This window comes from Nonomuraea soli, assembly GCF_013761175.1.
GTDB lineage: Bacteria > Actinomycetota > Actinomycetes > Streptosporangiales > Streptosporangiaceae > Nonomuraea > Nonomuraea soli.
In genome coordinates this window covers 1-111,455 of record NZ_JACDUR010000012.1, presented here as the reverse complement: position 1 = coordinate 111,455, position 111,455 = coordinate 1, and the positions used below count along the sequence as shown (strand labels likewise).

The window sequence follows — 111,455 nt, the reverse complement described above, 5'->3', positions numbered from 1 at the left end:
CCAGGACGGCCACGGCCATGCCCGCGGTGAGTTGCGGGGTGCCGGTGCGCAGGTCGCGGGCCATGGGGGTGAGGTAGACGGAGAAGGCGTAGGCGAGCACGCCGTACCCGGCGGTCTGGGTGATGGCCAGGACGGTGACCATCGCCCAGCCACGCCGGGTGTCGGGAGTCAGCTGGAGCATGTTCTTTGCAAGAAGGCGGTCAGCCGCAGCAGCCGCCGCCGGTGGAGGCCGAGACGGTGGCCAGCGGGAGCGGGGCGGCGAGCAGGCCGCCGCTGATGCCGGTGGCCAGGCCGACCCGGATCTCCTGGGCTTCGGCGAGGTTGGAGGAGCAGACGCCGGTTTCTGGCAGGTCGAGGTGGGTTTCGCGGGCGGCTTCCCAGTCGCCGGCCAGGGCGGCGACGACCGAGCGGACCTGCTCGTAGCCGGTGGCCATGAGGAAGGTCGGGGCGCGGCCGTAGGACTTGACGCCGACGGCGTAGTAGCCGGGCTCGGGGTGGGTGAGCTCGTCGACGCCGTGGCCGGGGACGGTGCCGCAGGAGTGCTGGTTGGGGTCGATCAGCGGAGCCAGCGCGCGGGTGGAGCCGAGGATCGGGTCCAGGTCGAGACGCAGCTCGGAGGCGATGGAGTGGTCGGGGCGGTAGCCGGTGGCGGCCACGACGCGGTCCACGGTGATCTTCTGCTCATTGCCGGAGGGGTCGCGGCTGATCACGGTGTTGCCGTCCACGGAATGAGCGTAGAAGCCGGTCAGGAGCTGGATGCGGCCGGACTCGACGTGGGCGTGCAGGCGGGTGCCGAGGGCGCCACGCGCCGGGAGGGCGTCGGCGGCGCCGCCGCCGTAGGTGCGGCTGGCGTTACCGGCGCGGATGGCCCAGGTGATCCGGGTGTCGGCCGACAGCTGGGCGAGGCCGAGCAGGGTGGTGGCGGCCGAGTGGCCGGCGCCGACGACCAGGACGTGCTTGCCCTCGTAACGCTCGCGGTCGGCGCCGAGCACGTCGGGCAGGGCGTGGTCGATCAGGTCGGCCGCTTCGGCTTCGCCGTACGCGGGCAGGCCGTTGGCGCCCAGGACGTTCGGGGTCTCGTAGGTGCCTGAGGCGTCGATGACGGCCTTGGCGCGCACCTCGGTGCCGTCGGCCAGGCGCAGGACGAACGGGACGTCCTCGCGTCCGTTGGTGCGGACCCGGTCGTAGCCGAGGCGGCTGATCGCGCTGACCGGGCTGCTCAGCCGTACCTTGTCGCCGAAGAGCTTGGCCAGCGGGGCGAGGTAGCCGGAGATGATCTCGGCGCCGGTGGGCAGCCACTCGGGGTCGGGCGCGCTCCGCCCGTCGGCCTCCAGCAGGCGGCTCGCGGCGGCGTCGATGTTGAACCTCCACGGGCTGAACACCCGGACGTGACCCCACTTGGCGGTCGAGGCGGCCACCTGGTCACCGGCTTCCAGGACGAGGAAGTCGATCCCGCGTTCGGCCAGGTGGGCCGCGGCGGCCAGGCCGACGGGGCCGGCGCCGATGACGACCACGGGCAGGTCGCCGGAGTGCGGCGCGGAAAGCTCATGGCTGGTTGTGGTGGTGCCGCAGCAGCTCATCTCGGGATCTCCCACTGCTTAGAGGTTCATCGAAGTAGCTATAGACTGGCATGGCGCTTAGAAAGATGTCAAATTAGAAGTACATCTAATCTGAGGGTGCGTCCTTCCGGACCGTTCGCCGTCTACCCCGGTGACACAAGCACCTCAAGGAGGACGACATGACCACACCCTGCTGCTCCGCCGAGAACCTGCAGACCTGCTGCGCAGCCGAGGCCAAGACGGAGTGCTGCGGCACCGAGCCGCAGGCCCCGACCGGTTGCGGCTGCCAGTAACACCCAGCGAGGACGTGACCATGCCCCCGATCGACGACGGCTTCCGCGAACGGCTCCTGGCCTTCATCTCCCGGCGCGTCGAGCGCCCGCAGGACGCCGAAGACCTGCTCCAGGAGGTCTATCTGAAGATCGCCAGGAGCGCCGAAGGCCTGCGCGATCGGGGGCGCCTGGAAGCCTGGATCTACCAGATCGCCCGCAACGTGATCACAGACCACTACCGCTCCGCCGCCCGCGCCCACCAAGCCCACGCCCGGAAAGCGCTGGACCCGACGTTCACACCCGAGGCCGCCGACGAGGACGAGTTGCTCGCTCTGACGGCGTGCCTGGCTCCCATGGTGGCGCGCCTGCCCGCGGCCTATCGGGAAGCGATCGAGCTGGTTGAGTACGGCGGGCTGACCCAGGCCGAAGCCGCCGCCAAGGCCGGCATCTCGGTGTCCGGCATGAAGTCCCGCGTTCAGCGCGGGCGCACTCGGTTGCACGAGATGTTGACCGCCTGCTGCCAGATCGCCCTGGACACCCGCACCGTCACACCCCGCACCGCATGCGGATGCACCTGACCAGCAGGAACGGGACTTCAGCCAGTGGTCACGAGAGCACCGGCACGATCACATTGTGTGGAGAGATGCCAGGAGCACTGTGCCACGCTCAGCTCTCAGCGCAGTCTGGACGCCAGAACTGAATCCGGTAGATGTCCACCTGATACATATCCGCTGGGAAGTCAGGTTCATAGTCGTTCTTCACCAGCTTGCGCTGAAGCTGGACCCGCCAGGTGGAATCCGACTGGCGGAGGTCGAGCACCATGCGCTCGGGCCCGTGGTCCACTAGGAAGTAGTCCTCAAGGTGGATCTTTCCTGTCTTGAAATAGATCTCTCCGGACCACGACTCATCCCATGCCGGGTGAGGTGGGGGAGGCTCGCCCGACCACAGTTCCAGTCGGAAGTGGACCGTTTCGTACCTCGGGCCAACGGTGTCGATGAGAATGCCATTGGGGCCGACGTCGATCTGGCCGACCGCTGTGGATGACGGCCATGCCGGGTCATAGGGGGCAGGGGCCTCATCCGCGAGAACGGCGGAGTCCACCACCATCACCTGGTTGGTCTCACAGCGGATCTCGTTCAGCGCGTGGTCAAGGATCTCCGCCATGATTCCTCGTCTTCAGCTTTGGGATGGTGCGGTCATCCAAGCAGAGACCGCTGACAATCCTGAGGCGGGATGAGGCCGACGACAGAGCCTGGCCAGGTGGACCGCATCAAACGGGATGCCTCCCTGCGGCTCTGCCTCATAGCCTCGGCCGCATGAGCAACCGCGCCTTCGTCCCCGACGGCTTCGTCGTCCCCACCGCCCTGGCCGCCCCGCAGTTCCGCCTGGAACCCCTGGGGCCCCAGCACAACGTGGCCGACCACGCCGCCTGGAACGGCAGCATCGAGCACATCCGCGCGACCCCCGGCTTCCCCGACGGCGACTGGCCGCCGCGCGGCGGGATGAGCCTGGAGGCGAATCTCGCCGATCTGGAGCGCCACGCGAACGACTTCGCAGGGCGCCGCGGGTTCACGTACACGGTCCTCGACGCGGTGAGCGGCGTGGTGATCGGGTGCGTCTACATCTATCCCTCACGGAGCGACGGGCACGATGCCGACGTGTCTTCCTGGGTGACGGGTGACCGTGCGGACCTGGACGTGGCCCTGTACGAAGCGGTCAAGGGGTGGCTGGCCGCGCGGTGGCCCTTCGAGGCGGTCGCCTATCACGCGCGCTGACGCGGGGCGAGTTCCCGCACCTGCTTGTGTCAGCGGGATGTCAGCCCGCCATCAGACCGGCCGGACATCGTGAACGTCATGAGCCGGTGCGGGTCGCCCGCCCAAGACACGAGGAGTCATCATGGCCAGGAATCTGCAGCATGTCATCGAAGAAGTCGTCGCCTCCGGTTTCTCCGGTGTCCAGGTGCGCGTCAATGACGAGCACGGTGAGTGGGTGGGCAGTGCCGGCGTCAGCAAGCTCGGTGAGCCCGGCAAGCCCTCGACGGACGGCCACTTCCGTATCGGCAGCAACACCAAGACGTTCGTCGCCACCGTGGTCCTGCAGCTGGTGGCCGAAGGCGCGGTCGGCCTGGACGCACCGGTCGACGACTACCTGCCCGGGTACGGCCTGGACCGCGAGATCACGGTGCGGAGGCTGCTGCAGCACACCACCGGGTTGTTCAACTTCACCGGCGAGTACTACGCCGACGGCACGGTCGCGGCGGGCATCCCCTGGCAGGGCCAGGAGTACGTGGACGGCCTGACGCACGGCTACACGGACGAGCAGCTGGTACGGCTGGCGCTGTCCAAGCCGGTTCGCTCGGCGCCTGGCACGGAGTGGAGCTACGCCAACACCAACTACGTGCTGGCCAAGCTGATGATCGAGAGGATCAGCGGGCGTTCCCTGGCCGAGGAGATGGAGCGGCGCATCCTGGGCCCGCTCGGGCTGACGGGCACCGTCGTGCCGGGCAGCTCGCCGGAGATCCCCGAGCCGCACGCCCACGGCTACTACCGTTACGAGGTCGACGGCGAGTGGAAGCTGGTCGACGTGACCCGCATGAACCCCTCGTGGGTCTCGGCCGGCGGTGACATGATCTCGACGACCAAGGATCTCCACGTCTTCATCTCCGCGCTGGTCGGTGGAAAGCTGATCCCGGCCGAGCTGCTGGAGGAGATGTTCACGCCGTACCCCGAGATCGGCTACGGCCTGGGCGTCTTCGTGCAGAAGACGGACTGCGGCGGCACGGTCATCACCCACAACGGCGGCTTCTTCGGGTGGGCGGCGCTGATGTACAGCTCGCCCGACGGGCGCACGACGATGACCGCTTCGCTGACCACCGGTGACGCGGAGCTCGACTTCGCCGAGACGGCCGCGGCGTTCCAGAATGCTCAGCAGCGGCTCGTGCACGAGGCGTTCTGCGAGGTGTGAGGGCACTGCTCGGCGGCCCCTACCGCGGGAGCCGCATGCCGTACGGCTTGCACGATGAACCACACCGGCCGCACAGAGCGGCTCGAAGCGGAGTGCTGAGACCGGCCCCCATCGGCTTGATCGGACCCAGCACTCCGCTCCATCAGGGGAACGCAACGACTGTAAGAGGCGGAGATCCGTGATTCCGAGGGCCAATTAGGCTGTTAACGCACCAGGCCATTGCGGATGATGCGCAGCCCGCCGTCGATGGACTCGGCGCGGATGGAGCCGTAGCCGAACAGCAGGCCGTTGCGGAAGTCGGTGCCGGGTGCGGCGAACATGCGCACGGTGAAGATCCCGACGCCGTGCTTCCTGGCTTCCAGGATGGCGGGGAAGAGCTCGTCGGCGGCGCCGGATCTGAGCCAGGCGGTCTGGTGCAGCCCGGCTGCCGAGGGGATCGGCTCCAGCCAGGGCGTGAAATCCCGGTGGATGGCGGCGGCGATCCTGCGGTGCCGCTCGCCGTAGATCTTGTGCATGCGGCGGATATGCTGGGCCAGCAGTCCCTCGTCGATGAACCCCGCCAGGGCGGCCTGGACGGGTACGGGCGTGAACCAGTCGGCCAGGTGTTTGGCGGCGCGCATGGCCTGGCGCAGCTCCGCGGGGACGACGCAGAAGCCGAGGCGCAGGGTGATGAGCATGACCTTGGAGAAGGTGCCGAGGTAGATGACCCGGCCGGAGCGGTCGAGTGCGTGCAGGGTCTCCAGGGGCGGGCCGGCGAAGCGGAACTCGCTGTCGTAGTCGTCCTCGACGATGGCGGCGTCGTGGGCGGCGGCCCACGCCAGGAGCGCGAGGCGGCGGGGCAGCGACATGCGCACCCCGAGCGGGAGCTGGTGCGACGGGGTGACGATGACGAGGCGGCAGTCGTCGGGGAGTGCCTCGACGACCAGGCCTTCGGCGTCGACGGGTACGGGCGCGACGTTCATGCCGGAGGTGGCGAGCAGGTTGCGGTGCAGCGGATAGCCGGGGTTCTCGATGGCCACGCGGTCGCCGGGGCGTAACAGCACGCGGACGATCAGGTCGAGCGCCTGCTGGCTGCCGTTGGTGACGACGATGTCGGCAGGGTCGGCGCGGACGGCGCGTGAGACGCCGACGTGCCTGGCGATGGCCTCACGCAGCCCCTGGTGGCCGGCGGGTTCGCCGACGATGCCGGCGCGCACGGCCGAGGTGCGAAGCTCGCGGGTGATCAGGCGGCGCCAGGTCTGGTACGGGAACAGCCGCGCGTCGGGCAGGCCGGCACGGAAGTCGAACTCCGGCTCCTCGGACAGGTGGGTGGGGATGGCGACGGTGTCCCAGATCGTGCGGGGGCGCAGCGGGCTGCCGTGCCGGGTCTCGGGCACGCCGCAGGGGTGCGGGCCGGATGTCCTGACGAAGGTGCCCGCTCCGACGCGGCCGCCCACGAGGCCCTCCGCGGAAAGCAGGTCGTACGCGGAGGCGATCGTGGTCCTGGAGATCCCGAGCTGCCTGGCCGCCTCCCTCGTCGAGGGAAGCGGGTCGCCCGGCCGCAGCCGCCCGTCGAGGATGGCCGTCCTGATCTGCTGATAGATCTGCTCGGACAAACCGTCCGGGCCGTCGCGGTCGATGTGCAGCTCCATCACAGCGGGCATCCTGTCACGAAGTCGTGACAACGTTCCCACGAGAGCGCATACTGCCCTCAATGGTGCTTCGGGGTGCACCACAACGGGGTTTCATCATCACTGGGGGAACAACACGTGAAGGGTTCATCCGGCTTATCCGCATTGATTGCGACGATCACGTTCAGCATCGTTCTGATTACACCGAGTGCATCTCATGCCGCCGAGCCGGGCCTGGTGGCCGCCTACGGCATGAACGAAGGCGCGGGCTCCGCCGTACAGGACCTGTCGGGGAAGGGCAACCACGGCACGATCACCGGCGCGACGTGGGCCGACGGCAGGTACGGCAAGAGCCTGCGGTTCGACGGCGGCACCAGCGTCGTGAAGGTGCCCTCGTCGGCCAGTCTCAAGCTGTCCAGGGCGTTCACCATCGAGGCCTGGATCACCGCCGAGCTCTCCGACACCCAGGGCCCGATCGTGGTCAAGGACACCTCCGGCCGGCCCGCCTACGGGCTGACCGGGCCCGACAGGGAACCGGGCGACTCCGCCTACCGGGCGGCGGGCTATGTGACCACGAACGCCACCCGCAAGGTGGCCTCGACCCACGGATTCTCTCCGTACACCTGGCAACACCTGGCCACCACCTACGACGGGCAGCGGCTCAGGGTCTACATCAACGGCGTTCTCGAGGGCGAGCGCCTGGTCTCGGGCCGCATGCAAACGGGCAACGGCGCGCTGCGGATCGGCGGCTACCTCGGGCGGCACTTCAACGGCCTGATCGACGAGGTGCGGATCTTCTCGACCGCCAGGACGACCGCCCAGATCAAGCTGGACATGAACCACCCGATCGTCGCGGCCGACCAGCCCCCGTCGCAGCCCACGGAGCTGACGGTCAGCGCGCAGTCCGCGAACGTCCAGCTCAACTGGACGGCCTCGACGGACGACATCGGCGTGCGCGCCTACGAGATCCACCGCTCGACCACACCGGAGTTCACCCCGTCGGCCGCCACCTGGGTGGGCGAGAGAGACGCCCTCGCGGGCACGGCGTTCTGGGACGCGGGCATGCCGGCGGGCACGCACTACTACCGGGTCGTCGCGCTGGACACGGGCTCGCAGCCGAGCACGCCCTCGGCCGCGGTCGCCGTGGAGGTGACCGTACCGGGCGACCCGCCGTCCGCGCCCGGCACGCTTTTCGCGGGTGGACGGCTGAACTCGGCCGAGTTGCGCTGGTCGAGGCCCACCGCCGAGTGGGGCGTGGCCTGGTACCAGGTCCACCGCTCGACCACGCGGGGGTTCACGCCCTCACCGCGCACGTTCATCGCCCGGAACAACCCGCTCGTGTACAGCGACTACTCGCTCGAAGCCGGCACCTACTACTACCGGGTCATCGCGGTCGACTACGCAGGACAGGCCGGTCCTCCGTCGAACGAGGCCTCCGCGCGGGTGCCCGACCAGCCGCCGGGCGTGCCGTCGGCGACCGTGACGGGCGGCCCGGGAAAGGCGACGCTCTCCTGGACCGCGCCCGCCGACGACGACCGTGTCACCGGCTACGAGGTCTACCGCTCCCGCCAGGCCGGCGCGGAGATCGGCACAGCATCCATCCTGATCGCCACGGTCACCGGGACCAGCCTGGTCGACACCGGGCTGTCCGCGGGCCGTCACCACTACCGGGTCCGCGCCATCGACTCGGCGGGCCAGCCCGGCGAACTCTCCCCGTCGGCCTCCGCCGACGTCACCGAGTGCCCGCCCTCCGACTGCCTGGCCGCCGCCTACGGCATGAACGAGGGCACGGGCGATGCGGTGGGCGACTCGTCGGGCAAGGGCAACGACGGTACTGCCACCGCCACCGCGTGGGCCGACGGAAAGTACGGCAAGGCGCTGTCGTTCACCACGAACGCCGCCTTCGCGCGGGTGCCTCACTCCGACTCGCTGGTGATGGACGACGCCCTGACCGTCGAGGCCTGGGTGTACCCGACCGAGATCACCCAGACGCATCCTCTCGTGCAGAAGGGTGAGAACGGCACCGAGGAGTACGTCCTGCACGCCGCGTGGGCCAACTACGGTTCCCCGCCGGAAGGCCCCTCGGGCAAGGTCGAGCCCTTCTATCCGGGCGGCCGGCTCGTGCTCAGCCCGACCCCGCTCCCGGCAGGCACCTGGAGCCACGTCGCCTTCACCTTCGGCGGCGGCACGATGAAGCTGTTCGTCAACGGCGTCCAGGTCGCCGAGGCGGGGGACGGCTACATGAACGCCATCCGGCCCGGCACCAACCCGCTACGGTTCGGCCAGGACCCCTACTACGGCAGCTACTTCAAGGGCCTGATCGACGAGGTCAGGATCTACTCCACCAACCTGACCGCGGAGCAGATCCAGGCCGACATGGCCAGGCCGGTCTGACCGCCCGGCGGCCTGCCTGCCCGGGCAGGCAGGCCGCTGAGGTGCGGAAATCGCGACCACGGTAGAGCAGGCCGGATTCCGGGGTACTGTCCGCCCGAACCGAGGGGGAGGCCCATGGGATTACTGGAACGGCTCAACAGCAGGTACGGCAGGCGCGGCCGCAAGCTGCGGGCCACCGCACGCCAGACCTTCGACTGGAAGGACCTGCGCCCCGGCCAGCAGGAGGCCATGGAACACCTGCTCGACGGCCGGGACGTGCTGCTGGTCATGCCGACGGGCAGCGGCAAGTCGGCCGTCTACCAGGTGCCCGCCCAGCTGCGCGACGGCCCGACGGTCGTGGTCTCGCCGCTCATCGCGCTCCAGCGTGACCAGGTGATGAGCCTGCTCAAGACCGACGCGGGCGGGGCGGTGGCGGTCAACTCGACCTCGTCGGTGGACAAGGGCCTGGAGAAGGTCACCGCGGGCGAGGCCGAGTTCGTCTTCCTCTCGCCGGAGCAGCTGGCCAAGCCGGACGTCGTCGACCGGCTGGCCAAGGCGCGGCCTTCGCTGATCGCCGTGGACGAGGCGCACTGCGTCTCCTCCTGGGGGCACGACTTCCGCCCCGACTACCTGCGCCTGGGCAAGGTCATCGAACGGCTCGGCCACCCGCCGGTCGTGGCGCTGACCGCGACGGCCGCGCCGAACGTGCGCGAGGAGATCGTGCGCTTCCTGGGCATGCGCGACCCGGTGCAGATCGTCCGCGGCTTCGACCGTCCGAACATCGAGCTGAAGGTGCGCAGGTTCGTCAGGGAGGAGGACAAGCGGAAGGCCCTGATCGAGCACGCCGCCGCGGCCGAAGGGCTGACGCTGGTCTACGTCGCCACCCGGCGGGAGGCCGCCGAGTACGCCGAGGCGCTGGCCAAGGCCGGACGTCGGGCCGAGTCGTACCACGCCGGGATGCGGGCCAAGGAGCGCACCCGCGTGCACGAGCTGTTCACGGCGGGCGAGCTCGACGTGGTGGTGGCCACGTCGGCGTTCGGCATGGGGATCGACCGGCCCGACGTACGGCACGTGCTGCACGCGGCGCCGCCGGAGTCGCCCGACTCGTACTACCAGGAGATCGGGCGGGCCGGCCGTGACGGGAACCCGGCGCACGCGATGTTGTTCTACCGGTCGGAGGATCTGGGGCTGCGGCGTTTCTTCGCCTCCGGCAGGGCCGACGCCGAGGCGCTGCTGCGGGTGGCGACGCTCGTCGCCGAGCACGGCGGCACGGTGCAGGTCTCGGAGCTGCGGTCGCTGCTGGGGATCGGGTCGTCGCAGCTGACCAGCCTGATCAACTTGCTGGAGCAGGCGGATGCGCTGACCGTGAGCGCGTCGGGGGAGGTGCGCGCGGTGCGCGGCGGTCCCACGCCCAAGCAGGCCGCGGCTCGGGCGGTGGAGCTCGACGAGGTACGGCACCGCGTGGACGACTCGCGCATCGACATGATGCGGGGATACGCGGAGACGACCGGCTGCCGTCGCCGGTTCCTGCTGGAGTACTTCGGCGAGCCGTACGGCAGGCATTGCGGCAACTGCGACACCTGTGTGGCGGCTCCCCGGCCCGATGCCGCGCCGGTGGACGAGGGGCCGTTCCCGCTGCACTCGAAGGTCGTGCACAAGGCGTGGGGCGAGGGGACGGTGATGAGCCGCGAGAGGGACCGGATCACGGTGGCGTTCGACTCGGTCGGCTACAAGACGCTCGCGCTGGCGGCGATCGGGGACGTGCTGACAGCACAGTGAGATGTTCGTATCATTCAGATGTTCACATCATCTGAATGATTGAGGTATCCCGATGGTCCGCCTGACCCGGGCGCAACGCCAGGAGCTCACCCGCGACGCCGTCCTGCGCGCCGCCGGCCACGAGTTCGCGGCGCACGGCTTCCAGGACGCCAAGATCGACCGCATCGCCGCCAGGGCCGACCTGACCCGGGGGGCGGTGTACTCGAACTTTCCCAGCAAGCGGGCGCTGTACCTGGCGGTGCTGCTGGCGGCGCTGGAGCACGACACGTCGCCGGGGAGGCAGAGCTCCCTCGCGGGGGCGCTGGGGGCGTTCGTGAGGGTGTGGCTCGAGCGGCTGCCGCTGGCGGGGGACCCTCCGGCCGCGGCGCGGCTGCGGCTGCGGTCGCTGGCTGGGGTGTTCGAGGACGACCTCGGACGATCGACACTGGCGCAGATGGCCCGCCTGGAAGGGCTGCTGCTGGGCCTGGCCCTGGAGCAGTTCCCCGACGTGGGGGAGCCGGGCGGTCATCACCCGCGCGGGGAGGAGGCCCACGGGCGGCGGGTGCGGTTGGCGGAGCTGGTGCTGACGCTCCTGACCGGTGCGTGCCAGCTGGCCGAGCGGGCGCCGGGATTCGGCGACCCCTTCGACGTGATCCAGGCCGCCCGCCACCTGGCAGGCCTCGGCCTGGACGACGAGTGGGCTCCGCCGTACCTCGACTTCACCGGCGCGGCGCGGCAGGTCTGGGAGGCGTGGCACGCGCCGGAAGGGGTGCGGGACGAGCTGACGGGACAGCCGGTGGACCTCGAGGCGGACGGCGTGATCGTGGTCCTGGGGACGCAGCGCCTGGAGGCCGCCGAGGAGGCCGTGCGGGCGGCCCGGCCCGGGGACCAGGTGACCGTGGTGGTGGCGACGGCCGACCCGGCGGAGCTGGGCAGGCTGGTGCGGCTCAGGGTCGGTGATCTCGCCGGTTGCCTGCGGGTGCTGGAGGTGGGTTTGCCGCTGCGCCTGGTCCTGGACGAGGACCTGGCCGTCACGTCGGCGATCCGGGGGCGCACGGGTGATGGAGCCGCGAGCACGGATCGTCCCACCGACGCGGACCCCGAGCCCGATGAGCTGGAAACAGCGGTCCGCATCCACGACCGCGAGATCATCGCCCGAGCCGAAGGAAGAGGCGCCGCCCACGCGGTGGCCGAGGTACGCCCATGAACACCCTGCTCCACACCCTCCGCTGCATCGGCTTCGCCACGCTCGACCGCATCGCGAAGATCGCCGCCCTCCCCGAGCCGGAAGCCGAGTCCGAGCTGATCGACCTGGCCGTGGCCGGCCTGGTGACGCGGCTTCCGGGTGAGTTCGGCGGCTGGGGTCTGACCGACCGCGGCAAGGAGGCCGCCTCCAAGCAGGCCGCCGCCGAGCTGGACGCCACAGGGGCACGCCCCCGGGTGCTGCTCGCCTTCGACGAGTTCCTGGTGCTCAATCCCGAGCTCCTCGACCTGTGCACGGCCTGGCAGGTGCGTTCTGACGCGGCCAAGGTCCTGGCCCTGTTCGCCGACTTCGACCGCCGCGCGAGCGCCGTCATCGCCGACGTGGCCGCCGTGCTCCCGAGGTTCGGCCGTTACCGGGAGCGGCTGTCCGCCGCGCTGAAGCTGGCGCTCGACGGGCGCACCGAGTACCTGACCGACGAGATGGAGTCGTATCACGCCATCTGGTTCCAGCTCCATGAGGATCTGCTGGTCACGCTGGGAATCCCGCGATGATCCTCCCGCTGTCGCCCCACCTGGACGAGCCCGCGGAGATGATCGGTGGCAAGGCTCGCGGGCTGGTGACGATGATGCGCCTGGGCCTGGCCGTCCCCGCCGGGTGGGTGATTCCGGTGGACGTGTGCCGCGCCTACCTGACGGACGGGCGGTTGTCCGGCGGGCTGGTGGCCGAGCTGGCCGCCGCCGTACGGGGGCCGGTGTCGGTGCGGTCGGGGGCGAGCGTGTCGATGCCCGGCATGATGAGCACCTTGCTCGACGTCTCCGGTGAGGATCTGGGCAAGGCGGTGGAGGCCGTCTTCGCCTCGTGGGACACGCCGCGCGCCAGGACGTATCGAGTACTGCACGACATTCCCCATGGTCTGGGAACCGCGGTCACGATCCAGACCATGGTGTACGGCGAGCGGGGCGGCTCGGGGGTGGCCTTCAGCCGGGACCCGAACACGGGCGAGCCGGGGCTGTACGGCGAGGTGCTGCTGGGCCGGCGCGGTGACGCGGTCGTGTCGGGAGGCTCGGTGACCGAACCGCTGAGCGTGCTGCCGCCGGGGATCGGCGAAGAGTTGAGCGAGGCCCTGGGCAGGCTCGAAGGCCATTATCGGGACGCCTGCCATGTGGAGTTCACGTTCGAGGACGGGCGGTTGTGGTTCCTGCAGGTACGGCCGGGCGGCCTGGCGGGGCGTGCGGCAATCAGGGTGGCGGTGGACCTGGCGGAGGAAGGGACGATCGATCGCCGGACGGCGCTGCTCAGAGTCGAGCCGTCGACGCTGGCCTCGGCCCGGACCCCCAGGCTGGCCGCCACGACGGAAATCGTGGCGCGCGGAGTGGGGGCGTGTCCCGGCGTGGCGAGCGGCCGGGTGGCCACCACCTCCGACGGCGCGGTGCGGATGGCGGCCGACGGGCCGGTGATCCTGGTGCGGCCCGAGACGTCGCCGCTCGACATGCACGGGCTGGCGGCTGCTGCCGGTGTGGTCACCGCTCGCGGCGGACCGACCTGCCACGCGGCGGTGGTCGCCCGCTCGATGGGCAAGCCGGCCGTGGTGGGCGTCGGGAGCCACGACCTCGCGGAAGGGCAACTGGTGACGATCGACGGCACGGCGGGAGTGGTGGCGCCGGGAAGCGTGGCGTCCGTGGTCACCGACGCCGATCCCCAGCTGGGGACGCTCCTGGGATGGGCCGCGGAGCTGGCGGGTGAGGCGGGGGACGAGGTGGCGCTGCTCACGGCGGCGCGTGCCGTACTCCAGCGCGAACGCGAAAATGCCCCGGAGTGAGATCACTCCGGGGCGGGATTCGCCACCTTCACGCCGCCATCGCCACCCGCGAGGAACGGGTGCCGTAGACGGCCCGCGTGAGCAGCGCCTCGCCCAGGCTGGCCCGCACGAGGGCGGCCAGGCGCACGACGGGCACCAGGGTGATCGCGAACAGCAGCCCCACGACGGTGTTGAACGTCACGTAACCGGCCAGCCCGCCGTCGAACCCGAGCAGCGCGGGCAGGCTGCCGTCGGGGCCGAGGGTGTTGAAAAGGATCCACCCGTACAGGGGGAAGGTCAGCCCGAGGACGGTCCCTGCCCACCAGGTGACGGTCAGCACGAAGGAGACGATGGCAAGAGGGAAGGCCAGGACGGCGTGCAGCAGGTCGAGCCCGGCCTGGCCGTTCAGCAGGGGGTTCATGACGCGGCGGAACCAGCCGGCCCACGACGGCGCTTCCGTGTAGGCGGGAGACTCCACGGGGTGGTCGACGACCGTGGCGATCGAGGAGCGCTCGAGGTCGGCGAAGCGGCGGCCCATGGCCGCGGTGCCGGCCAGGATGGGCAGCCCGACGAAGGCGACGGCGCTGCCGACGCCCGCGGCCACACCGGCGATGGTCAGGCTGAAGGAGGCGACGGACGTGGGGAAGCCGATGACGGTGTAGCGGCTGTCGGCGCGGAGGCGCTGGAGGGTTCTCATGTCTAAGAAACTACGGAGGTCGCGCCCGGCTCTCGATCCCGTGAGCTGGCCAAGTGACGGTAGGGCTAGCCTTACCCCGTGATCGAGATCGGCAGGCTGGTTCAGGAAGACCGCGCGCGGTGGCAGGAGCTGTTCACGGGCTACAACGCCTTCTACGAGCGCGAGCTGCCGCAGGAACAGTACGACACGTCGTGGCAGGCGTTCATGGACGACACCCGCGTCCACGCCCTGGGGGCGAAGCTCGACGGTACGCTGGTGGGCATCACCCACTTCCTCGTGCACGCCAGCACCAGCTCGGCGGACGTCTGCTACCTGCAGGACCTGTTCACCGACCCCGAAGCGCGCGGTCAGGGGGTGGCGCGCAAGCTGATCGAGGCCGTCACCGCGTGGGCGAAGGACAGGGAGCTCAACCGCGTCTACTGGCTGACCCAGGAGGGCAACGCCACGGCTCGCAGGTTGTACGACCAGGTGGCGGTCAACAGGGGTTTCATCCACTACCTGATCCCGCTGGCGTGAGCCGTACGGTCACGGCGAGGCCGCCCGCGGGGCGGGCCACGGCCACGACCGTGCCGCCGTGGGCCTCGACGATGGCCCGCACGATCGAGAGCCCGAGCCCCGAACCGCGGGCCGAGCGCACCCGGTCGCCGTGGCCACGTCTGAAGGGCTCGAACAGGTCGTCGACCTCGTAGGGAGGTACGGCGGGGCCGGTGTTCTCGACGCGGAGCGAGCCGTCGAGGCCGACGGCGACCCAGATGTGCCCGTGCTTGACGTTGTACTTGGCGGCGTTCTCCAGCAGGTTGAAGACGCACCTCTCCAGCAGCAGCGGGTCGCCGTCGACCATGACGGCGGGCAGTTCCGCCGTCACTTCGGCGGAGCGGAGCGGCACGTCGGCGAGGGCGGTCCTGACGATCTGGGACAGGTCGACGGGTTTGCGCACCGCGAGTTCTTCCGACGACTCGGCCAGCAGGAGCAGTCCTTCGATCAGGCGCTCGTAGCGGGCGTTGGTGCCGAGCAGCGAGCGGGCGAGCACCCGCAGGTCCTCGGAGACCTCCGGCTCCTCGAGCGCGACCTCCAGGACGGTCCGGTTGATCGCGAGCGGGGTGCGCAGCTCGTGGGAGGCGTTGGCGATGAAGCGCCGCTGGTTGTCGAAGACCCGGTGCAGCCGGTCCAGCATCGCGTCGAAGGTGTCGGCGAGCTTCTTTACCTCGTCGGCGGGCCCTCGCAGTCCGATCCGCTCGTGCAGGTTGCTCTCCGAGAGCCGTTGCGCGGTCTCGGTGACGCGCTCCAGCGGGCGCAGGGCCCGGTCGGCGACGAAGTAGCCGATGATCAGCGCCACCAGTCCCACCGCCACCAGGATGATGATCGAGGTGCGCAGCATGTCGTTCTGGACGTTGAGGGCGCTCTGCTCCAGGCCCTGCATGGCGTCGTTGACATAGAACCGGTCCACTTCCGGCCCGGTGGGCGGGGTGCCGGTGAACTTGCCCACGATGCGCACGTTCAGCGACCGGCTGTTGGACAGGTAGGTGAACCACACGAGCACCGATCCGGCCAGGAAGAACAGCCCGCCGTAGATCAGCGTCAGCCGCATGCGCAGCCCGAGCCGCTTCACAGCCGGTAGCCCTTCCCCGGCTCGTTCTCGATCACGGCGGGCGCGCCCAGCTTGCGGCGCAGCGAGGTCATGGTCACCCGCAGCACCCCGCTCTCGACGGCGAACTCGTCCCACACGCGGCGCCGCAGGTCGGCGGAGCTGACCAGCGACCCGGACGCCTCCATCAGCACCCGCAGCAGGTCGAACTCCTTGCGGTTGAGCACCACCTCGCGCGGGCCGCGCATGACGGTGCGCCTGGCGGGGTCGAGCACGATGCCGCGCCGCTCCACCAGCACCGGGACGTCGCGCACGATTCTGCGCCCGAGGGTGCGGACGCGGGCGACCAGCTCGGCGAAGACGAAAGGCTTGGCCAGGTAGTCGTCGGCGCCGAGCCCGAGCCCCTGCACCCGGTCGCGCACCTGGCCGGCGGCGGTGAGCATGAGCACCCGCGTGCTGCCGTTCAGCGAGGCGCAGACCTCGTCGCCGTGCACCTCGGGCAGGTCGCGGTCGAGCACGACCACGTCGTAGTCGACGTAGGAGGCGCGCTCCAGCGCCTCCTGACCGTCGTAGGCGACGTCGACGGCCATCGCGTGCAGCCGCAATCCGCGGGCGATGGCGTCGGCCATCTGTTCCTCGTCCTCCACCACCAGCACTCGCATGCCTCTGAGGGTGCCGTGAGAAGTGTTAGACGCCGATAAGCCAGACGCCTTATCCGCGTTTAGCGCGGCCCGCCCGACAGTTGCCGCCATGAGAAAGCTCATCCTGCCGGCCCTGATGCTGGCCATGTCCGTCGCCGCCTGCGGGGGCGCACCCACCGAGACCGGAGTCGCCAGCGCGAGCGGAGGAACGGCCCAGCCGTCGGCCTCCCCGTCGGCCACCGTCGACCGCGACGCGGCGGCGCTCAAGTTCGCCCAGTGCATGCGCGAGAACGGCGTGCAGATGGAGGACCCCAAGAACGGCCGGATCATGATGAAGGGCGGTCCCGGTGACCGCGAGAAGATGGAGAAGGCGCAGAAGGCCTGCCAGCACCTCATGGACGGCGCCATCGGCGACCGGAGCCAGGGCATCCCAGCCGAGGAGCGCGACCGCATGCTCAAGTTCGCCCAGTGCATGCGCGAGCACGGCATCCCGATGAAGGACCCGTCGGCCGACGGCCGGATCGAGATCAACGTCCCGCAGGGCACCGACCCGAAGAAGGTCGACGAGGCGCAGGCCGCCTGCAAGGAGTTCGGGCCGGAGGGTCAGGGATCATGAAGGCCGGCCTCCTGGTCCTGGCCGCGCTCGTGATCGGCGGCGGGGCGGCGTTCGTCCTGCTCAACCAGCCCGCGCCGGCCGCCGAGCCCCAGGCGGAGGTTCCCGCGACCGCGACGGTCGAGCGGCGCGACCTGGTCGACACCCAGACGGTCGACGGCGAGCTGATCTACGCCGACGAGCAGCAGATCGCCATCGAGGCGTCGGGCACCGTCACCTGGGCGCCCGATCAGGGCAAGGTCGTCAAGCGGGGCCAGAGCCTGCTGAAGGTGGACCGCAAGCCGGTCACCCTGATGTACGGCGAGCTGCCCCTCTACCGCGACCTGTACTGGGGTGTCGGTGACGGCCCCGACGTCAGGCAGCTCGAACGCAACCTGAAGGCCCTCGGCTACGACGTGACGGTGGACGACGAGTTCACGTATTCGACCTATGCCGCGATCAAGGAGTGGCAGGAGGACCGCGGCCTGGAGGAGAACGGTCGCGTCACCGCGGCCGAGGTGGTCTTCCTGCCGGCGGCCGTGCGGGTCAAGGAGGTGGCCGCGGCCAGGGGCGACAAGGTGCGGCCGGGTCAGAAGGCGCTGGCGGTCAGCGGCACCAAGCTCCAGGTCCACATGGACCTGGACGCCTCGGACCAGGCCCTGGCCAGGAAGGGCTCGAAGGTGTCGGTGGAGCTGCCGGGCGGCGAGACGGTCGCGGGCCGCATCACCGAGGTCGGCACGGTCGCCGAGGTCACCGGCGAACGCGACAACCAGACCACCACGATCGACGTCGAGATCACGCTCACCAAGAAGCCGAAGACGCGTCTCGACCACGCGCCGGTCGAGGTCGAGCTGCAGAGCGAGAAGCACGAGGACGTGCTCGCCGTACCGGTCGAGGCTCTGCTCGCGCTGCGCGAGGGCGGTTTCGGCGTGGAGGTGGTCGAGGGTGGGGCCACGCGGATCGTGCCGGTGAAGACGGGCGCCTTCGGCAGCGGGTTCGTCGAGGTGAAGGGCGATCTGAAGGAGGGCATGAAGGTCGGGGTGCCAAGCACATGATCATCGAGCTGAGAGAGGTGACCAAGGTCTACAACGGCCAGGTCCAGGCGCTGCGCGGTGTGGACCTGGAGGTCGAGCCGGGTGAGCTGCTGGCCATCGTCGGGCCGTCGGGTTCGGGCAAGTCGACCATGCTCCACATGATCGGCACCCTCGACCGGCCGACGTCCGGGACCGTGCGCATCGCCGGCCACGACGTGGCCAAGCTGACCGACCGCCAGCTGTCGGCGCTGCGTGCCCGGCACCTGGGCTTCGTCTTCCAGCAGTTCCATCTGTCGCCCGGCGTCACCGCGCTCGACAACGTCGCCGACGGCATGCTCTACAGCGGCGCGCCCCTGCGCGAACGCCGCAGGAGGGCCAGGAAGGCGCTGGAGCGGGTCGGGCTGGGCCACCGGCTCGACCACAAGCCCAACCAGATGTCGGGCGGCGAGCAGCAGCGGGTCGCGGTGGCCAGGGCGGTGGTGGGCGACCCGCCGCTGCTGCTGGCCGACGAGCCGACCGGCAACCTCGACACCGCCTCGGGCGCCGAGGTGCTGAAAGTGCTCAAGGACCTCAACGACGCGGGCACCACGATCGCGATCATCACGCACGACAACGACATCGCCGAGTGGTGCCCGCGCCAGGTCCGCATGCGCGACGGGCGGCTCACGTGAAGCCGGCGCGCCTGTCGGCCAGGGACGTACTCCGGGTCGGAGCGGTCGGCCTGCGCACCAGGCCCACGCGGGTCTTCCTGTCGGCGCTCGGCATCGCGATCGGCATCGCCACGATGATCGCGGTGATCGGCATCTCGTCGTCGTCACGTGAGCAGCTGCTGCGCCAGCTCGACCGGCTCGGCACCAACCTGCTGACCGTCGGCCCCGGCCAGACCATGTTCGGCGAGGAGGCCAAACTGCCGGTCAAGGCCCTGGAGATGGTCGAGCGCATCGGCCCGGTGCAGACCGCCGCCGCCACCGGCGTGGTCGACGCCAGCGTGCGGCGCACCGACCGTATCCCCGAAGCGGTCACCGGCGGCATCACCGTCCAGGCCGCCTCCGCCGAGCTGCTCAAGACCCTGGAGGGCGAGGTACGGCACGGCACCTGGCTCAACGCGGCGACCGAGCGTCAGCCGGCGGTCGTGCTCGGTTCCGAGGCGGCCAAACGGCTGGGCATCACCCGCACGGGGGTGAGGGTGTGGATGGGCGACCGCTGGTTCAGCGTCATCGGCATCCTCGGCCCGATGACGCTCGCCCCCGAGATCGAAAGGTCCGCGCTCGTCGGCTTCCCCGCCGCCGAGAGGTTCCTGGACTTCGACGGGCACGCCACGACCATCTACGAGCGCTCCACCGACGCCTCGGTGGAGGCGGTGCGGGCGATCCTGCCGCAGACGGTGAACCCGGAGAACCCCGAGGAGGTCGAGGTCAGCCGGCCCTCCGACGGCCTGGCAGCCAAGGCCGCCGCCGCGGGCGCGTTCACCAACCTGCTGCTCGGGCTGGGGGCTGTGGCCCTGCTCGTGGGCGGGGTCGGGGTGGCCAACACCATGGTCATCTCGGTCCTGGAGCGGCGCAAGGAGATCGGCCTGCGCCGCTCGCTCGGGGCGACCAGGGGGCAGATCCGCGTGCAGTTCCTGGCCGAGTCGCTGCTGCTGTCGGCGCTGGGCGGGGTCGTGGGCGCGCTGCTCGGCACCCTGGCGACCGGCGGCTACGCCCTCAGCAGGGACTGGCCGCCGATCGTCCCGCCGTGGGCGATCGGCGGGGCGATCGGGGCGACGCTGCTCATCGGGACGATCGCGGGGATCTACCCGGCCATGCGGGCCGCCCGGATGTCGCCGACGATGGCGCTGGCGACGACATGAGGGCCGCCGCGGCGGGCCTCAGTTCTCGCGCGGCCGGCGGTAGCCGTACGTCTCGTTGGTGACGCGGAAGCCGAGCGACCGGTAGAGCGCGGCGGCGGGGAGGTTCTCGGCGTTGTGGTTGACCGTCGCCGAGGTCATCCCCGCCGCGCGCAGCTCGCGCATGCCGTGCAGCATCGCGGCCCTGGCCAGGCCGCGCCGCTGGTGGGCGGGGTGGGTGCCGACGGGTTCGAAGTGGCCGACCTTGTTGACCGGGTCGGTCCAGAAGAACGTGACCGCCCCGATCGTCCCGTCGTCGGCGACGCCGACCGCGGCGCGCTCCCAGAACCACTCGCGCCGCTCACCGAAGGCGCCCTCCAGCGCGTCGGCGATGCCGGGTGCGTCGTCGGGCGTCGCCTCGCGGGCGGCGGCGGGCACGTCGACCTCGCTCAGCTCGATCGAGTTGACGTGGTCCCAGACGCGGAAGCGCTCGAAGCCGAGCCGCTCCAGCAGGGCGATCCGCTCGTGGTCGTCGTCGACGACGTCGGTCAGGATGTACGGCTCCGCCGTACCGGCGGCTGTCATCTGGAAGGCGTGCTCGATCATCTCCTCCGTCGTCCGCGCGGCGAACACGTCGAAGGCGTTGCCGAAGCGGCCGGTGATGGAGATTCCGGATTCCTCCCCCCAGATCCAGGCGGTTCCGTCGTTGTTGTTGATGCGGTGGGGGAGCTCGCCGGGATGCTCGTGCAGCCCCCACGTTGCGGCGATTTCCCCAGGGCCGAGTGAACGCCGAGCAGCCAGTTTGCGTACTTCTCGGTGATACATAAAACTGGTGCCGCCTCTCGGAAAAGCAATAGGACACTGTTACCCAAAGGGTAATTGTGCCCCCCGAGCGGATGATAGGAAGACAGTGTTCGGGGCATGACGGCGCCAGCCGACAGATGGGGTGGTTGTTGAAATGAGCATCACCGAAGCGCTCCCCCAGTCGGCAGTGCCCGACCTCTCGGAGGTCGCCCTGGCCGAGGTCCTGCAAGAAGACATCGACGAGATCCTGCGCCGCATCGCCCCACGGACGGTCGACCGGCTCGATATCACCGCGTTCAACTCCTCCATCTAGCCGCGGAGCATTACCGTTGGGGGATGGCGCGGCCGTTCCGGCAGTTCATCCTCAAAGTTCACACCAGGTGTGATCTAGCCTGTGACCACTGCTACGTCTACGAGGCCGCCGACACCTCGTGGTCGAGCAAACCGAAGGTCATCACGCCGGAGGTTCTCGACCAGAGCGTGCTGCGCGTCGCCGAACACGTCAAACGCCACGGCCTCGACCGGGTCCACGTCATCCTGCACGGCGGCGAGCCGCTGCTGGCCGGGCCCGGACGGCTCGACGAGATCGCGCGGGCCTTCCGGCAGGGCCTCGAGTGCGAGCTCGAGCTGAAGATCCACACCAACGGCGTCCTGCTGAGCAAGGCCTATCTCGACGTCTTCGAGCGCCACCACGTCCTGGTGGGCGTCTCCGTCGACGGCGACCGCGCGTCCAACGACCGTCACCGGCGCTACGCCGACGGCCGCTCCAGCTACGACCGGGTGGTCCGCGCGCTCGGCCTGCTGCGCGGCACGGGCCTGTACGCCGGGCTGCTGTGCACGATCGACGTCCGCAACGATCCGATCGCCGTCTACGAGGCGCTCAAGGGCTTCGAGCCGCCCGCGGTCGACTTCCTGCTGCCCCACGCCACGTGGGACACCCCGCCGCCGCGCCCGGTGCCCAACGCCTACGCCGCCTGGCTGGAGGCCGTCTTCGACGCCTGGCGCGCCGACGGCGGGCGGCTGCCGATCCGGACCTTCAGCTCGATCGTGCGCACCTCACGCGGCGGCAGCAGCCTGACGGAGTCCCTCGGCCTCGACGCCAAGGACCTGGTCGTGATCGAGACCGACGGCGGTTACGAGCAGGCCGACTCGCTCAAGGTCGCCTACGACGGCGCACCCGCCACCCAGCTCGACGTCTTCCGCCACGACCTCGACGAGGTGGCGGCGCACGCCGGGATCGCCGCCAGGCAGCTCGGCCTGGCCTCGCTCTCCGACACGTGCCGGGCCTGCCCGGTCGTCGGCACCTGCGGCGGCGGCCTGTACGCCCACCGCTTCAAGAGCGGCAGCGGCTTCGCCAACCCCAGCGTCTACTGCCCCGACCTGCTCGACCTCATTACCTACGTGCGGAGTGCCACCGTGCCCACCCATGCGCTGCCCGCCCGCACCTTCGAGGCGCTCTCCCGTGGGTACGGCGACGCCGCCGACGTGGAGGTGCTGGCCGGGATCGAGCGTTCCATCGGCCGTGCCCTGGTGAAGGCCGCCGGCGGCCACCACCCCGAGGCGTGGGAGCTGCTCACCCACCTCGACGCCACGCACCCGGAGGCGGTCAGGCGCGTCCTGGACCATCCCTACCTGCGTGTGTGGGCGACCTCGTGCCTGGCCGACTCCTCGCACGCCGGTTACCTGGGCAACATCGCCGCCGCGGCGGCCGCGCACGCGGGAGTCCGGGCGCAGATCGAGGTCGCGGCCCGCGACGGCCGGGCCTACCTGCCCACCCTGGGCGCGGTCCCGGCCCGCGACGGCGTACGGCTGGCCGTTCCGGAACCCGGCGAGGTCGAGGAGCCGCTGCGCCGGTTGAGCGACACGGTGGTGCTGGAGGATCTCGACCCGTATCGCGACTGCCACGGCCACGACCCGGAGCCCCGCCTGGACGACGAGGCGAGCACACGGTGGCGCGAGGCGTTCGCCGCCGCCGCCCGCCTGATCGAGACCGAGTTCCCGAGGTATCGCGGCGCCCTGGAATCGGGCCTGCGCGTCGTGATGCCGCTGGCGGCACCGTCGGACGGCGGCGAGATCAGCTCGGCCGCGCGGCACGCCTTCGGAGCGGTCGCCGCGGCGCTGCCCGATGACCCCGCGCTGCTGGCGCTGCTGCTCATCCACGAGTTCCAGCACGTCAAGCTGGGCGCCCTGCTCGACGCCGCCGACCTGTTCGACGCGGGGGAGCGGCGGCTGTTCTACGCCCCGTGGCGCCCTGACCCGCGCCCGTTCGAGGGCCTGCTGCAGGGCACCTACGCGCACCTGGCGGTCACCGAGTTCTGGCGCGGCCACCGGCACACCGTGCCCGAGCCCGGCGAGGTCGAGTTCGCGCGGTGGCGGGCGCAGACCGGCAGGGCGCTGGACACGCTGGCCGAGTCCGGCGCGCTGACCCCGGCGGGGGAGCTGTTCGTGGCGGGCATGGCGGAGGCGCTCGAACCCGCGCTCGCCGAGCCGGTCGCGCCGGGCGCGGAAGAGCGGGCCACGAAGATGGCACATGCCCATTACGAGAATTGGGTCAGCCGAATTTGAAGCCCTTTCCTTAGGCTGAGCCGATTTCTATAGTGAAGATCTCGCGAAGGGGGGCGGATTGGCACCATATCGACCAGACCCGCCTCCTGGACCCATCTGTTTCCTGAGCTACGCCCGCATTCCCAAGCACAATCCCAGCGACCGGGTGGACCCCAACTACTGGGTGCGGACGTTCTACGAGAGCCTCACCATCGATCTGGCCAACCTCAGCGCGAACCCGGCCGGATTCATGGACGTCACGCTGGAGCTGGGCAGCTCGTGGGTCGCCGCCATCACGGCCAACCTGAATACGTGCTCGGTTTTCGTCCCGCTGTATTCCCCGCGCCTGTTCCAGAGCAAGAACTGCGGCCGGGAGTGGGCCACCTTCGCGCAGCGGTTCGACGGCATTCCGGCGGTCGACGCGCCGATCGTCCCTGTCGTCTGGGCGCCCTGCCGGGACATGCCGGCCTGCGCGAGGGAGATTCAGTACCGCGGCCCCGACCTGGGCGAGAAATACCACCGCGAGGGCCTCTACGGCCTGATGCGCACCCACCGGGCCGAGGCCAACAGGGTCATCATGAAACTGGCCACGGTGATCGTCGCCAAGGCCCACGAGTCACGCCACCTGCCCCACGGCGTCGCGGAGGACTTCACCCTCAGCGAGAACGCCTTCGGCGGCCAGGACGGCGAGCGTCCCCTGGCCCTGGCCGTGCTGTCCGCGCCCGACTGGCACGCGCGCGAGGTCGCGATCCGCATCGCCAGCGCCAAGCAGTGCACCCCCGACCTGCGTGACCTGCACAGCTTCCGGGCCGAGCTGACCGGGCCGCATCCCGTCCGTCCCGTCGTGGTGATCGTCGATCCCAAGGCGGTCCGCGCGGACCTCAGACACCTGGTCGTCAAACCGTGGGTCACCGTCGTCGTGGTGTGGGAGAAGGACCCCTCGCCCGACGACCTGCGCCGCATCGGCGAGAGCCTCGGGCCCAAGGCCAAGGAGCGCGGCATGGTCACCCAGGTCGCCGCCGCGGCCGACCTGGAGGAGGCGCTGATCGAGCAGGTCGACAACGCCAGCAGGCAGTACTTCAAGCACGGCGCGGCCAACCCGCCGCCCGACAGCGGCACGGAACGACCCAGGTTCTGATCAGGAGGGAGAGGCCATGACCACGGGGCAGATCATCACTTTCTACTCCTACAAGGGCGGCACCGGGCGGACCATGGCGGTCGCCAACGTCGCCTGGATCCTGGCATCGGCGGGCAAGCGGGTGCTGGTGGTCGACTGGGACCTGGAGTCGCCCGGCCTGCACAGGTTCTTCCACCCGTTCCTCGAACAGGGCATGATCGGCGCCACTCCCGGCGTGATCGACATGATCACCAACTACCAGTGGGAGGTCATGAAGAACACCGAGCGGCCGCCTGACTGGCACCGCGGCTACGCCCAGGTCAAGCCGCACACCATCACGGTCGACTTCGACTTCGGCGACGGCTCGCTCGAACTGCTGACCGCCGGACGGCAGAACCGCGACTACTCCTCGCTGGTCTCCGGCTTCGACTGGGACACCTTCTACGAGCGGCAGGGCGGCGGCGTCTTCCTCGACGCGCTCCGCGACGACATGCGCGCGGGCTACGACTACGTCCTGATCGACTCGCGCACCGGGCTGAGCGACATCGCCGAGATCTGCACCGTCCAGCTGCCCGACTCACTGGTGGCCTGCTTCACCCTCTCCGACCAGGGCATCGAGGGCACCGCCGGCGTCGTCAGGCACATCGCCGACCGCTACCGCGACCGCGGCATCCGCATCCTGCCCGTGCCGATGCGCGTCGAGATGGCCGAGAACGAGAAGTGCGACGCCGGCCGCAGCCTGGCCCGCAGCCGCTTCGAGACCTTCCCGCGCGGCCTGGGCCCGCAGCGCCTCGACGCCTACTGGGGCAACGTCGAGATCCCCTACGTGCCGTACTACGCCTTCGAGGAGATCCTGGCCGCCTTCGGCGACGTCCCCAACCGTCCCGTCTCGATGCTGGCCTCCTTCGAGCGCCTCGCCGAGGAACTGACCGACGGCGAGGTCTCCCGCCTGGCGCCGATGGACGAGCAGGTCCGGCTGCGCTACCGCGACCAGTACACCCGCCGCCTGGCCGGGCACCACTCCGACATCCAGCTCTGGTACGTCACCGAGGACCAGATGTGGGCCGACTGGATCGCCATGCTGCTCGACCGGCACGGCTACCGCGTCATGCTCCAGGCGATCGACGCCGAGAACAGCGAGCACCAGCAGCGCAACCACCCGCAGCAGTCGGTCGTGGTGCTGTCGAGCGCCTTCGTCCGGGCGCTGAGGCGGCTGGAGGTATGGAGGGACCTCACCGAGGCCGAGGCCGCGGGCCGTACCGAGCTCGTCGCCCTGCGGGTCAGCGAGCCGCACTTCCCGCCGCCCTTCGGCCAGCGGGTGCTCACCAACCTGACGCGTTCCCAGGAGGAGGACGCGGCGGGGACCCTCATGCGCGCGCTGGGCCGCGACGTCGGCCGCGACGCGATCGACCTGCAGGACCTCGGCGCACGCTTCCCCGGCAGCGAGCCCGACGTGTGGAACGTCCCGGCCCGCAACGCGGCCTTCACCGGCCGCGCGGCCGTCCTCGACTCGCTGCGCAGGGAACTGACGGGCGGCGCGCAGGCGGTGGTCCTGCCGCAGGCCCTGTACGGCCTCGGCGGCGTCGGCAAGACACAGGTCGCGCTCGAATACGCCCACCGGTTCCGCGCCGACTACGACGTGGTGTGGTGGATCTCGGCGGAGAACCAGGAACGGATCCACACCGCCTTCGAGGAACTGGCCAGGGCGATGGACATCCCCATCGCCGAGAACGTGGCCGAGGTCGTCGCCCAGGTCCGCGAGAGGCTGAGGGTCGGCGACCAGTCACGCCGCTGGCTGCTCATCTTCGACAACGCCGGGGAGCCCGACGAGATCAGGAACTACTTCCCCGGCGGAGCCTTCGGGCACGTGCTGATCACCTCGCGCAACTCCGCCTGGTCGGCGGTGGCGGCGCCGCTGGAGATCGACGTGTTCACCCAGGAGGAGAGCCTGGAGCACCTGAGCCGCCGGGTGCCGACCCTGGCCGCCGAATACGCCATCAGGGTCGCCAACGGCCTGGGCAACCTGCCGCTCGCCGTCGAGCAGGCTGCGGCCTGGCTGGCCGAGTCGGGAATGCCGCCCAAGGAGTTCGTGGCGCAGCTGGAGAGCGAGGCCGAGCAGGTGCTGCGGCTTGGCCAGCCCACCGACTACCCGAGCCCCGTCGCGGTCACGTGGAACCTGTCGCTGCGCCGCCTGCGCGAGACCTCGCCCGCCTCGGTCCGGCTGCTGGAGTTGTGCGCCTTCTTCGCTCCCGAGCCGATCTCCATGCAGCTGCTCTACAGCGACGAGATGATGCAGGAGCTGCTGCCGCACGACGACTCGCTGCGGGAGAAGCTGGTGCTCGGCCGGGTGATCCGCGAGATCGGCCGCTACGCCCTGGCCAAGGTCGACCTCGGGCACAACACCATCCAGGTGCACCGGCTGGTCCAGGCCGTCATCCGCAGTGGCATGGACGAGGAGGAGCGGGTACGCGCCGCCCACGCCGTCCACCGGGTCCTCGTGGGCGCCAGGCCTCGCCAGGGTGACGTCGACGACCCCGACAACTGGCACCGCTACGGCCTGATCTGGCAGCACCTGGAGCCTTCGCGGGCCACCGAGTGCACGGAGGAGGAGACCCGGCAGCTGCTCACCGACCGCGTGCGTTACCTGTGGAAGCGCGGCGACTTCGAGGCCGCCCTCGTCCTCGGGGACGACCTGGCGGCGCGGTGGGAGGCGGAGTTCGGCGTCGACGACAGGCAGCGGCTGCACCTGCTGTTCAACGTGGCCAACGTCAAGCGCTCCCAGGGCAAGTACGGCGAGGCGCGCGAACTCGACGAATGGGTGCACGCCCGGCAGCTGGAGTCCGTCGGCGCGATGCACCCGCACACCCTGATGACCGCCGGCGGTTTCGCGGCCGACCTGCGCGGCATGGGCGAGTACGAACGCGGCCTGCAGCTCGACAGGGGCACCTACGACCAGTGGAAGCTCGCCTACGGCGAGGAGCACCCGCGTACGCTGGCCGCCGCCAACAACCTGGCGCTCGGCTACCGCCTGGTCGGCGACCCGGCCAACGCCCTGGTGCTCGACCAGGACAACCTGGAGCGCCGCCAGCGGGTGCTGGGCCTGCTTCACCCGTACACGCTCTTCTCGGCCGCGCAGGTCGCCCGCGACCTGCGCGAGCTGGGGCGCTTCCGCGAGTCGACCGATCTGCTGCGCGCCACCCTGCAGAGGTACAGGGAGGCGCTCGGCGACGCGTTCGTCGACACCCTGCGCGCCGCCAAGAGCCTGGCGGTCTCGCTGCGGCGGCTGGGGGAGCAGCAGGAGGCCTGGAACATGGCGCTGGAGACCGAAGACCGGTACCGGCGCCACTACGAGGGCACTCCCGACGCGCTGGCGGCCCGGCTGGAGCTGGCCGCGTCGATGTCGGCGCTGGGCGACAAGGAACGCGCGGTCGAGGTCGCCGGCGCCCTGGTCGACCATTATCTGGCCGACCTGGGCGAGTCTCACCCGACCACGCTGATCGCCAAGAACAACCTGGCCACCTACGTGCGCGGCGTCGACGGAGCCGTCGCCGCCCGCGATCTGGCCGAACGGGCCTGGCGCGGCCTGGCGGACCAGCTCGGCGCCTCGCACCCGTTCACCCTGGCCTCGGCCGTCAACCTGGCCAACTGCCTGGCCGAGAGCGGCGACCTGGACAGGGCGCTGGCGATGGAGCGGGAGACCACGGAGCAACTGGCCGAGAAGCTGGGCGACATCCACCCCGACACGCTCGCCGGCCGCCACAACCTGTGCGTGAGCCTGCGCGCGCTGGGCCACAAGGACGAGGCGGCCCAGCTGCGCTCGCAGACGCTGACCGAGCTGGTGCGCACGCTGGGCGAGGTGCACCCGTCGGCCGAGGCGTTGCGCGCCTGGCGGCGGGTCAACCGGGACCTGGAGCCGCAACCTTTCTGACCAGCCAGGCCAGGGCGTCGGGCAGGACGCGGATCGTGTCGAAGTGCGCGGCGCCCTGCTTGATCACCAGGTGGGCGTTGGGGAGCCGGCCGCCCAGCCAGCGGGCGTGCTCGACGGGCGAGAACACGTCGGCCTCGCCGTGCCAGACGAGCGTGGGGGCGGTGACCGACTCGGGGCCGAAGCCCCATGGCCTGGTGAAGGCCAGGGTGTCGTCGACCCAGCCGTCGGCGCCGCATCGCCGTACGGCCTCGGCGAAGTTGGTCGCCAGCCGCAGCCTGACCCCGAAGTCGGCGATCATGTGCTGGTCGGGCACCGGGAGCTCGTGCATGATCGTCGGCACCAGGTGGGTGGGGTCGCGCCTGATCTGCTCGGCGATGGCGGTCAGCAGCCGGGTGACGATCGGCAGGCCGAAGGCGGCCGAGGAGTATTCGATGATGTTGGACCTGGCCATGCCCTGGAACCAGTTGAGCCCCTGGGCGTCGGGCGGGGCGATGGGCGCCAGCACCGCGGCCTTGCTCACCCGCTCCTCCAGCAGGGCCGCGCAGGCCAGCGCGTGCGGGGCGCCGCCGGAGCGGCCCACCACCGCGAAGCGCTCCAGGCCCAGCCCGTCGGCGACGGCGGCCACGTCTTCCGCCACGTCGGCCACCCGGCGCCCGCTCCTGCGCTCCGACAGGCCGTAGCCGGGCCGGTCCATCGTGATCAGCCGCACTCCCAGCCGGTGGATGACCGGGGCGCGGGGATGCGGGCCCATCCGGCTGCCCGGCGTGCCGTGCAGAAGGAAGACCGGGGAGCCGTGCGGATCGCCGCTCACATGCACGCCCAGCACTCTGCCGTCGGATGCGGGCAGTGTCATGGAACGGTGCAACACGATCCTCCGGGTCCCCTGATCTCCCCAGTGGAACCCGGCCCTCCTAGCCTGTCAACCACCGGAGCGGTGCTCCTGCGGGCTCACCCCCCGAACCCGCTTGAACGCGGCGCTCAGGGCGAACGGGCTGCCGTAGCCGACCTTCCGCGCGACGCTGCCGACCGTCATGCCGGGCTCGCGCAGGAGATCGGCCGCCAGGGTGAGCCGCCAGTCGGTGAGGTAGCTCATCGGCGGCTCGCCCACCAGGTCGGTGAAGGCCCTGGCGAGGGTGGCGCGGGAGACGCCGACGCGCTCGGCCAGCAGCGCCACCGTCCACGGGTGGGCGGGGTCGTGGTGCAGCAGCCGCAGCGCCATGCCCACGACGGGGTCGTTGAAGGCCAGGTACCAGTGGTTGGCCTGGTTGGCGAACCACTTGCGCAGCACGGCGATCAGCAGCAGGTCGAGCAGGCGGTCGAGGACCACCTCCTGGCCAGGCTCGTCCTTGGCGATCTCGTGGTCGAGCAGGGTGACGAGCGGGCTGTCGGCGCCCGGCTGCACCACCAGCGGGGGAAGGGCGCGCAGCAGCCGGCGGCTGACCTCGGTGTCGAGGTGGTAGCTGCCGATCAGCATGGCCACCGGGCCGTCGGAGGAGGTGCCCCAGGTGCGCAGGCCCAGGCTGAGCTCCTGCACCAGGGGGCGGCCGTCGAGGCTGCGGCAGCGGTTGCCGGGGTCGATGATGATCTGCGCGGGAGTGGCGGGATCGTCGGCGAAGGTGAAGGCGCCCGGGCCGCGGGTGATCGCGATGCTGCCCTGCTCCAGCCGTACCTGATCGCCGTCGTCCGGGGTGATCCAGGCGTCGCCGCTGAGCATGACGATGACGCTGAGCGGCGAACCGTCCTGGGCCCTGATCGACCACGGTGGCGCCATCATCGCGCGCAGCAGGAAGGCGTTCTGGGCCCGAGGCCCGCTGAGCAGTCCGGCGAGGGCATCCATGGATGAGACGATAGAACATGGAAGTGAGCCTCTCAACTATGGAGAGTCTCACGGCCGACCGATGTACTTAAGCCATGACATTCCTGGTGATTGGTGCGAACGGCAAGACCGGCAGCCGAGTGGTCAAGCGGCTCGACGACAAGGGACTCGACGTCAGAGGCGTCTCCCGCTCCAGCGAGATCCCCTTCGACTGGAACGACCCGGCGACGTGGGACGCGGCGCTCGACGGCGTGCACGCGGCCTACGTGACCTACTACCCTGACCTGGCCTTCCCCGGCGCGGCCGACGCGATCAGGGCGCTCACCCAGCGGGCCAAGGCCGCCGGAGTGCGCCGCCTGGTGCTGCTCTCGGGCCGCGGCGAGGACGAGGCGGCCGTCAGCGAGCGGACCGTCCTCGAATCCGGCCTGGAGGCGACGGTCGTCAGCTGCAGCTTCTTCAACCAGAACTTCTCCGAGGGCGCCTTCGCCGACATGGTCGCCGGTGGCGTGCTGGCCCTGCCCGCGGGCGAGCGCTCCGAGCCCTTCGTGGACGCCGAGGACATCGCCGACGTGGTGGTCGCGGCGCTCACCGAGGACGGGCACGCCGGCCGCGTCTACGAGCTGACCGGTCCGCGGCTGCTGACCTTCCACGACGTGGCGGCGGAGATCTCCAAGGCCTCCGGCAAGCAGGTGACCTACCACCCGATGCAGGCGGGCGAGTACGTCGAGATGCTGATGCAGTACGGTCTGCCCCGCGAGGAGGCCGAGCCGCTGACCGACCTGTTCGTCCAGGTGCTCGACGGAAGGAACGAGCGCGTGACCGACGGGGTGAAGCGGGCCCTGGGCCGCGAGCCCCGCGACTTCTCCGAGTACGCCGCCACCGCCGCGTGGTGACCCTTCACCGGGTCCGGGCCTGGCCCGGACCCGGCCCCACACGATAAAAGGGAGATCATCATGGAAACTCTTGCGATCGTCCTCGCCGTGCTCGCCGTCGTCACCACGGGCGCGCTGGCCGGGTTGTTCTACGCCTACTCGATGTCCGTCATGTGGGGGCTGGCCGCCATCCCGGAGGAGGCCGCCGCGGCGGCCATGCGGAGCATCAACAAGAAGATCATCAACCCCTGGCTCATGCTGGCCTTCATCGGCTCCATGATCCTGGACGCCGCCGTCGCCGTGCTGACCGGCAACGTGTGGTTCTGGGCCGCCCTGGCGGTCAACTTCGTGGGGTCCTTCCTCGTCACCTCGATCGTCAACGTGCCGATGAACAACGCCGTCGACGCGGGCAAGCTCACCTTCGCGGAGTACCAGCCCCGCTGGACCCGCTGGAACACCCTGCGCACCGTGGCGAGCCTGGCCAGCCTCGCGCTGCTGGCCGTCGGCCTGCTGGGCTGGAACTAAACTCCGGCTGTGGACGAGCGGCTGATCCAGGCGGCGATGGAGTGCTTCGCCACGTACGGCTTCCGCAAGACCTCGCTCAGCGACGTGGCGGTCAGGGCCGGGGTGTCACGGGCGACGATCTACCGCACCTTCGGCTCCAAGGAACGGATGGGCGAGCTGGTGCTCCTGCACGAGAGCGCCAGATTCGTCGCGCAGCTGGAGCGGCTCTTCGCCTCCGACCTGCCGCCCGAGGAGCAGATCGCCGCCTGCGTGGAGTACAGCCTCGAATACCTGGCCGACCACGACGCCTTCCAGCGCATGCTCGCCGAGGAGCCCGAGGAGCTGTTCGCCATGCTGGTCGAGCGGCCGGGCCACCCGTCGTTCATCACCTCGCTGGCCGACGGGCTCGCCCCGCTCATGGCGGCCAACCGGCACGCTCATCTCCTCAGGGTCTCTCCGCGTCAGGCCGTGGAGTTCTGCGCCAGGGTCGTGCTCAGCCTCATCGCTCACCCCACGACCTCTCTCGGCGACAGCCGGGAGATCTCCAGGTTCATCTGGGCGGCGGTGTCGGCGACCACCGGGTGATCCCGGTAGTGGTCCAGGACCCACCGCCACGTCGGGTCCTCGGCCGACAGGCGGTCGTAGGCCTCTCGCGGATGATCGCCCTCGTCGAGGCGCGCGGCCAGAGTGGTGTACCAGCGGCGGGTCAGATCCATCAGCACGTCGAGCGGCACCGTGGGGTCACCGGTGCGGCGGGCGTGGGCCAGGCAGGCCTGGAGTTGCTCTCGTCGGGTCTCCATCGACCCCTCCCAAAGCAGAGAGACGGTTAGACCGAATCGTCTCACCGTCTCTCGTCACTGCCTATGTGAGGTGTCTCACATGTTGATCATGTGGCCCGCGAGACCGTGGATGGCCTCCTTGACCGCCTCGCCGAGGGTCGGGTGCGCGTGGATGTTGCGGCCCACCTCGTTGACGGTCAGGTCCCACTGCTGGGCCAGGGTCAGCTCGGGCAGGAGCTCGGTGACCTCGGGGCCGATCAGGTGGGCGCCCAGGATCTCGCCGTACTTCGCGTCAGCGATGATCTTCACGAAGCCGTTGGCGTCGCCCAGGCCGTGCGCCTTGCCGTTGGCGGTGAACGGGAACTTCTGCACCTTGATCTCGCCGCCCAGCTCGCGCGCCTGCGCCTCGGTGTAACCGAAGCTGGCGATCTGCGGCTGGCAGTAGGTGGCGCGCGGGACCATGACGAAGTCGATCTCCATGGTCTCGTGGTCGGCGATCGTCTCTGCGGCGACCACGGCCATCGCCTCGGCGGCGTGGGCCAGCATGAGCTTGGCGGTGACGTCGCCGATCGCGAAGATGTGGGGCACGTTGGTGCGGCCGCGGCCGTCGACGGCGATGGCGCCGCGCTCGGTCAGCTGCACACCGGTCTTGTCGAGGCCGTAGCCCTCGACGCGCGGCACGAAGCCGATCGCCTGCAGCACCTTGTCGGCCTCGATCACCTCGCTCTGGCCGTTCTTGGAGACCGTGACCTTGACGCTGGAGCCGGTGTCCTCGATGCCCTCGACCTTGGTGCCGACGCGCACGTCGATGCCCAGGCGCTTGTAGCGCTTGAGCAGCTCGGCGGAGACCTCTTCGTCCTCCAGCGGCACCATGCGGTCGAGGAACTCGACGATGGTGACCTTGACGCCGTAGTTGTGGAGCACGTAGGCGAACTCGACGCCGATCGCGCCGGAGCCGGCGATGACGATGCTCTCGGGCAGGTCGCTGGAGAGGATCTGCTCCTCGTAGGTCACCACGCGCTCGCTCAGCTGCGTGCCGGGGATCAGCCTGGTGGTGGCGCCCGCGGCGATGATGCAGTGGTCGAAGGTGATGGTCTCGCCGTTGACCTGGATGGTGTTGGCGTCGAGGAAGGCGCCCTTGCCGTTGTACTCCGTGATGCCGTTCTTCTTCATCAGGAAGTGCACGCCCTTGACGCGCCCGTCGGCCACCTTGCGGGAGCGGTCGAAGGCGGCGCCGTAGTCGAAGCTCACCTCACCGCTGATGCCGAAGGTCTTGGCCTCCTTGGTGAAGATGTGCGCCAGCTCGGCGTTGCGCAGCAAGGCCTTGGAAGGGATGCAGCCCACGTTGAGGCAGACGCCACCCCAGTACTTCTCCTCGACCACGGCGGCCTTGAGACCGAGCTGGGAAGCGCGGACCGCGGCGGTGTAACCCCCCGGCCCGGCGCCGAGGACGACTACGTCATAGTGGTTGCTCATACCCCGGACATTAGTCGCCCTAGACCTCCACCTTGTACGTCAGGGCCAGTTCATCCGCCGGGACGCCTCGGATGCCCCAATTGACCTTGGGAGTTTCCACGATGGTGATCTCCACCTCGGCGAACTCGGCCGACAGGCGGCGGTGCAGGGCACGCTTGGCGTCATCGCTGCGCCCCTCGAAGCAGAGGATCTCCAAGATCAGGTACTCGGGGGAGCGGGGGGCGACGAAGTCGTCGGCGTCCATCAGGAAGAAGCGGTGGAACCGTTTGTCGTCGGGGAGCCCCCACTCGGAGACCAGGGCCCCGTGCACCTTGTCGGAAATCTCCTGACGTCGCCCGGACCATACGTCCTTGCGGGCGTAAATCTTCACCTGAGCCATGGTGGGTCACTATAGAGGGGTGATCCGCATCCTGCTGGCCGACGACGAGGCCATGATCAGAGCCGGGGTGCGCGCCATCCTCGGCGCCGACCCCGAGCTCGACGTCGTCGCCGAGGCCGGCGACGGGCGCGAGGCCATCGAGCTGGCCCGCAGCCACTTCCCCGACGTGGTCCTGCTCGACGTGCGCATGCCCAGGCTCGACGGGCTGGCCGCCGCCCAGGAGATCGCCAAGCACACCAAAGTGATCATGCTCACCACGTTCGGCGAGGACGACTACATCGCCAAGGCTCTCGACGTCGGCGCCAGCGGCTTCCTGCTGAAGTCGGGCGACCCGCGCGAGCTGCTCGCCGCGATCCACGCCGTGGCCGGCGGCGCCGCCTACCTGTCGCCCAAGGTCGCCCACCGGGTCATCTCGCTGATGGGAGGCCTGTCGAAGGGCGCCCAGGCCCGCGAGCGGCTGAGCGGGCTGACCGAGCGCGAGCTGGAGGTGCTCACGCTCGTCGGCAAGGGCCTGTCGAACGCCGAGATCGCCCGCCGGCTGCACATCGTCGAGGGCACCGTGAAGGCGTATGTCAGCGCCATCTTCATCCGCCTCGACGTGCGCAACAGGGTGCAGGCCGCGATCATCGCCTACGAGGCCGGGTTGGTAACCTAGTCACCTGTGTACCGACTGCTGTTCTCGCTGGTCCTGCGCCATCTCGATCCCGAGCGGATCCATCACCTGACGGTCAGGGCGCTGGCGCTGCTGTCGGTGCTCCCCGTCGTCAGGAAGCTGCTGCACCGCGCCCTGGCCCCGCGCGACCCGGCGCTGCGCGTCTCGGCCTTCGGCGTGCACTTCCCGTCGCCCTTCGGGCTGGCCGCCGGCTTCGACAAGGACGCCGCCTGCGCGGAGGCGCTGTCGGCGCTCGGCTTCGGCCACGTCGAGGTGGGCACGGTCACCGCCCACGCCCAGCCGGGCAACCCGCGGCCGCGGCTGTTCCGGGTGATCGGGGAGCGGGCCGTCATCAACAGGATGGGCTTCAACAACGCGGGCGCCGTGGCGGCCGCGCGAAGGCTCCGCCGTACACGCGGGGTCCCGGCGATCGTCGGGGTCAACATCGGCAAGACCAAGGTCGTGCCCGAGTCCGAGGCGGCCGACGACTACGTCACCAGCGCCAAGGAGCTGGCGCCGCTGGCCGACTACCTGGTCGTCAACGTGAGCTCGCCCAACACGCCGGGGCTGCGCAACCTCCAGGCGGTCGAGCTGCTGCGGCCGCTGCTGGCCGCCGTCAAGCAGGTGGCCGACTCGACGCCCCGCCGTACACCTCTGCTCGTCAAGATCGCGCCGGATCTGGCCGACGACGACATCGACGCCGTCGCCGACCTGGCGCTGGAGCTCGGCCTCGACGGCATCATCGCGACCAACACCACGATCAAGCACTCGGGGGAGACCGGCGGCTTGTCGGGCAGGCCGCTGAAGGCGCGCTCGGTCGAGGTGCTGCGGCGGCTCCGGGGCCGCGTGGGCGACCGCCTGACCCTCGTCTCCGTCGGCGGTGTCGAGAACGTCGACGACGTGTGGGAGCGGCTGCTCGCGGGGGCCACGCTCGTGCAGGGGTACACGGGGATGATCTACGGCGGCCCGCTGTGGGCGCACACGCTCCACCGCGACCTGTCGCGGCGCCTGAAGCGCCACGGCGTCAAGTCCGTCACCGAGGTGATCGGCAGGACCGCCGCCTAGTCGCCCAGGCCCGCCCTCCGCGCCCTGACCATCGCCTGGGCGCGGTCGGCCACCTGGAGCTTGGCGAAGATCGACGTCAGGTGGTTCTTCACCGTCTTCTGGCTCAGGAACAGCGCCCTGGCGATCTCCGCGTTGGAGCGTCCGGAGGCGAGCAGGTCGAGGATCTCCCTCTCACGCTGGGTCAGCTCGGGAAACGGTCCGCTGTCCGGCCCGCTGGTGAGGAAACGCCGGATCCTGCGCGCCACGCCCGGGCCGTACACCGCCTCGCCCCGGGCCACGGCCGCCACCGCCGCCAGGAAGTCGGGGCCCGCGGTCCCCTTGAGCACGTAACCGCGCGCGCCGGCCCGCAGCGCCGCGAACACCGACGCGTCGTCGTCGCTCATCGTGAGCACGAGCACGCCGAGATCGGGACGGCGGTCGATGAGCTGCCTGGTCGCCTCGGTGCCGGACATGCCCGGCATGACCAGATCCATCACGACGACGTCGGGATCGAGCGAGAGCGCCAGCTCGATCGCCTCCGCGCCGTCGCCCGCCTCGCCGACCACTTCGGCGCCGCCGACCTGTTCGAGCAGCGCCCTGAGCCCGTGGCGGAGCAGCGGGTGGTCGTCGACCAGCAGGACACGGACGGGATCGTTCACAGGGGTAGCACCGCCTCCACGAGGGTCCCTCGTCCGGGCTCGGACGACCGTCGCAGCTCGCCGCCGACCTCGGCGGCCCGCTCTCGCATGCTGCCGGATCCTACGCCCTCGCGCAGCGGGTCGGGCAGGCCGCGCCCGTCGTCGCGGATGCGCAGCACCAGCCGCTCCGTCACGGCCTTGGCGGTGATCTCCACATGGGTCGCCTCCGAGTGCCTGAGCGCGTTGGACAGGGCCTCCTGGGTGATCCGGTAGGCGGCCACCTCGACCGCCGCGGGCAACTCCGGCAGCGGTTCCGCGATGGTGACCGCGATGTTCGGGCCCTGGTGCACGTCCAGCGCCAGATCCTCCAGCGCCCCCGACAGGCCCAGCTCGTCGAGAGCGGGAGGCCGCAGGTTGTGGACGATCTTCCTGACGTCGCCGACGATCGACTGGGTGAGCTCCCTGACGCAGGTCACCTGCGCGCGCAGCTCCGCCGGGGCGGTGGCCTCGATCACGTACAGCCGTAACCCGATCGCGGTCAGGTCGGCGCCCAGGCCGTCGTGCAGGTCCCGGCGCAGCCTCCGGCGCTCCTCCTCGCGCGCCTTGACCAGGCGCTCGCGCGAATCGCGCACCTCCGTGGCCAGCCGCACCGCCGCCAGGGCCACCGCCAGGTGCGGCGCCAGGTCGTCGAGCACCGCCAGGTCCGCCTTGCTCAGCGGCTCGCCGGGGGAGCGGGGCGCGGCCAGCAGTTCACCCTCCGCTCGCCCGCCGCTCAGCAACACGATGCGCACACCGCCTTCTGGCACACCGCCGAAGACCGACACGGGAACCCCGGCGGGCGTGAGCACGGCGACGGAGGGCAGGCGCAACGTCCGCGCCACCGTCTCGGCCGCGCCGTCGAGCAGCTCGGTGGGGGCGGCCGTCGCCTCCAGCCGCTGCCCGAGATGGGACAGGGCCGCGGCGGGCTCGCCCCGGTTGCCGAACAGCAGCCGTCCCACGGCCCGCTGGACGGCGTCGCGCGCCGGCGCGAACGCCACCGCCACGACACCCGTGGCCAGCAACGACTCCAGCACCCCGCCGTGCTGGCGGAACAGCGTGTTCAGCGTGGTCACCGTGGCCAGGTAGGCGCCCAGCAGCACCGCCGCCACCACGACGTACACGACGGTGCGCCTGATCAGCACCTCGATGTCGAACAGCCGGAAACGGAAGATCGACACCGCGGTGGCCAGCGGCAGGGCGGGCAGGGTCAGCGCCAGCAGCCAGACCCCCAGCGCCCACTCGCCCCCCGAGTGCGTCGCGTCGACCACCGCCGCCACCGCGATCGCGACCACGGCGGGCAGCAGGGGCATGAGCTGGCGCCGGTCCTCGGCGCGCCGCACCCGTACGGCCAGCGCGGTCGCTCCCACCACGGCCGCGGCGCTCACCACCAGCCCGAAACAGGCGGCGATGATCTCGGTCGGCACGAAGCCCACCGGGCTCGGCGACTCGGTTCCCCACACCCACACGTTGTCCCTGAACATGAGCACGACCTGGAGCACCGCGAGCGCGGCGACGAGCGCGCCCACGACCGGCCGCCACCGACGCGAGGGCAGGCGCCCGTCGGGCAGGAAGGCCGGCAGCAGGAACAGCGGTCCGAAGCCGGTGAAGAACACCCAGTTGACCACCCAGGAGCTGAACTCCACGCCAGGCCAGCCGTGCGCCTGGCCGTACACGCTGTAGCCGCCCGCGAGCGCCTGCAGGGCCATGCCCGTGCCGCCCAGGCAGAACAGCCAGCCGATGGGATTGCCGGGCCGCCGCGCCACGATGAACGCCCCGACCAGCGGATAGGTCAGGCCGACGACGGCGTCGAGCAGGAGGTACGTGGCGTCCTGGACAGGGACGTTGACGGTGAGGACGATGCCCACGAGCACGGACGCGACGGCCGCACCGCAGATCACCCAAGAAGAGCGCACCAGAACATCGTCCGGTCGCGCGCTCCGCGCGGCAATGGGACCAAGGTCCCGACCGGTTGGGGACCCGCAGTTCAGGCGGAAGGGACCGGCGGGCGGATGAAATGCCGGACATGCGTCTCGTGGTGTTCGCCATCCTCCTTCCCGCGCTCGTCCTGGCGACGGCGGCGGTCGCCGTGGTCCAGGGCGCCGACCTGAACCATCTGGACGACGCCCCGCCCGGCGCGCAGCTGGCCCTGTACGGCCAGGCGTTCCTGCCCGCCGTGGCGGCGCTGGTCGCCTGGGGCGGCCCGCGCGGATTCCCGTGGGGCTTCCGCCGTGCCTCCTGGCGGCACCTCGGGGTGGCGTTCGCCCTGCCCCTGCTGGGGGTCGGGCTCGCGTACGGCACGGCCTGGCCGGCCGGCCTCACCCAGGTCCGCGCCGGCAGCGTGTTCCTCCCCGGCGTGCTGCTCTACCTGGTGCTGGCGCTCGGCGAGCAACTGGGCTGGAGCTCGTTCCTCGTCACGCGGCTCAAGGGCGCGCCCCTGGTCGTCGGCCTGGCCTGGGCGGCGTTCCACTACCCGCTGATGGTGTTCGTGCCGGGGGCCGTGCGGCCGGGGGTCCCCATCCTGTGGGCGCTGCTGTGGTTCACCGTCGAGGCCGTCGCCCTGGCCTTCCCGATGGTCGCGCTGCGCCTCACGACCGGGAGCATCTGGCCGGTCCTCGTCCTGCACACCACCCTGAACTCCGCCCTCTACCTCGTCGCCGAACCCCTGACCACGGGGTCGGCCTGGTGGCTGGGAGAAGGCGGAGCCCTCACCTCGATCGCGATCGTCATCGTCGTCGTCGCCACCAGGCCCTGGTGGCGCCCATCCCAAGGAGAGAAATCATGAACCTGCGCGTCGTGTCGGGAATCCTGGTCGGCTCCGGCGGCATCCTGTTCGCCCTCGGCAACGTCCTGCATCCCCTGGAGCACAACGTGGCCGCGCACTCCGCCGCGACCTGGGAGGCGGCCCATCTCGTGTTCGCCCTGGGCGGGCTGCTGCTCGCCGTCGGGCTGCCCCTGCTGATCGGGGTGAGCCAGGCGCTGCGGCCCTCCAAGCTCACCGCGATCGCCGGGATCGTGCTGGCGGCCGGCTTCGCGGCCCTCGCGCCGGGCGCCTGGTTCGAGGCCTACATCGCACCCCTGCACGGCGTCGCCGAGCAGGTGGAGGCCGGGGGCGGCGGCGCCGTCAACGCCGCTGCCGGGATGGTGTGGCTGGCCTCGCTGGTGGCCTTCGGGGCCGGGCTCGCCTGGCGTGGCGGGAAGCGGCCGGTGCGGCCGGCCGGTGTCGCGCTGCTGGTGTCGGCGGTGGTGATGATCGTCGGGCCTGGCCTGCCCGTGGTGGAGGGCCTGGTGATCATCCCCGCGACGGTCCTGGCCGGCCTGGCCCTGCTGGCCGTGGGGACGGCATCGGCCAGGTCGTCGGCCGAACCCGTCCCCATGGCGGCCTAGGACGGGTGCTCGTCGGTCCAGCGGGCCTCGAGAACGGTCATGGCGTTCCACACCGTGCCGGGCGCGAGGCCCTTCTGGGCGCCGCCCGCGACGACGACCACGCTCTGCCTGCCCAGCGCACGCCCCGACTTCTCATCGATGATGAGCTGGATCTGCACCACGCCCTTCTTCGCGTCGCCGGGCGTGGTCTGCGACTCGCCCTCGATGGCGATCGCCGTCCCGGTGCGGCCGGCGGCGTCGGTGACCTGGCCGAGCGAGGTGACCGAGGGCAGGCTCGCGAGCATGCGGAAGGCCCCGGCGCGCACCTCGGGGCTCACCGGCATCGTGGTGATCAGCCCCTCGGCGACCTGGAACAGCCAGCCGTCCTCGGTCGAGGGTGCGTTCGACTCGGTGGCCTGCCCCTTGTAGAAGCGCAGCAGGTCGGCCTTGAGCGCCTCGGGATCGCTCGGCAGGGCCTGGAGATCGGCCATGGTGACGTTGCGGCCGAGCCAGAAGATCTCCTTGTCGGCCGACTTGCCGGCATGCGGCTTCGACGGGCCGCCCTGCATGGTGATGCGCTTGTGCCCGTTGAAGGAGACCTCGCGAGGGGAGCCGGCCTTCTCCCACAGGGCACGGTCGGCATCGGTCGCGGGCGTCACGCCCAGATCCCGCGTGGTGAAGTACTGCTCCTGGGCGCCCACCCAGGTCTCCGACTCGCCCCCGAGGGAGATCACGAATCCCTGCTCCGTCCGGAACAGGGTGCGCCACTGGTTGCTGACATTCCAGAACTCACCCGGCTCCACCGCCTCGCGTTCGGCGTTGGAGGCGGCCACCAGGAGGATGTCCCGCGCCGACAGCTCGGCCGTCGCCACCGTGGACGGCCGTGGCTGGACGGACTCGGGCACTCCAACCACCGTGACGGCGGTCACCGCGGCCGCGGCGGCCGCCAGGCCCAGGCTCCACACCAGCGGCTTCCTGCTCCTGCGCGGCACCTGCCTGGGCTGGGCGAAAGCATGGGCCAGCTCGGCATGCCTGGTGCGGGGGTCGACCGGCCGGTCGGCCAGGTGATCAGGGCGGGCGGCGCGCAGCTCTTCCATCGGGTTCACGACAGCTCCTCCACGAGGTCGTTCCTGGACAGCGCGGGCGAGTCGAGTGCGGCCTGCAGGCGCTTCCTGGCGCGGTGCAGCCTCACCCTGAAAGCGGGGACCGAGCAGCCGAGCACCTTGGCGCAATCCCTCGGACTCAGGCCCTGCCAGGCGACGAGGATGAGGATCTCCCGCTCGTCCTGGGTGAGCCTGGCCATGGCCTTGAGGACGCCAAGACGCTCGGCCACGTGGTCGGCCACGTCACCGGTGATCCACTCCTGCAGCTCGCGCCGGAGGCCCTCACGCCTGGCCTCCGCCCTGATGGAGTCGCGCAGCACGTTGCGCGCCACCCCCAGCAGCCATGGCAGCGCGTGCTGCGGCACCTGGTCGAACCTGCGCCAGGCGATGGCGAACGTCTCGCTCACCACCTCGTCGGCCACCTGCCGGCCGGCGCGACTGACCACGTAGGCCCAGACGCGCTGGCGGCATTCGTCGTACATGGTGGTGAACCGCTCACGGTCGCTCGTCACCGCCCCAACCCCTCACTGTCCCGGACTGTGTTGACAGGAGGAAGTGGTCCGGGACGCGCGGAAATTACACGCTGGGTCGCGTGGATTCCGGATCGAGCGTCATCTCCTCCAGGTGGCGCATGCCTTCGCGCACGTCGAGCTTGCCCGCCCGGTGCGGACGGCGGCTCTGCCACGGCCTGGGACCGTCGAGCGGGCGATACTCCACGCCCAGGGCGTCGAGCACGCCCAGGTGCTTCTCGAGGCGCTCGGTGAACTGCGGGCCCGCCGAGCCGTACCAGCCGACCTCGGCCACCGCGCAGGCGCGCGGCCAGGCCCGGTAGTCGAGCACACGCGCGTCGGGCGTGCGCTCGCTCCACAGCTGCGCCTGCAGGCCGACGGCGCCCTCGAACGGGGAGAAGTCGGCCACGTCGGCGACGGTGATGGAGTCGCCGATCGACATCGGCTCCTCGGGGGCGGCCGACTCGGCGTAGTCGAAGTAGAGCGGGAAGACCGGGCAGGCGATCACGTCGTGGCCCGCCGCGGCCGCGCGCTCGCCGACGGGCACGCCGCGCCAGGGCATGACCAGCGTGTCCTCGCGCAGGCCGCCGCCGACGAACGCCTCGTCCCACACGACCGTACGGCTGCCGCGCTCGGCCAGCTCGTCGGCCAGCCTGCGAAGGAACCACGCCTGCATCTCCACAGCCGACGACAGCCCGAGCGACTCCCAGTAGGAGACGATCTCGGGGGAGGCCGACCAGTGGTCCAGCACGACCTCGTCGCCGCCGATGTGGAAGTACGGCGTCTCGCCGAGCGCTTCGAGCAGCTCGTCGAAGATCGTGACGAGGAACTCGACGGTCTTGGGCAGCGGCGACAGGATGGCGGGGGAGATGCCCCACTTCTGCAGCACCTCGTAGGACTCCCCGGTGGCGCCGAACTCGGGGTAGGCCGACAGGATCGCCGTGGCGTGGCCGGGCACGTCGATCTCGGGCATGATCACGACGGAGCGCGAGCGGGCGTAGGCCGCGATTTCCGCCAGGTCCTCGAGGGTGTAGTAGCCGCCGTGCGGGATGTCGTCGTAGGTCTCGGGCACCTCGCGCCACCAGCTCGTGATCGTCCGGCTCCGGTGCGAACCGACCTCGTGCAGGCGCGGGTAGGCCTTCGACTCCACGCGCCAGCCCTGGTCGTCGACGAGGTGTAGGTGCAGCCGGTTCAGCTTGTGCGTCGCCATCAGGTCGATGAAACGCAGCACCTCGCGCTTGGGCTGGAAGTGACGCGCCACATCGAGGTGCAGGCCGCGCCAGCCGTACGTGGGGCTGTCCTCGATCCGCACGCCCGGCACGGTCCACTCCTGCGCCGTGGAGAACCGGTAGGAGCTCGGCGGCAGCAACTGGTGCAGGGTCTGGGCGGCGTAGAAGGCGCCCGCACGGTCACCGGCGGTGATCTCAACGCCGCGCGAGCCGACCGTCAGCCGGTAGGCCTCGGCGCCGAGGCCCGGGTCATGTCTGACGTCGATGTCTCCGGAGTCGCCGGGGCGCAGGTCCAGGAAACCCAGCGCGGTGCGGACGGCGTCGGTGAAGTCACCGGAGACGATCGCGCCAACGGACAACTCGTAGGAGCCCGAGAGCTCGCTGAGGACATGAGGGCGAGGAATCATGCTCCAGATGATGTCACTTCAGGTAGTTCTGTAGTCCATTGGCCAGTGCTAGGGCGATTTTCTGCCGGAAGGCCGGATCGCGGAACTTGGCGGCCTCGGCGGCGTTTCGCATGTTCCCGCACTCGATGAAGATCTTCGGCACGGTCGAGAGGTTGAGCCCGCCCAGATCGCTGCGGTAGTCCATCGCCTTGCTGCCGATGTAGGTCGAGTAGGCCAGGCCGGTGCCCTTGTGGAAGGCGTCGCGCACCGAGGTGCCGAGCTTCTTGGACTCGCCCACGACCGGGTCGACCGGGCCGCCGATCTTCTCCGGCATGATCACGTGGAAGCCGTGGTTGCCGGCGCTGGAACCGTCGGCGTGCACGGAGACGGCGGCGTCTGCCTTCGCCTTGTTGCCGATCGCCGCCCGCTCGGTGATGCACGGTCCCCAGCTGGTGTTGTCGCTTCTGGTCAGCTTGACCGAGGCGCCGCGCTGCTTGAGGATCTTGGCGAGCCGGTTCGAGACGTCCCAGGTGAAGTCGGCCTCGGGGTAACCGGTGGCGTCAGCCGTACCGGTCGTGTCACAGGCCTTCTTCTTGGTGAGGACGTCGACCTGGCGGTTGATCTTCGACGTGTGCTTGTAGTTGCCGCCGTTGTGGCCGGGGTCGATGACCACCGTCCTGCCCTGGAGCGGCCGCTTGGAGGTGTTCGCCTTGGTGACGGGCGCGGCCTGGACCGGGGCGGGCAGGGCCTCCCTGCTGGTGCCGCCGGTGGCGACACCGCAGGCCGAGACGGCGGTCAGCCCGCACAGGGCCAGCAGGAGTGCACGCATGCGCTCCAAAGTACGTCACTCACCAGACGTGTTCGCCCACTTCTTGTCTTTGCAGCAGGGCGGCCAGCTCACGAGCCTCCTCCGCGTCGAGTCCGAGCACCACGCGAGGACGGCCCCACGGGTGGTCGAGGGAGTGGGCGACGTAGCTGGCCACCGACTCGGCTCCGACGTCGCCGCCCCTGCCCTTGCCCGCACGCCAGTGCGCCCAGGCCCGCTCGAGTTCCGCGGCGGCGCGCTGGGCGCAGGACACCAGTTCCGGATCACGCATGACTATCTCCCCCTGAGATTGACGAGAGGAGTCAATCGCCGATGGGGAGAGGCGCTACGGGGGTTGACCCAACCTTAGGCAGGACCGGTTGACCTCCTGACGATGAGATCAGGCGGAACTTGCCGTAGCCGGGCAACCTTGCCCGGGTCGGAGATGCGGTCGCTGAGCATCGCGGCCGCCCACCGGCCCATCGTGCGGCGGGGCTGGTCGACGCTGGTCAGCGAGATCTGGCTGACGGAGGCGAGGTGGGAGTTGTCGTAGCCGACGACCGACAGGTCCTCGGGCACGCGCAGGCCCAGCTCGCCGGCGGCCGCGAGCACCCCGAGCGCGACCATGTCGCTGGCCGCGAAGATCGCCGTCGGCCTGGGGTCGCGGGTCAGCAGCGCGAGCGCGGCCCTGCGGCCGCCCTCCTCGGTGCAGTCGCTGTGCTCGACCATGATGTACGGCGCGAGCGAATGGCGGCGCATGGCCATGAGGTAACCCTCGCAGCGGGACGCACGGTTGCCCTCGATGTGCGCGATCCGCTTGTGGCCCAGCTCCACCAGGTGGTCGATGGCCAGACGTGCGCCGTGCTGGTCGTCGTCGACGACGATGTCGACGCCGGCGAGCTCGATGTCGCGCTCGCCGACCACGACGGTCGGGGTGTACGAGGTGGCCTCGATGAGGGTCTCGCTGGTGGGCGCGATGCCCAGCAGGATCAGCCCGTCGACCCGCAGTTCGAGGAAGGCCTCGACGGCCTCGTCCTCGAAGGCGGGATCCCACTGGCTGTTCCCGATCAGCATGCGCAGACCGTCGCCGTGCAGGCTCTCCTGTAATCCGTCGAGGAACTCGGCGTAGAAGGGGTTGTGCAGATCGGCGACCAGCGCGCCGACCAGATGGGTTCTGCCTTCGACCAGGCTGCGCGCCACAGCGTTGGGCCGATAGCCCAGCTCGCGCGCCGCCTGGAGCACAGCCTGCCGGCGGTGCTCGCTCACGTGCGGGGAACCGCGCAGCACGAGCGAGACCAGCGACTTGGAGACGCCCGCACGTTCTGCGACGTTCCTGATCGTGGGCCTGGTGATAGTGGAGTTGACCGGCGGTCCTGACATGTGTCTCCCCCGCGATGCGTGGATGGGCACCTGTCTCAGAAAACGATCGAGTTCGCCGTCGGGTACGGCTTGCATTGCCCGCAATTGCGAAATCACTATTGGGCACCACGTCGGATAGTGTTCAGGGGTGACACCCGGGAAGACCGCTCGCCCCGCTCGAGCTCCGCGGCGCAGGCTCAGTGTCGACCGTCGCCGCGAAGAACTCATGGCCGCAGCCCTGGAGCTCTTCAGCAAACACGACGCGGAAGAGGTCTCCATCGACGACGTGGCCTCGGCCGCGGGAGCCTCCCGGGCGCTCGTCTACCACTACTTCGGCGGCAAGCAGGAGCTCTACGTCGCGGCGCTGCGGAGCGCCGCCGAGCAACTGGAGGCGCGGCTGCGGCCCACGGAGGGCGGCAAGCCGATCGACGAGCTGGCCGGCGGCCTGCGCCGTTACTTCGACTTCGTCGAGGAGCACGCGGCGGGATTCGCCGCGCTGCTGCGCGGCGGCCCTGCCAACCGCGCGGGCGAGGTCGGCGAGATCGTCGACGGCGTACGGCAGCGGCTGTTCCGGCTCATCATGAAGCAGATGCGGGTCGAGGAACCCAGCCCGGTGCTGCGCACGACCCTGCGCTCGTGGATCGCCTCCGTGGAGACGGCCGGGCTCGACTGGCTCGAGCATCAGGACATCGAACGCGCCACGCTCGAGAAGATGCTCGTCGATCACATGGTCGCGCTGCTCAGCGTGGCCGCGCAGTACGACAACGGTGTGGGCGAGCTGTTGGGGCAGCTGGCCTGATCGCAGAGGAGAAGGATGGCGCCGGGCGGGCGGCGCCAACTCCCCACTGAAATCGTCCCCCCGTCACGCTGGCGGACCCGGCCGGGTAGCCGGCCCGCCTCGACCCCCCTAGGTCTGTGACGATGGGTTACTACTCAGAGCGCTGCTGCGGAATCCCCGCGAGCAGCGCACGGACCTCGGTCTCCCGGTAACGCCGGTGACCGCCGAGGGTGCGAATCGACGTCAACTTGCCCGCCTTGGCCCACCGCGTAACGGTCTTGGGGTCGACCCTGAACATGGTCGCGACCTCGGCGGGCGTAAGCAGTGGCTCGGCCTCGGGTGTACGAGCTGACATTTGTGCGGCCTCTCCTCCGTGTGGACCGGCTCTGTGCGATCCCCTTTTCGCGTGTCACGGATGTCCCGTATGGCCCAGTGCGTGCGGCTTTTCTGAGCCATATGCGGCATCACCCGAAGTGACCATACCGCCACGCAGAGCGATTGGCGAGTCCTTCTTTGACCCGACTGTCGCTCACGTGGCGATGTCACGCTCGGTGATTCTAGCGACACGTTTCGTGGTATCGCAGTGAAAACGGCAAACTACTCAGTTCGCAGAAGGCAGCAGCCGTACCGCTTGACCTACTCATGCAGGTCAGAGCGTCGCTATGGGGTTCAGTTGGCAGATTCCAGAAGTTGGGTCGACTTCCAGCGGAGTGTCACGCGCTGATGCATCGCGAAGGCAAGTTCTTCCTGACCGCTGTCCAAACCGTTGAGAGCGGCCGCGATCTCGGCCACGGAATGGTCGGCTTTGAGAGCTTCGTCGTCCATCAGGTGGACCAACCCACCGTAGTCGAGCTCGACCAGAGAGTGAGGGTGGAATTCCTCCAGCCAGCGGGCCACGTCCTCGACCTCCAGGCTGGTGCCCACCTCGCCCACGTGCTTGCGCAGCACCTGCAGGGCGCGTGCCGTACGGCGCCTGGCCTGGGCCATCGAGGTGACGTAGATCAGGTTGCGGCCCGTGGTCGTGGTCACGTCGGTGCCCCTGGTGCCCAGGACGAGCCAGCGCTCCTTGCCGTCGAACGGTACGAACCAGGCCAGCGGGATGTGCCAGGCGGTGGTCCTGATGCAGGTCCGGAGGCCGGCGGAACCCGCGTTGCGCTTGAAACGGTCGAAGTCGTCGGCGGTCTGCTCGGCGATGGCCTTGGGCACGAAGTGGTTCATCAGCTTCACAGGAGTGCTCCCACGCAGCCGTGAGAACGCCAGCCACGAGCGCAACTGCGTCTGCCAGGGGCAGACGTACAGGCGGTCCTCAACGCGTCTCAGATAGGCGTTACGGCTCTCCTGGCCCGGGGCGGGATGCGGGGGGCGGGCCAGCAGTCGCAGGACCGACTCGCCGTGCTCCGCCTCAAGCGCATTGGCCCGCTTGGGGCGGGTCTTGGACTCGGCGTAGTCGGCCCAGACCTTCTGCTCTTCCGGAGGGAAGGCGGTCACGGGCTCGTACACGCGGAGATACGCGGCATAGGGCAGCACGAGAGGCATCGTGTCACGACTTCTCCTAGGCTTGAAGGGATCTCTGCCGCGACGGGGCGGCGGACCTGGACCGGGAGTCACTACAGTGACCGAAGTCTTCGGGCATGAGCAGGTCGTGTTCTGCGCCGATCGGCAGAGCGGGCTGCGCGCCATCATCGCCATCCACAACACCGCCCTCGGGCCTGGCCTGGGTGGCACGAGGTTCTATCCGTACGAGAGCGAGCAGGCGGCCCTGGCCGACGTGCTCAACCTCTCCCGAGGCATGGCCTACAAGAACGCCCTGGCCGGGCTCGACCTCGGCGGAGGCAAGGCCGTCATCATCGGCGACCCCGCCACGGACAAGTCGGAGGCCCTGCTGCGGGCCTACGGCCGCTTCGTCGAGTCGCTCAACGGCCGCTACTTCACCGCCTGCGACGTCGGCACCTACAGCGAGGACATGGACATCGTCGCCAGGGAGTCGCGATTCGTGACCGGGCGCACCATCGCCAACGGCGGCGCGGGCGACTCCTCCATCCTGACGTCGTTCGGCGTCTTCCAGGGCATGCGGGCCTCCGCCCAGCACATCCACGGCAGGTCCACCCTCCACGGCCTGCGGGTCGGCGTCGAGGGCGTCGGCAAGGTGGGCCACCGCCTGGTCGACCTGCTCATCGAGGACGGAGCCTCCGTCGTCGTCTGCGACGTCTCCGAGCGGGCCGTCGACCAGGTACGGCAGCGCCACCCGCAGGTCGAGGTCGTCGCCTCCCTGGCCGAACTGGTCGCCGAGGAGATCGACGTCTTCGCGCCCTGCGCCCTGGGCGGCTCCCTCGACGACACCACGGTCGCCACGCTGCGCGCCCGCATCGTCTGCGGCGCCGCCAACAACCAACTCGCCCATCCCGGCGTGGAGAAGCAGCTGGAGGAGCGCGGCATCCTCTACGCTCCCGACTACGTGGTCAACTCGGGTGGCGTGATCCAGGTGGCCGACGAGATCCGGGGGTTCAACATGGAGCGGGCACGCGCCAAGGCGGGCCAGATCTATGACACGACCCTGAAGATCTTCGCGATCGCCGCGGAGGAGGGCGTCCCGCCCGCGGTAGCAGCCGATAGGCTGGCAGAGCGCCGAATGTCGGAAGTTGGACGACTTAAGGGCATTTGGTTGGGCCACTGACGGCCCGCGCTCATACGACGTACCGAGCTGGGCACAAAACAGGTACGGTAATAGGCGAACGAGAGGCTGACGCCGCCAAGTCAGGCGTCAGTGTTGCGGTGCGTTAGCGACGAGGGGTCGGGGACGACCCCACACGAGGGGGTCGAGCCAATGGGGCGCGGCCGGGCAAAGGCCAAGCAGGTCAAGGTTGCCCGCCAGCTGAAGTACAACAGCGGCGGCACGGATCTAGACCGACTTCGCGACGAACTCGGGGTCAATGACTCCAACGCCAACGATGACGCCGACGAGTACACCGACGAGCTGGCGGACCGGTACGCCGACTACGCCGACGACTACGGCGACGACGACGAGGACGACCGTCCCTCAGGGCGCCGGTAAGCGCGTATAGAACACACCCGGTGTGAGCTGTCACACCGGGTGTGTCGTGCACCCACGGTCCCTCGGCAGGGGCGCTCTGCCCCCACCCGTGACGCGCTTCCTGGGTCACCCGCCTGGAGCCCACCCGGGTCAGCGGTCCTCGCGCTCCGCGCTCGGGCGTCCTGGCCCGGGCCCGGGTAGCCCATCGTGGGACTCGTCCCGGGCGCTAGGCGGTGAGGGCGATGCCGTTGGGCGGTTGTGGCGGGCACTGGTGCAGGGTTCGGGGGCGTCCGCTTCGGTTCGGGCGGCTGCGAGGGGTTCGGAGACGGTTCTGGTCGTGGCCGCAGCCACCCCCATGCGGCCCGAACTCCAGCCATGACCGCTCAAGCGATCCAGCACCACCACTCTTGCCTCAACCATGGCCCCCCGTCAGGAGTGCCACGACACCCCCCGGGATAGGTCTCCCCGCATGGCCGTAGACGGCGAGACGGGAGCGGCACGATGACATCCACCCAGTGGCCACGCCTGCGGGTAGACGACTGGACCGCCACGCGCGACACCCTCCACATGTGGCTGCAGATCGTCGGCAAGGTCCGCATGGCCCACACCCCCATGGTGAACCACTGGTGGAACACCACCCTGTACGTGAGCCCCCGAGGTCTGACCACCTCGGCCGTGCCGTACTCGGAGGGGGTCTTCGACCTGGAATTCGACTTCGTCGCCCACGAGCTGCGGCTGCGCACCAGCACCGGCGGAAGTGCCGACGTCGCCCTGGAGCCCCGGTCGGTCGCGGACTTCTACGGCGAGCTCATGTCGACCCTGGCCGAGCTGGGTGTCCCGACGTCGATCAGGGCGGTGCCGAACGAGGTCGAGCCCGCGATCCCCTTCGCGGAGGACCGGCAACACCACTCCTACGATCCCGCCGCCGCCCATGCCTTCTGGCAGCAGCTCATTCACGCCGATCGTGTGCTGGGCGCGTACCGGGCCGGTTTCGTCGGCAAGTCGAGCCCGGTGCACTTCTTCTGGGGCGCCATGGATCTGGCGTGCACGCGGTTCTCGGGGCGGGAGGCGCCGCCGCATCCCGGTGGGGTTCCCAACTGTGCCGACTGGGTGATGGTCGAGAGTTACTGCCAGGAGCTGGCCAGTTGCGGGTTCTGGCCCGGGGGCGGGCAGGAGGGGGCGTTCTACGCCTACGCCTATCCGGCGCCCGGCGGGTATCAGGAGCAGCCGGTGCTGCCGGAGGGGGCGTTCTACAGCGCCGAGCTGGGGGAGTTCCTGCTGCCTTACGAGATGGTCGCGGTGGCTGAGGATCCCGATCGCATGGTCGCGGAGTTCCTCGGCTCGACCTATGAGGCGGCCGCGCGGCTGGCCGGGTGGGATCGGGGCGCGCTGGAGAACGGACCCGGCGCGGCGGGCTGACGGGGGTCCGTCGCCCAGGGCGCCGGCAACCGCGCCCTGGCTGTCCGTCCCCTGCCTCGCGGCAATCTGTCCGAGCTCTGTCGCCCCCCGGCCGGCCCTTCTCGTTGTGTCCGACCCTGAGGACATCGCAACCGAGGAGGACGCATGGAGGGTTCGTGCCGTGGCCGCCCGAGGTCGCCGACGCGATGGTGCCGCCCGACGGCCGGACCGGGTCCCGGGCGGGCGGCCTGGTCGGCGATCGTGTGCCCGCGACCCGTCTTCCCCTCGACGGCCCTTCTCGGCCATCAAGCCGATCCTCACCGGAAGAGTTGGTGCACATGCACGGCAGGGCCGAGCTGGATGTGACGTCAGAGGAGCGCAAGGCTGAGGTCAGGCGGCTCGACCCGCTGGGGCTGGACGACGATCTCCGATTACTGTCGAAGATGAACGAGGCGGGGGACATCTCCTCGCTGGTGCGTGTTTTCGCGAGGTCGCTGCCCTCGGCGGAGGCCGTCGCCGGGTTCTCGCCGGCCGAGTGTCTTGCCGCCATGCGCGATCTGGGCATGTACATCGGCAGTCTGAAGCGTCACGGGTTGTCGCCGTTCGAGATCGTGCCGCGCGCGGCCGGGGTGTGCGAGTCGCTGGGGCGGCGTACGGGGATGATCCCGCGTGACACGGTCTACCACTACACGTGCTGGAACCCGGTCGGTGAGCGGGAACGGCTGTACACGGGGCATGCGATGGAGCGTTGTCTCGTCGACGCGGTGCGCACCTGCATCCCTGATCTGGCCAGGGCGGTCGACCTGGGTCACGCGTTGCGCGGGGACGACCCGTGCGGCGCCGCCTACGCGGGCAGGGTTCTGTCGCTGGCCTCGTACGTCTCGTCGGCCGACCGCGCGATGGGTGACGTCGCGGCGGAGGTGGCGCCGGAGTTCTTCGCCCTCGTGCTGAGGCCGTACTTCGAGGACGTGCACATCTCGGGCCGGAGGTACATGGGTCCGGCGGCGGCGCACGTGCCGCTGTTCCTGATCGACACGCTGCTGTGGTCGTCGGACCGGTGTGCTCCGCAGTACGGGCAGTTCTGCGACGAGGCGGCCGCGCACACGCTGCCGCACTGGCGGCAGTGGTTCTCGGAGTGGTCGCGGGTGCCGTCGGTGACCTCGCGCGTCGCCCGGGCTCTGGGCGGTTCCTGCGCGCCGGCCGACATGGAGCACGTCTACGCGAGCGCCCAGGGGTTGCGGCAGGCGCTCCGCTCGCTCACGCGGTTCCGCGGCAAGCACCTGGTGATGGCGCGGCGGGCCTACCACGAGGAGGTCCGGCTGTACGAGCTCGGCAGCGGCGGGGGAAGCGTCGGGCTGCTGGCGGAGATCCTCACTCTCACCAGGCAGAACGCCGCGATGGTCGGCGCGCTGGGTCCGCGCTGAGACGGGAAGGGGGGTGCTGCCATGAGGGTCACGATCGCCGGGGCGGGGATCGCCGGGCTGGCCGCCGCGATCAGCCTGCACGAGGCGGGGTTCGGCGACGTCACCGTCTTCGAGGCCGACTCCGGTCCGGATTCGATGGGGTTCGGGCTCAACATCCTGCCCAACGCCGTCAGGGAGCTGGCCGAGCTCGGGTTGCAGGCGGAGGTGGAACGGCAGGCGGTCCGCACGCGGGAGCTGGCGATGTACAACCCGCACGGGCAGCTGGTGTGGCGGGAGGACCGGGGGCGCCTGGCGGGGTACGACTGGCCGCAGATCTCGATCGCCCGCTGCCGGCTCGTGGAGGTGCTGGCCGCCGAGGTGCGCCGCCGTTGGGGGGAGGGCGCGATCGTGTACGACGCGCGGCTCGCCGGCCTCGGTCAGGAGGGTGGCGGCGTCCGCGCCACTCTGGCCGACCGGTACGGCGGGCGCAGGATCGTGGAGTCCGATGTCCTCGTGGGCGCGGACGGCATCCGTTCCGCCGTGCGCAGCGCCTTCTACCCTTCTGAAGGCCCTCCGCCCTCCAACGGCGTGACCATGTACAGGGGCACCGCCTGGGGAGAGCGGTTCCTCACCGGCGCCACCATGGCCGTGCTCGGCGACGACCGCCGCAGGCTCGTGCTCTATCCGATCGACAGGGACGGCGACCGGTTCCTGATCAACTGGGTCGCCGCCTTCCCGCAGGAGGGCGACGCGGAGGAGCCGTACGAGACCGTCCTGCGTCATCTGGGCACGTGGTCCCCGCCGGAGGTCGACCTGGCCGGGCTGCTCGGCGCGACGCACCACATCCGGCACTACCCGATGATCGACCGCGATCCGATTCCCCGGTGGACGTTCGGCGCCGCGACCCTCGTCGGCGACGCCGCGCACGCGATGTATCCCGCCGGTTCCAACGGCGCCACCCAGGCGATCATCGACGCTCGTGTCCTGGCCTGCCGTCTCGCCACCACCGCGGACGCGCGCGAGGCGCTCCAGGCCTACGAGGCGGAGCGCCGTCCCCAGATGACGGACCTGCAGAGGTCCAACCGCGCCATGGGCCCGGAACGGGTGATCACCCTGGCCCACCAGCGGGCACCGCACGGCTTCCGCGACGTCACCGAGGTCTTCTCCCCGCAGGAGCTGGCGCAGATCTCCGACACCTACGCCGTCACGGGGAAGTTCGACCGGGAGTGGGTCAACACCCGACCGTCCCTGACCGTCAGCCGCCCCCAGCAGAGGGAGAACACCGTGACCGTGAAGTCCGAGGCCGTCAAGGAGACCGGCTTCATCACGGCCGTCATCCGCGCCACGGAGCACGGAAGGCCCGACGCGTACCTGTCGGACCCTTACGCCGAGCTGCTGGCCACCCCGCGCTCGCGCATGATGGCGGAGGCGGCGCTGGCCAGGGGCGGCACCACCGGTTCGGTGATCGTGCGTGCCAGGTTCGGCGACGTGGCGCTCGGCCAGGCCGTCGCCGCAGGTGTCACCCAGGTGGTCTGCCTGGCGGCCGGCGGCGACACCCGGGCGTGGCGGCTCGGCCTGCCCTCCGAGGCGCGCTTCTTCGAGGTCGACCTGCCCGGCCAGCTGGAGGCCAAGGAGGAACTGCTGGCACCGGTCGCCGACCGGCTCACCTGCGCCCGCGTCCCCTTGGGCGAGGACCTGCGCGATGAGGCGTGGAAGGATCGCCTGGTGGAAGCGGGTTTCGACCCGGAGTCGCCGACGGTGTGGATCATCGAGGGGCTCCTGCCGTACCTGCGGCTCGACCACTTCACCCGCCTCATCGAGAACGTCAGGAAGCTGTCGGGCGCCGGGTCGGTCCTGCTGATCGACGCCCCGCACGCCGAGTTCTTCCGCGACCCGGCGAACGAGAGCTTCCTGACGTTCATGAACTCCCGCGGCTCGGCCTTCCAGCTCGGCTTCGACGACTTCGGCGACTTCCTGGGCCGCCACGGATGGAAGGCGGAGGCGTACACGCTGGCCGAGCTCGCCGCGGGAGCGTGCGCCTGGGTGCCCGCGCCGCCCGCGCGGCTCTGCCCGCCGCACGACCACCACTGGGTCGCCAGGGCCCGCCTGGCGTGACCGGTCACGCCACGAGCTGGTGCGCCTTGCGCTCACCGGCCGCGGCGGCGCGCCGGCCGCTGACGATGGCCCGTACGGCAAGCGCCACCGTCACCAGCGCCACCGCGCCGGAGGCCGCGAGCGTGGCCGTGTCGGGGTGGGCGAACGACTGGCCGCGTCCGGCCTGCCAGGTCACGACGGCCACCAGCCCCCAGTAGCCGAGCGCCACGGCCCCGACGAGCCTGGCGCGCACCTTCTCGTCGCGCAGCCACACGTGCCTGGCCGCCAGGACGCCGAGCAGCGCGGTGACCAGCAGCAGCACCTGGATGCCGTGGAGCGCGAAGAAGTGGGGCACGCGGAAGTCGCCGCCGGTCATGCTCCAGCCGGTGAGCGGCATGCCGTTGCCGTCGGGGTCGCCGATGCCGTGGCCCTGGTACATCCGCACGGCGACGCCGTTGGCGTCGGTGACGGCGCGGGGGTTGATCTCCGCGACCATCCAGAAGAGCGGCACGACCATCCCGAAGGTGGCCATGAGCAAGCCCGTGCGCAACGCTCTGTTGAGGGCGGCGTCGCCGGTGCGCTGGAGGAGGACGACGCCCGCGAGGACGAGTTGCGCGATGAGGATGATCATCACGCCGTAGGTCAGGATCGGCACCAGCGCCAGCGTGATCGGGTCGTCCTGGTTGGCGTTGAAGTGACTGAACGTGCCGCGTGCCGCCTGGGCGGTGATCGCGCCGACCTCGACGATCGCGGTCACGGCGAACACCGTGCCGAACCACCGCCCGATCCGGCGGCCCTTGCGCAGCTTGGTCAGCATCCAGGCGAGCGTGCCGGTGTAGAGGGCGAAGGCGAATCCGAACTTCGCGGGCTTGACCCATACGGACTCGCCGAGCAGCGTGCGCTCGTCGACCACGATGCCGACGACAGAAGCCAGGACCAGGGTTGTCATCAGGGTCGCGCAGACCAGTAGCGGTCGGTTCATCTCGGCTCCCAAATCGGTTTCTCGATGACGAAAAGCTAACTTGCTTTCAGTTATTCGTCAATCAAAAATCTGCATATCAAAGGCTATTTGCAATGAGAATGGCGATGAACGCAAGAGTCGGTTTGCAATGATTGGTGGCGAACGCAATACTGGCCACCCGGAGCGCGAGGAGGACGTATCGATGCCAGGCGGCAGGCTGACCCACCAGGACCGGCAGTTGATCGCCGAGGGTCTCGCGGAAGGACTCACCTACACCGAGATCGCCGCACGGCTGGGGCGTCCCATCTCCACCGTCACCCGCGAAGTGGGTCGCAACGGCGGCGCCGACGGCTATCGGGCCGACCTCGCGCAACGGGCCACCCAGGGCCGTGCCCGCCGCAGCAGGCCCACCGCCGGACGCGGATCGGACGGGGTCTCCGGGGCCGCCGCGCCGGGACGTGACCGGGAAGCCGTCCGGGAGCTGGAGGAGCAGTTCACCGAGGTGATGGTCGGGTCCGGGCTGCCGCGCATGACCGCGCGCGTGCTCACCAGCCTGTACCTCACCGACAGCGGCAGCATGACCGCCGCCGAGCTGGCCGGGCGCCTCGAGGTCAGCCCGGCGTCCATCTCCAAGGCCATCGGCGAGCTGGAGCAGCAGCGGCTGGTGAGGCGGGAGCGTGACCCCAGGCGGCGGCGCGACCGCTACATCATCGACGCGACCGCCTGGTTCGGCGCCTGGATGTCCAGCGCGCGGCAGAACGCCGTGCTGGCCGACTTCGCCGAGCGTGGAGCGGCCATCCTCGGTGCCACGACCCCTGCGGGCGCCCGCCTCCAGGACATGAGCGGCTTCTTCGACACGGTCGGCCGCGCCATGATCGAGGCGGCCGAGCGGTGGCGTGACGACTATCTCGCGAGCCGCCCGCCCGGGGAGTGAACGTCAGAGGTACATGCCGGGCGAGTGGGCCGTGCGCTCGCCGTCGAGCCCCTGGCCGTCGCGCACCGCGATGAGCTCGGCGAGCGTCGCAGGAGCCGTCACCGCGTCGTCGGGCATGCCGTTGGCCGCCAGCCAGCGCGCCGTCTCCTCGCCGCCCAGCGGCCCGACCTCGATCTGGGCCAGGCACCTGCCCGGCCGGGCGACGGCGGGGTGGAGGCGGGCCAGGTCCTCGTTGGTGGTGATCGCGACGATGACGTCGCGGCCGTGACCGAGCAGGCCGTCGGTGAGGTTGAGCAGGCGGGACAGGGCCTGTCCGCTGGCCGCCTTGGCCTCGCCCCTGATCAGCTCGTCGCAGTCTTCGAGGAGCAGCAGCCGCCAGCGGCCCTTGTTCTCGGCCTCCTCGCCGAGCGTGACCTCCATCAGGTACCCGGTGCGCAGGAACAGCTCGTCGGGGTCGAGCACGTTGTCGACCTGGCACCACGAGCGCCACTCCCGTGCCAGCGTGCGCAACGCGGTGGTCTTGCCGGTGCCGGGCGGGCCGTGCAGGAGGATCAGGCGGCCGCTGGAGGAGCCGGGCTGGTGGCTCATGAGCCGTGCGAAGGCTCCTGCGGCGGGGGCGGAGTAGTTGCCGCGGATCTCCTCCCACGACAGGGCGGTGATCGGGCGGACGGAGCGGTGGGCCCCGCTGTCGGTCGAGTGGTACCAGAATCCCATCGGCACCCGGTCGGGGCCGTGGTCGATCTCGGGGATCTCGCCGAGCACGTCCTGGACGACCTTGGCGGCGAGCTCCGGCGTGGCGGCGGTGACGGTGAGGCTGGCGTTGCCGTCGTTCTCGCGGATCGAGAGCGCGAGCCAGCCGTCGCCCGCGCTGAGCCGTACGAGCTTGTGGTCGTCGCGCGCGGTGCCGATCTCGACGCCGTCGGGCGGGTCGAGGTTGGCCTCGGGCGGCAGGTCGTCGAGCGAGCGCCGGACGGCGTGCGGCAGCCGCCCGGTGGTGACCGCGTCGGTCTGCAGGGCCGCGAGGGCTTCGTCCGGGTCGGTCGTGTAGCTCGTGCTGATGTTCAGCGACTTGCCGAGCTCATGCGGAGTTCCCATACGTCACCCATGGTAGCCGCATCGTTTCCGCTGGTGACATCGGTCAGGAAGGGCAGCAGGGCGGCCGCCACCTCGGCGGGGAACTCCGCCTGCGGGTAGTGGCCGGCGCCCTCGACGAGCGAGAGCCTGGCGCCCATGGTCGCGGCCTGGAGCTCGGCCACGGCGGTGGGGTCGGAGAAGTCGGGGTCGGCGGTGCCCATCATCACCAGGGCGGGGCAGGTCACGCGGTCGAGCCAGGCGGCGTCCATCGGGACGGCGCGCATGTAGAAGCGGGCCGCGTCACGCCGCTCGCGCAGCGCGGCGACCGACGCGGCGCGGTAGGCCCCGAAGTCGGCCGGCGGCGCCGACGGGTAGGCGGTCTTGAGGTAGGCGCCCCACACGCTGGGAACGTACGGCCCGACGCGGCCGATCACGGCGAGCAGCGCCCGCTTGACCGGCCCCTCGGGCAGGTTCGGCACGAAGCTCGCGATCGGCACCACGCCCGCGACCAGGCCGGGGTGCTCGGCGGCGGCGACCATGATGGTTCCGGCCGAGTAGGAGTTGCCGACCAGTACGGCGGGGCCGGCGTCGAGGTGCCGCAGCAGGGCGGGGATGTCGCCGCCCTGTGCCTCGAAGGAGTAGTCGTCCCAGGCGGCGCTCGACTCGCCGCAGCCGCGGATGTCCATGGTGACGACCCGGTAGCCCGCCTCGACGAGCAGGGGAGCGAGGAAGCGGTAGGAGCGGCGGCTGTCGAGCATGCCGGGGAGCAGGACCACCAGGGGCCCGCTGCCGTTGTCGTCGAACGCGATGGTGCCGCCGGGAACCTGCAGGAACTGGGTCATGTCCGCCTCCGTGGACGCTGTGAAGAGCACTGCTCCAATAATGGAAGCAGTGCTCTCACAAGTCAAGAGCGGCGCTCTCGTTTTAGTTCGTCGCTCTGATTCCCTTGATGATCCGGCCGAGACGCGAGGTCAGCGGCTCGCTGGCCATGACGGTGATGACGACGCCGGGGCGCTCGACCCAGCCGACGTAGCGTCCGTGCCCGAGCGCGCCGTCGCCCTCCTTGGTCAGCACCTTCCTGCCGCCCACGGTGGCCTTCTCGGCGGTCGCGAACGAGCCCTCGACGACGGGCAGGCCGGGCAGGTCCTTCAGGCTCTTGGCGGCGGGCCAGCACACGACACGCACCCACAACGACCGGTGCTTGCGGTCGACGTCGTCGCGATCGTCGCTCCAGGCGTAGCCGTACTCCCAGGCCTTCTTGCCGCTGTGGTGGGAGAAGTCGCCGTAGATGAAACCCTTGGGCAGGTAGGACACGCGCAGTCCAGGTACGGCGCCGCGGCCCCGGGCGGGTTCGCCCGACCGGGGTTTGGCGTCCTTGATGGCGGTGTCACACAGGCTGACCTGCTTCGCCGCCTGGGCCGGGGCGGCAGCCACCAGCGGCAGGGCGAGGCAGGCCAGGAGGGGGAGTGTGATCTTCTTCATGCCTCGTTAGAGGCGGCAGAGCCGGAATTGGTTTTAGCGGTAGACCGCATTTCCCGATCCGGCGACGATCTCGCCCAGCACCCACGCGGGCAGCCCGCGCTCCGAGAGCAGGCGCAACGCCGGGTCGACCGCCTCGGCCGGGACGATCGCGGCCATGCCGACGCCCAGGTTGAAGGTGCGGTCCATCGACTCCTGCCCGATCTCGCCGTGCCCGGCGAGCACGTCGAAGATCGCCGGAGGGGTCCACGAACCGCGGTCGAGCACCGCGTCGAGCGTGGACGGCAGCGAGCGCGCCAGGTTGCCGCACAGGCCGCCGCCGGTGATGTGCGAGAAGGCGTGCACCTCGACGGCCCTGGCCAGCTCCAGGCAGTCGAGGGAGTAGATGCGGGTCGGCTCCAGGAGCTCCTCGCCGAGGGGCCGGGCGAGCTCGGGCAGCTCCGCGTCGAGCGACAGCCCGGCCTGCTTGATGACGTGCCGTACGAGCGAGTAGCCGTTGGAGTGCACCCCCGACGAGGCCATCGCCAGCACGACGTCGCCCTCGCGGACCCGCTCGGGACCGAGCATGCGCGAGGCCTCCACCACGCCGGTGCCGGCCCCCGCCAGGTCGTACTCGTCGGCGCCCATCGCGCCGGGGTGCTCGGCCGTCTCGCCGCCGACCAGCGCGGCTCCGGCCAGGCGGCAGCCCTCGGCCACGCCGCCGACGATCTCGGCGATCCGCTCGGGCACCACCTTGCCGCAGGCGATGTAGTCGGTCATGAACAACGGCTCGGCGCCGACCACGACGAGGTCGTCGAGGACCATGCCGACCAGGTCGATGCCGATCGTGTCGTGCTTGCCGTACTGCTGGGCCAGCATGACCTTGGTGCCCACGCCGTCGGTCGAGGTGGCCAGGATCGGCCGCTCGTAACGCAGCAGGAAGGAGGCGTCGAAGAGCCCGGCGAAGCCGCTGGCGTCGTCCACCACTTCGGGCCTGCGGGAGCGGGCGACCTTCGACTTCATCAGCTCGACGGCGCGCTCGCCCGCCGCGATGTCGACCCCGGCGGCTTCGTAGGTGTTCACTTCTGGGAACTCTCCAGCACGTACTTGCCGACGTTGTCGGCGTCGATCGGAATCGGGTACTTCCCGTCGAAGCAAGCCCGGCAGAGCTTGTCGGCCGGGAGCGTGGTGGCCTCGGTCAGGCCTTCGAGGGAGATGTAGCCGAGCGAGTCGGCGCCCAGCGAGGCACGGATCTCCTCGACGCTCAGCGACCCCGCGATCAGCTCCGCGCGGGTGGCGAAGTCGATGCCGTAGAAGCACGGCCACGCCACGGGCGGGGAGGAGATGCGCACGTGCACCTCGCGCGCTCCGGCCTCGCGCAGCATGCGCACCACGGCGCGCTGGGTGTTGCCGCGCACGATCGAGTCGTCGACGACGACGAGGCTCTTGCCCTCGACGACCTCGCGCAGCGGATTGAGCTTCAGGCGGATGCCGAGCTGGCGCAGCGTCTCCGACGGCTGGATGAACGTGCGTCCCACGTAGGAGTTCTTCACCAGGCCCTGGCCGTACGGGATGCCTGACTCCTGGGCGTAACCCACCGCGGCGGGCGTGCCCGACTCGGGGGTCGGGATGACCAGGTCGGCCTCGACCGGGTGTTCGCGGGCCAGGATGCGGCCGATCTCGACGCGGGTGACCTGCATGCCGCGACCGGCGATCGTGGTGTCGGGACGGGCCAGGTAGACGTACTCGAACAGGCAGCCCTTGGGCTCGGCCAGCGCGAAGCGGCGCGACCTGACGCCCCGCTCGTCGATGGTGAGCATCTCGCCCGGCTCGACCTCGCGCACGAAGACCGCTCCGACGATGTCGAGAGCCGCGGTCTCGCTCGCCACGACCCAGCCCGACTCCAGGCGGCCCAGCACCAGCGGGCGGATGCCCTGCGGGTCGCGGGCGGCGTAGAGGGTCTTCTCGTCCATGAAGACGAGGGAGTAGGCGCCCTTGACCTTCGGCAGCAGCTCCGCGGCTGAGTCCTCGATGGAGCGGCTGCGGTCCTGCGCCAGCAGGGTGGTCAGCACCTCGGTGTCGGTGGTGGCCCTGGTGACCCCCGGGGCCAGCCTCTCGGCCAGCTCCGGGGTGTTGATCAGGTTGCCGTTGTGGGCCAGCGCCAGGCCGCCCACCTCGGTGGAGCTCAGGGTCGGCTGGGCGTTCTCCCAGACGCTCGACCCGGTGGTGGAGTAGCGGCAGTGACCGACGGCCAGATGGCCGCGCAGGGTGCCCAGCACCGACTCGTCGAAGACCTGGGCCACCAGGCCCATGTCCTTGTAGACGAGGATGCGGCTGCCCTCGCTGACTGCGATGCCCGCGGACTCCTGTCCGCGGTGCTGCAACGCATACAGCCCGAAGTAGGTGAGTTTGGAGACTTCTTCGCCTGGGGCCCACACGCCGAACACGCCACAGGCGTCCTTGGGTGCGCGGTCGTGGGGGTCCAGGTCATGGCCAAGCCGGCCGTCGCCCTTCAGCACGTGCTTCAGTTTAGGTCGGTGCCCGAACTGCTCGCACACCTGGGTCAGACATGGATGCTTCTGCCAGCATTCGACCCGTCTCGAACGATTTCTCCGGTGAGGTTCCGGTTGGCCGCGGACCCCAGGAACACGGCCAGTGCGGCCACGTCGTCCGACGTCGACAACCGCCTGGTGGGAGTCCTGACGGCGACCGCGTCACGCTCCTCCTGCGGGATCGGGGTGCTGTCGGTGTTGGTCAGTCCCGCCGCGACCACGTTGACCAGCACGCCGTCGCCGCCCGCCTGCCAGGCGATCATGCGGGACAGGCCGTGCAGCGCCGCCTTCGCCGTGCCGTACGGCCCGCTGCCGGGCGTGCCCTCCTCGGCGATCCCCGACGAGACCAGGACTATCCGGCCGAACTTCGCCCTTCTCATCCCAGGAAGCACGGCCTGCGCCAGCACCACGTTGCCCAGCACGTTGGCGTGCAGCGAAGCCTGCCACTCCTCGATGGGCATCTCCTCGAAGGACTTGGTGAAACTGTCCATGCTGCCCCAGTGGACGGCATTGGCGATCAACGAGTCGAACGGGCCGTGGTCGGCGATCGCCGCACGGATGCCGTCGTGGTCGGCCAGGTCCAGCCGTACGGCTTTCGCGGTGCCGCCCGCCTTCTCGATCTCCTTCACGATCTGCTCGGCCCGCTCGGGACCCGAGTGAAAGGTCAGGGTGACGTCAGCGCCCGTGGTGGCGAAGGCCTTGGCGATGGCGGCGCCGATGCCGGACGAGCCGCCGGTGACGAGTACACGCATGTTCATGGCTCCTTGCTAGTTAGCCGACTAATTAGCCAGCTAACTGCAAGCTTCGCCATGATGCAAAGGGGTTTCGCCCTCAGCGGAAGGGCAGCTCCACAGGCTGTGGACGAGCCGCACCATCGTCTGCCGGTCCTCGGGCGCCAGCCGGGAGAGCAACTCCTGGTCGAGGCGCTGCCAGATCGCCTCGACGGGCCCCTGCAGGTCCTTGCCCGCCCGCGTCAGGTTGACGACGCTCGCCCGCGGCCTCCTCGGATCGGGCGACCGCTGCACGAAGCCCGCCTTCTCCAGGCGCTGCAACGTCTTGGTCACCGTCGGCGGCTCCACGCCGAGACGCGTGATCAGCTCGCTCTGGGACAGGCCGTCCTGGCGCCAGAGCTGGTTGAGCAGCATCTCCTGACCGACGTGCAACCCCAGCTCGGCCAGCTCGGCCGTGACCCGGTAGCGGTGCATCTTGGTGAGCTTGATCAGCGCGTAGGTCAGGGTCTCGTCGAGCATGCCTTCATCATGACTCAAGCATCGACCTGCGCTTACCGTGTCCGCGCCGGTGGGGGTGCGGGTTCGGGGGAGGCTGGGGTATCCGGTATGCCGACACGTCGGGGGACGTAGACGTGACCACTCCTGGTGATGCGAACCAGCCACCTCGCCCGCCGCGCGAGGAGCCGCCGTCTTCGGACGACTCGTGGTGGGAGCGGGAACCACCCGCCTCCGACCCCGAGACGGCACCGGGGGACGAGGCCAACCCGTTCAACCCCGAGGCTCGTGACGCCGAGGCTCGTGACCCCGAGGCTCGTGACGCCGAGGCTGGAGGGCCTGGCTCCGCGGAGCCAGGCGAGCCCGCCGCTTCGGGGGAGCCGAGCGCCTGGGGCGCCCAGGAGCCCACCGCGTCGAGGGAACCGGGCGCCTGGCGCGCGGAGGAGACGGGCCCGTCGAGTGACTCGGGCACGTGGCGTGCCCAGGAGTCGGCGGCGTCGAGCGAGCCCGGCGCCTGGCGCGCGGGGGAGTCCGCTCCGTCGAACGAGCCCGGTGCGTGGCGTGCGGACGAGCCCGCCGCATCCAGCGAGCCCGGTGCGTGGCGTGCGGACGAGCCCGCTACGTCCGGCGAGTCTGGGGCGTGGCGCGCCGAGGAGCCCGCCGCGCCGATCGAGCCGAGCACGTGGGGTGCCGGGGAGCCCGCCGCTCCGGGTGCCCAGGAGCCTGCTGCGGCCGCCGAGGACCACCAGGTCCGCGAGCCGGTGGAGGAGACTCCGGGCGAGCGCACCGCCGAGTTCGAGACACCCTCCTGGTCGCCGTCCAGCGAGCAGGCCGCCTCGGAGTCCGCCTGGGAGACGCCGAGCCGGCGCTCCTGGGAGACACCTGAGCAGCCCGCCGCGTCCGAGCCCGCGTGGCCCTCGCGCGAGCCGACGGCCTGGGGGCAGGAGCCCGCTGCTCCCACGACGCCGCACCAGGCCGCCGATCCGCGCCACCAGGAGCCCGCCCACCAGGCACCCGAGCAGCAGGCCTACCAGGTGCCCGGGGCCACGCCGACCTACCCGGGCTGGGGCGAGGAGCCCGCCCAGCAGACCCCTGCGGCCCAGACGCCCTCCAGGTACGACCCGCCCACCGCCCCCCAGGACCCGGCACCCGCAGCGCAGCCGGTCTCGCCGTACGAGGGCGGTCCGAGGGAGTACGGCCAGGCGACTCCGGGCGCCGCGCCGTACGGCGGGGTCAGCGGCCAGCAGGGCGACAGCCCATACACGACCGGAGCGGGAGCGGGAGCGGGTGCCGCGGCGGCCGCAGCGGCCGGGGGCGCGGCCGCGGGCGCCATGTCCCAGGGCGGCCGGCAAACGGGCGAGCCCCAGACGCCGAGCAGCCCCCAGGCACCGGGCGGCTTCCAGACATCGGGCGGCTCCCAGACATCGGGCAGCCCCCAGACACAGGGTGGCTCCCAAGCGCCGAGCGGCTCCCAGATGCCGGGCGGTTCCCAGGTGCCAGGTGGCTCCCAGGCGCCGGGTGGCCCGTACGCCCAGCCTCAGGCTCCCGCCGCCCACCAGGCGCAGCCCGGCGCCGCGGCCCCGGGCTACCCGCCCCAGGGCGGCGCCCCGCACACCCAGCCAGGCGGTGGCGGCTACACCCCTCCGCCCTCGCCTCCCGGCCAGTACCCCGGCTCGCCGTACCAGGGCGGCGGCAAGCCCCAGGACTGGCAGCCCCAGAAACCGGGCGCCGGCCTGGCCGTGGCGTCGCTGATCCTCGGCGTGGCGAGCATCTTCCTGCTCGTCGTCTGCGGCCTGGGCACCCTGACCGCCATCGTCGGCCTGGTGTTGGGCATCGTCGCCGTGGCCAAGGGCGTGAAGCCCGCGATGGCCTGGGCGGGCATCGCCCTGAGCCTGCTCGCCCTGATCCTGGCCGTGGTGGGGTTCGTGTGGTTCATGAACACCTTCGGCCCCTGCTTCGAGCTGATGCCCGATCAGGTGCAGCGGTGCATGGAGCTGCAGTGGAACGGGGGCAGCTACTAGAGCGGCAGGTAAGCGGACAGGTCGGCACGGGCGCCACTCGCGGAGATGGCGCCCGTCGCCATTGCCGCCTCCCAGCTGAGCCGTCCGACCGCCAGCGACACCCAGGTGCGGGCGTCCATCTCGACGACGTTGGGCGGGGTGCCGCGCGTGTGCCGGGGGCCCTCGATGGCCTGGACGGCGGCGTAGGGAGGCACCCGCACCTCGACCGTGCGTCCGGGCGCGTCGGCCGCCAGCCTGTCGAGCAGGTGCCGTACGGCATGGCGGGCCGCGTCACGCTCGGGCGTGACCCCGCGGTCGTAGGCGGTCAGCACGGCGGTGACGAGGGCGTCGGCCACGGCGGACGCGGGCCCGTCGAAGGGCGGCAGGTCGAGGGCGACGAGTTGCCCGTCGAGCGCGACGCGGGTCTTTTCTGGGTCGAGACGGCGTGGTGGCACCGTTCCATTGTCCTCCCAGGAAGGGTTCATTGGACGGGGCCCTGCTGTTCACCGCAGGTTTCGAAGGGAGTCGTAGCGTCCGGGCGCAACTACCGCGCAATCCTGGAGGACCCGTGACCAAGTTCTTGCCCCTGATCTCACACAAGGGCGGCAGGAGCGCGCTGACGTGCCAGTTCCGCTGTGGCAACGCCTGTGCGCATCCGGTGGCGAACGCCAGTGACAATCCCTACTTCGGTGACATCGCCACCCAGGCCCTGTCGCGCCGCGGCATGTTGCGCGCGAGCGCGCTGGGCGCCGTGGTCGTCGGTACCGGTGTCGCGGGGGCCGTCCCCGCCATGGCCGACCCCGAGCCGGCGCAGTCGCAGGGCTGGGGCAGGGGCGGGCGCCTGACCTTCACGCCGGTCCCTCCGAACAAGGACGACGTGCTGAGCGTCCCGTCGGGCTACCTGAGCGCCGCGGTGGTCCGCTGGGGCGACCCGGTGCTGCCGGACGCCCCCGCCTTCGACTTCGACAACCAGACCGCCGAGGCGCAGGCCAGGCAGTTCGGCTACAACTGCGACTTCGTGACGGTCTTCCCGATGGGTCACAGCCGGGCGCTGATGTGGGTCAACCACGAGTACAGCGACGAGAACCTGATGTTCCGCGGTTACACGGGCGGGGCGGCGGCGACCGAGGAGCAGATCAGGATCGGCCTGGCCGCGCACGGCGGCTCGGTGGTGGAGATCGAGCGGGCCGGTCGGACGGGGCAGTGGAAGCTGGTCACCAAGGGCCGCCGCCGCTACAACCGCCGGATCACCGCGCAGACGCCGATGCGCTTCTCCGGCCCCGCGGCCGGGAGCGACCTGCTGAAGACGGCGGCCGACCCCGAGGGCCGCACCCCGGTCGGCATGCTCAACAACTGCGCCGGCGGCACCACGCCGTGGGGCACGGTGCTGACCGCCGAGGAGAACTTCAACCAGTACTTCGTGCTGGGCAGCGCCACGGACCCGAACGCCAAGCGCTACAGCCTGCCCACGGGCACCGCCGGCCGCCGCTTCGACCGGGTCGAGGAGCGTTTCGACCTGTCGAAGCACCCGAACGAGGCCAACCGCTTCGGCTGGATCGTGGAGATCGACCCGTTCGACCCCGACAGCACGCCGATCAAGCGCACCGCGCTGGGCCGCTTCGCCCACGAGGCCGCCACGACCACGATCGCGAAGGACGGCCGGCTGGTCGCCTACATGGGCGACGACACGCGCTTCGAGTACATCTACAAGTTCGTCTCCAAGAACCGCTACATCCCGGGCCACGACCGCCACAACCGCACCCTCCTCGACGAGGGCACGCTGTACGTGGCGGTGTTCACCGGCGACGGCGCCGAGGACGGCCTGCACGACGGCACGGGCGAGTGGAAGAAGCTGGTCAGCGGCGACGTCAGTGACGTGGAGGGGATGACCGCCGAGGAGGTCCTGGTGTTCACGCGCGTGGCCGCCGACAAGAAGGGCGCCACGAGGATGGACCGGCCCGAGGACATCGAGCGCAACCCGGTCACCGGCGGTGTGTTCGTCGCCCTGACCAACAACAGCAACCGCACGGCCGCGGAGGTCGACGAGGCCAACCCGCGCCCGTCGAACAAGCACGGTCACGTGCTGGAGATCATGGAGCACCGCAACGACGCCGCGGCGACGACGTTCACCTGGTCGCTGCCGCTGATCTGCGGTGACCCGAACGACCCGACGACCTACTTCGCCGGGTTCGACAAGACGAAGGTGTCGCCGATCTCGTGCCCGGACAACGTGGCCTTCGACGGTGACGGCAATCTGTGGATCTCGACGGACGGCAACCAGCTCGGCAGCAACGACGGCCTGTTCGTGATGCCGGTCCAGGGCCGCGAGCGTGGTTATCTGCGGCAGTTCCTGACCGTGCCGCTGGGCGCGGAGACCTGCGGTCCGCTCATCAGCCAGGACCAGCGCAGCGTCTTCGTCGCGGTGCAGCACCCGGGCGAGCTCGCGGGCGCCAACCCTGACGCTCCCGCCAGCCACTGGCCCGACGGCGGTTCCTCGCAGCCTCGCCCGTCGGTCGCGGTGGTGTGGCACTCGCAGGGCAAGAAGATCGGAGCTTGACCTCAAGAGAGATTGAGGTTCTACCGTCACTCCCATGAGCATGGAAGTGACCGCGTGGAACCAGCTGTACCGGATGAACGAGCGGCAGGAGCGCAAGGCCCTGTCCAGGGCAACGCTCCGCCGCATCGCCGCCTTCGCCCGGCCGCACCGCTCGCGCCTGGCCGCCTTCCTGGTGCTGAGCGTGGTCATGGCGGCCCTGGCTGTGGTGTCGCCTGTGCTGGCCGGGCGGGTGGTGAACACGATCACGGCGGGCGGCCCCGCCTCCACGGTGGTGGCGCTCGCCCTGCTGATCGCGGGCCTGGCCGTCGCCGAGGCGGGTCTGGGCCTGCTGACCAGGTGGATGTCGGCCTCGATCGGCGAGGGCCTGATTCTCGGCCTGCGCACGACGGTCTTCGACCACGTGCAGCGCATGCCGGTCGCCTTCTTCACCCGTACCAGGACGGGCGCCCTGGTGAGCAGGCTCAACAACGACGTGATCGGCGCCCAGCGGGCCTTCACCGACGTGCTCTCCAGCGTGCTGGGCAATCTGGTGACCCTGGCGCTCACCCTGGGGGTGATGATCTCCCTGTCGTGGCAGATCACCGTGCTCGCCCTGGTCCTGCTGCCGATCTTCGTCCTGCCCGCCCGGCGCATGGGCGTGCGGATCGCGCGGCTGCGCCGGGAGGCCGCCGACCACAACGCGGCCATGGGCAACCAGATGGTCGAGCGGTTCTCCGCGCCGGGCGCGACGCTGGTCAAGCTGTACGGCAGGCCGTCGGCGGAGTCGGCGGAGTTCGCCTCCAGGGCGAGCAGGGTCCGCGACATCGGCGTGCGTACGGCGCTCAACCAGACGGTGTTCGTCACCGCGCTCACCCTGGTCTCGGCGCTGGCCCTGGCGCTGGTCTACGGCCTGGGCGGCTTCTACGCCCTCAGCGGCCGGCTCGACGCGGGCGCCGTGGTCTCGCTGGCCCTGCTGCTCACCCGCCTGTACGCGCCGCTGACCGCGCTGGCCAGCGCCCGCGTCGACGTCATGAGCGCCCTGGTCAGCTTCGAGCGGGTCTTCGAGGTGCTCGACCTCAAGCCGCTGATCACCGACCCCGCCAAGCCGCGCGAGGCTCCCGTGGGCGCGGTGAGCGTGGAGTTCGACCATGTCAGCTTCGGCTACCCCGCGGCCGACAAGGTCTCCCTGGCCTCGCTGGAGGAGGTCGCGGTGCTTGACGGCCGCGGCGGCGTCGAGGTGCTGCACGATCTGTCGTTCACGGTCGAGCCCGGCCAGCTGGTCGCGCTCGTCGGCTCGTCGGGGGCGGGCAAGTCGACCGTCGCCCAGCTCATCCCGCGGCTGTACGACGTGGACTCGGGTGCCGTACGGCTCGGCGGAGTGGACGTGCGCGAGCTGTCGTCGGACTCGCTGCGGCAGCTCCTCGGCATGGTCACCCAGGACGGTCACCTCTTCCACGACACCATCCGCGCCAACCTGCTCTTCTCCCGTCCCGAGGCCACGGAGGCCGAGTTGTGGGACTCCCTGCGCCGCGCCCAGCTCGCCCCGCTCATCGAGTCGCTGCCCGACGGCCTCGACACGATGGTGGGCGAGCGCGGTTACCGGTTGTCGGGTGGCGAGCGCCAGCGCCTGACCATCGCCAGGCTGCTGCTGGCGGGACCGAGCGTGGTGATCCTGGACGAGGCGACCGCCGCCCTCGACTCCACCAACGAGGCGGCGGTGCAGGCCGCGCTGACCGAGGCCCTTGAGGGCAGGACCGCGGTGGTGATCGCTCACCGCCTGTCGACGATCCGGGCAGCCGACCAGATCCTGGTGGTGGAGGAGGGCAGGATCGTCGAGCGCGGCAGGCACGCCGAGCTGCTGGCCGCGGACGGGCGCTACGCGGAGCTGTACCGCACTCAGTTCGCGGAGGAGGAGACGAGCGTCGCGGCGTGAGGCGGCTCCTCCACGACACGCTGCCTCCTGAGCGACCACAGCGCGACAGGCACGCCGACGGCGACGATGAGCGCCGCGATGACGAGGGTGAACTGGTAGGCCTCCAGGAAGTCGGGCAGCGCGGGGGAGGCCTGCCTCCCGGTGAGGATCGCGCCCAGCACGGTGATGCCGAGCAGGCCGAACACCTCGCGGGAGACGTTCAGGACACCTGAGGCCACGCCCGCGGTGCCGTCGGGGAGCGCTCCGAGGATCATCGTGGTGAGCGGCACCAGCAGGCCCGCGCCCAGGCCGTACAGCAGGAACCAGGGCAGGACGTCGAGGTAGCCGGCGTCGGCGCCGAGCACGGACAGGCCGAAGACGCCGCCCGCCATGAGCGCGATGCCGAGCGCGACCGTGGGGCCGTTGCCCAGGATGCCGGTCACCCGGGTGGCGAGCATGGAGACGACCGCCATGAGGATGGCCATGGGGATGAACGAGGCGCCCGCCTCGGTGGGCGACATGCCCAGGACGTTCTGCAGCCACAGGGCGCTGAAGAAGTAGATGCCGAAGACGCCGAACGACCACAGGCCCATGGTGGCGCTGCCGCCGCTGAAGACGCGGGAGCGGAAGAGCGAGAGGTCGATCATGGGCTCGGCCGAGCGGCTCTCGATGACGACGAAGGCGAGCGCGGACAGGATCGTCAGGCCGAAGGCGGACAGGATGGCGGGTGAGGTCCAGCCCATGGCCGCGCCCTCGATGAGCGCGAACGTGAGCGCCACCAGGGCGACGGTGGAGGCGGCGACGCCGGGCAGGTCCAGGCTGCGCCGTACGGTCCTGGCGTCGGCGGGTACGGCCCACAGGCCCAGCGCGAAGGCGGCGACGCCGATGGGCACGTTGAGGGTGAAGACCCACTGCCAGCCCAGGTTCTCGCTGATGAAGCCGCCGGTGACCGGGCCGAAGGCCATGGACAGGCCGCCGACCGCGGTCCAGATGCCGACCGCGCTGCCGCGTTCGCGCGGGTCCTGGAAGATCGTGGAGATCAGGGTCAGGGTGGGCGGCGTCATGAGTGCCGCGCCGAGGCCCTGGACGGCGCGCATGGCGATGAGCAGGGCGCCGTCGGTCGAGAAGCTGGCGCCGAGCGAGGCGATCGTGAAGATCGCGGTGCCGATGAGGAAGACGCGGCGCTGGCCGTACAGGTCGGCGAGTCTGCCGCCGGCGAGCATGAGACCGGCGAAGACCAGGACGTAACCGCTGACGATCCATTCCAGCCCGGAGATCGTCAGGCCGAGTTCCCTGGCGATCGTCGGGAGCGCGACGTTGACCACGTTGTTGTTCAGGTATGTGGCGAAGGTGCCGAGTGTCACCGCGCCGAGTGCCCACCACTTCATGTCAAAGCTCTCCTATACGCTGTACTTGTACGTCGTACAGTTGAACTTGTACGGCGTATAGTTGTCAACCGTGATGGGAAAACTGACGGCAGAGGCGATCGTCGAGCGGGCTCTGGAGATCGGCGACGCCGAAGGGCTCGACGCGGTGACCATCAGGCGGCTGGCCACCGACCTGGGCGTCACCCCGATGGCGCTGTACTGGCACTTCAAGAACAAGGAACAGCTGATCACCGGCATGGCCGACCATCTGATCGTCGGCTTCACCCCCACGGCCGACGGCCGGCCGTGGAACGAGCAGCTGAGCGACCTGCTGCGCGGGCTGATCCGCGTGCTCAGGCGCTACCCCTGCGCCAAGGACGTGCTCGGGCAGGTCGACCACGCCTCGCTGCCCAGCTTCCTGCGGGTCTGGGACCAGGCCGTCGGGCTGGCCAGGCAGGGCGGCTTCGACCCCGACGAGAGCTGCCTGATCAGCAAGTACCTGCTGCAGAGCGCCATCGCCATCGCCGGAGGCGTCCACCACAAGGACACCGACGAGCGCCTGCGCGAGAAGCGCATCGCGATGCAGTCGTTGTCGCCCGAGGAGTACCCCTACCTGGTCGAGATGGCCAGGCCGCTGTCCGAGGGTGTCCCCGCCGAGCTCTACGACGGCTTCGGCGTGGACCTGATCATCGCCGGAATCGTCGCCATGGCAGGATCTCGGGCATGACGTTCCAGGTGGTCTGCGAGATCGAGCCTCCCACGACGCCGGACCTGAAGAAGGTCCGCCACCAGATCGGCACGCTGAGCTCGATCGCCTCGTCGTTCCTCATCCCCGACAACCACATCGGCCGCGCGACCGTCTCCAGCGTCGCGGTGGCCCACGAGGTCGAGATGATGGGCGGGCGCAGCATCGCCTGCCTCAACTCCCGCGACCGCAACCTGCTCGGCTTCCAGCGTGACCTGCTCACCGCCGCGGCCTACGGCGTCGACCAGTTCCTGTTCGTCTACGGCGACAAGCCGACGAGCGGCAACCGCACTAGCGATCTGACCGTGCGCTCCATGATCGAGGAGGCCAGGGCCTTCGACCCCGCGTTCAGGGTCGGCGCGGCGGCGGGGCTCAAGCCGCTTCCCGCCTTCAAGCGCGCCGCCGACTTCCTGTTCGTCCAGGCCTCCTTCTCCCTCGACGCGCTGCTGCGCTGGCGTTCCGAGAACCCCGTCGACGTCCCGGTCTACGCCGGGGTGCTGGTGCTGGCCAGCCACAACCACGCCCGCCGCCTGGCCGCGGCGATCCCCGACATCGACATTCCCGACTCGCTCGTCGAGGCCCTGGCCACCGACCGCATGGCGGGTGTGGAGGCCGCCTGCGAGCTGGTGACGTCGATCCAGGAGTCGGGGGCCTTCGCGGGCGTGCACCTCATCCCGGTGAGCCGCTACCGCGATGTGGAGTCCAGACTTTCCCGATCACTACGCGCCTGACCTGCGCGAAAAGCCGATCGAAACGCGCCGTCGTTACGATCGCCGCATGCTTGAGATCCGCTTCCTCGGCCCGTTCGAGGTCCTGCTCGACGGCGAGCCCGTCCAGGTCTCGGGACGGCGCCGGATCGAGCTGCTGGCCAGACTGGCCGTCGGCGCGGGCCAGGTGGTCTCCACCGAGCGCCTGCTGGCCGACGTGTGGACCGACGGTGCGGCCGCCACGGCGGCCAAGCAGCTCCACATCGTCGTCTCCAAGCTCCGCGAGTCGCTGGGCGACCTGATCGTGACCCAGCGCCCCGGCTACGTCCTCGACCTCCCGGCCGAGCATGTCGACGCGCACTGCTTCTCGTCTCTCGTACGGCGGGCGCGGTCGGCCAGGAACGAGGGCGACATCGCCCAGGCGGCGGCGCTGCTGCGGCAGGCACTGAGACTGTGGCGCGGAGCCGCGCTGGAGGGCCGGTCCGCCCCGTGGGCGAGAATCGAGGCCGCCCAGCTGGAGGAGGCCAGGGCCGTCGCGGTCGAGGAGTACGCCGACGACCTGCTGGCCCTGGAGGAGCACGCGGAGGCGGCGGCGGAGCTCACCTCGCACATCGCGGCCCACCCGCTGCGCGAGCGCCCGCGCGCCCAGCTCATGCTCGCCCTCACGCTGATGGGCCGCACCGCCGAGGCCCTGGAGGTCTACACCGACGTACGGCAGGCGCTGGTCTCCCAGCTCGGCGTGGAGCCGGGCGCCGAGCTGAAGCGACTGCAGCGGGCGGTGCTCAACGAGGAGGTGCGCCCGCAGAGCCCGCCCCCGTCCCAGCCCGCCCCGCGTTTCCCCGCACAGTTGCCCGCCGACACCAGTGCGTTCACCGCCAGACGCGAGGAACTGGAGTGGCTGCGCGGCCTGCTGGTGCCGCAGGCGGGCCCCAACGTGGCGGCGATCAACGGCCAGGGCGGCATCGGCAAGTCGGCGCTGGCGATCCGGGCGGCCCACTCCGTGGCGGGACGCTTCACCGACGGCCTGCTCTACCTCAACCTGCACGGTTCCACGCCGGGCCTGGAGCCCGTGCAGCCCGCGGAGGCGCTGGGCCGCCTGCTGCGCTCCATGGGCAAGGACGACGCCTCCTCGCCCGACGAGGCGGCGGCGTTGTTCCGCTCCGTCACGGCCGACCGCCGGCTGCTGCTCGTGCTCGACAACGCCAGGGACGTCCACCAGGTCCGCCCGCTGCTCCCGGCGGGCGGCGGCTGCGCCGTCCTGGTGACCAGCAGGAAGCCGCTGACGACGCTCGACGGCGCGCGGCACCTGCACCTCGCGGGGCTGACCGACGAGGAGGCGACCGGGCTGCTGGCCAGGGTCGCCGGTCCTGAACGGGCGGTGTCGGAACCCGAGGAGCTCGCCAGGGTCGCCAGGCTCTGCGGCGGGCTGCCCCTGGCGGTGCGGATCAGCGCCGCCCGCCTGGCCGCCCGCCCCGACTGGCGGGTCGCGGACCTGGCCGAGCGGCTCGCCGACGCCCGGCGGAGGCTGGACGCCCTCGACTACGCCGACCTGGCCGTGCGGGCCAGCATCGCGGTCAGCCACCACCATCTGAGCGCCGAGCCGTCGGGCGCGGACGCGGCGCAGTTGTTGCCGCTGCTCGGCCTGGTGGACCTGCCCGAGCTCCCGCTCTCGGCCGTGGCCGCGCTGGCCGGCTGGTCGGAGGGGCGCACCGAGGCCGCGCTCGACCGGCTGGCGGACGCCCGGCTCGCGTCGTCGAGCAGGCGGAGCTACCAGGTCCACGACCTCACCCGCCTGTACGCCCGCGAGCAGGCGGCCGAGCTGCCCGAGGAGGTCACCGGCGTGGCCTTCCGCCGGGTCGTGCACCACTACATGGCCACGTTGACGCGTGCCTCGATCCTCATCGACCCGACCACCGCCGAGGTGCTGGCCGACTATCCCGCGGACCGGACCGGGCTGCCCCTGCCCGACGCCCGTGAGGCCGCCCTGTGGACTCAGGCGGAGCGGGAGAACGTGCGGGCCCTGGCCCGGCAGGTGAACCTCGCGGGCGATCCGCACACCGCGGCGGCGCTCGCGCTCACCATCAACCGGCCCTTCACCTCGCTGGCCTGGCGCGACGACCTCATCGAGATCATCGAGCAGGCCCTGGAGGTCGTCGGCTTCGACGACGACCCGCTCGCGCTCGCCCGGCTGCACAACGTGCTCGGCGTCACCTACCGCGAGCGCAGGAGACCGGAGGAGGCGCTGCACCAGCACCTGGCCGCCCGCGACTGCCTCAAGCGCGCCGGGCTGCCGGAGAGCGCCGTCCCCGTGCGGGCGGGACTCGTGGGGTGCTACCGCCAGCTCGACCGGCTCGACGAGGCCCTGACCACCCTGGAAGAGGCGCTGGAGGAAGCCAGAGCGCAGGGCGTGGCCGAGCCGGAGGCCCGCTATCTGGCCATCCGCGGCATGATCTACTTCGATCTCGGGCGCTACACCGACGCCATCGTCGCGCTGGAGGAGAGCGTGGAGCGCTGGGCCGCGGTCGACTCGCCCTACGGCGCCGCCATCGCCGTCATGAACCTCGCCGACGCCCACTACGAACTTGAGCAGTACGGCAAGGCCTGCGAGGTCTACCGCCACGGCCACGACCTCGCTCACCGCGCCGGGCTGCGGCAGGGCGAGATCGCGGCGTTGTGGGGTCTGGGCCGCTCCTCGCTCAAGCTGGGCGAGCGGGAGGCCGGCATGGAGTACGTCCGCCAGTCGGTGCTGCTCATGCGGGAGCTCGACCTGATCGGCGCCGAGGAGGCGGAACGGCGCCTTTCCACTCTGGACGAGGAGCAGGACGTGCCCGACGCCTTCATGGGGCGCTGACTCACTCCCAGAGGGTGGCGTTGGAGTCGTCGAGCCGTCCCGGCTGCTCGCCGATCACGCAGAACAGCAGCCCGGCCGGGTCGCGCATGATCCACCAGAGGCCGCCCACGTCCTGCACGCGTGTGGCGCCGAGCTTCTCCAGCCGGGTCACCTCGGCCTCTACGTTGTCGGTGTGGAAGTCGAGGTGCACCTTGGCCGGGCCCTCGCCCAGGTGCTGGACGAGAACGCCGAGGCCGTGCACCCTGACGCCGTGGTACTCGGGATGCTGCTCGAAGTGCTGGAACTCCTTGCCGACCGCGCTCTGCCAGAACGCCAGTTCGTCGTCGTGGGTCTCGGAGGGCGCGTCGATCACGATCTTGTCGAGCTTGCTGTAGTGGGCCATACGGGAGATCCTGGCCTGCGCCGGGGCCCCCTGGCCAGTGCCGCGGAGAGCGCGCCGAGCAGCGACACGCAGAAGAGCACCGCGTAGGTGAGCCGGAAACCGTCCATGAGCTGCCCGACCGCGACCGGTGAGAGCTGGGCGAGCGTGGCGGCGTAGACCTGGTCTCGTACGGCGGGCGGCACCGAGGAGGTCAGCAGCGTCAGCGAGAGCCCGACGCTCAGCACCAGCCCGACATTCATGATCATGAGCCGCAGCCCGTTGACGACGCCGAGGCTGTCGGCGGGCAGGGCGCTCATCATCTGCGTCGTGTTCCCCGTCAGGAACGTTCCGCTGCCGCATCCGGCCACGAACAGCCCGACCGCGAGCACCCAGTACGGCGTCGCGGGATCGATGTTGGCCATCAGCAGCCCGAGCCCGGCGGAGCTGAACACCGCGCCCCCGACGGTGACCGCGTACGGCGACACCCGCAGCAGCCCGGCGATGGGCGAGGCCACGGCCATCCCGACGGCCAGCGGCAGCACGCTCACCCCCGCGGTCAGCGCGTCGACGCCGCGCGCGACCTGGAAGTACAGCGCGGCCAGAAGCAACAGCGCGGAACGCGAGACGGCGTTGCAGAAGGAGGCGAAGTTGCCCAGCACCAGCAGCCGCCCGGCGAACAGGCGGGTGTCGAAGACCGGGTGGGAGGCACGGCGCTCGACCAGCCAGATCAGGGGCACCAGCACCACGAACACGATGGCTCCGCCGTACGTGATCAGGACGGAGCCCGTTTCCGACAGGGCGAGCAGCAGGGCGGAGAGCGCGGCGAAGATCAGGGCGTTGCCGAGGCCGTCGATCGGCTGCTTCGGCCCGCGCGGGACCTTGCGCAGGATCAGCGCGCCGAGCGTCACCGACGCGATGCCCGGGACGACGTTGATCCAGAAGATCCACTGCCAGCCCGCCGTGTCGGCGATGAAGCCGCCCAGGGTGGGCCCGGTGAGCTGGGCGACGGACAGGGTGCCGATGTAGACGCCCATGCCGCGGCTGAGCTTCTCGGGCGGGAAGGCATGGGTGATGATGACCGCGCCGTTGGCCAGGATCATCGCCGCCGCGGCCGCCTGGAGCATGCGCATCGCGATGAGGAACCAGACGTTGGGGGAGAAGCCGGCCAGCAGGGAGGCGATCGTGAACAGGGCGAAGCCCGCCAGGTAGGTCTCGCGTCGTCCCCACAGGTCGGCCACGCGGCCGAAGAAGACCATGCTGGCTGTCATGACCAGCAGGTACGACAGCAGGATCCAGCTCGACTCCAGCGGTCCGGCCTTGAAGTGGCGGACCACGGCCGGCAGGGCGACGTTGAGCGTGCTGCCGGCTACCCCGATGAGGACGAGGCCAATGCTGGCAACCGCACAGACTCGCCAGGCATACCGGATATCGGGGGTCATATTTCTAGAATAACGTTCTATCTGGCTCGCTTCCTCAGCCCCTCCAGGTCATGGATGACCACGCGCCTCCTGCCGGTCTCGATCAGGCCCCGGTCGCGCAGCGCCCGCAGCGACTTGCTCACCGCCTCGCGCGAGGCCCCCGTCCATCCGGCCAGCTCGTCCTGCGACAGCGGCAGCGCCACGCGCACCCCGCCGTTGGTCTTCTCGCCGTAGCGCTCGGCCAGCTCGATCAGCCGGGTCGCCACCCGTCCCGTCGTGTCGAACGCGCCGTACTCGATGCGCTTGCGGTCGGAGTCGCGCAACCGCCCCACGACGAACTGCATGAGCAGGACGGCCACGCGGCCGTGGGTCTGCAGGAAGGCGATGAAGTCGCGCACCACGAATCCCTCGACGGGCTCCAGCGTGGTGACCGTGGCCGAACGCGGCGAGCCGTCGATCGCGCCCATCTCTCCCAGCAGGCTGCCGGGCCCGCGGACGGCGAGCACGACCTCGGTACCGCTCGTGGTGTGCGAGGAGACCTTGACCCGGCCCTTGGTGAGCACGAGCACCCAGTCGGTGGTGTCGCCCTCCGTCATGATCGTCACCCCGCGCTCCCAGCGGCGGGGCCTTCCCGCCGCCCGCAGCTCGGTGATCTCCTCGGCGGTCAGCGTCGACATGAACTCGCCGGGCTCGGTACTCATAGCGCGGCCAGTACGTATGCGGGAACCATTTCCGTCTTCCCCTTCAGGTTGAGTTCGCCCAGCGGCGTGACGTGCGCGCCCTCGCCGACGAGATCGAGCGTGGTCTGCCCGATCACCACCGTTCCCGGCTCGGCCAGCGTCTGCAGGCGGGCGGCGACGTTCACGCAGTCGCCCATGGCGTTGAATCCGCGCAGCTCCGGGCTGCCGATGTTGCCGACCAGGGCCATGCCGGTGTTCACGCCGACGCGGAAGGTCGGCCACTCGACGTCCTGGACCCACGCGACCTCCTCGGAGATGCGCGCCGCCGCCTCCTGCATCTCCAGCGCCGCCTGGCAGGCCGCCCGCGCGTGGTTGTCGAGGGTCGCGGGCGCGTTGAACAGCGCCAGCATCGCATCGCCCACGAACTGCACGATCGTGCCCTGGTTGGCCAGGATGCACGGGACAGCGGCGGTGTGGTAGCGGTTGAGCATCTCCACGATCTCGCCGGGCGAGACCCGCTCGGAGAACGTCGTGAAGCCCTTCAGATCGGCGAAGAGCGCGGTCAGCTGCTTGAGCTCGCCGCCCAGCGCGGCCTGCGCGGGATCAGCCAGCAGCGCCGCCGCCACGTCCGGCGACATGTACTGGCGGAACAACGTCTCCAGCTCCCCGTAGAGCCGGGCGTTCTCCAGCGTGATGGACAGCTGGCTGGCCAGGGTCGAGGCCAGCGCCTCGTCCTGGCTGGTGCGCCCCACGGGCAGCTCGATCGCCCCGGCCAGCATGCCCTTGACCGTCAGCGGATAGGCGACCCGGCCGTCCGACCTGCTCGGCTCGTTGCCCGGGAAGGTGTACTGCCGCGAGCCGACCGCCACCCGGCCATCGTTGACCAGGCCGATGCGCACGTCGCCGTAGGCCTGGCGCACCCGGTCGAGAGCCGTGGTGAGCATCTCGTGCTCGCCGATGCCGACCCTGGCCCTGGTGCCGATGTCGACCAGCGCGGCCAGCCGCTCCGACAGGTCGCGCTCCCTGGCCAGGGCCTGACCCGCCCGGTCGATCACCTCGGCCTGCTTCTCGGTCAGGCCGAACTTGGCCGCCGTACGCTCGGCCGCCATGCGCTCGCCCCGCCGTACGTGCTCGACCAGCTCCTCCAGGGCCTCCTCGTAGGCCGACTGGATGGCGGCGACGGTCCTGGGGAGCGCGACCGAGTCGAACAGGCCCGCGCTGGAACCCTCGCGGCGGAACTGCAGGTAGGCGCTGTAGGCGACCAGCACGAACGCCAGCGTCAGCAGGACGTGCCACTCCCACCACGACAGCCGCCAGTTGAGCTGCGGCATCCCCGCGACCATGGCCTCGGCCAGCAGGGCGTAGGCCGTGAGCAGGCTGACCAGCACCGCGGACGGGCGCCTGCGGTAGAGGCGGTACATCATGACGCCCGCCGCGCCGTACAGCAGCAGGCCGGGGATGGACAGCCACACCAGCCAGCTGACCGGCGAGGCGTTGGGCGGCTGGCTGAGCGGGGTGATGTCGGGGATCAGCGAGGCCAGGCCCCACAGCAGCAGGACGCCGACGAGGACGCCGCGGATCAGGTTCTGCACGTTCAGCACGGTCCGCGCGGCCTTCTCGCCCAGCGGCATCGCGGAACTGAACGCGAAGGCGCTGGCCACGGTGAGGCCGACCATCTGGCCGATGTCGAATCCCAGCGAGCCGGTGTCGAGGATCACCTGGGGAGTGGCCAGGCCGTGCAGGAAGAAGAAGCCGGCGCTGCTGGTGAAGACCATCGAGACCAGGAAGAGCCTGGCGTCGTCGCGGCGGCGCGACGCTTCGCTGATGATCAGGCCGAGCGCGGTGTTGAGCCCGGCGACCGTGACGATCACCATGAAGTGGCTGGAGTGGTGCTCCAGCCGGACGTTGTGGTCGGGGTTGGCGAGCAGCACCCATAAGCCGAGCAGAGGGAGGGCGATATGGAGAGCCCAGACCACCGCCCGGACCGGCTGGGTCGCGGGCGGCAGGTAGGGACCGGGAGTAGCCACGGCCTCGATTATCCCCGAGGGTGGCTCTGCGCCAATGTGAAGATTTACCCGAACAGAGCGGGCAGAGTGCTCTCGTGCGTCTGGCGCAACTCGGTCACCGGGATCTCCAGCACACCCTCGACGACAAGCGCGTCACCGCCGGTCGTGCCCAGGCCGTAGCAGGGCACCTCGTGGTCGCCGCAGAGCGCGGCCAGCTCCTCGAAGGCCTCCGGCCTGATCGCCACGAGCACCCGGGAGGCCGACTCGCTGAACAGGTCGACGAACGGGTCGCCGCCCAGCGTGACCGTGGCGCCGACGCCCTGCGCGAGGCAGGCCTCGGCCAGCGCGACGGCAAGGCCGCCGTCGGACAGGTCGTGCGAGCCCTCGACCAGCCCGCGGCGACCGGCCTCGACCAGCACCTCCGCCAGCTGCTTCTCGGCCTCCAGATCGGCCTCCGGCGGCAGCCCGCCCAGGTGGCCGTGGGCCACGTGCGCCCACTCGGAGCCGCCGAACTCCTCCTTCGTCTCGCCGAGCAGCAGGACCTTGAGGCCCTCGGCGACGAAACCGGAGCGGATGCGCTTGGAGACGTCGTCGATGACCCCGAGCACGCCCACCACCGGTGTGGGGTGGATGGCCTGGCTGCCGGTCTGGTTGTAGAAGGAGACGTTGCCGCCGGTCACGGGCACGCCCAGGGCGCGGCAGGCGTCGGCCAGGCCGCGGGTGGCCTCGGCGAACTGCCACATGACCTCCGGGTCCTCGGGGGAGCCGAAGTTGAGGCAGTTGGTGACCGCCAGCGGCTTGGCACCGGTCGTGGCGACGTTGCGGAAGGCCTCGGCCAGCGCGAGCTGGGCGCCGGTGTACGGGTCGAGCCTGGTGTAGCGGCCGTTGCCGTCGGTGGCCAGCGCGATGCCGCGCTTGGTCTCGACGGCGCCCTCCATGTGCTCGGAGATGCGCAGCACGCCCGCGTCGGCCGGCTGGGCCAGCACGGTGTTGGAGCGCACGTACCTGTCGTACTGGGAGGTCACCCACTCCTTGGAGGCCACGTTGGGCGATCCGAGGAGCTGCAGCAGCGCCTGCTTCAGGTCGGCGGGGCGCTCCAGCGAGTCGGGCGTGTCGGCGTTGAGCGCCTGCTGGCCCGCGGGCTCGTGGAAGGGCCGCTGGTAGACGGGGCCGTCGTCGGCGGCGGTGCCCGGCGGGATGTCGACGATGACCTCGCCGCGCCATGTCATCACGAGGCGGCCGGTGTCGGTCACCTCGCCGATCACCGTGGCGGGCACGTCCCACTTCTGGCAGATCGCCATGAAGGCCGGGATGTCGGACGGCCGGACCACGGCCATCATGCGCTCCTGCGACTCGCTCATGAGGATCTCCTCCGGGCGGAGGTTCGGATCGCGGAGCGGGACGAGGTCGAGGGTGACGTCCATGCCGCCGGTGCCCTTGGCGGCCAGCTCGGTCGTGGCGCAGGAGACGCCCGCCGCGCCCAGGTCCTGGATGCCCACGACCACGTCGGCCGCGTACAGCTCCAGGCAGCACTCGATGAGCAGCTTCTCCATGAACGGGTCGCCGACCTGGACGGCGGGGCGCTTGGCCTCGGAGCCGTCCTCGAAGGTCGCGCTCGCCAGGACGCTGGCGCCCCCGATGCCGTCGGGGCCGGTGGAGGCGCCGAAGAGCACCACCTTGTTGCCCGGGCCGGGCGCGGTGGCCAGCTTGATCTGGTCCTTGCGCAGCAGGCCCACGCAGAGCGCGTTGACCAGCGGGTTGCCGATGTAGCACGGGTCGAAGACGACCTCGCCGCCGATGTTGGGCAGGCCCAGGCAGTTGCCGTAGTGGGAGATGCCCTCGACCACGCCGGGCAGCACCCGGCGGGTGTCCTTGGCGTCGGCGGCGCCGAAGCGCAGGGCGTCCATGACGGCGATCGGGCGGGCGCCCATCGACATGATGTCGCGCACGATGCCGCCCACGCCGGTGGCCGCGCCCTGGTGGGGTTCGACGTAGCTCGGGTGGTTGTGCGACTCGATCTTGAACGTGGCGGCCCAGCCGTCGCCGATGTCGACGACGCCGGCGTTCTCGCCCATGCCGACCAGCAGCGCCTCGGAAGCGGGCGCCTTGGTGGCGAACTGCTTGAGATGCACCTTGGACGACTTGTAGGAGCAGTGCTCCGACCACATGACCGAGTAGATCGCCAGCTCCGAGGAGGTCGGGCGGCGGCCCAGGATGTCCTTGACCTTGTCGTACTCGTCGAGCTTCATGCCGAGCTCGGCGTACGGCATGGCCTCGTCGGGGGTCTCGCCCGCGCGCTTGACGTTGTCGGTGGTCATGCGTTCACCAGCTTCTTGAGGATGGAGGTGAAGAAGGCGCGGCCGTCGGTCGAGGGGGCTCCGACGAGCTCCTCGACGGCGTGCTCGGGGTGCGGCATGAGTCCGACGATCGTGCCGGTCTCGTTGGTGATGCCCGCGATGTCGTTGAGCGAGCCGTTGGGGTTGCCGCCGAGGTAGCGGAAGACGACCCGGCCGGTTGACTCCAGCTCGGCCAGCGTCTCGTCGGAGGCGACGTAGCGGCCCTCGCCGTGCTTGACCGGCAGGACGATGTCCTGGCCCTGCTCGAAGTCGCGGGTCCAGGCGGTGCGGTTGTTCACGACCCGGATGCCCTGGTCGCGGCAGACGTAGTGGAGCGACGCGTTGCGGGTCAGCGCGCCGGGCAGCAGGTGCGCCTCGCACAGGATCTGGAAGCCGTTGCAGGTGCCGAGCACGGGCAGCCCGGACCGGGCGGCGGGGATGAGCTCGTCCATCAGCGGCGCGAACCGCGAGATCGCTCCACAGCGCAGGTAGTCGCCGTAGGAGAACCCGCCGGGCAGGAAGACGGCGTCGACTCCCTTGAGATCATGGTCGGCGTGCCAGAGCGGCACGGGCTCGGCACCGGCCAGCCGTACGGCTCTCGCGGCGTCCTGGTCGTCGAGTGTTCCCGGGAAAGTGACCACGCCAACGCGGGCACCAGACATGACTTTCGTCCCCTCCAAGGCATGCGCCAGCGCGCCGTCTCTTCCGGCGGACGGCGTCTGCGGCAGGCCCTAGGGTATCCGCTCCTCAGACAGCGGCGAGCTGCCGGGTCTGAGCCTGGCGCTCATCGTCCCAGGCCAGCTGCTTGCACAGGCGCACGGTGGTGCCGCGGCCCGGCGTGATGCCGAAGGAGATCTCGTCGACGACCGAGCGCATGATGAGCAGGCCACGGCCGTTCTCGACCTCGGGGGGCGGGAAGTTGGCGGGGATGGTGGGAAGCCCGGTTCCGTGGTCGGCCACACGAACCTCGCAGCGGCCGAAGCCGATGGCGGCGCTGACCTCGTAGCGGTTGGCGGGGCCTCCGTGGCGGACCGCGTTGGAGCAGGCCTCGGAGACCGCGAGAAGCATCTCGGCGATGCATGTTTCGCTCACGTTGAGCGAACGCATGGCGTCGCCAAGCACTCGCCTGACCATCGGGATGCCTATCGCATCCCGAGGCAGTGCGAGCGAGAACTCAATGTCCACCGGTCTCCTCCGGGTGCCTGAATGTCACCTGAAGTAGGTTTCCCCGTGAAATCAGGGCTAACCGCAAAATCACGCGGTTGTTATTTAGTGTTGGCACGCCCGTGGGATTGTGGCATGGCAAAACCCGTCATTACCCCGTCACGGGGAATTCGGGTGTCAAATGTGCCGTACTACCCCTCGACGTGCACGGCGTAGTCCTCGATGACCGTGTTCGCCAGGAGCGTCTCGGCCATCTTTCGGACGTCCGCAAGTGCCGCCTCGTCGGCCGGGCCGTCGAGCTCGATCTCGAAGCGCTTGCCCTGCCGTACCGCGCCGACCCCCTCGAAGCCGAGCCGCGGCAGCGCGCGGGCGATCGCCTGGCCCTGCGGGTCAAGGATTTCCGGCTTGAGCATGACGTCGACTATGACGCGGGCCACGAGGCTCCTCCATCGAATGGGGTCGGGATTCGCCCCTCAGCATAGTGAGGCCCGCGGCAAGGCAGGCCAAGGGGATGGCGGGGATGACGTAACGCAGATCGAAGGCGGCCAGGAACGGCGGCGAGACGAGCAGCGCCAGGGCGGTCAGCCCGGGGAAGAGCGCGTCCAGGTCGCGCCTCCAGGCGGCGAAGCCCAGGGTGACCAGCAGGCCGAGGGTGAACAGCGGGAAGGGCAGGTAGCCGAAGCGCTGGTAGGCGCGCAGCCAGCCGGCGAACGGCTCGTTGATCCGCGTGGACGCCGACGCGCTCTCGTAGGAGTCGGCCGTGTCCTTGGCGAAGTCCTTCAGCGGTCGTTCGACCGAGGGCAGCTTGTACGGGCTGCCCTCGTCGGAGGCCGTGCGCTCCCAGCGGAAGAACTGCTTGAAGTCGACCGACACGGCCTGGAGGTAGTCGAACGGCTGGGCCAGGATCGCCTTGCGGGCGAACTGTCCCGCCAGCTCGTTGCGATGGGCGACGCCGGGGATCTTGAGCAGCGGCGAGAAGTCCTCCCACAACCAGTGCGGCGGATAGGGCCGCTGCTCCACCGGCATGTTCGGGCAGAGCACCGCGAGCTCGGCGGGCGGCCTGATGACTTCGCAGTCGGCGAAGCTCATCGTCCTGGACCACAGGAAGTTGCCGTCGGCCTGCGTGAGCGCGTAGGTGCCCTTCTCGGCCTTGGCCCAGACGGCGTACGCGCCCAGCGGCACCGCGCCCGCGACCAGCAGGGCGGTCAGGGAGCGCCAGCCGTATCTCTTGAGCAGGACGTACGCCGCGGCCAGCACGAGCAGCGGCAGGCCGACCGTGCGGAAGATCCCGGCCAGGCCGAGCAGCAGACCGGCCACTCCGGACGTCACTGGGGTGGACCGCCAGATCAGGAGGAGCACCGCTGCCGTGATCAGTACGATGAAGACCGCGTCCGCCATGATCATGTGCTCGAGGAGGATCATGAACTCGTCGAACAGGATCGGGGTGACCAGCAGCGTCGCGCCCCAGCCCGGAAGGCCGCGCTTACGCAGGAACGCGTAGATCGCCACGGCCAGCCCGACCACGGCCAGGTGCTGCAGCACGGTCACCAGCGTGAGGCTGTGCGCCGGACGCAACAGGGCCAGCAGCAGCGAGTAGCCCGATGGGCGTGTGGTGCCGGGTGCCAGCTCCTCGCGGAGGAAGGCGAAAGAGTCGGCCCAGAAATACAGGGCGGGCGGGTAGCCGACGACGGCCAGCAGCCTCAGGATCACGGCGGGCACCAGAGCGATGAGGAGTGCTCTGTGCGTTCGCATGGACTTCCATTTCATGAGATGTCGGGCGTTAAGGCTAGCTAATTCCCGACGCTGGTTCGTGCCGCTTTCAAGGGGGAACGGGGAACATGTGGGGCTTGCGCGCAGGCCTGCATGCTCTGCCACCATGTCCCCATAAGCGTACGAACACCTACCAGTGGGACTACGTTCACGAAGCCAGGACTATGGTGGCGAACCCATCGAAATCTTGGCCCGACCGCACAGGAGTGGCACGTGACAGCAGACGCGCCTCCGGAGCTCGTCCAGTTGCTCACCCCAGAGGGAGAGCGGGTCGAGCACCCCGACTACGACATCGACCTGACGCCTGAAGAGGTCCGATCGCTCTACCGCGACCTGGTCCTGGTCCGGCGAATCGACCTGGAGGCCGTAGCGCTGCAGCGCCACGGCGAGCTCGGCATCTGGGCCTCGTTGCTCGGCCAGGAAGCGGCGCAGATCGGCTCGGGCCGCGCGCTCACCGACGACGACATGGCCTTCCCCACCTACCGCGAACACGGCGTCGCCTGGTGCCGCGACGTCGACCCGGTCAAGCTGCTCGGCCTGTTCCGCGGCGTCAACCACGGCGGCTGGGACCCCGCCGAGCACAACTTCCACCTGTACACGATCGTCATCGGCAGCCAGACCCTGCACGCCGTCGGATACGCGATGGGGATCCAGCGCGACGGCGGCGACGGCGCCACGATCGTCTACTTCGGCGACGGCGCCTCCTCCCAGGGCGATGTCAACGAGTCGTTCGTCTGGGCCAGCGTCTTCAACGCCCCGATCGTGTTCTTCTGCCAGAACAACCAGTGGGCCATCTCCGAGCCCATCGAGAAGCAGTCGCGCATCCCGCTCTACCGCCGCGCCAACGGCTTCGGCTTCCCCGGCGTCCGCGTCGACGGCAACGACGTCTTCGCCTGCCTCGCGGTCACCCGCCAGGCGCTGAAGAACGCCCGCGAAGGCCAGGGCCCGACCCTCATCGAGGCGTTCACCTACCGCATGGGCGCCCACACCACCACCGACGACCCCACGCGCTACCGCGTGGCCAGCGAGCTGGAGGCGTGGAAGCTCAAGGACCCGATCGAGCGGGTCAAGGCCTACCTGTTCAAGAACGAGCTGGCCGACCAGGAGTTCTTCGACGCCGTCGACGCCGAGGCGGAGAAGCTCGGAGCCGACCTGCGCCGCCGCTGCGTCGAGATGCCCGACCCCACGCCGATGGCGATGTTCGAGCACGTCTACTCCTCCGAGCACCGCCAGCTCGACGAGGAGCGCACCGCCTACGCCGGCTACCTGGAGGGCTTCGAGTCATGACGGTTCTGACCCTCTCCAAGGCCCTCAACGAGGGCATGCGCAAGGCCATGGAAGACGACTCCAAGGTCCTCATCATGGGCGAGGACGTCGGCAAGCTCGGCGGCGTCTTCCGCGTCACCGACGGCCTGCAGAAGGACTTCGGCGAAGACCGCGTCATCGACACGCCGCTGGCCGAGTCCGGCATCATCGGCACCGCCATCGGCCTGGCCCTGCGCGGTTTCCGCCCGGTGTGCGAGATCCAGTTCGACGGCTTCGTCTTCCCGGCCGCCGACCAGATCATCACCCAGCTCGCCAAGATGCCGATGCGCGCGCTCGGGGCCATCAAGCTCCCGATCGTCGTGCGCATCCCCTGCGGCGGCGGCATCGGCGCGGTCGAGCACCACAGCGAGTCGCCCGAGTCGTACTTCATCCACACCGCGGGGCTGCGCGTCGTCGCCTGCTCCAACCCGGCCGACGCCTACTCCATGATCCAGCAGGCCATCCAGAGCGACGACCCGGTCATCTTCTTCGAGCCCAAGCGCCGCTACTGGGAGAAGGCCGAGGTCGACACCGGCTCCACCGACTGGTGGGCGCCCTTCGACCAGGCCCAGGTCGTACGGCAGGGCAGCGACGTGACCCTGCTCGCCTACGGGCCCATGGTCAAGACCTGCCTCGAGGCGGCCACCGCCGCGGCCGAGGAAGGACGCTCGATGGAGGTCATCGACCTGCGCTCGCTCAACCCGCTCGACACCGGGCGCGTCTTCGAGTCGGTGCGCAAGACCGGCAGGGCGGTGGTGGTCCACGAGGCCCCGGTGACCGGCGGCTTCGGCGCCGAGCTCGCGGCGCGCATCACCGAGCAGTGCTTCTACCACCTGGAGTCGCCGGTGCTCAGGGTCGGCGGCTTCTCCACCCCGTACCCTCCGTCGAAGCTGGAGGAGCACTATCTGCCCGACCTGGACCGGGTGCTCGACGCCGTCGACCGCGCCTTCGGGTACTGAGGGGGTCGATCATGCGACGTGAGTTCAAGCTTCCCGACGTCGGTGAGGGTCTCACCGAGGCCGAGATCGTGCGCTGGCTCGTCAAGCCGGGCGACACGGTCAAGGTCCACCAGGAGTTCGTGGAGATCGAGACGGCCAAGTCGATCGTGGCCCTGCCCATGCCGTGGGACGGCGTGGTCGCCGAGCTGATGGCCGACGAGGGGCAGACGGTCGACGTGGGGGTGGCGATCATCGCCATCGACACGGGTGAGGGTGGCGCGGACGCCGCGCCGTCCGAGAGCGGTGCGGACGCCGCGCCTTCCGAGCGGATCGCGGCGCTGGCCGACGACATGGTGCCCAGGCCTCCGGCGGAGGGCGCCGTGGAGCCGGGCGCCCACGGCAGCCCGGCGCCGAAGGAGGAGCGCCAGGCGGTGCTGGTGGGTTACGGGGTCAAGACGGGGGCGGCCAAGCGCCGCCCACGCAAGGCATCCACACCGGCCCCGGCCGCTTCGCCGTCGTCGGCGCCTTCGCCGCAGACGGCCGTCCCGGCGACTCCGGCCTCGACCACCGGCTCCCCGTCCGCTCGCCCCCAGGCGGCGCCTTCCGGCGCCGGTGCGGCGAGCGGTGGTACGGCGGAGCCCGGCGCGGTGCCGTCGGCGGCCAGGCTGGCGGTCCTGGCCAAGCCCCCGGTCCGCAAACTCGCCAAGGACCTGGGCGTCGACCTGACCACCGTCAAGGGCACCGGGCCACACGGCTCCATCACCCGAGACGACCTCAGGGCGGCCTCGGAAGCCCCACCAGAGGCGGCCCCCGCCGTCCAGGCGGCCGATCAGCCCAGGGAGGAGCGCATCCCCGTCAAGGGCGTGCGCAAGATGACCGCCCAGGCGATGGTCGCCAGCGCCTTCACCGCTCCTCACGTCACCGAGTTCCTCCAGGTCGACGTGACGGAGACGATGGAGGCGGTCAAGCGGCTCAAGGCGATGCCCGACTTCCAGGACGTGAAGGTCTCACCGCTGCTCCTGGTCGCCAAGGCCGTCCTGACGGCGGCCAGGCGCTACCCGATGATCAACTCGGCGTGGACCGGCGAGGAGATCGTGGTCAAGCACTACGTGAACCTCGGCATCGCCGCCGCGACACCACGGGGCCTGATCGTCCCCAACATCAAGGACGCCCACACCAGGTCGCTGCCCGACCTGGCCAAGGCGCTCAACCAGCTGGCCGAGACGGCCAGGTCGGGCAGGACCCAGCCCGCCGAGATGGCGGGCGGCACGTTCACGATCACCAACGTCGGCGTCTTCGGCGTCGACACCGGCACTCCGATCATCAACCCGGGCGAGTCGGCGATCCTGGCGTTCGGCCTGGTCAGAGAGATGCCGTGGGTGGTCGACGGTGAGCTGGCGGTCAGGAAGGTCACGACCCTGGCTCTGTCGTTCGACCACCGGTTGATCGACGGCGAGCTGGGCTCGCTGTTCCTGCGTGACGTGGGCGCCATGCTGGAGGACCCCCTCCGCATGCTCGCCTGGAGCTGACGTCAGCGAGCGGGACGGTAGGCGACGATGACCGTCCCGCTGCTGGTCGGCTTGGCCTCGACGAGCTCCAGCTTCTTGAGCTCGCCGTTCTCGAAGAGCTTGGCGCCCTTGCCCGCGACCACCGGGTGGATGAGGAGGCGCAGCTCGTCGAGCAGGTCGAGCTCCAGCAGGGAGCGTACGAGCGTGGGGCTGCCGCCGACGCCGATGCCGCCGCCGGGCTGGTTCTTCAGGTCGGTGACGGCCTTGGCCAGGTCACCGGTCAGCAGGGTGGTGTTCTGCCATTCGTCGGTCGACTCCAGCGTGGTGGAGACGACGTACTTCGGCGTCTGGTTGATCCAGCCGGCGAACGGCTCCTCGTCCGAGGTGGGCCAGTAGCCGGCCCACTCCTGGTAGGAGACGCGGCCGAGCAGGATGGCGTCCTGCGCCGACGTGACGGTGGTGATCTCCTCGCCCATCTCGTCGTCGAAGGCGAACTGCCACTGGTCGGGCGCCTCGACGACGCCGTCGAGGGAGATGAACAGGCTGGCGACGAGCTTACGCATGTGGATCTCCTTGGGAAACCTGTGTGTCCGGCGGACACACAGTATCCATCGGACACATGCGTGTAAAGTGGAAACATGAGCAAGTTGTGGGAGGCTCCACCGAGCCGGGAACGGCCGGTACTGAGCGTCCCGGTCATCGCCCGGGCCGCCATCGAGCTGGCCGACCAGGAGGGCATCGACGCGCTGTCCATGCAGCGGGTGGCCGCCGTCCTCGGGTTCACCAAGATGGCCCTCTACCGCCATGTGAGCGACAAGGCCGAGCTCCTGGCCGTCATGGTCGACGTCGCGGTGGGCGAGCCGCCATCGCTCGGCGCGGGTGACTGGCGGACCAGGCTGGAGAGCTTCCTGGCCGCCCTGAGCGCTGTGTGGGAGCGCCACCCTTGGCTGCCGTGGGTGACGCTCGGCGACCGCATGATGGGCCCGCGCGAGATGGCCTGGGTGGAGTGCGCGCTCACCGCGCTCGACGACACGGGCCTGTCCGGCGTCGAGAAGATGGACGCCGTGACCCTGCTGTTCGGGCACATCCGCAACACCCAGTCGTCGGGAACCGCCGGCACCCAGCCATGGGCCGAGGATCACCAGGTCCGCGAGCCGTACAAGGAGTTGCTTGAGCGCCACGGCGACCGGTTCCCCGCCCTGTCGGCCACACTCGCCGGCATCGGCGAGGCGCCGGGCGACTTCGGGCGCCGCTTCGGGCTCGACTGCATCCTCGACGGCCTGGCCGTAAGGATCGGCCGGGCCGCGTCAGGCGCGTGACGAGGCTTCGAGCACGCCCTTGTCGTCGCTCGTGGCTCCCCACGAGCCGAGGACGACCGGCACGCCGAGCGCTTCCGCGACGGCCGAGGGCCAGTCCGTGACCGACTCGCCGTAGACCGGGCGTTCGTGGCGCAGCCGCTCGGTGAGCCGTGCCTGAGCCTCCAGGTCGCCGCTGACCGGCAGGGAGGCGAGCCCCGTGTACTCCTGGCACATGCGGGAGACGGGCGCGTCGAGATGGGTGAGCACCAGGCCGTCGGCTCCGCCCGCGGCCTCCAGGGCGTAGCGGTGGGCGACCGCGTCGAAGTGGCCCAGGCGGAAGGCGCCCTGCCAGGCGTTGCCCGCGTTGTGACGCTCCGCTATCTCCAGCGAGGGGTCCTCGGTGACCAGCGGGCCCGCGCCGTGCCGAGGCGTGTAGGTGCGCAGCACGCCGAGCTTGACGGCGGGGGCGTCGCCCAGGAGCTCCAGGGCGTTGGTGAAGGTCGTGGTGCTCCACGTCGTGTACGGGTGGAAGCCGTGCCACTCGTCGAGCAGCACACCCTGGGCGCCCTCGAAGACCAGGGTGCCCGTGGGCAGCGCGTCGCTGAGCCGTACTCTCTCGGCGAAGGCCAGGTAGGCGTCGGCGACGGCCGCCACCGGCGGGCCGCCGACCCCGAGCGCCTGGCGCAGGTGGGTGAGCTTGACCCGCAGCCGGCCCGGCAGCACGCAGTCGCCCGCGCGCAGGGCCAGCTCGGGCCGCTCGATCGCCCAGCGCACGGTCTCGCCGACGCCCATGCCGCAGGAGCCGTGCCGGTCCGCGCCGCGCGCCAGCTCGCGCCGCCGGCCGGCCTCGACGTGGTACGGCGTGGCGACGAGCGCGCCTGGATCGATGGTGATCATGGCGAACGGGTCGTCCAGGCCGAGCTCCATGAGGTGGGCGGCCTCGGCCGACAACGCCAGGGGGTCGACCACCACATGTCGCGACAGGTGGGTGGGCACGCCGCGCAGGGTGCCGGAGCCGAACTGGGCGAAGGTGTGGTGGGTGCCGTCGGGCAGCACCACGTTGTGCGCGGCCTGGGCGCCTCCGTTGAAGCGCACCACCGCGTCGACCGGCCGGGTCGCGCACAGCCAGTCGACGACGGTGCCCTTGCCCGCGTCGCCGTACCCGAGGTCGACGACGATGTAGCTGGTGTCTCCTCCGTTCAGGAGGTTCACGGGTCGAGGCCTTCGAGCGGCGACGAGACCACCAGCGAGCCGCGGTCCAGCCTGGCCAGCGCCTTGCCCACCGAGGCGCCGGCGTTCGAGCCGCTCGCGGCCAGGTCGGCCAGGCCGTCGTCGAGCCCGATGGCGTCCTCCCCGAGCCCCACCGTCAGCGCGATGGTCTCGGAGACCGCGTCGAGGTCGTCGAGCTCGAGCACGTTCTGCCCGAGCAGCGCGCGCCACGCGTCGAGCACCTCGCGGTCGCCGGCGTAGCCCGCGCCCGCGGGGAGGATGTAGTACACGTCGTACATGCGCTTGAGCTCCTCCACGATCTCCTTGACCGGGACGTCCTGCCCGAGCCGGTCGCCGACGACGCCCTCCACCTCCCGCCGCTTGACCATCCGGTAGGGGAGCTCGTCGCCGATGATGAACAGGTAGCCGCGGTGGCCGCGCTTCTCGAAGCAGTCGATCTTCGTGTGCCGCGCCATGAAGTACATGGCCAGCTCGTACGACTCGGTCTTCTGACCTCCGCCGCCGCCTTCGATCAGGATCCGGCCGAGCTGGTCGTCCATGCGGTTGTCGGACTCGAACTGGCCCACCTGCAGCGGCGCCCGGTCGCAGGTGGCGTCGCCGATGGCGCCGAACATGATCTGCGGATCGGTGGCGTAGCCCTTCCTGAGCAGCAGCCCGAGCAGGTCGGGCAGCTTGGTCTGCAGGACCCTGGGCACGCCGCCCATCGAGCCGGTCACGTCGAAGAGCACCGCGATGGCCAGCGACTCGGGGTGTTCGTCGGAGTCGCGGCTCTCCCGCGTCACACCGCGCGGGTCGAGGTCGGGGTGGGTGCTGCGGGCGCCGCTGTCGCTGTAGGCGAAGGCGCTGGCGCCGGTCGCCGCCCGGTAGCGGGCCGCAGAGGTGTAGACGTCGGTGGACCAGATGCCGCTTCCCATGTCAGATCTCCAGAGGTCGATACTTGCGTGGTCCGTACAGCTCTTCGAGCAGGTCGTCGAGCTCCCTGAGCAGGGCCCAGGCGTCGGAGGGCGGCCTGCGGCGGCAGCCCTCGACGAAGGCGCGCATGCTGCGCGGCGGGTCGTCGAGCAGGCCGGCCACGAGGGCGCTCAGCTGCTCGACATCGCGGGCCGGGTCGTCGCCCGCCCTGCACCAGTCGACGAGGATCAGGCCGTGATCGAGGGGGTGGATGAGGACGTGGCGGGGGAGCACGGCCCCGTGCGACAAGCCCGCCCGGTGGGCGATGCCCACCGCGACCAGCAGGCGCCGCCAGATCCACGCCACGTCGCGAGGATCCAGCCTGGCGCGGACGACGCTCAGCGGGACGAACCCGTCGGGGGCCCGGCTGATCACGTTGGCCTGGCGTTCCCGGGTGCCCGCCCTGTGGCGGAAGCTCGCCACCAGGCGGGGGATGTACGGCAGGAGCCGAGGGTCACCTTCCGCGGCGATCGTCCGTAACGCCTCGGCCTCCCGCCGGAGCAGATGGTTGTCACCCGGGTCGCGTGGCAGCTTGAGCACCAGGTCGTCATCCGCCGGATAGAGCATCGCCGTACCGCCCCTGTGCTTCGGAGGCCCGACGCGGTGGCGGCCGACCCGCGTGCCCTTGGTGTGGTCGGCCCACAGGGAGGCCAGCCGGGCGAAGGCGGCGGCCGTGCCTGGGGACAGGTCGGGGTGGAGGAGCCTGGCCAGGCGGCGGTAGGTGCCGGCGGGGTCGCTCGCGAACAACTCGGCGGCCGAGCGTGCTCCCATGACCGCTGCCGCCGCCTCGCGCGCATCAACCGGCCGTACGGCGGGGCGCGCGCTCACCGGATCTCCTCTTCTCGCGAGGGCCGCAACAGCGCCGGGTGCAGGAGCTTGGCGTCGCCTGCGGTGTAGAGCTTGGCCCGGGGCCCGCCCTTCGGCCCGCCCGTCTGCGTCGTCTCCCCGGTGCCCTCCACGAACCCCGGCACCGACAGCACCTTGCGGTGGAAGTTGCCCGCGTGCAGCGCCGTGCCCCACACGCTCTCGTAGATCAGCCGCAGCTCCGACACCGTGAACGTGCCCGGCAGGAAGGCCGTCGCCAGCGGGGTGTACTCCAGCTTGGACCTGGCCCGCTCGATGCCGTCGTTCAGGATGCGCTCGTGGTCGAAGGCCAGCGGCGGAAGGTCGTCGACCGGGTGCCAGACGGCCTCCGCCGCGTCGCTGCCCGCCATGGGATCCGGCAGGTCGGGGCCGAACGCCAGGTAGGCGATGGAGACCACCCGCATGCGCGGATCACGTTCCGGCGTGCCGTACGAGCCCAGTTGCTCCAGGTGGGCGGGCCTGATGCCGAGCCCCGTCTCCTCGCCCAGCTCGCGGACCGCCGCGTCGTCGAGGTTCTCGTCGGGGCGTACGAAGCCGCCCGGCAGGGCCCAGTGGCCGAGGTACGGCTGCACGCCGCGCTCGACGATCAGCACGTTGAGCCGCCGGTCGCGGATGGTCAGCGCCACCACGTCCACGGTCACCGCCACGGGCGGGTAGTCCCTCGGGTTGTAACCCATCACCAGTCCTTCTCTCAATGAGACAATCTCATAATGAGAACAACTGGCATCACTGTCAAGCTATGGCCATGACTTTTCGCCACATCGTGCTGCTCAAGTGGATCGACTCGGCCACCGACGAGCAGAAGGCCGCCGTGCTCGAAGGGCTGAGCAAACTGCCCGCCGAGATTCCCCAGCTGCGCAGCTACACCCTCGGTCCCGACGCCGGGGTCTCCGAGGGCAACTACGACTTCGGGATCGTCGGTGAGTTCGACTCAGCCGAGGACTTCTTCGTCTATCGCGACCATCCGCTGCACCAGCAGGTGATCAGCGAGCGCATCAAGCCGATCCTGGCCGCCCGCGCGGCCGTCCAGCACCAGGTCTAGAGCTCGGGCGGGTTGATCTCCCGGCGCGCCAGCCGCTCTTCCGAGGTGTGGCCGCGCCGGGAGCCCATGACGACGCTCAGCACCACACCCACGCCGCCCACGATCATGAAGATCAGGCCCACCCGGTCCATGTGCACCGACGTGCCGAACACATCGGGCTCGATCGCGAATCTCAGGATGGCGCCGAGCGTGAGGAAGAAGATGCTGACCCCGACACCCATGGCGACCTCCGGAGGGTAAAGAGCGCGTACGCCAACCGTCATACCCAATCTTGCCCCCTCAAGCGGAGAGCGGCGCCACCCGTGAAGGTGACGCCGCTCTCGCTGGAGATCTTCTAGAAGGCCTCCTCCGGCAGCTCCATCAGGCTCAGGTCGGTCGCCGCGAGAATGCGGCGCTCGACGGCCAGACGGGGCAGCACGGTGTGCGCGAAGAACGACGCGGCGGCAACCTTGCCCTGGTAGAACGCGTCCTCCCGCTCGGCCAGCTTGCCCAGCGCGATCTCCGACTGGCGCAGCAGCAGCCAGCCGATCACCAGGTCGCCGAGGCCCATGAGGAAGCGGGTGGAGTTGAGTCCCACCTTGTAGACCTCGCGCGGCGCCTCCAGCGATCCGATCGCCCATCCGGCCATGGTGTCGCCCATGGCCTTGAGCTCGGCTGCGGCCTCGGCCAGGAGCTTGCGCTCCTCCTTCAGGCGGCCGTTGCCCGCCTCGGAGGCGGCGAAGGCGTTGATCTCGCCGAGGAGCGAGCCGAGCGCCTGGCCCTGGTTGCGCAGGATCTTGCGGAAGAACAGGTCGAGACCCTGGATCGCGGTCGTGCCCTCGTAGAGGGAGTCGATCTTGGCGTCCCTGATGTACTGCTCGATCGGGTAGTCCTGCAGGTAGCCGGAGCCGCCCAGGGTCTGCAGCGAGCGGGTGAGCATCTCGTAGGAGCGCTCGGAGCCGACACCCTTGACCAGCGGGAGCAGCAGGTCGTTCATCGCCTCCGCCGCGTGGTTCCCGGGGTCGAGCTGCACGGCGTCCTGGAAGGTCGCGGTGTAGAGCACCAGGGCCCGCATGCCCTCGGCGTAGGCCTTCTGGAGCATGAGCTCGCGGCGCACGTCGGGGTGGTGGGTGACGGTGACGCGCGGGGCGCTCTTGTCCATCATCTGGGTCAGGTCGGCGCCCTGGACGCGGGACTTGGCGTACTCCAGCGCGTTCAGGTAGCCGGTCGAGAGCGTGGCGATGGCCTTGGTGCCGACCATCATGCGAGCGTGCTCGATGACCATGAACATCTGCTTGATGCCCTCGTGCACGTCACCGATCAGCCAGCCGACGGCCGGGTGCTTGTCGCCGAAGGTCAGCTCGCAGGTCGTGGAGACCTTCAGGCCCATCTTCTTCTCGACGTTGGTCACGTAGGCGCCGTTGCGCTCGCCGAGCTCCCCGGTCTCCAGGTCCACGTGGAACTTGGGCACCAGGAACATCGACAGGCCCTTGGTGCCGGGGCCGTGGCCCTCGGGGCGCGCCAGGACCAGGTGGAAGATGTTCTCGGCCATGTCGTGCTCGGCGCTGGTGATGAAGCGCTTGACGCCCTCGATGTGCCACGAGCCGTCGGGCTGCTGCACCGCCTTGGCGCGGCCGGCGCCCACGTCCGAGCCCGCGTCGGGCTCGGTGAGCACCATGGTGGCGCCCCAGTTGCGCTCGATGGCCAGCTCGGCGAAACGCTTCTGGGAGGCGTTGCCGAGCGTCCAGAGGGTGAGTGCGAAGTTCGGGCCCGCCGCGTACATGTGCAGGGCGGGGTTGGAGCCCAGCACCATCTCGGCGACGGCCCACGCCAGCGAGCGCGGGATGCCGGGGCCGCCAAGCTCGACCGGCAGGTCGAGCAGGCCCCAGCCGCCGTCCATGAGGGCCTTGAAGGACTTCTTGACACCGGCGGGTACGGTCACCGTGCTGGTGGCGGGGTCGAAGACGGGCGGGGTGCGGTCGCCCTCCTCGAACGAGTCGGCCAGGACTCCCGTGGCCAGACGATTCATCTCGTCCAGCAGGCTGCGGGCAGTGTCCTCGTCCACGTCCTCGTAGCGACCCTTGCCGAGGATCTCGCCGCGGCCGAACACCTCGAAGAGGTTGAACTCAAGGTCGCGCACGTTGCTCTTGTAGTGGCCCATGGCTGGTGCTCCTTGGAACCGGAGGGGATTTTAGTACTGGCGAGTAACCTTACTCGCAATGCTACCCGCGAGTAACCGTGCATATGCGTGGCATGCTCAAGTTCATGGATGCCGATGCACTTGACGCCCGCTGGCGCGCTCACCTGGAGTCGTGGGCGATCCCGGCGCGCATCCTCGATGGCGCCGCCGCCGATCCCTGGGCCCACCACCCCCACCGGTTCGGCGTGCGCAGCGACCTGGCCGTCGCCGTCTCCGACCGCGGGCCCACCATGACCCGCGTCGCGGAACTCCTGCCCGGCTCCCTGCTCGACGTGGGCGCCGGCACCGGCGCCTCCTCGCTGCCCCTGCGCGCCCAGCTCACCTCGCTCGTCGCCGTCGACACCTCGGCAGCCATGCTCGCCGAACTCACCGTCCGCGCCGACAAGCTCGGCGTCGCCGTCGACACCGTCGAAGGACGCTGGCCCGACGTCGCGCCGGCCGTACCCTCCGCCGACGTCGCCGTGGCCGCCCACGTCGTCTACAACGTGCCCGACCTCGCCGACTTCCTGCGCGCCCTCAACACCCACGCCAGGCACCGGGTGGTACTCGAACTCACGCACCGGCACCCCATGAGCTGGCTCGGACCGCTGTGGGAACACTTCCACTCCCTCAAAAGACCCGTACGGCCCATCGCCGAGGACTGCGTCGCCCTGGCCGCCGCGCTCGGCTTCGCCGTCCAGGTCGACGAGCGCGAAGCGCCGCTCGAAAGGTTCTCCACCATCGACGAGCTCGCCACGAGCGCGTGCCGCCGCCTGTGCCTCGACCCCTCACGCGCCCCGGAGGTCGCCGACACCGCCATGGAACTGGGCATGTGGCCCGTCCCCCGCGACCGCTGGGTCACCGTCTGGTGGAATGTCTGATCTCACACCGCCGTTATGGCGTTGTGAGGGGTGGATCCCCGCTCCTCCCGGACGAGACGCGCCGTACCCGGACCGCCAAGACGACGCGCCTTCGGGAGGTTGTCATGGCCTGGATCTTCCTCGTCGCCGCCGGACTCTTCGAGGTCGCGATGGCTTACTCGTTGAAGATGAGCTCCGGGTTCTCGCAGCTGTGGTGGACGGTGTCGTTCCTCGTCTTCGCCGTGACGAGCTTCGGGCTCCTGGCGTACGCGCTCAAGTCGCTCGAGGTGGGGACGGCCTACGCGGTATGGACGGGCATCGGCGCCGTCGGGACGGCGACGCTGGGGATGATCGCGTTGGGGGACGACTTCTCGGCGGTGAAGGTGGGGTCGATCGCGCTCATCCTCATCGGGGTGGTGGGGCTCAACCTCGCGGGCGCGGGCCACTAGCTTCCCCCTCCTTCCCCCCGCTTCAGCGGTAACCGGACAGGCCGTCGGCGAGCTCTTCCGCGTCGCCGTCTTGGTGAGCCGACAGGGCCTGCTGCAGGGCGAAGGTCGCGCGGATCGTGGCGATGCGGGCGAGGAGCGTGTCGTCCTCCCAGCCGCCCATCGCGAGCACCCGTCCCAGGAACCCATCGCCGTAGCCGGCCGAGATCGCCGCCAGGTCCTCGGCGGGATCACCGATCGTCGCCTCGTCCCAGTCGATGACCCCGCCGAGCCGCGGCAGCCCGTCTTGCCACTCCCACAGCACGTTCTCGGCGCCGAGGTCACCGTGAACCACCGCTGAGGCGACGTGGGGAAGCCCGTCGAGCGCCCCGAGCTCCCGCTCGGCTCGGACGCGCCCGCCATCGGACATGAGTCCGAACAGCTCGGCCCGGACGTCCACCGCGAACCGCCGCCAATGATCCCGCGGCGCGGACAGGGAGGCCCGCACGCTCTCCTCGGCTCCGATCCGGGCCAGGTCGCTCAGCAGGGTGACGTACTGAGCCGCGACCGCCTCGGCGACCCGGGGGTCCTCCAGCGCCTCCTTCTCCAGAGGGGCCCCGGGAACGCGGCTGAGGACCAGGTACGGCGGTTCCGCGCTCTCCTGGAGGGGCAGCGGCGTGGGGAAGCCGAGCCCGAACCCGTCGAGGAGACGCAGCAGTGCGGCCCTGCGCGGCAGCCGGGAGGCCGCCGCCTCGGTGCGGGGCAGGCAGACGACCCGGTCGGGGCCGATCACCACCTGATGGAACTGCCCCTCAAGGACGGTGAGCTGGTCCGCGTCCACACCCGCCATCAGCCGGTCCACCAAATAACCAGCTTGACGCCTTAGCCGGTGTCGCGATTGGCTGCTATCCATGATTGAACTCCACTCCGTCTCCGTCGACTGCGAAAACCCGTACGCCCTGGCCACCTGGTGGAGCGAGGCGACCGGCTTCCCGCTCGAGGACATCGCCAAGCCCGAGGACGAGGAGGTCGCCCTCCAGACCGAGACGAGCCCGTACGTACTCTTCATCAGGGTCCCCGAGGGCAAGTCCACCAAGAACCGTCTCCACTTCGACGTCACCTCACGCGACGGCAGGACGCGTGACGAGGAGGCGGCCAGGCTGATCGAGCTTGGCGCGACCGTGTACGAGGATCACCGCAAGCCTGACGGCACCGGCTGGATCACGCTGCTCGACCCCGCGGGGAACGAGTTCTGCGTGTGCAGGAGCGACGCCGAGAAGGGCTTGCCGGAATAATGTTCGGTGGACGAAGCTGGGTGGCATGAGTGAGCCCAGCGCGTCCGCGAGCATCGAGATCTCCGCGCCGCCGGAGAGGATCTACGAGCTCATCACCGATCTGGCCCGGGTGGGCGAGTGGAATGCCGAGTGTGTCGGCGGGAAGTGGCTCGGCGAGGTCAAGTGGGCCGAGCCGGGTGCACGGTTCGTGGGGAGCAACCGTAACGGCGCTCGCCGCTGGCGTACGCACAACACGGTCACGGCGGCCGAGCCGGGCCGGGTCTTCTCGTATCACACGAGGGCGGCCGGTGTGCTCGACGTCGCGATCTGGCGGTGGGAGCTGACGCCGAGCGGCGACGGGTGCCGGGTCGAGCACATGACGTGGGACACCAGGGGCGCGTTCATGCGCGTCGTCGGCGGGCTGGTGACGAACGTGCCGGATCGTGCGACGCACAACGGTGTCAACATCCGCAAGACGCTCGCGGCGCTGAAGCAGCACGCGGAGCGCGCGTGAAGGCGGTCGTCTGCGAGGAGCTGGGCTCGGTCGTGCTCAGGGAGGTGCCCGATCCCGTCGCGGGACCCGGCCAGGTGGTGGTCAGGGTCGAGGCGGCCGGGGTCAACTACGTCGACGGCCTGATCGTCAGGGGCGCCTACCAGCTCAGGCCGCCGTTGCCGTTCACGCCGGGCAGTGAGGTGGCGGGCCGGCTCGACGACGGCACCAGGGTGCTGGCCTTCTGCATGTTCGGCGGGTTCGCCGAGCAGGTCGTCGTCCATCGGGACCAGGCCGTGCGCGTGCCCGACCGGATCGACTCCGCCAGGGCCGCCGGGTTCGTCCAGAGCTACTGCACCGCGGCCTACGCGCTCAGGCGCAGGGCCAGGATGGAGCCGGGGGAGCGCGTGCTGGTGCTCGGCGCCGGCGGCGGGGTGGGCCTGGCCGCGATCCAGCTGGCCAAGGCGTACGGCGGGCAGGTCCTGGCGGCGGCCTCGACGCCGGAGAAGCGGAAGCTCGCCGCCCAGGCGGGCGCGGACGAGACGATCGGCTACGAGGAGCTGAAGCAGGCGGCGCGCGGTTTCGGGGTGGACATCACGGTCGACCCGATCGGCGGCGAGTTGTCGGAGCAGGCTCTGAGGGGGATGCGCGAAGGCGGGCGGCTGCTGGTCATCGGTTTCGCGGGAGGCGCGATTCCCCGCCTGCCCGCCAACCAGGTGCTGCTGCGCAACCGCTCGGTGGTCGGCGTCGACTGGGGCGCGTGGGCTGTCACCCACGCCGGGGAGAACCGGGCCCTGCTGGAGGAGCTGCTGCTCCTCGACGGCCTGGACCCGGTGGCTCCGGAGACCAGGCCGCTCGCCGGTGCGGGGCAGGCGATGGACGACCTGATCGGCAGGCGGATCACTGGGAAGCTCGTGCTCGTCCCTTCATCGTGAGGGTGACGATGCCGGCGATCAGGTAGACCAGGGCGCCTCGCCACAGCGAGTCCCAGGCCGCGCCGAAGATGCCCTCGTTGTCGATGATGAGCTGCACCGGGTACTCCAGGATCGCGGTGATCCCGGCGGGCAGCAGGGCGAACTTCCACGGGTGGCGCAGCGCCCACATCCGCGCCTGGCGGGTGGTGCGGTCGCCGACCTCGGGGTTGGCCACCGCGCCGATGGAGGCGACGAGGGCGAAGAGGCTGATGCCGAGTCCGAGCGCCCAGGTGAGGCTGGGGGAGCCGGGCAGCACCCAGCCCATGAACAGACTGATGCCCGCGATGCCGCCGCCCGCGATGGCGGCGGCCTTCCAAGGGGCGCCACGGAGTGCGGCGCCGGACAGCGAGAGTTCTTCACTCCGAGAGATTTCGTTCATGTCCTCAGAGTGCACGTCAACCACCTGAGTACACATCGGGGACGGACCCTGATTGTTGTCTCGGGGATGCCCGAGGCTGGATCTTCACCCCCCGGCCGCCCTGGCATCATGGAGCCGTGATCGAGCAGCTCATGGCCCATGAAGGCGACCGTTTGAAGGCGATCAGGCTTCGCGCGTTGCAGGAGGCGCCCGACGCCTTCTTCCGTACGTTCGAGGAGGAGCGCGACTACTCGGACGACCGCTGGACCGAAAGCCTGAAAAATCCGGAACTGGTGTGGTTCATCGCCTCCCTCGACGCCACCGACGTGGGCCTCGTGGGCGGACGCATCGAGAACGGCAGCGTCATGGTCTTCTCCATGTGGGTCGCCCCCGAGGCCAGGGGCAAGGGCATCGCCTCCGTGCTGATCGACATGGTCGTCGACTGGGCCCGCGCCCAGAAGGCCGAGCAGGTCGAGTTGTGGGCGGTCGACTCCAACCACGGCGCCCTGGAGCTCTACCGCCGCAAGGGCTTCCTGCCGAGCGGCGAGACCGCCCTGATGCGCGACCTGCTGCCCGAGTCCCACTACGTCCGCTCGCTGCTCTTCCGCACCGCCAAGCTCGACGACCTGTCGGCCATCGTCGCCCTGATCGCCGACGACTCCATCGCCGCCGCCAGGACCGGTCAGTACGGCGAGGTGCACGAGCGTGCCTTCCACGCGATCGAGTCCGACCCCAACAACGAGCTCGTCGTGGCCGAGATCGACGGCGAGATCGTCGGCACCGCCCAGCTCACCTACATCCCGGGCGTCTCACGCAACGGCGCGACCAGGCTGCAGGTGGAGGCGGTGCGCGTCGCCACGCACCTGCGCGGCCGCGGCCTGGGCCGCAAGATGATGGAGTGGTGCCACGCCAAGGGCAGGGCGCGCGCCTGCGTGATGGTCCAGCTCACCTCGGACAAGGCGCGGTCCGACGCGCACCGCTTCTACGAGGGACTCGGCTACGCCCGCTCCCACGAGGGTTTCAAGCTCACGCTGGACTGATCTCCACCCGGTTGTCGTGGTAGAGCGCGCCGCGCCCCAGGTCGGCGTCCTTCTCCTGGACGACGGCGTTGGGGTTGGAGCCCCCGCTGAGCTTGGGCCAGCGGCCCTTGGGGGAGGCCACCACGCCGGGCGCCACCCGGTCGCTGATCTCGACGACGGCCTCGAAGCCGCCCCGGTCGTTGTGGATCCGCACCCGTTGCCCCGCGGCCAGCCCGCGAGAGGCGGCGTCGGCCGCGTTGACCAGCACCGCAGGGTCCTTGGCCCGGCGCAGCAGCTCGGGGTTGTTGCCGAAGGTGGTGTTCAGGAAGGTGTGGGCCGCCGGGGTGATCAGGGTCAGGGGGTACGGCGAGGCGTCGGACAACCAGCTCGGCGGCACGTAGGCCTTGCCCGCCGAGGGGAAGCGCATCCGCCCGGTGGAGGTCGGGAATCCCTCGGCGAAGGGGACGAACGGCTCCGGGTAGCTCATCCGCACCCAGCCCTCCTTGCGCAGCCGGTCGACGGTGATGCCCCGCAGCGAGGGGTGGTCGCCCTGCAGCAGGTCCTCGGCCAGCTCCAGGTCGGAGGCGTACAACGAGGGCTCGTCCAGGCCCATGTGGGCCGCGAGGCGGCGGAAGGTCTCCGTGGTCGACAGGCACTCGCCGGGCGGCGCGACGGCGGGCTCGTTCCACAGCAGGTACATGTGGCCGTATCCGGCGTGCAGGTCCATGTGCTCGATCTGCATGGTGGCAGGCAGCACGATGTCGGCGTAGTCGACGGTGTCGGTGGGGAACTGCTCCATCACCACCGTGAACAGGTCGTCGCGCAGCAGCCCCTGGCGGATGCGCTCGGAGTCGGAGGTGGAGCCGACGGGGTTGGCGCCGTAGACCCACAGGCACTTGACCTTCTCCAGGTCGGAGGCCAGGCGGGTCATCGTCAGCGTGCGGACCGGCTTGTCGAGCAGGTCGTCGCGGGTGTCGATGGTGAGCTTCACGTGGCCGCTGGTGGAGTAGGCCACGCCGCCGCCCTGGTGGCGCCAGTCGCCGGTCACGGCGGGGATCGCGGCGATGGTCCGCATCGCCGTACCTCCACCGGCGTGACGCTGGATGCCCATCGTCGCCCGGATGGCGGTCGGGCGGGTACGGGCCAGGCGGGTCCCCAGGCTGTGGATGACGTCGGCGGGGATACCGGTGATCTCCGCCGCCACCTCGACGGGATACTTCGCGATCTCTGCCGAGAAGTCGTCCCAGCCGCTCGTGAAGCTCTCCACGTACTCCGCGTCCACGGCGCCTTCAGCGACCACCACGTTGAGCAGGCCGAGCGCCAGCGCCGCGTCGGTGCCTGGGCGGATCGCCAGGTGCTCGTCAGCCTGGTCGGCGGTCCGGGTGCGGATCGGGTCGATCGCCACGACGTGCGCGCCCTGGGCCCGCGCGTCCTGGATGAACTTCCACAGGTGGTGGCCGGAGGTCAGCGTGTTCGTGCCCCAGAGCAGGATCAGCTTGGCGTGCGCGAAGTCCTCGGGGTCCATGCCGCCGGGGGTGCCGTTGGCGAGTGTCAGCCCGGAGTTGCCGGCCGACGAGCAGATGTTGAGCCAGTGCTTCGACGCGCCCAGCACGTTCCAGAACCTGCGGCCCGCCACGCCCTCGCAGCCTTGAAGGTAGCCGAGCGACCCGGTGCCGTTGTAGGGCCAGATGGCCTCGCCGCCGAACTCCTCGACGATGCCGCGAAGCCGTACGGAGATCTCTTCGAGAGCCTCGTCCCAGCTGATGCGCTCGAACTGCCCCGAACCCTTCGGCCCGGTACGGCGGAGCGGATGCAGGATGCGGTCGCCCGCCGCGGCGTGCTCCAGGTAGCGGTTGACCTTCACGCACAGCGCGCCGCGGGTGTAGGGGTGCTCGGGGTTGCCCCGCATCTTGACGGCCTTGCCGTCGTCGACGCTGACGATCCAGGAGCAGGTGTCCGGACAGTCGAGGGGGCAGGCCCCGAGCACATTCAGCATGAACTCAGCCTAAATCAGCTGGCCGAGCGAGCCGCCTCCACATCCGCGCTGTGCGAGTGGCCCGTCGACGCCGACCGTGCCGCGACCGGGACCTCGTGAGGCTTGCCCGGCTGGTGGATCGCGTCGAGCTTCTCGATGCTGAAGGCGTAGGTGCCGGTCAGCTGGGCGATCGCGTCGGTGTTGACGTCGAGAGCGGTGTCGCTGATGTTCTTGATGTCGTCGCAGGCCTGGTGGTAGCAGGGGTCGTAGCGGCCGTTGAGCACGCCGCCGTACTTGGCGACCTCGGCGGCGGTCTTGCGGCCCTCGGCCCCGGTGAACAGGCCGCCCGCGGCGATGCCGACCTCGATGAACGGCCCGTAGTCCGAGCGTCCGCTGAAGTCGGTGCCCTGGAAGGGCAGGCCGCGCGAGGTGTAGTAGGCCTCGTACTCCTTCTCGATCAGGTCGGAGCCGAACGGTCCAGGACCGGCTCCCACGGCGTCGGAGTCGTCGCCGTCGTAGATCCCGAACATGTAGTTCGGCGAGGCGATCATGTCGTAGTTGAGGTAGAGCCCGATGTTGTTGCGCTCGGCCTCGGGCAGGTTCGTGACGTAGTGCTCGGCTCCGAGGAGACCGAACTCCTCCCCGCCCCAGAAGGCGAAGCGCACGGCGTTCTTCGGCTTGTACTTGGCCAGCTTCAGCGCGGTCTCCAGGATGCCGGAGACGCCGGAGCCGTTGTCGTTGATGCCGGGGCCCTCGGCGACGGAGTCGAGGTGACCGCCGACCATGACCACGTTGTCCTTGCGCCCGCCGCGGGTCTCGGCGATGACGTTGGACGACTGGAAGGTGCGCACCTCGGTGCCGCCCTCGAAGGTGAACTTGACCGTCGCGCCGCCGGCCACCTTGGACAGCGCCTCGCCGGCGTAGAACTCCAGGCCCACGACCGGGATGCTGACCTGGCCGCCGAGGTCGGGGATGATGATCCCGTCACGGCCCGGCTGGCCCTCGTTCATGATCGCGGCACCGGCGGCGCCCGCTGCGATGGCGTTGGCGACCTTGACCGAGAAGTTGCAGGTGCCGCGCTGCATGAGCGCCCAGTTGCCGGGCGTGAAGCCGGCGAAGTCGGCGGCCTCGCAGCCGGAGCTGGAGGTGTTGGCGACCGGACCCGGCGGGATCACCAGGTCGACGTTCTGCAGCTTGCCGGTGAACGTGCCCTCGGCGGAGCCGGCGGCCGGATACCAGTCGAGCAGCAGGGCGAGGGTCTTGGCCGTCGGCGCGGTCTGCTCGAAGACCGGCGTGGTGACGAATTCCTCGCTCTCGAAGGTGAACGGCTGGACCGTGACGTCGTATCCGGCCAGCTTCAGCAGCGTGGAGACGTACTTGACGGACTGTTCGTAGCCCTTGGTGCCGTCGACGCGGGTGTTGCCGTTGGCTTTGGCTATCAGGTTGAGCGCGTGCAGGTGCAGCTTCGCGTGGCTGCCCTTGACCTCCCTCACCAGTTTGGCGACGTCGTTGTTGCCGCCCCGGTCGGCCTGGGCTGGCCCGGCCATGGGAATGAGCACGGCTAACGCGGCAAGTGCCGCGCCTGCCTTCCAGCGGTGTTTCATCGGACCTCTCCGGCGGGTGTCGTCGGGATGTGTCGTATGCGCGAAAGTATTGAGAATTCAGCTATTTGAGGAGATCTGTCCGGGTCTCTCTTGAGTCACGAAAGACGAACGAGCCGACGGATCGCGCTCTCCAGAGCCTCGGCGCAGATGCGCAGCGCCTTGCGGTTGACGTTCTCCAACGTGTCGCAGGCGCGGTGGTAGCAGCGGTCCTGCGGCTGCCCGGCCTTGCCGCCGAACTTCTTGGCCTCCGCCTCGCTCTTGGTCTCCTCGGCGCCGGTGAACAGGCCGCCCGCGGGGATGCCCGCCGCGATGAACGGCCCGTAATCCGAGCGGCCGGTGAAGTCGGAGTCCTGGTACGGCAGGCCCTTGCGCTTGAAGTACTCCTGGAAGGCCCGCTCGATCTCGGCCGACCCCTTGGGACCTGCTCCGGCGCCCGTGCGCGCGGAGTCGTCGCCGTCGTAGATGCCGAACGTGTAGTTGTCCGAGCCGACCATGTCGAGGTTCAGGTAGCCGGTGATCCGCTCGCGCTCCTCATCCGTCAGGTTCAGCACGTAGTGCGTCGAGCCGAGCAGCCCCTCCTCCTCCGCGCCCCAGAAGGCGAAGCGCAGCCCGCGCTTCGGCTTGCTCTGCGCCATCCGCAACGCCACCTCCAGGACCGTCGCGGCGCCGGTCCCGTTGTCGTTGATGCCGGGACCCTCCTTCACCGAGTCGAGGTGGGCGCCGACCATGAGCACGTCGTCGGAGGCGCCCGCCCCGGTCTGGGCGATCACGTTGTGGGTGACACGCTCCTCGCTGACCGTCGAGGTCGCCACGCGCACACGCGGCAACCTGGCCAGCTTCTCGCCGGCCGCGCGTCCCACGCCCACCACCGGGATACGCTGCGGCGTCTCCAGGCTCCCCAGGAAGACCCCCTTGGTGCGGTTGGCGACGACCACCGCGGCGGCTCCCGCGCGCGTGGCGTTGACCACCTTCACCTTGAACGTGCACGCCCCGCGCTCGACCAGCGCGATCTTGCCGGGCTCGAAACCGTCGAAGTCGGCGGGCATGCAGCCGTCGCCCACCCGCCGCGGCTCCGCCGTCACGTCGCCGGAGCCGGAGAACATGAAGGTCACGACCTTCGGAAAAGGCTTCTTACCGACCAGCACCGGAGGGGCCACTTCGCGGTAGAACGGAAAGGTGAAAGGCTGCTGTTCCACCTTGTACCCCGCCTGCTGGAGGCGAGTGGCAACATAAGCCGCGGAAGCGTCGTAGCCGGGCTCGCCGGCGGCACGGTTGCCGCCGTGCGCGTAGGCGATCGCCTGGAAGGCCTGGAGGTGATCCATCACATTGTCGACGGAGATTCCGGGCGTGGCCACAGCGAGCGCCAGCATCGCGTGAGTGATCATGTGTAGAGCTTGGGCATAAGCGGGGCCGAGACCTGGTAGGGCACGGCAGACCTGGTTGACTCCTTACCCGGCTCCATGACGTGAGTGACGGTTGAGGACACTGGAGTCGGAAGAATCCGAAGAAGGGGCAGAATCGCGTCAGTGGCCAATATCAGGGAAGCTGAAGACACGGAGGATCTCGTAGAGGAGGATCCAGCCGTGGCTGAGGCGCGCGACGAGCCCGCCGTGTTCGTCGTCGAGCCGCTGTTCCCGCAGCGCCTGCGGCGGCCGTCCGACGCTCTGCGCTTCCTGGCGACGCTGCTGGCCCTCGTCGCGGTCATCCTGCTCTCGCTCGTGGCGAAGCAGACGCTCAACGGCCTGGAGCAGGACATCCAGACCGGCACCGAGTACGTCCCCAGCCTGCTGTCGCGGCTGGCCACCTTCCTCGGAGGCGCCGCGGTGCTGGCCGTGCCCGCCGCCTTCGCGGTCGAGCGGGTCTTCCACCGCGACGGCCTGCGCGTGGCGGAAGGCCTGATCGCCGCCATCATCGGCATGGTCGGCTCCTACCTGGTCGGCGTCTGGGTGGAATCGCCCGGCGGACCGGAGGACCTGGGCAACCTGCTCACCGGCGGCGGCCGCCTCGACGCGCTCAACGCCCTGCTGACCTCGGTCATCGCCTACGCGACAGCCGTACGGATCAACCGGCGGCCCACCTGGCGCGCGATCCTGTGGACCGTCGTCGCGCTCTTCCTGCTGTCGCTGTTCAGCGGCCGGCAGATCACGATCCCCAGCGCCCTGGTGACCGTGCTGTTCGGCATGGCCATCGGCTACGCCACCCTGTACGGCATCGGCAGCCCGAACACCCGCCCCCCGGGCAACGCGGTGCTGGCGACGCTGCGCAGGCTGTCGTTCCAGCCCGTCTCCGCGCGCCGCATCGAGGACGACCACCAGGGCAGCCGCCGCTACTCCGTCGGGCTGCGCGGCGGCTCCACCCTCGACGTCACCGTGCTCGACCGCGACCAGCAGGTCGCCGGCCTGCCGTACAGGCTGTGGCGCCGCATCTGGATGGCCACGGAGACCCGCCGCCGCGCCATCCGCTCGCTGCGCGCCGAATTGGAGCGCGAGGCGCTCATGGCCTACGCCGCCTCCGCCGCGGGCGTGTCGACGCCCCGCCTGCTGGCCACCAGCGAGATCGGCACCGAGGCGGCGCTCCTGGCCTACGAGCACCTCGAGACCCGGCGGCTCGACGACCTCGACGACGCCGAGGTCACCGATGCACTCCTGGTCAAGGTCTGGAAGCAGCTCAAACTGCTGCAACGCCAGCGGCTGGCCCACCGCCGGCTGACCGGCGACAGCATCCAGGTCGACGCCGGCGGCAACGTCGTGTTCGGCGACGCGCGCAGCGGCGAGATCGCCGCGGGTGACCTGCTGCTGCGCATCGACGTCGCCCAGCTGCTGACCTCGACGGCCCTGCGGGTCGGCGCCGAGCGCTCGGTGAACGTGGCCGCCTCGGTGATGGGTGACGCCACGCTGGCCGGCGCGCTGCCGCTGCTGCAGAAGATCGCGCTCATCCGCGAGACCAGGGGAGCGCTGAAGAAGAACAAGCAGCTGCTGACCGAGCTGCGTGACCGCATCGTGGAGCGCAAGCCGCAGGCCGAGGCGGAGGAGGTGCGGCTGGAGCGGTTCCGGCCACGCACCCTCATCACCATCATCGCCAGCGCCTTCGCGGCCTACGTGGTGCTGTCGCAGATCACCCAGGTCGACCTGGGACTCGTCGTCACCACGGCGAACTGGTGGTGGGGGGCGCTGGCGCTGGGCGCCTCCGTCATCTCCTTCGTCGCCGCCACGTTCGTGATCAGAGGGTTCGTCCCCGCCGGGCTGCCGTTCGGGCGGACCATGCTGGTGCAGTTCGCCTCGTCGTTCGTGAAGCTGGTCGCGCCCGCCGCCGTGGGCGGCATCGCCATCAACACCCGCTACCTGCAAAAGCGCGGCGTGCCCTCGACCCTCGCCCTGGCCAGCGTCGGCGCCTCGCAGCTCATCGGCCTGGTCTTCCACATCGGGCTGCTGCTGCTGTTCGCCTACATTACCGGCTCGAACACCGCCAGCTCGTTCACCCCGTCGCGCACCCTGGTCGTGGTGCTGCTGATCGTCGCGGTGCTGATCGTGGTGGTGCTCGGCGTGCCCCCGCTGCGGCGGCTGGTCACCGGACGGCTGCGCTCGCTGTTCTCCAACGTGCTGCCGCGCCTGCTCGACGTGCTGCAGTCACCCGCCAAGATGCTGGAGGGCTTCGGCGGCACGCTGCTGCTCACCATCGCCTTCGTCGTGTGCCTCGACGCCTGCGTGCGGGCCTTCGGCGGGGAGATCAGCTTCACCGCGGTGGCCGTGGTCTTCCTGACGGCCAACGCGATCGGCTCGGCCGCGCCCACACCGGGTGGTCTGGGCGCGGTCGAGGTGGCGCTGATCGCCGGCCTCCGGGTCGCCGGGGTGCTCGACCCCGTCGCGACCTCGGCGGTGCTGCTCTACCGGCTGCTCACCTTCTGGCTGCCGGTGTTGCCCGGCTGGGCGTCCTTCACCTATTTGCAGAGGAAGCAGGCCCTGTGAGCTCGTCGATGGCGGCCAGCTCGTCGTCGGTGAACGGCGGGCCGTCCACCATCGCCACGTTGGCCTCCAGCTGAGCCGTGCTGCTCGCGCCGATCAGCACGCTGGTCACCCGCGGGTCGCGCAGCGCCCAGCTGAGCGCCATCTGCGCCAGCGACTGGCCGCGCTGCTCGGCGATCTTGTTCAGGCCGCCCGCCAGCTCGCGGTTGACCTGCTCCTCGCTGAGGAACCTGCTGGTCGCCGCCCGCGAGTCGTCGGGCACGCCCTTCAGGTACCGGTCGGTCAGCAGCCCCTGCTGCAGCGGGGAGTAGACGATGCAGCCCATGCCCTCCTGCTCAAGCGTGTCGAGCAGGCCGCCCTCGATGTGACGGTTGACCATCGAGTACGACGGCTGGTGGATGAGCAGCGGCGTGCCCAGCTCCCGCATGATCCGCGCCGCCTGGGCCGTCTGCTCGGGGCTGTAGTTGGACACGCCCGCGTACAGCGCCTTGCCGCTGCGCACCGCGTGGTCCAGCGCACCCATCGTCTCCTCGAGCGGGGTGTCGGGGTCGGGGCGGTGACTGTAGAAGATGTCGACGTAGTCGAGCCGCATGCGCTTCAGCGACTGCTCCAGGCTGGCCAGGACGTACTTCCTGCTGCCCCACTCGCCATAGGGACCCGGCCACATGTCGTAGCCGGCCTTGGTGCTGACGATCAGCTCGTCGCGGTACCTCAGGAAGTCCTGCTGGAAGATGGTGCCGAAGTTCGCCTCCGCCGAGCCGTACGGCACGCCGTAGTTGTTGGCCAGGTCGAAGTGGGTGACACCCAGGTCGAAGGCCTTGCGCAGGATCGCCCGGCTCGTGGCGACCGGTCGGTCGTCGCCGAAGTTGTGCCACAGGCCCAGGCTGACCGCGGGCAGCTTCAGCCCGCTGCGCCCGCTGCGGTTGTACGGCTGGCGTTCGTACCTGGCACCGGCCGCCTCGTAGGCGGTCAGGCCTCCGGGTGGTGGCTTCATGCGCCGGTTCCCCTCTCGATGATCCACGACAGCGCGAAGGCCTCCTCGCGCCACGCGTCGTAGCGCCCGCTGCGACCGCCGTGACCCGCTCCCATCTCGGTCTTGAGCAGGAACGGCCCGCCGTGGGCGAGCGTGCGCAGCCGCGCGATCCACTTGGCGGGCTCGTGGTAGAGCACGCGGGTGTCGTTGAGGCTGGTGATGGCCAGGATCGGCGGATACGCCTTGGCCTCGACGTTCTCGTAGGGGGAGTAGGACTTCATGTAGGCGTACACGTCGGCGTTGTGCAGCGGGTCGCCCCACTCGTCCCACTCGATCACCGTCAGCGGCAGCGACGGGTCGAGGATGGTGTTGAGCGCGTCGACGAAGGGCACCTCCGCGACGACCCCGGCGAACTGCTCGGGGGCCAGGTTCGTGACCGCGCCCATGAGCAGGCCGCCCGCGCTCCCGCCTCGGGCGATCACTCGGGTGTCGCGCTGCGCCTTGAGGTGCTTCGCGGCGGCGACGAAGTCGGTGAAGGTGTTCTTCTTGTGCAGGAGCTTGCCCTGCTCGTACCACCGGCGGCCCATCTCGCCGCCGCCGCGCACGTGGGCGACGGCGAAGGTGAAGCCCCGGTCCAGGAGGCTGAGGCGGGGCACGGAGAAGCTCGGGTCGATCGAGGTCTCGTAGCTGCCGTAGCCGTACAGCAGGGTCGGGCCGCCCTCGGGCGCGTCCTTGCGGCTCACGATCGAGATCGGCACCTTCGTGCCGTCGTCGGCGGTCGCCCAGTCGCGGCGCTGCACGTAGTCGGACGGGTCGTAGCCGCCGAGGACCGGGCGCTGCTTGAGGAGGATGAGCTCCCCGGTCGCCAGGTCGTAGTCGTAGACGCTCGGTGGAGTGACCATGCTGGTGTAGCCGAGGCGCAGGCGGTTGGTGGTGAACTCCGGGTTCCCGGCGGGCGCGACGTCGTAGAGCGGTTCGGGGAACTCGATCTCGTATGGCTCGGCGCCGTTGGGCAGGATGCGCAGGCCCGTCAGGCCGTTCTTGCGGAAGTGCACGACGGCGTGGCCGCTGAAGGCGTCGATCTCCAGCAGGCGCGTGTTCTCGTCGTGGGGGATGTGCGGCGTCCAGGTGCCCGGGTCGTCGAGCGGGGCGGTGGCGAGCTCGAAGTTCTCGGCGTTCTGGTTGTGCAGGACGTAGAAGTGGTCGCCCGCGTGCTCGACGCCGTACTCCACTCCCGTCTCGCGGGGGCGCACGACCTGGAACTCGCCCGACGGGTTCGAGGCGTCGAGGAGGTGGACCTCGCTGGTGATCTTGCTGCCGATGCCCAGCACCAGGTACTTCTCGCTGCGGGTCAGGCCGATGCCGAGCCAGAAACGTTCGTCGCTCTCCTCGTAGACCAGCACGTCCTCGCTGCTGCCGAGCGTGTGGCGGTAGAGCTGGTAGGGACGCCACGCGTCGTCGACGCGCGTGTAGAAGAACGCGGAACCGTCGGCCGACCAGGTCCCTCCGTAGAAGACGTCCTCGATCTCGTCGGGGAGCTCCTCGCCGGTCTCCAGGTTCTTGAACTTCAGGGTGAAGCGCTCGGCGCCCTTGTAGTCGGTGGAGTAGGCCAGCATCGTGCCGTCGGGGGTGATGGAGCTGGTGCCGACGGAGAAGAAGTCGCTGTCGCCGGCCAGCGCGTTGCCGTCGAGGATGACCTGCTCGTCGGGGAAGGACTTGCCCGCCTCGACCTGGGGAGGCGTGTCGCCGTCGGCCCTGAGCCGGCAGGAGACGGCGTACTGCTTGCCCTCCTCCGTGCGGGTGAAGTACCACCAGCCGTTCTTGCGGCTCGGGACCGACAGGTCCGTCTCCAGCGTGCGGCTCTTGATCTCCTGGAAGATCTGTTCCTGCAGGTCGGCCAGGTGGCCGGTCTCTCCCTTGAGGTAGGCGTTCTCCGCCTCCAGATAGGCGACCGTGTCGGGGTCTTCCTTGTTGCCCAGCCATGCGAATTCGTCGATGACGGTGTCGCCGTGGTGGGTGCGCTCGGTGGGTATCTGCTTGGCCTCAGGCGGCGTGTTGCTGCTCACATGGCGAGTCTAGGAGGCGGTGATTCGCTAGAGTCTTGCTCGGCAGTGTGTCTCGAGCAGTCTCGGGCGCTGCTAATCTTTCTAAGCCGACGTCGTGCGGCGCAACTCCCTTCCCTTGGTGGTGGCGGTGCTGCGCGTGTGGCGGTGGCTCCCTCAGACTC

At 70.3% G+C, this 111,455-nt stretch carries 105 protein-coding genes and 1 riboswitch (1 of these 106 running past the window's edge); of the genes, 49 read left to right on the top strand and 56 right to left on the bottom strand.

Going from position 1 to position 111,455, the window contains the following annotated elements; translation table 11 throughout:
- Both HNR30_RS44730 and HNR30_RS44725 read right to left on the bottom strand, forming a co-directional pair.
- Positions 1-181 carry the start of an MFS transporter gene (locus tag HNR30_RS44730; RefSeq protein ID WP_246380276.1) on the bottom strand. 992 nt of this gene lie to the left of the window's left edge, so the window shows 181 of its 1,173 coding nt (coding positions 1-181); the start codon lies at positions 179-181; its stop codon lies beyond the left edge, outside the window.
- 19 nt (positions 182-200) lie between these two features.
- Positions 201-1,595, bottom strand: coding sequence for an FAD-dependent oxidoreductase (locus HNR30_RS44725; protein ID WP_312895069.1), 1,395 nt, complete (start codon positions 1,593-1,595; stop codon positions 201-203).
- A gap of 277 nt (positions 1,596-1,872) precedes the next feature.
- Between HNR30_RS44725 and sigZ the strand changes: the two genes are divergently transcribed.
- Entirely contained in the window at positions 1,873-2,409 is a 537-nt protein-coding gene (gene sigZ, locus HNR30_RS44720) for an RNA polymerase sigma factor SigZ (RefSeq protein WP_181616322.1), read from the top strand.
- Between the two features lie 88 nt (positions 2,410-2,497).
- Here sigZ and HNR30_RS44715 read toward each other — a convergent pair whose 3' ends face one another.
- Complete coding sequence (locus tag HNR30_RS44715; RefSeq protein ID WP_181616321.1) at positions 2,498-2,995, bottom strand: hypothetical protein; 498 nt, start codon at positions 2,993-2,995, stop codon at positions 2,498-2,500.
- A 152-nt stretch (positions 2,996-3,147) separates the two neighbouring features.
- Between HNR30_RS44715 and HNR30_RS44710 the strand changes: the two genes are divergently transcribed.
- Positions 3,148-3,606, top strand: a complete 459-nt coding sequence (locus HNR30_RS44710; protein WP_181616320.1) for an N-acetyltransferase — start codon at positions 3,148-3,150, stop codon at positions 3,604-3,606.
- A gap of 121 nt (positions 3,607-3,727) precedes the next feature.
- Positions 3,728-4,795, top strand: coding sequence for a serine hydrolase domain-containing protein (locus HNR30_RS44705; protein ID WP_181616319.1), 1,068 nt, complete (start codon positions 3,728-3,730; stop codon positions 4,793-4,795).
- 203 nt (positions 4,796-4,998) lie between these two features.
- On the opposite strand, the gene pdxR is transcribed toward HNR30_RS44705, so the two are convergent.
- Positions 4,999-6,426: a MocR-like pyridoxine biosynthesis transcription factor PdxR gene (gene pdxR, locus HNR30_RS44700; RefSeq protein ID WP_181616387.1), complete on the bottom strand. Its 1,428-nt coding sequence runs from the start codon at positions 6,424-6,426 to the stop codon at positions 4,999-5,001.
- Between the two features lie 231 nt (positions 6,427-6,657).
- On the opposite strand from pdxR, the gene HNR30_RS44695 reads away from it, so the two are divergent.
- The 5 genes from HNR30_RS44695 to HNR30_RS44675 all read left to right on the top strand — a co-directional run bounded on the left by HNR30_RS44695 (position 6,658) and on the right by HNR30_RS44675 (position 13,559).
- The gene (locus tag HNR30_RS44695; RefSeq protein WP_181616318.1) at positions 6,658-8,799 is read left to right on the top strand and encodes a LamG-like jellyroll fold domain-containing protein; all 2,142 of its coding nucleotides are present in this window, start codon (positions 6,658-6,660) and stop codon (positions 8,797-8,799) included.
- 114 nt (positions 8,800-8,913) lie between these two features.
- Entirely contained in the window at positions 8,914-10,557 is a 1,644-nt protein-coding gene (locus tag HNR30_RS44690) for a RecQ family ATP-dependent DNA helicase (RefSeq protein WP_181616317.1), read from the top strand.
- Between the two features lie 52 nt (positions 10,558-10,609).
- Positions 10,610-11,743: a TetR/AcrR family transcriptional regulator gene (locus tag HNR30_RS44685; RefSeq protein WP_181616316.1), complete on the top strand. Its 1,134-nt coding sequence runs from the start codon at positions 10,610-10,612 to the stop codon at positions 11,741-11,743.
- Positions 11,740-12,291: a transcriptional regulator gene (locus HNR30_RS44680; protein WP_181616315.1), complete on the top strand. Its 552-nt coding sequence runs from the start codon at positions 11,740-11,742 to the stop codon at positions 12,289-12,291. The genes HNR30_RS44685 and HNR30_RS44680 overlap by 4 nt, the downstream gene beginning before the upstream one ends.
- Complete coding sequence (locus HNR30_RS44675) at positions 12,288-13,559, top strand: PEP/pyruvate-binding domain-containing protein (RefSeq protein WP_181616314.1); 1,272 nt, start codon at positions 12,288-12,290, stop codon at positions 13,557-13,559. The genes HNR30_RS44680 and HNR30_RS44675 overlap by 4 nt, the downstream gene beginning before the upstream one ends.
- Before the next feature lie 28 nt (positions 13,560-13,587).
- Here HNR30_RS44675 and HNR30_RS44670 read toward each other — a convergent pair whose 3' ends face one another.
- On the bottom strand, positions 13,588-14,235 hold the full coding sequence (locus tag HNR30_RS44670) for a sensor domain-containing protein (protein ID WP_181616313.1): 648 nt from the start codon (positions 14,233-14,235) through the stop codon (positions 13,588-13,590).
- Positions 14,236-14,313: 78 nt separating this feature from the next.
- Here HNR30_RS44670 and HNR30_RS44665 point away from each other — a divergent pair, with 78 nt between their 5' ends.
- Entirely contained in the window at positions 14,314-14,751 is a 438-nt protein-coding gene (locus HNR30_RS44665) for a GNAT family N-acetyltransferase (RefSeq protein WP_181616312.1), read from the top strand.
- Here the strand turns inward: HNR30_RS44665 and HNR30_RS44660 are convergent.
- Both HNR30_RS44660 and HNR30_RS44655 read right to left on the bottom strand, forming a co-directional pair.
- Positions 14,723-15,844: a sensor histidine kinase gene (locus HNR30_RS44660; RefSeq protein WP_181616311.1), complete on the bottom strand. Its 1,122-nt coding sequence runs from the start codon at positions 15,842-15,844 to the stop codon at positions 14,723-14,725. The genes HNR30_RS44665 and HNR30_RS44660 overlap by 29 nt on opposite strands.
- Complete coding sequence (locus HNR30_RS44655; protein WP_181616310.1) at positions 15,841-16,482, bottom strand: response regulator transcription factor; 642 nt, start codon at positions 16,480-16,482, stop codon at positions 15,841-15,843. Before HNR30_RS44655 ends, HNR30_RS44660 begins: the two co-directional genes overlap by 4 nt.
- Positions 16,483-16,570: 88 nt before the next feature.
- Here HNR30_RS44655 and HNR30_RS44650 point away from each other — a divergent pair, with 88 nt between their 5' ends.
- The 4 genes from HNR30_RS44650 to HNR30_RS44635 are packed head-to-tail and all read left to right on the top strand — an operon-like array spanning position 16,571 to position 19,936.
- Positions 16,571-17,077, top strand: coding sequence for a hypothetical protein (locus HNR30_RS44650; protein WP_181616309.1), 507 nt, complete (start codon positions 16,571-16,573; stop codon positions 17,075-17,077).
- A complete protein-coding gene (locus HNR30_RS44645; RefSeq protein ID WP_181616308.1) occupies positions 17,074-18,108 on the top strand; it encodes an efflux RND transporter periplasmic adaptor subunit in 1,035 nt (344 codons plus the stop codon). The genes HNR30_RS44650 and HNR30_RS44645 overlap by 4 nt, the downstream gene beginning before the upstream one ends.
- Entirely contained in the window at positions 18,105-18,758 is a 654-nt protein-coding gene (locus tag HNR30_RS44640; RefSeq protein WP_181616307.1) for an ABC transporter ATP-binding protein, read from the top strand. Before HNR30_RS44645 ends, HNR30_RS44640 begins: the two co-directional genes overlap by 4 nt.
- Positions 18,755-19,936 (top strand): ABC transporter permease, encoded by a 1,182-nt coding sequence (locus tag HNR30_RS44635; RefSeq protein WP_181616306.1) that lies wholly within the window; start codon positions 18,755-18,757, stop codon positions 19,934-19,936. Before HNR30_RS44640 ends, HNR30_RS44635 begins: the two co-directional genes overlap by 4 nt.
- Before the next feature lie 18 nt (positions 19,937-19,954).
- On the opposite strand, the gene HNR30_RS47100 is transcribed toward HNR30_RS44635, so the two are convergent.
- Positions 19,955-20,737, bottom strand: a complete 783-nt coding sequence (locus tag HNR30_RS47100; RefSeq protein ID WP_220134720.1) for a GNAT family N-acetyltransferase — start codon at positions 20,735-20,737, stop codon at positions 19,955-19,957.
- 133 nt (positions 20,738-20,870) lie between these two features.
- On the opposite strand from HNR30_RS47100, the gene HNR30_RS44625 reads away from it, so the two are divergent.
- Genes HNR30_RS44625 through fxsT form a run of 4 tightly spaced genes read left to right on the top strand, consistent with a single transcriptional unit; the run spans position 20,871 to position 28,305 of the window.
- Positions 20,871-21,029, top strand: coding sequence for an FxSxx-COOH-like cyclophane-containing RiPP peptide (locus HNR30_RS44625; protein ID WP_181616305.1), 159 nt, complete (start codon positions 20,871-20,873; stop codon positions 21,027-21,029).
- Between the two features lie 23 nt (positions 21,030-21,052).
- Positions 21,053-23,281: an FxsB family cyclophane-forming radical SAM/SPASM peptide maturase gene (locus tag HNR30_RS44620; RefSeq protein ID WP_181616304.1), complete on the top strand. Its 2,229-nt coding sequence runs from the start codon at positions 21,053-21,055 to the stop codon at positions 23,279-23,281.
- Between the two features lie 58 nt (positions 23,282-23,339).
- Positions 23,340-24,398: a TIR-like protein FxsC gene (locus HNR30_RS44615; RefSeq protein WP_181616303.1), complete on the top strand. Its 1,059-nt coding sequence runs from the start codon at positions 23,340-23,342 to the stop codon at positions 24,396-24,398.
- Positions 24,399-24,414: 16 nt separating this feature from the next.
- On the top strand, positions 24,415-28,305 hold the full coding sequence (gene fxsT, locus HNR30_RS44610; protein WP_181616302.1) for an FxSxx-COOH system tetratricopeptide repeat protein: 3,891 nt from the start codon (positions 24,415-24,417) through the stop codon (positions 28,303-28,305).
- Here fxsT and HNR30_RS44605 read toward each other — a convergent pair.
- Positions 28,274-29,158 (bottom strand): alpha/beta fold hydrolase, encoded by an 885-nt coding sequence (locus HNR30_RS44605; RefSeq protein ID WP_181616301.1) that lies wholly within the window; start codon positions 29,156-29,158, stop codon positions 28,274-28,276. The genes fxsT and HNR30_RS44605 overlap by 32 nt on opposite strands.
- A 66-nt stretch (positions 29,159-29,224) precedes the next feature.
- On the bottom strand, positions 29,225-30,142 hold the full coding sequence (locus HNR30_RS44600) for an AraC family transcriptional regulator (protein WP_181616300.1): 918 nt from the start codon (positions 30,140-30,142) through the stop codon (positions 29,225-29,227).
- Positions 30,143-30,216: 74 nt separating this feature from the next.
- On the opposite strand from HNR30_RS44600, the gene HNR30_RS44595 reads away from it, so the two are divergent.
- Genes HNR30_RS44595 through HNR30_RS44585 form a run of 3 tightly spaced genes read left to right on the top strand, consistent with a single transcriptional unit; the run spans position 30,217 to position 32,082 of the window.
- Positions 30,217-31,014 (top strand): NmrA family NAD(P)-binding protein, encoded by a 798-nt coding sequence (locus tag HNR30_RS44595; RefSeq protein WP_181616299.1) that lies wholly within the window; start codon positions 30,217-30,219, stop codon positions 31,012-31,014.
- A 60-nt stretch (positions 31,015-31,074) separates the two neighbouring features.
- Positions 31,075-31,518, top strand: coding sequence for an anthrone oxygenase family protein (locus tag HNR30_RS44590; RefSeq protein WP_181616298.1), 444 nt, complete (start codon positions 31,075-31,077; stop codon positions 31,516-31,518).
- A 9-nt stretch (positions 31,519-31,527) separates the two neighbouring features.
- Positions 31,528-32,082 (top strand): TetR/AcrR family transcriptional regulator, encoded by a 555-nt coding sequence (locus HNR30_RS44585; RefSeq protein ID WP_181616297.1) that lies wholly within the window; start codon positions 31,528-31,530, stop codon positions 32,080-32,082.
- On the opposite strand, the gene HNR30_RS44580 is transcribed toward HNR30_RS44585, so the two are convergent.
- The 3 genes from HNR30_RS44580 to HNR30_RS44570 form a co-directional block, all read right to left on the bottom strand.
- Positions 32,004-32,297 (bottom strand): hypothetical protein, encoded by a 294-nt coding sequence (locus tag HNR30_RS44580; protein ID WP_181616296.1) that lies wholly within the window; start codon positions 32,295-32,297, stop codon positions 32,004-32,006. The genes HNR30_RS44585 and HNR30_RS44580 overlap by 79 nt on opposite strands.
- A 75-nt stretch (positions 32,298-32,372) precedes the next feature.
- Positions 32,373-33,752 carry a dihydrolipoyl dehydrogenase gene (gene lpdA, locus HNR30_RS44575; RefSeq protein WP_181616295.1) on the bottom strand — a complete coding sequence of 460 codons (1,380 nt, stop codon included), beginning with the start codon at positions 33,750-33,752 and terminating at the stop codon, positions 32,373-32,375.
- A 19-nt stretch (positions 33,753-33,771) separates the two neighbouring features.
- A complete protein-coding gene (locus HNR30_RS44570) occupies positions 33,772-34,131 on the bottom strand; it encodes a tautomerase family protein (RefSeq protein WP_181616294.1) in 360 nt (119 codons plus the stop codon).
- Between the two features lie 19 nt (positions 34,132-34,150).
- Here HNR30_RS44570 and HNR30_RS44565 point away from each other — a divergent pair, with 19 nt between their 5' ends.
- Both HNR30_RS44565 and HNR30_RS44560 read left to right on the top strand, forming a co-directional pair.
- Positions 34,151-34,786, top strand: coding sequence for a response regulator (locus HNR30_RS44565; protein WP_181616293.1), 636 nt, complete (start codon positions 34,151-34,153; stop codon positions 34,784-34,786).
- Positions 34,787-34,792: 6 nt separating this feature from the next.
- On the top strand, positions 34,793-35,848 hold the full coding sequence (locus HNR30_RS44560) for a quinone-dependent dihydroorotate dehydrogenase (RefSeq protein WP_181616292.1): 1,056 nt from the start codon (positions 34,793-34,795) through the stop codon (positions 35,846-35,848).
- Here HNR30_RS44560 and HNR30_RS44555 read toward each other — a convergent pair.
- Together HNR30_RS44555 and HNR30_RS44550 are read right to left on the bottom strand one after the other, a co-directional pair.
- Positions 35,845-36,486, bottom strand: a complete 642-nt coding sequence (locus HNR30_RS44555; RefSeq protein WP_181616291.1) for a response regulator — start codon at positions 36,484-36,486, stop codon at positions 35,845-35,847. The two genes, HNR30_RS44560 and HNR30_RS44555, sit on opposite strands and share 4 nt — an antisense overlap.
- The gene (locus tag HNR30_RS44550; protein ID WP_181616290.1) at positions 36,483-38,417 is read right to left on the bottom strand and encodes a sensor histidine kinase; all 1,935 of its coding nucleotides are present in this window, start codon (positions 38,415-38,417) and stop codon (positions 36,483-36,485) included. Before HNR30_RS44550 ends, HNR30_RS44555 begins: the two co-directional genes overlap by 4 nt.
- A gap of 110 nt (positions 38,418-38,527) precedes the next feature.
- On the opposite strand from HNR30_RS44550, the gene HNR30_RS44545 reads away from it, so the two are divergent.
- Together HNR30_RS44545 and HNR30_RS44540 are read left to right on the top strand one after the other, a co-directional pair.
- The gene (locus HNR30_RS44545) at positions 38,528-39,286 is read left to right on the top strand and encodes a CPBP family glutamic-type intramembrane protease (protein ID WP_181616289.1); all 759 of its coding nucleotides are present in this window, start codon (positions 38,528-38,530) and stop codon (positions 39,284-39,286) included.
- Positions 39,283-39,888 carry a hypothetical protein gene (locus tag HNR30_RS44540; RefSeq protein WP_181616288.1) on the top strand — a complete coding sequence of 202 codons (606 nt, stop codon included), beginning with the start codon at positions 39,283-39,285 and terminating at the stop codon, positions 39,886-39,888. Before HNR30_RS44545 ends, HNR30_RS44540 begins: the two co-directional genes overlap by 4 nt.
- Here the strand turns inward: HNR30_RS44540 and HNR30_RS44535 are convergent.
- The 6 genes from HNR30_RS44535 to HNR30_RS44510 all read right to left on the bottom strand — a co-directional run bounded on the left by HNR30_RS44535 (position 39,885) and on the right by HNR30_RS44510 (position 45,279).
- Positions 39,885-40,964, bottom strand: coding sequence for a CU044_5270 family protein (locus HNR30_RS44535; protein WP_246380315.1), 1,080 nt, complete (start codon positions 40,962-40,964; stop codon positions 39,885-39,887). The two genes, HNR30_RS44540 and HNR30_RS44535, sit on opposite strands and share 4 nt — an antisense overlap.
- Before the next feature lie 5 nt (positions 40,965-40,969).
- Positions 40,970-41,482, bottom strand: a complete 513-nt coding sequence (locus tag HNR30_RS44530) for an RNA polymerase sigma factor (protein WP_312895068.1) — start codon at positions 41,480-41,482, stop codon at positions 40,970-40,972.
- A gap of 64 nt (positions 41,483-41,546) precedes the next feature.
- Complete coding sequence (locus HNR30_RS44525; protein WP_181616286.1) at positions 41,547-43,115, bottom strand: beta-N-acetylhexosaminidase; 1,569 nt, start codon at positions 43,113-43,115, stop codon at positions 41,547-41,549.
- 13 nt (positions 43,116-43,128) lie between these two features.
- Positions 43,129-43,923 carry an N-acetylmuramoyl-L-alanine amidase gene (locus HNR30_RS44520; RefSeq protein WP_181616285.1) on the bottom strand — a complete coding sequence of 265 codons (795 nt, stop codon included), beginning with the start codon at positions 43,921-43,923 and terminating at the stop codon, positions 43,129-43,131.
- 19 nt (positions 43,924-43,942) lie between these two features.
- Positions 43,943-44,191: a hypothetical protein gene (locus tag HNR30_RS44515; RefSeq protein WP_181616284.1), complete on the bottom strand. Its 249-nt coding sequence runs from the start codon at positions 44,189-44,191 to the stop codon at positions 43,943-43,945.
- 74 nt (positions 44,192-44,265) lie between these two features.
- Positions 44,266-45,279, bottom strand: coding sequence for a LacI family DNA-binding transcriptional regulator (locus tag HNR30_RS44510; RefSeq protein WP_181616283.1), 1,014 nt, complete (start codon positions 45,277-45,279; stop codon positions 44,266-44,268).
- Positions 45,280-45,484: 205 nt separating this feature from the next.
- Between HNR30_RS44510 and HNR30_RS44505 the strand changes: the two genes are divergently transcribed.
- On the top strand, positions 45,485-46,057 hold the full coding sequence (locus HNR30_RS44505) for a TetR/AcrR family transcriptional regulator (RefSeq protein ID WP_181616282.1): 573 nt from the start codon (positions 45,485-45,487) through the stop codon (positions 46,055-46,057).
- A 130-nt stretch (positions 46,058-46,187) separates the two neighbouring features.
- Here HNR30_RS44505 and bldC read toward each other — a convergent pair whose 3' ends face one another.
- Positions 46,188-46,391, bottom strand: coding sequence for a developmental transcriptional regulator BldC (bldC, locus tag HNR30_RS44500; protein ID WP_013133571.1), 204 nt, complete (start codon positions 46,389-46,391; stop codon positions 46,188-46,190).
- 314 nt (positions 46,392-46,705) lie between these two features.
- Entirely contained in the window at positions 46,706-47,563 is an 858-nt protein-coding gene (locus tag HNR30_RS44495) for a DUF8083 family protein (protein ID WP_181616384.1), read from the bottom strand.
- A gap of 85 nt (positions 47,564-47,648) precedes the next feature.
- Between HNR30_RS44495 and HNR30_RS44490 the strand changes: the two genes are divergently transcribed.
- The 5 genes from HNR30_RS44490 to HNR30_RS44470 all read left to right on the top strand — a co-directional run bounded on the left by HNR30_RS44490 (position 47,649) and on the right by HNR30_RS44470 (position 53,983).
- Entirely contained in the window at positions 47,649-48,710 is a 1,062-nt protein-coding gene (locus HNR30_RS44490; RefSeq protein WP_181616281.1) for a Leu/Phe/Val dehydrogenase, read from the top strand.
- Between the two features lie 150 nt (positions 48,711-48,860).
- Positions 48,861-49,088 carry a DUF3073 domain-containing protein gene (locus HNR30_RS44485; protein ID WP_181616280.1) on the top strand — a complete coding sequence of 76 codons (228 nt, stop codon included), beginning with the start codon at positions 48,861-48,863 and terminating at the stop codon, positions 49,086-49,088.
- A gap of 480 nt (positions 49,089-49,568) precedes the next feature.
- Positions 49,569-50,486, top strand: coding sequence for a DUF5996 family protein (locus HNR30_RS44480; protein ID WP_181616279.1), 918 nt, complete (start codon positions 49,569-49,571; stop codon positions 50,484-50,486).
- Positions 50,487-50,641: 155 nt separating this feature from the next.
- Positions 50,642-51,889, top strand: coding sequence for a monodechloroaminopyrrolnitrin synthase PrnB family protein (locus tag HNR30_RS44475; protein ID WP_181616278.1), 1,248 nt, complete (start codon positions 50,642-50,644; stop codon positions 51,887-51,889).
- Positions 51,890-51,910: 21 nt separating this feature from the next.
- Entirely contained in the window at positions 51,911-53,983 is a 2,073-nt protein-coding gene (locus HNR30_RS44470; RefSeq protein ID WP_181616277.1) for an SAM-dependent methyltransferase, read from the top strand.
- 4 nt (positions 53,984-53,987) lie between these two features.
- On the opposite strand, the gene HNR30_RS44465 is transcribed toward HNR30_RS44470, so the two are convergent.
- Positions 53,988-54,944 (bottom strand): hypothetical protein, encoded by a 957-nt coding sequence (locus HNR30_RS44465; protein ID WP_181616276.1) that lies wholly within the window; start codon positions 54,942-54,944, stop codon positions 53,988-53,990.
- Between the two features lie 181 nt (positions 54,945-55,125).
- Between HNR30_RS44465 and HNR30_RS44460 the strand changes: the two genes are divergently transcribed.
- Complete coding sequence (locus HNR30_RS44460; protein WP_181616275.1) at positions 55,126-55,857, top strand: GbsR/MarR family transcriptional regulator; 732 nt, start codon at positions 55,126-55,128, stop codon at positions 55,855-55,857.
- A gap of 3 nt (positions 55,858-55,860) precedes the next feature.
- On the opposite strand, the gene HNR30_RS44455 is transcribed toward HNR30_RS44460, so the two are convergent.
- The 7 genes from HNR30_RS44455 to HNR30_RS44425 all read right to left on the bottom strand — a co-directional run bounded on the left by HNR30_RS44455 (position 55,861) and on the right by HNR30_RS44425 (position 62,191).
- Complete coding sequence (locus HNR30_RS44455) at positions 55,861-56,952, bottom strand: DUF5925 domain-containing protein (protein ID WP_181616274.1); 1,092 nt, start codon at positions 56,950-56,952, stop codon at positions 55,861-55,863.
- The gene (locus tag HNR30_RS44450; RefSeq protein ID WP_181616273.1) at positions 56,919-57,773 is read right to left on the bottom strand and encodes an alpha/beta fold hydrolase; all 855 of its coding nucleotides are present in this window, start codon (positions 57,771-57,773) and stop codon (positions 56,919-56,921) included. The genes HNR30_RS44455 and HNR30_RS44450 overlap by 34 nt, the downstream gene beginning before the upstream one ends.
- 82 nt (positions 57,774-57,855) lie before the next feature.
- The gene (locus tag HNR30_RS44445; protein ID WP_181616272.1) at positions 57,856-58,413 is read right to left on the bottom strand and encodes a hypothetical protein; all 558 of its coding nucleotides are present in this window, start codon (positions 58,411-58,413) and stop codon (positions 57,856-57,858) included.
- 33 nt (positions 58,414-58,446) lie between these two features.
- Positions 58,447-59,472: a phosphoribosylformylglycinamidine cyclo-ligase gene (purM, locus tag HNR30_RS44440; RefSeq protein ID WP_181616271.1), complete on the bottom strand. Its 1,026-nt coding sequence runs from the start codon at positions 59,470-59,472 to the stop codon at positions 58,447-58,449.
- Entirely contained in the window at positions 59,469-60,908 is a 1,440-nt protein-coding gene (gene purF / locus HNR30_RS44435) for an amidophosphoribosyltransferase (RefSeq protein ID WP_181616270.1), read from the bottom strand. The genes purM and purF overlap by 4 nt, the downstream gene beginning before the upstream one ends.
- Before the next feature lie 44 nt (positions 60,909-60,952).
- Positions 60,953-61,693 (bottom strand): SDR family NAD(P)-dependent oxidoreductase, encoded by a 741-nt coding sequence (locus HNR30_RS44430; protein WP_246380274.1) that lies wholly within the window; start codon positions 61,691-61,693, stop codon positions 60,953-60,955.
- A 39-nt stretch (positions 61,694-61,732) separates the two neighbouring features.
- Positions 61,733-62,191: a MarR family winged helix-turn-helix transcriptional regulator gene (locus HNR30_RS44425; protein WP_181616268.1), complete on the bottom strand. Its 459-nt coding sequence runs from the start codon at positions 62,189-62,191 to the stop codon at positions 61,733-61,735.
- A 113-nt stretch (positions 62,192-62,304) separates the two neighbouring features.
- Between HNR30_RS44425 and HNR30_RS44420 the strand changes: the two genes are divergently transcribed.
- Complete coding sequence (locus HNR30_RS44420; RefSeq protein WP_181616267.1) at positions 62,305-64,188, top strand: hypothetical protein; 1,884 nt, start codon at positions 62,305-62,307, stop codon at positions 64,186-64,188.
- Here the strand turns inward: HNR30_RS44420 and HNR30_RS44415 are convergent.
- Positions 64,185-64,622, bottom strand: a complete 438-nt coding sequence (locus HNR30_RS44415; protein WP_312895067.1) for a sterol carrier family protein — start codon at positions 64,620-64,622, stop codon at positions 64,185-64,187. The two genes, HNR30_RS44420 and HNR30_RS44415, sit on opposite strands and share 4 nt — an antisense overlap.
- Before the next feature lie 113 nt (positions 64,623-64,735).
- Here HNR30_RS44415 and HNR30_RS44410 point away from each other — a divergent pair, with 113 nt between their 5' ends.
- Positions 64,736-66,724: a PhoX family protein gene (locus tag HNR30_RS44410; protein ID WP_181616265.1), complete on the top strand. Its 1,989-nt coding sequence runs from the start codon at positions 64,736-64,738 to the stop codon at positions 66,722-66,724.
- A gap of 34 nt (positions 66,725-66,758) precedes the next feature.
- Positions 66,759-68,636, top strand: coding sequence for an ABC transporter ATP-binding protein (locus HNR30_RS44405; protein WP_181616264.1), 1,878 nt, complete (start codon positions 66,759-66,761; stop codon positions 68,634-68,636).
- Here the strand turns inward: HNR30_RS44405 and HNR30_RS44400 are convergent.
- Positions 68,600-70,003 (bottom strand): DHA2 family efflux MFS transporter permease subunit, encoded by a 1,404-nt coding sequence (locus HNR30_RS44400; protein WP_181616263.1) that lies wholly within the window; start codon positions 70,001-70,003, stop codon positions 68,600-68,602. The two genes, HNR30_RS44405 and HNR30_RS44400, sit on opposite strands and share 37 nt — an antisense overlap.
- A gap of 73 nt (positions 70,004-70,076) precedes the next feature.
- On the opposite strand from HNR30_RS44400, the gene HNR30_RS44395 reads away from it, so the two are divergent.
- From HNR30_RS44395 to HNR30_RS44385, 3 genes are read left to right on the top strand one after another with little or no spacing between them, the layout of a single operon-like run.
- Positions 70,077-70,709, top strand: coding sequence for a TetR/AcrR family transcriptional regulator (locus HNR30_RS44395; protein ID WP_246380294.1), 633 nt, complete (start codon positions 70,077-70,079; stop codon positions 70,707-70,709).
- Entirely contained in the window at positions 70,706-71,458 is a 753-nt protein-coding gene (locus tag HNR30_RS44390) for a methylenetetrahydrofolate reductase (protein ID WP_181616261.1), read from the top strand. The genes HNR30_RS44395 and HNR30_RS44390 overlap by 4 nt, the downstream gene beginning before the upstream one ends.
- A 46-nt stretch (positions 71,459-71,504) precedes the next feature.
- Positions 71,505-74,285 carry an AfsR/SARP family transcriptional regulator gene (locus HNR30_RS44385; RefSeq protein WP_181616260.1) on the top strand — a complete coding sequence of 927 codons (2,781 nt, stop codon included), beginning with the start codon at positions 71,505-71,507 and terminating at the stop codon, positions 74,283-74,285.
- A 1-nt stretch (position 74,286) separates the two neighbouring features.
- Here the strand turns inward: HNR30_RS44385 and HNR30_RS44380 are convergent, their stop codons facing one another.
- The 9 genes from HNR30_RS44380 to HNR30_RS44340 form a co-directional block, all read right to left on the bottom strand.
- Positions 74,287-74,667 carry a VOC family protein gene (locus HNR30_RS44380; protein ID WP_181616259.1) on the bottom strand — a complete coding sequence of 127 codons (381 nt, stop codon included), beginning with the start codon at positions 74,665-74,667 and terminating at the stop codon, positions 74,287-74,289.
- Positions 74,634-76,085: an MFS transporter gene (locus HNR30_RS44375; protein ID WP_181616258.1), complete on the bottom strand. Its 1,452-nt coding sequence runs from the start codon at positions 76,083-76,085 to the stop codon at positions 74,634-74,636. Before HNR30_RS44375 ends, HNR30_RS44380 begins: the two co-directional genes overlap by 34 nt.
- Before the next feature lie 17 nt (positions 76,086-76,102).
- Positions 76,103-76,765, bottom strand: a complete 663-nt coding sequence (locus HNR30_RS44370; RefSeq protein ID WP_181616257.1) for a Crp/Fnr family transcriptional regulator — start codon at positions 76,763-76,765, stop codon at positions 76,103-76,105.
- Positions 76,762-78,771, bottom strand: a complete 2,010-nt coding sequence (locus HNR30_RS44365; protein ID WP_312895066.1) for an adenylate/guanylate cyclase domain-containing protein — start codon at positions 78,769-78,771, stop codon at positions 76,762-76,764. The genes HNR30_RS44370 and HNR30_RS44365 overlap by 4 nt, the downstream gene beginning before the upstream one ends.
- A 44-nt stretch (positions 78,772-78,815) precedes the next feature.
- The gene (gene purL, locus HNR30_RS44360; RefSeq protein ID WP_181616256.1) at positions 78,816-81,068 is read right to left on the bottom strand and encodes a phosphoribosylformylglycinamidine synthase subunit PurL; all 2,253 of its coding nucleotides are present in this window, start codon (positions 81,066-81,068) and stop codon (positions 78,816-78,818) included.
- A complete protein-coding gene (gene purQ / locus HNR30_RS44355; protein WP_181616255.1) occupies positions 81,065-81,748 on the bottom strand; it encodes a phosphoribosylformylglycinamidine synthase subunit PurQ in 684 nt (227 codons plus the stop codon). The genes purL and purQ overlap by 4 nt, the downstream gene beginning before the upstream one ends.
- Positions 81,749-81,833: 85 nt before the next feature.
- Positions 81,834-82,220: an ATP-binding protein gene (locus tag HNR30_RS44350; protein ID WP_181616382.1), complete on the bottom strand. Its 387-nt coding sequence runs from the start codon at positions 82,218-82,220 to the stop codon at positions 81,834-81,836.
- Between the two features lie 221 nt (positions 82,221-82,441).
- On the bottom strand, positions 82,442-82,687 hold the full coding sequence (gene purS, locus HNR30_RS44345; protein ID WP_181616254.1) for a phosphoribosylformylglycinamidine synthase subunit PurS: 246 nt from the start codon (positions 82,685-82,687) through the stop codon (positions 82,442-82,444).
- The gene (locus HNR30_RS44340) at positions 82,641-84,002 is read right to left on the bottom strand and encodes a hypothetical protein (protein WP_181616253.1); all 1,362 of its coding nucleotides are present in this window, start codon (positions 84,000-84,002) and stop codon (positions 82,641-82,643) included. The genes purS and HNR30_RS44340 overlap by 47 nt, the downstream gene beginning before the upstream one ends.
- A gap of 231 nt (positions 84,003-84,233) precedes the next feature.
- Here HNR30_RS44340 and pdhA point away from each other — a divergent pair, with 231 nt between their 5' ends.
- From pdhA to HNR30_RS44325, 3 genes are read left to right on the top strand one after another with little or no spacing between them, the layout of a single operon-like run.
- The gene (gene pdhA, locus HNR30_RS44335; protein ID WP_312895065.1) at positions 84,234-85,307 is read left to right on the top strand and encodes a pyruvate dehydrogenase (acetyl-transferring) E1 component subunit alpha; all 1,074 of its coding nucleotides are present in this window, start codon (positions 84,234-84,236) and stop codon (positions 85,305-85,307) included.
- Positions 85,304-86,284, top strand: coding sequence for an alpha-ketoacid dehydrogenase subunit beta (locus tag HNR30_RS44330; protein ID WP_181616251.1), 981 nt, complete (start codon positions 85,304-85,306; stop codon positions 86,282-86,284). The genes pdhA and HNR30_RS44330 overlap by 4 nt, the downstream gene beginning before the upstream one ends.
- 11 nt (positions 86,285-86,295) lie before the next feature.
- Positions 86,296-87,792 (top strand): dihydrolipoamide acetyltransferase family protein, encoded by a 1,497-nt coding sequence (locus HNR30_RS44325; protein WP_181616250.1) that lies wholly within the window; start codon positions 86,296-86,298, stop codon positions 87,790-87,792.
- Between the two features lie 2 nt (positions 87,793-87,794).
- Here the strand turns inward: HNR30_RS44325 and HNR30_RS44320 are convergent, their stop codons facing one another.
- Positions 87,795-88,334 (bottom strand): dihydrofolate reductase family protein, encoded by a 540-nt coding sequence (locus HNR30_RS44320; protein ID WP_181616249.1) that lies wholly within the window; start codon positions 88,332-88,334, stop codon positions 87,795-87,797.
- A 75-nt stretch (positions 88,335-88,409) separates the two neighbouring features.
- Here HNR30_RS44320 and HNR30_RS44315 point away from each other — a divergent pair, with 75 nt between their 5' ends.
- Positions 88,410-89,090, top strand: a complete 681-nt coding sequence (locus HNR30_RS44315) for a TetR/AcrR family transcriptional regulator (protein WP_181616248.1) — start codon at positions 88,410-88,412, stop codon at positions 89,088-89,090.
- On the opposite strand, the gene HNR30_RS44310 is transcribed toward HNR30_RS44315, so the two are convergent.
- From HNR30_RS44310 to HNR30_RS44295, 4 genes are read right to left on the bottom strand one after another with little or no spacing between them, the layout of a single operon-like run.
- Positions 89,079-90,272: an adenylosuccinate synthetase gene (locus HNR30_RS44310; protein WP_220134730.1), complete on the bottom strand. Its 1,194-nt coding sequence runs from the start codon at positions 90,270-90,272 to the stop codon at positions 89,079-89,081. The genes HNR30_RS44315 and HNR30_RS44310 overlap by 12 nt on opposite strands.
- Before the next feature lie 5 nt (positions 90,273-90,277).
- Positions 90,278-91,213, bottom strand: coding sequence for a hypothetical protein (locus tag HNR30_RS44305; RefSeq protein WP_181616247.1), 936 nt, complete (start codon positions 91,211-91,213; stop codon positions 90,278-90,280).
- A gap of 1 nt (position 91,214) precedes the next feature.
- Complete coding sequence (locus HNR30_RS44300; RefSeq protein ID WP_312895063.1) at positions 91,215-92,078, bottom strand: molecular chaperone DnaJ; 864 nt, start codon at positions 92,076-92,078, stop codon at positions 91,215-91,217.
- The gene (locus HNR30_RS44295) at positions 92,075-92,791 is read right to left on the bottom strand and encodes an NUDIX hydrolase (RefSeq protein WP_181616246.1); all 717 of its coding nucleotides are present in this window, start codon (positions 92,789-92,791) and stop codon (positions 92,075-92,077) included. Before HNR30_RS44295 ends, HNR30_RS44300 begins: the two co-directional genes overlap by 4 nt.
- Before the next feature lie 68 nt (positions 92,792-92,859).
- Between HNR30_RS44295 and HNR30_RS44290 the strand changes: the two genes are divergently transcribed.
- A complete protein-coding gene (locus tag HNR30_RS44290; protein ID WP_181616245.1) occupies positions 92,860-93,156 on the top strand; it encodes a Dabb family protein in 297 nt (98 codons plus the stop codon).
- Here HNR30_RS44290 and HNR30_RS44285 read toward each other — a convergent pair.
- Entirely contained in the window at positions 93,153-93,377 is a 225-nt protein-coding gene (locus HNR30_RS44285; protein WP_181616244.1) for a hypothetical protein, read from the bottom strand. The genes HNR30_RS44290 and HNR30_RS44285 overlap by 4 nt on opposite strands.
- A 113-nt stretch (positions 93,378-93,490) precedes the next feature.
- Positions 93,491-95,296 (bottom strand): acyl-CoA dehydrogenase, encoded by a 1,806-nt coding sequence (locus HNR30_RS44280; protein ID WP_181616243.1) that lies wholly within the window; start codon positions 95,294-95,296, stop codon positions 93,491-93,493.
- A gap of 104 nt (positions 95,297-95,400) precedes the next feature.
- On the opposite strand from HNR30_RS44280, the gene HNR30_RS44275 reads away from it, so the two are divergent.
- A complete protein-coding gene (locus tag HNR30_RS44275; RefSeq protein WP_246380272.1) occupies positions 95,401-96,195 on the top strand; it encodes a class I SAM-dependent methyltransferase in 795 nt (264 codons plus the stop codon).
- A gap of 27 nt (positions 96,196-96,222) precedes the next feature.
- Positions 96,223-96,285: riboswitch (guanidine-III (ykkC-III) riboswitch) on the top strand.
- Between the two features lie 14 nt (positions 96,286-96,299).
- Positions 96,300-96,623: a DMT family transporter gene (locus tag HNR30_RS44270; protein ID WP_181616241.1), complete on the top strand. Its 324-nt coding sequence runs from the start codon at positions 96,300-96,302 to the stop codon at positions 96,621-96,623.
- A gap of 22 nt (positions 96,624-96,645) precedes the next feature.
- Here HNR30_RS44270 and HNR30_RS44265 read toward each other — a convergent pair whose 3' ends face one another.
- On the bottom strand, positions 96,646-97,512 hold the full coding sequence (locus HNR30_RS44265) for a phosphotransferase family protein (RefSeq protein ID WP_220134714.1): 867 nt from the start codon (positions 97,510-97,512) through the stop codon (positions 96,646-96,648).
- On the opposite strand from HNR30_RS44265, the gene HNR30_RS44260 reads away from it, so the two are divergent.
- Genes HNR30_RS44260 through HNR30_RS44250 form a run of 3 tightly spaced genes read left to right on the top strand, consistent with a single transcriptional unit; the run spans position 97,511 to position 99,298 of the window.
- Positions 97,511-97,894 carry a VOC family protein gene (locus HNR30_RS44260; protein WP_181616240.1) on the top strand — a complete coding sequence of 128 codons (384 nt, stop codon included), beginning with the start codon at positions 97,511-97,513 and terminating at the stop codon, positions 97,892-97,894. The two genes, HNR30_RS44265 and HNR30_RS44260, sit on opposite strands and share 2 nt — an antisense overlap.
- A 25-nt stretch (positions 97,895-97,919) precedes the next feature.
- On the top strand, positions 97,920-98,387 hold the full coding sequence (locus HNR30_RS44255; protein WP_181616239.1) for an SRPBCC family protein: 468 nt from the start codon (positions 97,920-97,922) through the stop codon (positions 98,385-98,387).
- Positions 98,384-99,298, top strand: coding sequence for an NADPH:quinone oxidoreductase family protein (locus HNR30_RS44250; protein WP_181616238.1), 915 nt, complete (start codon positions 98,384-98,386; stop codon positions 99,296-99,298). Before HNR30_RS44255 ends, HNR30_RS44250 begins: the two co-directional genes overlap by 4 nt.
- Here the strand turns inward: HNR30_RS44250 and HNR30_RS44245 are convergent.
- Positions 99,264-99,716 (bottom strand): hypothetical protein, encoded by a 453-nt coding sequence (locus tag HNR30_RS44245; RefSeq protein WP_181616237.1) that lies wholly within the window; start codon positions 99,714-99,716, stop codon positions 99,264-99,266. The two genes, HNR30_RS44250 and HNR30_RS44245, sit on opposite strands and share 35 nt — an antisense overlap.
- 116 nt (positions 99,717-99,832) lie before the next feature.
- Between HNR30_RS44245 and HNR30_RS50540 the strand changes: the two genes are divergently transcribed.
- The gene (locus tag HNR30_RS50540; protein ID WP_181616236.1) at positions 99,833-100,735 is read left to right on the top strand and encodes a GNAT family N-acetyltransferase; all 903 of its coding nucleotides are present in this window, start codon (positions 99,833-99,835) and stop codon (positions 100,733-100,735) included.
- On the opposite strand, the gene HNR30_RS44235 is transcribed toward HNR30_RS50540, so the two are convergent.
- The 3 genes from HNR30_RS44235 to HNR30_RS44225 form a co-directional block, all read right to left on the bottom strand.
- Positions 100,722-102,710, bottom strand: coding sequence for a molybdopterin-containing oxidoreductase family protein (locus HNR30_RS44235; RefSeq protein WP_181616235.1), 1,989 nt, complete (start codon positions 102,708-102,710; stop codon positions 100,722-100,724). The genes HNR30_RS50540 and HNR30_RS44235 overlap by 14 nt on opposite strands.
- Positions 102,711-102,724: 14 nt before the next feature.
- Complete coding sequence (locus HNR30_RS44230) at positions 102,725-104,293, bottom strand: M28 family metallopeptidase (protein WP_181616234.1); 1,569 nt, start codon at positions 104,291-104,293, stop codon at positions 102,725-102,727.
- A gap of 95 nt (positions 104,294-104,388) precedes the next feature.
- Complete coding sequence (locus tag HNR30_RS44225) at positions 104,389-105,678, bottom strand: M28 family metallopeptidase (protein WP_181616233.1); 1,290 nt, start codon at positions 105,676-105,678, stop codon at positions 104,389-104,391.
- Between the two features lie 198 nt (positions 105,679-105,876).
- On the opposite strand from HNR30_RS44225, the gene HNR30_RS44220 reads away from it, so the two are divergent.
- Positions 105,877-108,258 carry a lysylphosphatidylglycerol synthase transmembrane domain-containing protein gene (locus HNR30_RS44220; RefSeq protein WP_181616232.1) on the top strand — a complete coding sequence of 794 codons (2,382 nt, stop codon included), beginning with the start codon at positions 105,877-105,879 and terminating at the stop codon, positions 108,256-108,258.
- On the opposite strand, the gene mgrA is transcribed toward HNR30_RS44220, so the two are convergent.
- Both mgrA and HNR30_RS50535 read right to left on the bottom strand, forming a co-directional pair.
- On the bottom strand, positions 108,227-109,249 hold the full coding sequence (mgrA, locus tag HNR30_RS44215; protein ID WP_181616231.1) for an L-glyceraldehyde 3-phosphate reductase: 1,023 nt from the start codon (positions 109,247-109,249) through the stop codon (positions 108,227-108,229). The genes HNR30_RS44220 and mgrA overlap by 32 nt on opposite strands.
- Positions 109,246-111,294: a S9 family peptidase gene (locus HNR30_RS50535; RefSeq protein ID WP_181616230.1), complete on the bottom strand. Its 2,049-nt coding sequence runs from the start codon at positions 111,292-111,294 to the stop codon at positions 109,246-109,248. The genes mgrA and HNR30_RS50535 overlap by 4 nt, the downstream gene beginning before the upstream one ends.
- Positions 111,295-111,455: the final 161 nt, after the last annotated feature.

Excerpts from the sequence above, each read along its gene's own strand:
- bldC (WP_013133571.1), bottom strand. The coding sequence starts at position 46,391 with ATGTCAGCTCGTACACCCGAGGCCGAGCCACTGCTTACGCCCGCCGAG.
- HNR30_RS44715 (WP_181616321.1), bottom strand. The coding sequence starts at position 2,995 with ATGGCGGAGATCCTTGACCACGCGCTGAACGAGATCCGCTGTGAGACC.
- HNR30_RS44380 (WP_181616259.1), bottom strand. The coding sequence starts at position 74,667 with ATGGCCCACTACAGCAAGCTCGACAAGATCGTGATCGACGCGCCCTCC.
- pdxR (WP_181616387.1), bottom strand. The coding sequence starts at position 6,426 with ATGGAGCTGCACATCGACCGCGACGGCCCGGACGGTTTGTCCGAGCAG.
- HNR30_RS44400 (WP_181616263.1), bottom strand. The coding sequence starts at position 70,003 with ATGAAGTGGTGGGCACTCGGCGCGGTGACACTCGGCACCTTCGCCACA.
- HNR30_RS44510 (WP_181616283.1), bottom strand. The coding sequence starts at position 45,279 with ATGTCAGGACCGCCGGTCAACTCCACTATCACCAGGCCCACGATCAGG.
- HNR30_RS44640 (WP_181616307.1), top strand. The coding sequence starts at position 18,105 with ATGATCATCGAGCTGAGAGAGGTGACCAAGGTCTACAACGGCCAGGTC.
- HNR30_RS44340 (WP_181616253.1), bottom strand. The coding sequence starts at position 84,002 with ATGCGAACGCACAGAGCACTCCTCATCGCTCTGGTGCCCGCCGTGATC.
- HNR30_RS44525 (WP_181616286.1), bottom strand. The coding sequence starts at position 43,115 with ATGATTCCTCGCCCTCATGTCCTCAGCGAGCTCTCGGGCTCCTACGAG.
- HNR30_RS44390 (WP_181616261.1), top strand. The coding sequence starts at position 70,706 with ATGACGTTCCAGGTGGTCTGCGAGATCGAGCCTCCCACGACGCCGGAC.
- HNR30_RS44485 (WP_181616280.1), top strand. The coding sequence starts at position 48,861 with ATGGGGCGCGGCCGGGCAAAGGCCAAGCAGGTCAAGGTTGCCCGCCAG.
- HNR30_RS44600 (WP_181616300.1), bottom strand. The coding sequence starts at position 30,142 with ATGGATGCCCTCGCCGGACTGCTCAGCGGGCCTCGGGCCCAGAACGCC.
- HNR30_RS44455 (WP_181616274.1), bottom strand. The coding sequence starts at position 56,952 with ATGGGAACTCCGCATGAGCTCGGCAAGTCGCTGAACATCAGCACGAGC.
- HNR30_RS44650 (WP_181616309.1), top strand. The coding sequence starts at position 16,571 with ATGAGAAAGCTCATCCTGCCGGCCCTGATGCTGGCCATGTCCGTCGCC.
- HNR30_RS44505 (WP_181616282.1), top strand. The coding sequence starts at position 45,485 with ATGGCCGCAGCCCTGGAGCTCTTCAGCAAACACGACGCGGAAGAGGTC.
- HNR30_RS47100 (WP_220134720.1), bottom strand. The coding sequence starts at position 20,737 with ATGTATCACCGAGAAGTACGCAAACTGGCTGCTCGGCGTTCACTCGGC.
- HNR30_RS44520 (WP_181616285.1), bottom strand. The coding sequence starts at position 43,923 with ATGCGTGCACTCCTGCTGGCCCTGTGCGGGCTGACCGCCGTCTCGGCC.
- HNR30_RS44655 (WP_181616310.1), bottom strand. The coding sequence starts at position 16,482 with ATGCGAGTGCTGGTGGTGGAGGACGAGGAACAGATGGCCGACGCCATC.
- HNR30_RS44675 (WP_181616314.1), top strand. The coding sequence starts at position 12,288 with ATGATCCTCCCGCTGTCGCCCCACCTGGACGAGCCCGCGGAGATGATC.
- sigZ (WP_181616322.1), top strand. The coding sequence starts at position 1,873 with ATGCCCCCGATCGACGACGGCTTCCGCGAACGGCTCCTGGCCTTCATC.
- HNR30_RS44315 (WP_181616248.1), top strand. The coding sequence starts at position 88,410 with ATGAGCAAGTTGTGGGAGGCTCCACCGAGCCGGGAACGGCCGGTACTG.
- HNR30_RS44370 (WP_181616257.1), bottom strand. The coding sequence starts at position 76,765 with ATGAGTACCGAGCCCGGCGAGTTCATGTCGACGCTGACCGCCGAGGAG.
- fxsT (WP_181616302.1), top strand. The coding sequence starts at position 24,415 with ATGACCACGGGGCAGATCATCACTTTCTACTCCTACAAGGGCGGCACC.
- HNR30_RS44295 (WP_181616246.1), bottom strand. The coding sequence starts at position 92,791 with ATGGGTTACAACCCGAGGGACTACCCGCCCGTGGCGGTGACCGTGGAC.
- mgrA (WP_181616231.1), bottom strand. The coding sequence starts at position 109,249 with ATGAAGCCACCACCCGGAGGCCTGACCGCCTACGAGGCGGCCGGTGCC.
- HNR30_RS44230 (WP_181616234.1), bottom strand. The coding sequence starts at position 104,293 with ATGAAACACCGCTGGAAGGCAGGCGCGGCACTTGCCGCGTTAGCCGTG.
- HNR30_RS44705 (WP_181616319.1), top strand. The coding sequence starts at position 3,728 with ATGGCCAGGAATCTGCAGCATGTCATCGAAGAAGTCGTCGCCTCCGGT.
- HNR30_RS44580 (WP_181616296.1), bottom strand. The coding sequence starts at position 32,297 with ATGGAGACCCGACGAGAGCAACTCCAGGCCTGCCTGGCCCACGCCCGC.
- HNR30_RS44645 (WP_181616308.1), top strand. The coding sequence starts at position 17,074 with ATGAAGGCCGGCCTCCTGGTCCTGGCCGCGCTCGTGATCGGCGGCGGG.
- HNR30_RS44480 (WP_181616279.1), top strand. The coding sequence starts at position 49,569 with ATGACATCCACCCAGTGGCCACGCCTGCGGGTAGACGACTGGACCGCC.
- HNR30_RS44280 (WP_181616243.1), bottom strand. The coding sequence starts at position 95,296 with ATGGGCCACTACAAGAGCAACGTGCGCGACCTTGAGTTCAACCTCTTC.
- HNR30_RS44620 (WP_181616304.1), top strand. The coding sequence starts at position 21,053 with ATGGCGCGGCCGTTCCGGCAGTTCATCCTCAAAGTTCACACCAGGTGT.
- purL (WP_181616256.1), bottom strand. The coding sequence starts at position 81,068 with ATGACCACCGACAACGTCAAGCGCGCGGGCGAGACCCCCGACGAGGCC.
- HNR30_RS44625 (WP_181616305.1), top strand. The coding sequence starts at position 20,871 with ATGAGCATCACCGAAGCGCTCCCCCAGTCGGCAGTGCCCGACCTCTCG.
- HNR30_RS44265 (WP_220134714.1), bottom strand. The coding sequence starts at position 97,512 with ATGGATAGCAGCCAATCGCGACACCGGCTAAGGCGTCAAGCTGGTTAT.
- HNR30_RS44710 (WP_181616320.1), top strand. The coding sequence starts at position 3,148 with ATGAGCAACCGCGCCTTCGTCCCCGACGGCTTCGTCGTCCCCACCGCC.
- HNR30_RS44350 (WP_181616382.1), bottom strand. The coding sequence starts at position 82,220 with ATGGTCAGGCGAGTGCTTGGCGACGCCATGCGTTCGCTCAACGTGAGC.
- HNR30_RS44325 (WP_181616250.1), top strand. The coding sequence starts at position 86,296 with ATGCGACGTGAGTTCAAGCTTCCCGACGTCGGTGAGGGTCTCACCGAG.
- HNR30_RS44680 (WP_181616315.1), top strand. The coding sequence starts at position 11,740 with ATGAACACCCTGCTCCACACCCTCCGCTGCATCGGCTTCGCCACGCTC.
- HNR30_RS44425 (WP_181616268.1), bottom strand. The coding sequence starts at position 62,191 with ATGCTCGACGAGACCCTGACCTACGCGCTGATCAAGCTCACCAAGATG.
- HNR30_RS44395 (WP_246380294.1), top strand. The coding sequence starts at position 70,077 with ATGGGAAAACTGACGGCAGAGGCGATCGTCGAGCGGGCTCTGGAGATC.
- HNR30_RS44405 (WP_181616264.1), top strand. The coding sequence starts at position 66,759 with ATGAGCATGGAAGTGACCGCGTGGAACCAGCTGTACCGGATGAACGAG.
- HNR30_RS44470 (WP_181616277.1), top strand. The coding sequence starts at position 51,911 with ATGAGGGTCACGATCGCCGGGGCGGGGATCGCCGGGCTGGCCGCCGCG.
- HNR30_RS44255 (WP_181616239.1), top strand. The coding sequence starts at position 97,920 with ATGAGTGAGCCCAGCGCGTCCGCGAGCATCGAGATCTCCGCGCCGCCG.
- HNR30_RS44590 (WP_181616298.1), top strand. The coding sequence starts at position 31,075 with ATGGAAACTCTTGCGATCGTCCTCGCCGTGCTCGCCGTCGTCACCACG.
- HNR30_RS44260 (WP_181616240.1), top strand. The coding sequence starts at position 97,511 with ATGATTGAACTCCACTCCGTCTCCGTCGACTGCGAAAACCCGTACGCC.
- HNR30_RS44670 (WP_181616313.1), bottom strand. The coding sequence starts at position 14,235 with ATGAGAACCCTCCAGCGCCTCCGCGCCGACAGCCGCTACACCGTCATC.
- HNR30_RS44460 (WP_181616275.1), top strand. The coding sequence starts at position 55,126 with ATGCCAGGCGGCAGGCTGACCCACCAGGACCGGCAGTTGATCGCCGAG.
- lpdA (WP_181616295.1), bottom strand. The coding sequence starts at position 33,752 with ATGAGCAACCACTATGACGTAGTCGTCCTCGGCGCCGGGCCGGGGGGT.
- HNR30_RS44430 (WP_246380274.1), bottom strand. The coding sequence starts at position 61,693 with ATGCGTGTACTCGTCACCGGCGGCTCGTCCGGCATCGGCGCCGCCATC.
- HNR30_RS44445 (WP_181616272.1), bottom strand. The coding sequence starts at position 58,413 with ATGAAGAAGATCACACTCCCCCTCCTGGCCTGCCTCGCCCTGCCGCTG.
- HNR30_RS44570 (WP_181616294.1), bottom strand. The coding sequence starts at position 34,131 with ATGGCTCAGGTGAAGATTTACGCCCGCAAGGACGTATGGTCCGGGCGA.
- HNR30_RS44275 (WP_246380272.1), top strand. The coding sequence starts at position 95,401 with ATGGATGCCGATGCACTTGACGCCCGCTGGCGCGCTCACCTGGAGTCG.
- HNR30_RS44595 (WP_181616299.1), top strand. The coding sequence starts at position 30,217 with ATGACATTCCTGGTGATTGGTGCGAACGGCAAGACCGGCAGCCGAGTG.
- HNR30_RS44235 (WP_181616235.1), bottom strand. The coding sequence starts at position 102,710 with ATGCTGAATGTGCTCGGGGCCTGCCCCCTCGACTGTCCGGACACCTGC.
- HNR30_RS44270 (WP_181616241.1), top strand. The coding sequence starts at position 96,300 with ATGGCCTGGATCTTCCTCGTCGCCGCCGGACTCTTCGAGGTCGCGATG.
- HNR30_RS44245 (WP_181616237.1), bottom strand. The coding sequence starts at position 99,716 with ATGAACGAAATCTCTCGGAGTGAAGAACTCTCGCTGTCCGGCGCCGCA.
- HNR30_RS44330 (WP_181616251.1), top strand. The coding sequence starts at position 85,304 with ATGACGGTTCTGACCCTCTCCAAGGCCCTCAACGAGGGCATGCGCAAG.
- HNR30_RS44685 (WP_181616316.1), top strand. The coding sequence starts at position 10,610 with ATGGTCCGCCTGACCCGGGCGCAACGCCAGGAGCTCACCCGCGACGCC.
- HNR30_RS44545 (WP_181616289.1), top strand. The coding sequence starts at position 38,528 with ATGCGTCTCGTGGTGTTCGCCATCCTCCTTCCCGCGCTCGTCCTGGCG.
- HNR30_RS44535 (WP_246380315.1), bottom strand. The coding sequence starts at position 40,964 with ATGGAAGAGCTGCGCGCCGCCCGCCCTGATCACCTGGCCGACCGGCCG.
- HNR30_RS44375 (WP_181616258.1), bottom strand. The coding sequence starts at position 76,085 with ATGACCCCCGATATCCGGTATGCCTGGCGAGTCTGTGCGGTTGCCAGC.
- HNR30_RS44465 (WP_181616276.1), bottom strand. The coding sequence starts at position 54,944 with ATGAACCGACCGCTACTGGTCTGCGCGACCCTGATGACAACCCTGGTC.
- HNR30_RS44320 (WP_181616249.1), bottom strand. The coding sequence starts at position 88,334 with ATGCGTAAGCTCGTCGCCAGCCTGTTCATCTCCCTCGACGGCGTCGTC.
- HNR30_RS44515 (WP_181616284.1), bottom strand. The coding sequence starts at position 44,191 with ATGCGTGATCCGGAACTGGTGTCCTGCGCCCAGCGCGCCGCCGCGGAA.
- HNR30_RS44225 (WP_181616233.1), bottom strand. The coding sequence starts at position 105,678 with ATGATCACTCACGCGATGCTGGCGCTCGCTGTGGCCACGCCCGGAATC.
- HNR30_RS44285 (WP_181616244.1), bottom strand. The coding sequence starts at position 93,377 with ATGGGTGTCGGGGTCAGCATCTTCTTCCTCACGCTCGGCGCCATCCTG.
- purQ (WP_181616255.1), bottom strand. The coding sequence starts at position 81,748 with ATGTCTGGTGCCCGCGTTGGCGTGGTCACTTTCCCGGGAACACTCGAC.
- HNR30_RS44690 (WP_181616317.1), top strand. The coding sequence starts at position 8,914 with ATGGGATTACTGGAACGGCTCAACAGCAGGTACGGCAGGCGCGGCCGC.
- HNR30_RS44385 (WP_181616260.1), top strand. The coding sequence starts at position 71,505 with ATGCTTGAGATCCGCTTCCTCGGCCCGTTCGAGGTCCTGCTCGACGGC.
- HNR30_RS44305 (WP_181616247.1), bottom strand. The coding sequence starts at position 91,213 with ATGGGAAGCGGCATCTGGTCCACCGACGTCTACACCTCTGCGGCCCGC.
- HNR30_RS44695 (WP_181616318.1), top strand. The coding sequence starts at position 6,658 with ATGAACGAAGGCGCGGGCTCCGCCGTACAGGACCTGTCGGGGAAGGGC.
- HNR30_RS44605 (WP_181616301.1), bottom strand. The coding sequence starts at position 29,158 with ATGACACTGCCCGCATCCGACGGCAGAGTGCTGGGCGTGCATGTGAGC.
- HNR30_RS44540 (WP_181616288.1), top strand. The coding sequence starts at position 39,283 with ATGAACCTGCGCGTCGTGTCGGGAATCCTGGTCGGCTCCGGCGGCATC.
- HNR30_RS44450 (WP_181616273.1), bottom strand. The coding sequence starts at position 57,773 with ATGACCCAGTTCCTGCAGGTTCCCGGCGGCACCATCGCGTTCGACGAC.
- HNR30_RS44290 (WP_181616245.1), top strand. The coding sequence starts at position 92,860 with ATGACTTTTCGCCACATCGTGCTGCTCAAGTGGATCGACTCGGCCACC.